105 protein-coding genes, 2 tRNA genes and 1 riboswitch (1 of these 108 running past the window's edge) are annotated in these 112,646 nt (G+C 61.8%); of the genes, 58 read left to right on the top strand and 49 right to left on the bottom strand.

What is annotated here, in order from left to right; all coding sequences use genetic code 11:
* The first annotated feature begins 13 nt into the window (after positions 1-13).
* Positions 14-1,213 (top strand): EAL domain-containing protein, encoded by a 1,200-nt coding sequence (locus AC1DWZ_RS12960; protein ID WP_477169309.1) that lies wholly within the window; start codon positions 14-16, stop codon positions 1,211-1,213.
* A gap of 160 nt (positions 1,214-1,373) precedes the next feature.
* On the opposite strand, the gene AC1DWZ_RS12955 is transcribed toward AC1DWZ_RS12960, so the two are convergent.
* Positions 1,374-2,084, bottom strand: coding sequence for a pyridoxamine 5'-phosphate oxidase family protein (locus AC1DWZ_RS12955; protein WP_477169308.1), 711 nt, complete (start codon positions 2,082-2,084; stop codon positions 1,374-1,376).
* A 111-nt stretch (positions 2,085-2,195) separates the two neighbouring features.
* On the opposite strand from AC1DWZ_RS12955, the gene pdxR reads away from it, so the two are divergent.
* Both pdxR and AC1DWZ_RS12945 read left to right on the top strand, forming a co-directional pair.
* Entirely contained in the window at positions 2,196-3,716 is a 1,521-nt protein-coding gene (gene pdxR, locus AC1DWZ_RS12950) for a MocR-like pyridoxine biosynthesis transcription factor PdxR (RefSeq protein ID WP_477169307.1), read from the top strand.
* Positions 3,717-3,727: 11 nt separating this feature from the next.
* Positions 3,728-4,618, top strand: coding sequence for a C13 family peptidase (locus AC1DWZ_RS12945; RefSeq protein ID WP_477169306.1), 891 nt, complete (start codon positions 3,728-3,730; stop codon positions 4,616-4,618).
* Between the two features lie 4 nt (positions 4,619-4,622).
* Here the strand turns inward: AC1DWZ_RS12945 and AC1DWZ_RS12940 are convergent, their stop codons facing one another.
* A complete protein-coding gene (locus AC1DWZ_RS12940; protein ID WP_477169305.1) occupies positions 4,623-5,099 on the bottom strand; it encodes a DUF1203 domain-containing protein in 477 nt (158 codons plus the stop codon).
* A gap of 172 nt (positions 5,100-5,271) precedes the next feature.
* On the opposite strand from AC1DWZ_RS12940, the gene AC1DWZ_RS12935 reads away from it, so the two are divergent.
* From AC1DWZ_RS12935 to AC1DWZ_RS12915, 5 genes are all read left to right on the top strand, one after another.
* Positions 5,272-6,105, top strand: a complete 834-nt coding sequence (locus tag AC1DWZ_RS12935; protein WP_477169304.1) for an AraC family transcriptional regulator — start codon at positions 5,272-5,274, stop codon at positions 6,103-6,105.
* A gap of 17 nt (positions 6,106-6,122) precedes the next feature.
* Positions 6,123-7,211, top strand: a complete 1,089-nt coding sequence (locus tag AC1DWZ_RS12930; RefSeq protein WP_477169303.1) for a serine hydrolase domain-containing protein — start codon at positions 6,123-6,125, stop codon at positions 7,209-7,211.
* A 112-nt stretch (positions 7,212-7,323) separates the two neighbouring features.
* Positions 7,324-8,295, top strand: coding sequence for an ABC transporter ATP-binding protein (locus AC1DWZ_RS12925; protein ID WP_477169302.1), 972 nt, complete (start codon positions 7,324-7,326; stop codon positions 8,293-8,295).
* Positions 8,288-9,082, top strand: coding sequence for an ABC transporter permease (locus tag AC1DWZ_RS12920; RefSeq protein ID WP_477169301.1), 795 nt, complete (start codon positions 8,288-8,290; stop codon positions 9,080-9,082). Before AC1DWZ_RS12925 ends, AC1DWZ_RS12920 begins: the two co-directional genes overlap by 8 nt.
* Positions 9,079-9,864, top strand: coding sequence for an ABC transporter permease (locus AC1DWZ_RS12915; protein ID WP_477169300.1), 786 nt, complete (start codon positions 9,079-9,081; stop codon positions 9,862-9,864). Before AC1DWZ_RS12920 ends, AC1DWZ_RS12915 begins: the two co-directional genes overlap by 4 nt.
* Before the next feature lie 166 nt (positions 9,865-10,030).
* On the opposite strand, the gene AC1DWZ_RS12910 is transcribed toward AC1DWZ_RS12915, so the two are convergent.
* From AC1DWZ_RS12910 to AC1DWZ_RS12900, 3 genes are all read right to left on the bottom strand, one after another.
* Entirely contained in the window at positions 10,031-12,412 is a 2,382-nt protein-coding gene (locus tag AC1DWZ_RS12910; RefSeq protein WP_477169299.1) for an adenosylcobalamin-dependent ribonucleoside-diphosphate reductase, read from the bottom strand.
* 327 nt (positions 12,413-12,739) lie between these two features.
* A complete protein-coding gene (locus AC1DWZ_RS12905) occupies positions 12,740-13,585 on the bottom strand; it encodes an alpha/beta hydrolase (RefSeq protein WP_477169298.1) in 846 nt (281 codons plus the stop codon).
* A gap of 64 nt (positions 13,586-13,649) precedes the next feature.
* On the bottom strand, positions 13,650-14,021 hold the full coding sequence (locus tag AC1DWZ_RS12900; RefSeq protein ID WP_477169297.1) for a hypothetical protein: 372 nt from the start codon (positions 14,019-14,021) through the stop codon (positions 13,650-13,652).
* Positions 14,022-14,087: 66 nt separating this feature from the next.
* Here AC1DWZ_RS12900 and AC1DWZ_RS12895 point away from each other — a divergent pair, with 66 nt between their 5' ends.
* Positions 14,088-15,086, top strand: coding sequence for a fatty acid desaturase family protein (locus AC1DWZ_RS12895; protein ID WP_477169296.1), 999 nt, complete (start codon positions 14,088-14,090; stop codon positions 15,084-15,086).
* 160 nt (positions 15,087-15,246) lie between these two features.
* Positions 15,247-15,666: a cold-shock protein gene (locus AC1DWZ_RS12890; protein WP_477169295.1), complete on the top strand. Its 420-nt coding sequence runs from the start codon at positions 15,247-15,249 to the stop codon at positions 15,664-15,666.
* 196 nt (positions 15,667-15,862) lie between these two features.
* Here the strand turns inward: AC1DWZ_RS12890 and AC1DWZ_RS12885 are convergent, their stop codons facing one another.
* On the bottom strand, positions 15,863-16,360 hold the full coding sequence (locus AC1DWZ_RS12885) for a GreA/GreB family elongation factor (RefSeq protein ID WP_477169294.1): 498 nt from the start codon (positions 16,358-16,360) through the stop codon (positions 15,863-15,865).
* Between the two features lie 331 nt (positions 16,361-16,691).
* Here AC1DWZ_RS12885 and AC1DWZ_RS12880 point away from each other — a divergent pair, with 331 nt between their 5' ends.
* From AC1DWZ_RS12880 to AC1DWZ_RS12865, 4 genes are all read left to right on the top strand, one after another.
* A complete protein-coding gene (locus AC1DWZ_RS12880) occupies positions 16,692-17,867 on the top strand; it encodes an NAD(P)/FAD-dependent oxidoreductase (RefSeq protein WP_477169293.1) in 1,176 nt (391 codons plus the stop codon).
* A gap of 54 nt (positions 17,868-17,921) precedes the next feature.
* Entirely contained in the window at positions 17,922-18,449 is a 528-nt protein-coding gene (locus AC1DWZ_RS12875) for a glycine cleavage system transcriptional repressor (protein ID WP_477169292.1), read from the top strand.
* Between the two features lie 10 nt (positions 18,450-18,459).
* Complete coding sequence (locus AC1DWZ_RS12870) at positions 18,460-19,410, top strand: GlxA family transcriptional regulator (protein WP_477169291.1); 951 nt, start codon at positions 18,460-18,462, stop codon at positions 19,408-19,410.
* Positions 19,411-19,558: 148 nt separating this feature from the next.
* Positions 19,559-21,157, top strand: a complete 1,599-nt coding sequence (locus AC1DWZ_RS12865; RefSeq protein ID WP_477169290.1) for an alkaline phosphatase D family protein — start codon at positions 19,559-19,561, stop codon at positions 21,155-21,157.
* On the opposite strand, the gene AC1DWZ_RS12860 is transcribed toward AC1DWZ_RS12865, so the two are convergent.
* A complete protein-coding gene (locus tag AC1DWZ_RS12860; protein WP_477169289.1) occupies positions 21,154-21,459 on the bottom strand; it encodes a hypothetical protein in 306 nt (101 codons plus the stop codon). The genes AC1DWZ_RS12865 and AC1DWZ_RS12860 overlap by 4 nt on opposite strands.
* Positions 21,460-21,626: 167 nt before the next feature.
* On the opposite strand from AC1DWZ_RS12860, the gene AC1DWZ_RS12855 reads away from it, so the two are divergent.
* Positions 21,627-22,967: an NAD(P)/FAD-dependent oxidoreductase gene (locus AC1DWZ_RS12855; RefSeq protein ID WP_477169288.1), complete on the top strand. Its 1,341-nt coding sequence runs from the start codon at positions 21,627-21,629 to the stop codon at positions 22,965-22,967.
* 27 nt (positions 22,968-22,994) lie between these two features.
* Here the strand turns inward: AC1DWZ_RS12855 and AC1DWZ_RS12850 are convergent, their stop codons facing one another.
* Entirely contained in the window at positions 22,995-23,717 is a 723-nt protein-coding gene (locus AC1DWZ_RS12850; RefSeq protein ID WP_477169287.1) for a FadR/GntR family transcriptional regulator, read from the bottom strand.
* A gap of 315 nt (positions 23,718-24,032) precedes the next feature.
* Between AC1DWZ_RS12850 and AC1DWZ_RS12845 the strand changes: the two genes are divergently transcribed.
* Genes AC1DWZ_RS12845 through AC1DWZ_RS12825 form a run of 5 tightly spaced genes read left to right on the top strand, consistent with a single transcriptional unit; the run spans position 24,033 to position 29,217 of the window.
* Positions 24,033-25,499, top strand: coding sequence for a glutamine synthetase family protein (locus AC1DWZ_RS12845; protein WP_477169286.1), 1,467 nt, complete (start codon positions 24,033-24,035; stop codon positions 25,497-25,499).
* 49 nt (positions 25,500-25,548) lie between these two features.
* Positions 25,549-26,484: a class II glutamine amidotransferase domain-containing protein gene (locus AC1DWZ_RS12840; protein ID WP_477169285.1), complete on the top strand. Its 936-nt coding sequence runs from the start codon at positions 25,549-25,551 to the stop codon at positions 26,482-26,484.
* Between the two features lie 31 nt (positions 26,485-26,515).
* A complete protein-coding gene (locus AC1DWZ_RS12835; RefSeq protein WP_477169284.1) occupies positions 26,516-27,352 on the top strand; it encodes a GltB/FmdC/FwdC-like GXGXG domain-containing protein in 837 nt (278 codons plus the stop codon).
* Positions 27,353-27,407: 55 nt separating this feature from the next.
* Entirely contained in the window at positions 27,408-28,790 is a 1,383-nt protein-coding gene (locus tag AC1DWZ_RS12830) for an FMN-binding glutamate synthase family protein (RefSeq protein WP_477169283.1), read from the top strand.
* A 10-nt stretch (positions 28,791-28,800) separates the two neighbouring features.
* Positions 28,801-29,217, top strand: coding sequence for a hypothetical protein (locus AC1DWZ_RS12825; protein ID WP_477169282.1), 417 nt, complete (start codon positions 28,801-28,803; stop codon positions 29,215-29,217).
* Positions 29,218-29,421: 204 nt separating this feature from the next.
* On the opposite strand, the gene AC1DWZ_RS12820 is transcribed toward AC1DWZ_RS12825, so the two are convergent.
* On the bottom strand, positions 29,422-30,024 hold the full coding sequence (locus AC1DWZ_RS12820) for a hypothetical protein (protein ID WP_477169281.1): 603 nt from the start codon (positions 30,022-30,024) through the stop codon (positions 29,422-29,424).
* Positions 30,025-30,489: 465 nt separating this feature from the next.
* Here AC1DWZ_RS12820 and AC1DWZ_RS12815 point away from each other — a divergent pair, with 465 nt between their 5' ends.
* The 4 genes from AC1DWZ_RS12815 (at position 30,490) to AC1DWZ_RS12800 (ending at position 35,427) form a co-directional block, all read left to right on the top strand.
* Positions 30,490-32,178: an APC family permease gene (locus AC1DWZ_RS12815; RefSeq protein ID WP_477169280.1), complete on the top strand. Its 1,689-nt coding sequence runs from the start codon at positions 30,490-30,492 to the stop codon at positions 32,176-32,178.
* Positions 32,179-32,237: 59 nt separating this feature from the next.
* Positions 32,238-33,095: a phytanoyl-CoA dioxygenase family protein gene (locus AC1DWZ_RS12810; protein ID WP_477169279.1), complete on the top strand. Its 858-nt coding sequence runs from the start codon at positions 32,238-32,240 to the stop codon at positions 33,093-33,095.
* A 131-nt stretch (positions 33,096-33,226) separates the two neighbouring features.
* Complete coding sequence (locus tag AC1DWZ_RS12805) at positions 33,227-34,570, top strand: NAD(P)-binding domain-containing protein (protein ID WP_477169278.1); 1,344 nt, start codon at positions 33,227-33,229, stop codon at positions 34,568-34,570.
* 143 nt (positions 34,571-34,713) lie between these two features.
* Positions 34,714-35,427 (top strand): methyl-accepting chemotaxis protein, encoded by a 714-nt coding sequence (locus tag AC1DWZ_RS12800; RefSeq protein WP_477169277.1) that lies wholly within the window; start codon positions 34,714-34,716, stop codon positions 35,425-35,427.
* Between the two features lie 198 nt (positions 35,428-35,625).
* On the opposite strand, the gene AC1DWZ_RS12795 is transcribed toward AC1DWZ_RS12800, so the two are convergent.
* The 3 genes from AC1DWZ_RS12795 to AC1DWZ_RS12785 all read right to left on the bottom strand — a co-directional run bounded on the left by AC1DWZ_RS12795 (position 35,626) and on the right by AC1DWZ_RS12785 (position 39,513).
* Positions 35,626-38,037, bottom strand: coding sequence for a DUF1989 domain-containing protein (locus AC1DWZ_RS12795; protein ID WP_477169276.1), 2,412 nt, complete (start codon positions 38,035-38,037; stop codon positions 35,626-35,628).
* A gap of 122 nt (positions 38,038-38,159) precedes the next feature.
* Positions 38,160-38,957 (bottom strand): hypothetical protein, encoded by a 798-nt coding sequence (locus tag AC1DWZ_RS12790; RefSeq protein WP_477169275.1) that lies wholly within the window; start codon positions 38,955-38,957, stop codon positions 38,160-38,162.
* Complete coding sequence (locus AC1DWZ_RS12785; protein WP_477169274.1) at positions 38,941-39,513, bottom strand: tetratricopeptide repeat protein; 573 nt, start codon at positions 39,511-39,513, stop codon at positions 38,941-38,943. The genes AC1DWZ_RS12790 and AC1DWZ_RS12785 overlap by 17 nt, the downstream gene beginning before the upstream one ends.
* A 92-nt stretch (positions 39,514-39,605) precedes the next feature.
* Between AC1DWZ_RS12785 and AC1DWZ_RS12780 the strand changes: the two genes are divergently transcribed.
* Positions 39,606-40,691: a M14 family metallopeptidase gene (locus AC1DWZ_RS12780; RefSeq protein WP_477169273.1), complete on the top strand. Its 1,086-nt coding sequence runs from the start codon at positions 39,606-39,608 to the stop codon at positions 40,689-40,691.
* A gap of 214 nt (positions 40,692-40,905) precedes the next feature.
* Here the strand turns inward: AC1DWZ_RS12780 and ahpF are convergent, their stop codons facing one another.
* From ahpF to AC1DWZ_RS12760, 4 genes are all read right to left on the bottom strand, one after another.
* A complete protein-coding gene (gene ahpF, locus AC1DWZ_RS12775) occupies positions 40,906-42,489 on the bottom strand; it encodes an alkyl hydroperoxide reductase subunit F (RefSeq protein ID WP_477169497.1) in 1,584 nt (527 codons plus the stop codon).
* A 15-nt stretch (positions 42,490-42,504) separates the two neighbouring features.
* Positions 42,505-43,068 carry an alkyl hydroperoxide reductase subunit C gene (ahpC, locus tag AC1DWZ_RS12770; protein ID WP_477169272.1) on the bottom strand — a complete coding sequence of 188 codons (564 nt, stop codon included), beginning with the start codon at positions 43,066-43,068 and terminating at the stop codon, positions 42,505-42,507.
* Positions 43,069-43,247: 179 nt separating this feature from the next.
* The gene (locus tag AC1DWZ_RS12765) at positions 43,248-43,961 is read right to left on the bottom strand and encodes a haloacid dehalogenase type II (protein ID WP_477169271.1); all 714 of its coding nucleotides are present in this window, start codon (positions 43,959-43,961) and stop codon (positions 43,248-43,250) included.
* Positions 43,962-44,054: 93 nt separating this feature from the next.
* Positions 44,055-44,816, bottom strand: coding sequence for a class II aldolase/adducin family protein (locus tag AC1DWZ_RS12760; protein ID WP_477169270.1), 762 nt, complete (start codon positions 44,814-44,816; stop codon positions 44,055-44,057).
* A gap of 130 nt (positions 44,817-44,946) precedes the next feature.
* Here AC1DWZ_RS12760 and AC1DWZ_RS12755 point away from each other — a divergent pair, with 130 nt between their 5' ends.
* A complete protein-coding gene (locus tag AC1DWZ_RS12755; protein WP_477169269.1) occupies positions 44,947-45,831 on the top strand; it encodes a LysR substrate-binding domain-containing protein in 885 nt (294 codons plus the stop codon).
* A 66-nt stretch (positions 45,832-45,897) separates the two neighbouring features.
* Here AC1DWZ_RS12755 and AC1DWZ_RS12750 read toward each other — a convergent pair whose 3' ends face one another.
* The gene (locus AC1DWZ_RS12750) at positions 45,898-46,329 is read right to left on the bottom strand and encodes a winged helix-turn-helix transcriptional regulator (RefSeq protein ID WP_477169268.1); all 432 of its coding nucleotides are present in this window, start codon (positions 46,327-46,329) and stop codon (positions 45,898-45,900) included.
* A gap of 89 nt (positions 46,330-46,418) precedes the next feature.
* Here AC1DWZ_RS12750 and AC1DWZ_RS12745 point away from each other — a divergent pair, with 89 nt between their 5' ends.
* Entirely contained in the window at positions 46,419-47,234 is an 816-nt protein-coding gene (locus AC1DWZ_RS12745) for an oxidoreductase (RefSeq protein ID WP_477169267.1), read from the top strand.
* Positions 47,235-47,269: 35 nt separating this feature from the next.
* Complete coding sequence (locus tag AC1DWZ_RS12740; RefSeq protein ID WP_477169266.1) at positions 47,270-48,271, top strand: NADP-dependent oxidoreductase; 1,002 nt, start codon at positions 47,270-47,272, stop codon at positions 48,269-48,271.
* Positions 48,272-48,304: 33 nt separating this feature from the next.
* On the opposite strand, the gene glcF is transcribed toward AC1DWZ_RS12740, so the two are convergent.
* The 5 genes from glcF to AC1DWZ_RS12715 form a co-directional block, all read right to left on the bottom strand.
* The gene (gene glcF, locus AC1DWZ_RS12735) at positions 48,305-49,609 is read right to left on the bottom strand and encodes a glycolate oxidase subunit GlcF (RefSeq protein WP_477169265.1); all 1,305 of its coding nucleotides are present in this window, start codon (positions 49,607-49,609) and stop codon (positions 48,305-48,307) included.
* 1 nt (position 49,610) lies between these two features.
* Complete coding sequence (locus AC1DWZ_RS12730) at positions 49,611-50,777, bottom strand: FAD-binding protein (protein ID WP_477169264.1); 1,167 nt, start codon at positions 50,775-50,777, stop codon at positions 49,611-49,613.
* Positions 50,777-52,264, bottom strand: coding sequence for an FAD-linked oxidase C-terminal domain-containing protein (locus AC1DWZ_RS12725; RefSeq protein WP_477169263.1), 1,488 nt, complete (start codon positions 52,262-52,264; stop codon positions 50,777-50,779). Before AC1DWZ_RS12725 ends, AC1DWZ_RS12730 begins: the two co-directional genes overlap by 1 nt.
* Before the next feature lie 140 nt (positions 52,265-52,404).
* Positions 52,405-52,530: a type B 50S ribosomal protein L36 gene (gene ykgO, locus AC1DWZ_RS12720; protein WP_298686299.1), complete on the bottom strand. Its 126-nt coding sequence runs from the start codon at positions 52,528-52,530 to the stop codon at positions 52,405-52,407.
* Positions 52,531-52,650: 120 nt separating this feature from the next.
* Positions 52,651-53,604, bottom strand: coding sequence for a methyltransferase domain-containing protein (locus tag AC1DWZ_RS12715; protein ID WP_477169262.1), 954 nt, complete (start codon positions 53,602-53,604; stop codon positions 52,651-52,653).
* Positions 53,605-53,722: 118 nt separating this feature from the next.
* On the opposite strand from AC1DWZ_RS12715, the gene AC1DWZ_RS12710 reads away from it, so the two are divergent.
* The 3 genes from AC1DWZ_RS12710 to AC1DWZ_RS12700 all read left to right on the top strand — a co-directional run bounded on the left by AC1DWZ_RS12710 (position 53,723) and on the right by AC1DWZ_RS12700 (position 56,789).
* Positions 53,723-55,114, top strand: a complete 1,392-nt coding sequence (locus AC1DWZ_RS12710; RefSeq protein WP_477169261.1) for an MATE family efflux transporter — start codon at positions 53,723-53,725, stop codon at positions 55,112-55,114.
* A gap of 55 nt (positions 55,115-55,169) precedes the next feature.
* Complete coding sequence (locus AC1DWZ_RS12705) at positions 55,170-56,300, top strand: NAD(P)/FAD-dependent oxidoreductase (RefSeq protein WP_477169260.1); 1,131 nt, start codon at positions 55,170-55,172, stop codon at positions 56,298-56,300.
* A gap of 192 nt (positions 56,301-56,492) precedes the next feature.
* A complete protein-coding gene (locus AC1DWZ_RS12700; protein ID WP_477169259.1) occupies positions 56,493-56,789 on the top strand; it encodes a PilZ domain-containing protein in 297 nt (98 codons plus the stop codon).
* Between the two features lie 132 nt (positions 56,790-56,921).
* On the opposite strand, the gene AC1DWZ_RS12695 is transcribed toward AC1DWZ_RS12700, so the two are convergent.
* On the bottom strand, positions 56,922-57,269 hold the full coding sequence (locus AC1DWZ_RS12695; RefSeq protein ID WP_477169258.1) for a hypothetical protein: 348 nt from the start codon (positions 57,267-57,269) through the stop codon (positions 56,922-56,924).
* Positions 57,270-57,468: 199 nt separating this feature from the next.
* On the opposite strand from AC1DWZ_RS12695, the gene speB reads away from it, so the two are divergent.
* The gene (gene speB, locus AC1DWZ_RS12690) at positions 57,469-58,428 is read left to right on the top strand and encodes an agmatinase (protein WP_477169257.1); all 960 of its coding nucleotides are present in this window, start codon (positions 57,469-57,471) and stop codon (positions 58,426-58,428) included.
* A gap of 70 nt (positions 58,429-58,498) precedes the next feature.
* Here the strand turns inward: speB and metF are convergent, their stop codons facing one another.
* Together metF and cbiE are read right to left on the bottom strand one after the other, a co-directional pair.
* Positions 58,499-59,371, bottom strand: a complete 873-nt coding sequence (gene metF, locus AC1DWZ_RS12685; protein WP_477169256.1) for a methylenetetrahydrofolate reductase [NAD(P)H] — start codon at positions 59,369-59,371, stop codon at positions 58,499-58,501.
* Between the two features lie 210 nt (positions 59,372-59,581).
* Positions 59,582-60,793 carry a precorrin-6y C5,15-methyltransferase (decarboxylating) subunit CbiE gene (cbiE, locus tag AC1DWZ_RS12680; RefSeq protein ID WP_477169255.1) on the bottom strand — a complete coding sequence of 404 codons (1,212 nt, stop codon included), beginning with the start codon at positions 60,791-60,793 and terminating at the stop codon, positions 59,582-59,584.
* Positions 60,794-60,919: 126 nt separating this feature from the next.
* Positions 60,920-61,118, top strand: a riboswitch (cobalamin riboswitch).
* 126 nt (positions 61,119-61,244) lie between these two features.
* Between cbiE and cobG the strand changes: the two genes are divergently transcribed.
* From cobG to cobJ, 4 genes are read left to right on the top strand one after another with little or no spacing between them, the layout of a single operon-like run.
* On the top strand, positions 61,245-62,594 hold the full coding sequence (cobG, locus tag AC1DWZ_RS12675; protein ID WP_477169254.1) for a precorrin-3B synthase: 1,350 nt from the start codon (positions 61,245-61,247) through the stop codon (positions 62,592-62,594).
* Positions 62,595-62,598: 4 nt separating this feature from the next.
* Positions 62,599-63,225: a precorrin-8X methylmutase gene (locus tag AC1DWZ_RS12670; protein ID WP_477169253.1), complete on the top strand. Its 627-nt coding sequence runs from the start codon at positions 62,599-62,601 to the stop codon at positions 63,223-63,225.
* A gap of 5 nt (positions 63,226-63,230) precedes the next feature.
* Positions 63,231-63,962 (top strand): precorrin-2 C(20)-methyltransferase, encoded by a 732-nt coding sequence (locus AC1DWZ_RS12665; protein WP_477169252.1) that lies wholly within the window; start codon positions 63,231-63,233, stop codon positions 63,960-63,962.
* Positions 63,962-65,686, top strand: a complete 1,725-nt coding sequence (gene cobJ / locus AC1DWZ_RS12660; RefSeq protein WP_477169251.1) for a precorrin-3B C(17)-methyltransferase — start codon at positions 63,962-63,964, stop codon at positions 65,684-65,686. Before AC1DWZ_RS12665 ends, cobJ begins: the two co-directional genes overlap by 1 nt.
* Here cobJ and AC1DWZ_RS12655 read toward each other — a convergent pair.
* The 3 genes from AC1DWZ_RS12655 to AC1DWZ_RS12645 form a co-directional block, all read right to left on the bottom strand.
* Complete coding sequence (locus tag AC1DWZ_RS12655; protein ID WP_477169250.1) at positions 65,683-66,426, bottom strand: cobalt-precorrin-6A reductase; 744 nt, start codon at positions 66,424-66,426, stop codon at positions 65,683-65,685. The genes cobJ and AC1DWZ_RS12655 overlap by 4 nt on opposite strands.
* A 215-nt stretch (positions 66,427-66,641) precedes the next feature.
* Positions 66,642-67,079: an META domain-containing protein gene (locus AC1DWZ_RS12650; RefSeq protein ID WP_477169249.1), complete on the bottom strand. Its 438-nt coding sequence runs from the start codon at positions 67,077-67,079 to the stop codon at positions 66,642-66,644.
* Positions 67,080-67,115: 36 nt separating this feature from the next.
* Positions 67,116-70,691, bottom strand: a complete 3,576-nt coding sequence (locus AC1DWZ_RS12645; protein ID WP_477169248.1) for an ABC transporter ATP-binding protein — start codon at positions 70,689-70,691, stop codon at positions 67,116-67,118.
* Positions 70,692-70,820: 129 nt separating this feature from the next.
* Between AC1DWZ_RS12645 and AC1DWZ_RS12640 the strand changes: the two genes are divergently transcribed.
* Complete coding sequence (locus AC1DWZ_RS12640; RefSeq protein ID WP_477169247.1) at positions 70,821-71,735, top strand: LysR family transcriptional regulator; 915 nt, start codon at positions 70,821-70,823, stop codon at positions 71,733-71,735.
* Positions 71,736-71,738: 3 nt separating this feature from the next.
* Here AC1DWZ_RS12640 and AC1DWZ_RS12635 read toward each other — a convergent pair whose 3' ends face one another.
* The gene (locus AC1DWZ_RS12635) at positions 71,739-72,197 is read right to left on the bottom strand and encodes an Lrp/AsnC family transcriptional regulator (RefSeq protein ID WP_477169246.1); all 459 of its coding nucleotides are present in this window, start codon (positions 72,195-72,197) and stop codon (positions 71,739-71,741) included.
* 140 nt (positions 72,198-72,337) lie between these two features.
* Here AC1DWZ_RS12635 and AC1DWZ_RS12630 point away from each other — a divergent pair, with 140 nt between their 5' ends.
* From AC1DWZ_RS12630 to AC1DWZ_RS12620, 3 genes are all read left to right on the top strand, one after another.
* Complete coding sequence (locus AC1DWZ_RS12630; protein WP_477169245.1) at positions 72,338-72,550, top strand: DUF1127 domain-containing protein; 213 nt, start codon at positions 72,338-72,340, stop codon at positions 72,548-72,550.
* Positions 72,551-72,731: 181 nt separating this feature from the next.
* Positions 72,732-73,118: a PRC-barrel domain-containing protein gene (locus AC1DWZ_RS12625; protein ID WP_477169244.1), complete on the top strand. Its 387-nt coding sequence runs from the start codon at positions 72,732-72,734 to the stop codon at positions 73,116-73,118.
* Positions 73,119-73,361: 243 nt separating this feature from the next.
* Positions 73,362-73,529 (top strand): hypothetical protein, encoded by a 168-nt coding sequence (locus AC1DWZ_RS12620; protein ID WP_477169243.1) that lies wholly within the window; start codon positions 73,362-73,364, stop codon positions 73,527-73,529.
* Here the strand turns inward: AC1DWZ_RS12620 and AC1DWZ_RS12615 are convergent.
* Positions 73,526-75,547, bottom strand: a complete 2,022-nt coding sequence (locus tag AC1DWZ_RS12615; RefSeq protein WP_477169242.1) for a YgiQ family radical SAM protein — start codon at positions 75,545-75,547, stop codon at positions 73,526-73,528. The two genes, AC1DWZ_RS12620 and AC1DWZ_RS12615, sit on opposite strands and share 4 nt — an antisense overlap.
* Before the next feature lie 15 nt (positions 75,548-75,562).
* Positions 75,563-75,700, bottom strand: coding sequence for a hypothetical protein (locus AC1DWZ_RS12610; protein ID WP_477169241.1), 138 nt, complete (start codon positions 75,698-75,700; stop codon positions 75,563-75,565).
* Between the two features lie 158 nt (positions 75,701-75,858).
* On the opposite strand from AC1DWZ_RS12610, the gene AC1DWZ_RS12605 reads away from it, so the two are divergent.
* Positions 75,859-76,443: an isochorismatase family protein gene (locus tag AC1DWZ_RS12605; protein ID WP_477169240.1), complete on the top strand. Its 585-nt coding sequence runs from the start codon at positions 75,859-75,861 to the stop codon at positions 76,441-76,443.
* 210 nt (positions 76,444-76,653) lie between these two features.
* On the top strand, positions 76,654-76,986 hold the full coding sequence (locus tag AC1DWZ_RS12600) for a hypothetical protein (RefSeq protein ID WP_477169239.1): 333 nt from the start codon (positions 76,654-76,656) through the stop codon (positions 76,984-76,986).
* A 12-nt stretch (positions 76,987-76,998) separates the two neighbouring features.
* Here AC1DWZ_RS12600 and AC1DWZ_RS12595 read toward each other — a convergent pair whose 3' ends face one another.
* On the bottom strand, positions 76,999-78,711 hold the full coding sequence (locus AC1DWZ_RS12595; RefSeq protein WP_477169238.1) for an AfsR/SARP family transcriptional regulator: 1,713 nt from the start codon (positions 78,709-78,711) through the stop codon (positions 76,999-77,001).
* Positions 78,712-78,872: 161 nt separating this feature from the next.
* Between AC1DWZ_RS12595 and AC1DWZ_RS12590 the strand changes: the two genes are divergently transcribed.
* From AC1DWZ_RS12590 to AC1DWZ_RS12575, 4 genes are all read left to right on the top strand, one after another.
* The gene (locus AC1DWZ_RS12590; RefSeq protein ID WP_477169237.1) at positions 78,873-79,157 is read left to right on the top strand and encodes a DUF4242 domain-containing protein; all 285 of its coding nucleotides are present in this window, start codon (positions 78,873-78,875) and stop codon (positions 79,155-79,157) included.
* A gap of 187 nt (positions 79,158-79,344) precedes the next feature.
* A complete protein-coding gene (locus AC1DWZ_RS12585; RefSeq protein WP_477169236.1) occupies positions 79,345-79,710 on the top strand; it encodes a response regulator in 366 nt (121 codons plus the stop codon).
* Between the two features lie 251 nt (positions 79,711-79,961).
* On the top strand, positions 79,962-82,196 hold the full coding sequence (locus AC1DWZ_RS12580; protein WP_477169235.1) for an MASE4 domain-containing protein: 2,235 nt from the start codon (positions 79,962-79,964) through the stop codon (positions 82,194-82,196).
* 241 nt (positions 82,197-82,437) lie between these two features.
* The gene (locus tag AC1DWZ_RS12575) at positions 82,438-82,629 is read left to right on the top strand and encodes a hypothetical protein (RefSeq protein WP_477169234.1); all 192 of its coding nucleotides are present in this window, start codon (positions 82,438-82,440) and stop codon (positions 82,627-82,629) included.
* Positions 82,630-82,755: 126 nt separating this feature from the next.
* On the opposite strand, the gene AC1DWZ_RS12570 is transcribed toward AC1DWZ_RS12575, so the two are convergent.
* Positions 82,756-82,832: transfer RNA gene (locus AC1DWZ_RS12570), tRNA-Arg, on the bottom strand.
* A 449-nt stretch (positions 82,833-83,281) separates the two neighbouring features.
* Here AC1DWZ_RS12570 and AC1DWZ_RS12565 point away from each other — a divergent pair.
* From AC1DWZ_RS12565 to AC1DWZ_RS12555, 3 genes are all read left to right on the top strand, one after another.
* Entirely contained in the window at positions 83,282-84,340 is a 1,059-nt protein-coding gene (locus AC1DWZ_RS12565) for a hypothetical protein (RefSeq protein WP_477169233.1), read from the top strand.
* Between the two features lie 168 nt (positions 84,341-84,508).
* The gene (locus AC1DWZ_RS12560) at positions 84,509-84,925 is read left to right on the top strand and encodes a DUF4864 domain-containing protein (protein ID WP_477169232.1); all 417 of its coding nucleotides are present in this window, start codon (positions 84,509-84,511) and stop codon (positions 84,923-84,925) included.
* A complete protein-coding gene (locus tag AC1DWZ_RS12555; protein ID WP_477169231.1) occupies positions 84,926-85,687 on the top strand; it encodes a DUF3750 domain-containing protein in 762 nt (253 codons plus the stop codon).
* Here the strand turns inward: AC1DWZ_RS12555 and AC1DWZ_RS12550 are convergent.
* Both AC1DWZ_RS12550 and AC1DWZ_RS12545 read right to left on the bottom strand, forming a co-directional pair.
* Complete coding sequence (locus AC1DWZ_RS12550) at positions 85,684-86,064, bottom strand: MmcQ/YjbR family DNA-binding protein (RefSeq protein ID WP_477169230.1); 381 nt, start codon at positions 86,062-86,064, stop codon at positions 85,684-85,686. The two genes, AC1DWZ_RS12555 and AC1DWZ_RS12550, sit on opposite strands and share 4 nt — an antisense overlap.
* 31 nt (positions 86,065-86,095) lie before the next feature.
* The gene (locus tag AC1DWZ_RS12545; RefSeq protein ID WP_477169229.1) at positions 86,096-88,036 is read right to left on the bottom strand and encodes a potassium transporter Kup; all 1,941 of its coding nucleotides are present in this window, start codon (positions 88,034-88,036) and stop codon (positions 86,096-86,098) included.
* A 314-nt stretch (positions 88,037-88,350) separates the two neighbouring features.
* On the opposite strand from AC1DWZ_RS12545, the gene gpt reads away from it, so the two are divergent.
* The gene (gene gpt / locus AC1DWZ_RS12540; protein WP_477169228.1) at positions 88,351-88,830 is read left to right on the top strand and encodes a xanthine phosphoribosyltransferase; all 480 of its coding nucleotides are present in this window, start codon (positions 88,351-88,353) and stop codon (positions 88,828-88,830) included.
* On the opposite strand, the gene panC is transcribed toward gpt, so the two are convergent.
* Both panC and panB read right to left on the bottom strand, forming a co-directional pair.
* A complete protein-coding gene (gene panC / locus AC1DWZ_RS12535) occupies positions 88,827-89,675 on the bottom strand; it encodes a pantoate--beta-alanine ligase (protein ID WP_477169227.1) in 849 nt (282 codons plus the stop codon). The genes gpt and panC overlap by 4 nt on opposite strands.
* 29 nt (positions 89,676-89,704) lie before the next feature.
* Positions 89,705-90,568: a 3-methyl-2-oxobutanoate hydroxymethyltransferase gene (panB, locus tag AC1DWZ_RS12530; protein WP_477169226.1), complete on the bottom strand. Its 864-nt coding sequence runs from the start codon at positions 90,566-90,568 to the stop codon at positions 89,705-89,707.
* 303 nt (positions 90,569-90,871) lie between these two features.
* On the opposite strand from panB, the gene AC1DWZ_RS12525 reads away from it, so the two are divergent.
* From AC1DWZ_RS12525 to AC1DWZ_RS12515, 3 genes are all read left to right on the top strand, one after another.
* Positions 90,872-91,423, top strand: coding sequence for a hypothetical protein (locus AC1DWZ_RS12525; protein ID WP_477169225.1), 552 nt, complete (start codon positions 90,872-90,874; stop codon positions 91,421-91,423).
* A gap of 84 nt (positions 91,424-91,507) precedes the next feature.
* Entirely contained in the window at positions 91,508-92,356 is an 849-nt protein-coding gene (gene gluQRS / locus AC1DWZ_RS12520) for a tRNA glutamyl-Q(34) synthetase GluQRS (protein WP_477169224.1), read from the top strand.
* 48 nt (positions 92,357-92,404) lie between these two features.
* Positions 92,405-93,103 (top strand): TerC family protein, encoded by a 699-nt coding sequence (locus tag AC1DWZ_RS12515; protein WP_477169223.1) that lies wholly within the window; start codon positions 92,405-92,407, stop codon positions 93,101-93,103.
* A gap of 121 nt (positions 93,104-93,224) precedes the next feature.
* Here AC1DWZ_RS12515 and AC1DWZ_RS12510 read toward each other — a convergent pair whose 3' ends face one another.
* From AC1DWZ_RS12510 to AC1DWZ_RS12470, 9 genes are all read right to left on the bottom strand, one after another.
* Positions 93,225-94,076 carry a DUF4743 domain-containing protein gene (locus AC1DWZ_RS12510; RefSeq protein ID WP_477169222.1) on the bottom strand — a complete coding sequence of 284 codons (852 nt, stop codon included), beginning with the start codon at positions 94,074-94,076 and terminating at the stop codon, positions 93,225-93,227.
* Positions 94,073-94,951, bottom strand: coding sequence for a DUF4743 domain-containing protein (locus AC1DWZ_RS12505; protein WP_477169221.1), 879 nt, complete (start codon positions 94,949-94,951; stop codon positions 94,073-94,075). The genes AC1DWZ_RS12510 and AC1DWZ_RS12505 overlap by 4 nt, the downstream gene beginning before the upstream one ends.
* Before the next feature lie 34 nt (positions 94,952-94,985).
* On the bottom strand, positions 94,986-96,143 hold the full coding sequence (gene argE / locus AC1DWZ_RS12500; protein ID WP_477169220.1) for an acetylornithine deacetylase: 1,158 nt from the start codon (positions 96,141-96,143) through the stop codon (positions 94,986-94,988).
* 22 nt (positions 96,144-96,165) lie between these two features.
* The gene (gene folE, locus AC1DWZ_RS12495) at positions 96,166-96,756 is read right to left on the bottom strand and encodes a GTP cyclohydrolase I FolE (RefSeq protein ID WP_477169496.1); all 591 of its coding nucleotides are present in this window, start codon (positions 96,754-96,756) and stop codon (positions 96,166-96,168) included.
* 96 nt (positions 96,757-96,852) lie between these two features.
* A complete protein-coding gene (apaG, locus tag AC1DWZ_RS12490; RefSeq protein WP_477169219.1) occupies positions 96,853-97,245 on the bottom strand; it encodes a Co2+/Mg2+ efflux protein ApaG in 393 nt (130 codons plus the stop codon).
* Between the two features lie 192 nt (positions 97,246-97,437).
* Positions 97,438-98,274 (bottom strand): OmpA family protein, encoded by an 837-nt coding sequence (locus AC1DWZ_RS12485; protein WP_477169218.1) that lies wholly within the window; start codon positions 98,272-98,274, stop codon positions 97,438-97,440.
* A 294-nt stretch (positions 98,275-98,568) separates the two neighbouring features.
* A complete protein-coding gene (locus AC1DWZ_RS12480) occupies positions 98,569-99,213 on the bottom strand; it encodes an ATP-binding cassette domain-containing protein (protein ID WP_477169217.1) in 645 nt (214 codons plus the stop codon).
* Positions 99,210-100,928: an ABC transporter permease gene (locus AC1DWZ_RS12475; RefSeq protein ID WP_477169216.1), complete on the bottom strand. Its 1,719-nt coding sequence runs from the start codon at positions 100,926-100,928 to the stop codon at positions 99,210-99,212. The genes AC1DWZ_RS12480 and AC1DWZ_RS12475 overlap by 4 nt, the downstream gene beginning before the upstream one ends.
* A 6-nt stretch (positions 100,929-100,934) precedes the next feature.
* Complete coding sequence (locus AC1DWZ_RS12470) at positions 100,935-102,191, bottom strand: ABC transporter substrate-binding protein (protein ID WP_477169215.1); 1,257 nt, start codon at positions 102,189-102,191, stop codon at positions 100,935-100,937.
* A 137-nt stretch (positions 102,192-102,328) separates the two neighbouring features.
* Here AC1DWZ_RS12470 and AC1DWZ_RS12465 point away from each other — a divergent pair.
* Positions 102,329-102,402, top strand: a tRNA-Gly gene (locus AC1DWZ_RS12465).
* Here the strand turns inward: AC1DWZ_RS12465 and AC1DWZ_RS12460 are convergent.
* Both AC1DWZ_RS12460 and AC1DWZ_RS12455 read right to left on the bottom strand, forming a co-directional pair.
* A complete protein-coding gene (locus AC1DWZ_RS12460) occupies positions 102,368-102,658 on the bottom strand; it encodes a hypothetical protein (protein WP_477169214.1) in 291 nt (96 codons plus the stop codon). The two genes, AC1DWZ_RS12465 and AC1DWZ_RS12460, sit on opposite strands and share 35 nt — an antisense overlap.
* 89 nt (positions 102,659-102,747) lie before the next feature.
* Positions 102,748-103,224: an Lrp/AsnC family transcriptional regulator gene (locus AC1DWZ_RS12455; RefSeq protein ID WP_477169213.1), complete on the bottom strand. Its 477-nt coding sequence runs from the start codon at positions 103,222-103,224 to the stop codon at positions 102,748-102,750.
* A 425-nt stretch (positions 103,225-103,649) separates the two neighbouring features.
* Between AC1DWZ_RS12455 and AC1DWZ_RS12450 the strand changes: the two genes are divergently transcribed.
* Positions 103,650-108,410: a beta strand repeat-containing protein gene (locus AC1DWZ_RS12450; protein WP_477169212.1), complete on the top strand. Its 4,761-nt coding sequence runs from the start codon at positions 103,650-103,652 to the stop codon at positions 108,408-108,410.
* Positions 108,411-108,435: 25 nt separating this feature from the next.
* Here AC1DWZ_RS12450 and AC1DWZ_RS12445 read toward each other — a convergent pair whose 3' ends face one another.
* The gene (locus AC1DWZ_RS12445) at positions 108,436-109,413 is read right to left on the bottom strand and encodes a LysR family transcriptional regulator (protein WP_477169211.1); all 978 of its coding nucleotides are present in this window, start codon (positions 109,411-109,413) and stop codon (positions 108,436-108,438) included.
* A gap of 169 nt (positions 109,414-109,582) precedes the next feature.
* On the opposite strand from AC1DWZ_RS12445, the gene AC1DWZ_RS12440 reads away from it, so the two are divergent.
* The 3 genes in view from AC1DWZ_RS12440 to AC1DWZ_RS12430 are tightly spaced (at most 15 nt apart) and all read left to right on the top strand, a layout consistent with a single transcriptional unit that may run on beyond the window.
* Entirely contained in the window at positions 109,583-110,314 is a 732-nt protein-coding gene (locus AC1DWZ_RS12440; protein ID WP_477169210.1) for an HAD-IA family hydrolase, read from the top strand.
* A 15-nt stretch (positions 110,315-110,329) separates the two neighbouring features.
* Complete coding sequence (locus AC1DWZ_RS12435; RefSeq protein ID WP_477169209.1) at positions 110,330-111,634, top strand: NAD(P)/FAD-dependent oxidoreductase; 1,305 nt, start codon at positions 110,330-110,332, stop codon at positions 111,632-111,634.
* Positions 111,634-112,646: the 5' portion of a GMC family oxidoreductase gene (locus tag AC1DWZ_RS12430; RefSeq protein WP_477169208.1), read on the top strand. 688 nt of this gene lie beyond the right edge of the window; the window shows 1,013 of its 1,701 coding nt (coding positions 1-1,013); it begins with the start codon at positions 111,634-111,636; its stop codon lies off the right edge, out of view. The genes AC1DWZ_RS12435 and AC1DWZ_RS12430 overlap by 1 nt, the downstream gene beginning before the upstream one ends.

The following is a 112,646-nucleotide window of genomic DNA, read 5'->3' as shown; positions in this document are numbered from 1 at the left end:
AAGGTACCGCTGCATGAACGAGTTCGACGAATTAACGGACTGGATTTCGAATCCGCCGATCAATCGCGGCATGGTCCCCTATGTCCTCATCCTCAACCTGGAGGAATTCACCCGCCACAAGGAGGGCATCGAATTCCTGAAGGCCTTTGCCGACCGGATGGAGGAATTCTTCTCCGGCCGCGGCTGCCGGCTCTACCGCATGAGCCTTGCCAGCCTGGTGATGACGGTGGCCGACCAGGAGGTCCTGGTCTCCGGCATCCTCTCCGACACCAAGCTGCAGCTTCTGCGCATGATCGGGCGGCAATTGCCCGATTATTTCGGCGCGGTCGACGTCAACCGCATCACGCAGATCATCGATCTCCGGCGCGATCGGCCGCGGGCCCTGGAGACGGTGCGCCGTCTCGCCGACCAGGCCGCCAATGTCGACCAGGTCTCCAACATGATGGACATGCTGCTCCTCGAGCACATCGTCCGCATCGAGAGCGCCTACAAGCAATTGGGCGATGCGCGCTTTGCCGATCTGTTCCTGCGCAGCCAGCAGATCGCGATCTATGAGGAAGGCAAGCCGCTGCATCCGGTGATGAGCGAGTTCTTCGCCAGCATGGCGTCCTTGCGCCAGCATCTGCTGGTCGGCGTCGACATGCGCCACAACAAGAACGTCTTCAACCAGATGACGGTGACACTCGACCGCATCATTTTGAAGGCCATCGAGGGCATCAAGCGGCCCGAACAGCGCGCTTCGCTCAACATCAATATCGAAAGCGTGTTCTCAAGCGATTTCGAGACCTTCGAGAAGCGTTCGCTGAATTCGCTGCGGCGCTTCAATTTCGAGTTCCGCATCGGCGACATCATGCAGAACTTCAACGAATTCCTGGCCGCGCGCGACCTGATCCAGGGCCGTGGCGGCACCGTGGCGGTGGATGGACTGCTGCCCTCGATCGTCAATGTGATCGACCTGTCGCAACTCAATCCGAACATGATCAAGATGTTCTGGCAGCCAGGGATCGGCCCGGAGCTTTTGAAACGGCGGGCGCAGTTCGACCGGCTGCGGCAGTCCGGTATCGTGCTCGCCCTGGCGCGCGTCGACGATGAGGATGGCTATGTCACCGGCCGCGAGCTCGGCTTCGGCATGTTCCAGGGCTATCACATCGACAAGCTGCTGAGCACGCCGGCCCCGGTGCCAATGTCGGAGTTCCGCGGGGTTGGGCGGTAGTGGTCACCTCTCGTCGTCGATTGGCTCAGATCAACTAAGCCTCTCCCCTCGCGGGAGAGGCGGCGAGCGCCAGCGAGCGGTGAGGGGGATCTATCAACGAGTCCTGATCGATCCGCCCCCTCACCCCTACCCTCTCCCGCGAGGGGAGAGGGAGTGAGATTTAGCTGGCAAGATTCCTCGTCAGCAGTTCATCGAACCTTGCGCCCGGCGCATAACCGCTGAGCCCCTTGGGGAAGGCAATGCCGGCTTTCAACAGCGGGTCCGCGATCGCCTCGCCGACCACCTGGGTGATTGGAATCACGCCAGCCCAGACATTGAGGTCATAATCCGGTTCGTCATCCTTGGGCGGGCCGACGCGGGTCTTGGCCGAGGCTTCCTCGATCTCCATGGCGATGACGGTGGTGCCTTTCAGTTCCTGCTTTGCGTTGGGGCGGATTTCGCCGCGCCGTTCCGGAAAGAGCCGGTCGATGAAAAGGTCGAGCTGGTCGGACTCCTCCTTGGGGTCGTTGACCAGCTTGGCGATGCCGAACGCCATCACCGAGCGGTAGTTGATCGAATGATGAAAACCGGAGCGGGCCAGGACCAGCCCATCCAAATGCGTGACGGCGACACAGGCCGGGACGCCCGCTTCCTGGAAGCGCAGCATGCGGCTCGCCGCCGACCCGTGCCAATAGAGTGTCCGGCCCTGCCGCCAGAAGGCGGTCGGCGTCACGAAGGGCTGGCCGTCGATCACATAGGCGATGTGGGCGATGAAGGCCGCATCCAGGATCGGGAAGATCGTGGCTTCGTCATATTTTCCGCGCTCATGCAGGCGTTTGACACGGCTGCGGTCGGTGGGCGTAAAGGTGGCGCTCTGACTGCTATCGGGCATGGCTGATCTCGATCCAAAAAGGGGTCGTTGGCTATCTGCAGTTTGCCCAGAAAGCGGTTCTATAGAAAGATCCGATATACTATATTCTATAGTACCACTTTGGAGGCCATCATGCCGCGCCCGGCCGGTATCGGTTCCCTGCTCAGCGTCGCCCTCGACCCGCAGGCGGCGGAGCCGATGTTCCGTCAGCTCTATGCCGACCTGCGGCAGGCGATCCTGGGCGGCAGGCTGCGGCCGGGCGACCGGCTGCCGGCAAGCCGTGCACTTGCTGACGAGTTGGACATCTCCCGCAACACGGTCCTCGGTGCCTTCGAGCAATTGCTGAGCGAGGGCTATCTGGTGATGCGCGGCGGCTCCGGCACCTATGTCGCCAGCGATCTTCCCGACCTCACGCCGGAATCCGCGGCGATACAAGATCGTCGTATCGCGGCGGCACCGGAACTGGCGCGGCGCAGCGAGATGTTGCTGGGTGCACCGCGACCACGGGTGGCGACCATGGCCTCGTCCCTCTCGCCCTGCTTCACGCCGGGCTGGATCGATACCAGCGACTTCCCCTTCACCCTGTGGTCGCGGCTGCTGGCAAAAGTCTGGCGCCATCCGACACGCGCCGTCATCGACGGTGGCGATCCCGGCGGCTATCCGCCGCTGCGCCGGGCCATTGCCCATTATCTGCGCCAGGCGCGGGGGATCGACTGCGCGGCGGAAGACGTCCTCATCGTGAGCGGCATCCGCCAGGCGGTCGATCTCACCTGCCGCCTGCTGCTCGATCCCGGCGACAAGGTCTGGGTGGAGCGGCCGGGCTTTCCCGGCATCGGCGCTGCGATCGGTGCCGCCGGCGGCAGGCTGGTCCATGTCCCGGTCGATGCGGAAGGGCTCGCGGTCGCAGACGGCCTGCGCCTGGCCCCCAAGGCGCGCCTCGCCTGCGTCGCCCCTTCGCATCAATATCCGCTGGGGGTGGTGATGTCGCTGCAACGCCGCCTCGCCCTCCTCGCCTGGGCGCGCGAGGCCAAGGCCTGGGTGCTGGAAGACGATTATGACAGCGAGTTCCGCTATGCCGGCAGGCCACTCGCCGCCCTGCGCAGCCTCGATGAGGATGGCCGCGTCATCTATGTGGGAACACTCTCGAAGCTCCTCTTCCCCTCCCTGCGGGTCGGCTATCTGGTAGCACCCAGGGCTTTGTCCGCAGCCTTCCGCAGCGCCCGTGCCGTGGTCGACGATCAGCCGGCCATGGCAACGCAGCCGGTACTGGCGGAATTCTTTGAGAGCGGGCACCTTGCCGCCCATGTCCGGCGCATGCGCAAGCGCTACGGCCGGCGCCAGCAATTGCTGCTGCGCGCAGCAGCCGCAAGCTTTGGCGACAAGATCGTGCTGCGGCCGGATGCGGCGGGCCTGCATCTCGTGGGTGAGATCGCCGACCGGTCGCTGCGCCGGGAATCGGACGCAGCAATTTCCGCGAAAATCGCCGCTGCGGGCGTGACGGTGTCGCCCCTCTCCGCCTATGATGTCGGCGACGAAGCTGCCAGCGATGGCGGGCGCGGCAGGCGGCAAGGCCTGATGTTCGGGTACGCCGCCGTGCCGGATGCCAAGATCGCAGCCGGCATCAAGGCAATCGCGGCGGCGTTGCAATTGTGATGAAGGGTGTCATGAAGAAATCAGGATGGACTCTGCGGGGCATCGGCCTCATCGCCATGATGGCCGTGGTCGTGACCGGCTGCTCGGGTGGCGGCATGTCGTTGCCGGGAACCGCGACCGCCTTGCCGCCGGAAGAGCCGGCAGCCGATTCCGCGACCCGGACCACGGCGGCACCTGCAGCACCAATCACGGCACCGGCGACGGCGCCAGCGCCCCAACCGGCTGTCACCGTGCCGGCCGCACCGAAAAAGCCCGCTGACTGGGGTGCCCTGTTCATCGCCGGGGACAATTCGATCAAGGTTTTCGACAATGCGGCGCGGCGCTTCTACAGCATCCTTGATGGCAAGACCGATGTGAATGTGCGCCGCCTGACCTCGGATCCCAGCATTGCGCCCTCGCAGGAGGATGTCGCCGATCTCAAGCCCATCGACGACGCCCTCGCCTTCGTCACCAAATCGCAGCAGGAAAAATGCCTGGTGTTCATGACGTCCCATGGCACCAGGGACGGCTTCTACCTCGCGCAGGCCAACGGCACCGGCGGCCTGCTGCCGCCCAGCGTGCTCGATCAATGGCTGGGCAGTCATTGCGGACAGCGGCCGACGGTGGTGATCGTCTCCGCCTGCTATAGCGGCATCTTCCTTGAACAGGGCATGGCCCGGCCGAACCGCATCATCCTCACGGCAGCGCGCAACGACCGGCCGTCTTTCGGCTGCGGCGCCGGCGAGACCTATACCTATTTCGACAAATGCCTGCTGGATTCCTGGACCTGGGTCTACACGTGGAAGGATCTCTACGACCGGACCAAGACCTGCGTCACCGAACGTGAAACCGAACTCGGCGCCAAGCCCTCCGAGCCGCAGGCCTATTTCGGTGCCAACGTCGCCAACCTGGAAATGCCGTAACGCCTCACGCGCGCTCGATGCGGCACTGATAGCAATTGTTGTAGCCGGAGCGGGCATGGACATAGGCTACGTCGTCGCGGGCCAGGATATTGGCCGCGGCGGCCGTGAGCTCGGCCGGCGAGACCAGTTGTCCCGTGCCATAGACGATGCGGTCCGCGGCGTTGTAACCCTTCAGCAGGAAAAGTCGGCGCACGGCAATGACAGGCGGCAGGTCGGCCACCTCAGGATAGCGCGGACACTGGTCAGCGTGCAGGAAGATCGGCCCGGTTTCTGCATAAGGCTGCAATGACGGGAACGGGCGATAGTTCAGGATGAGATAGGCTTCACCCGCCGCCACATCTTCCTGGCAATGCCGGCACGGCACGCCGTCACCATCCGAAATATGCCGCTCCGGCACCTGGCCGTTGGCATCCAGGGCGCCGGCCTGATAGGCCCGCGCGGTTTCCGTCGGCATGGACACAAATTTGAGACTTGCAGTCATCGCTGGGCTCCCGATCAATAAGGGGATCAATGATGGGGCCGAGCATGGCAGCGGCTGGACCCGCCCGCTATCCGAGGCTTGCGGTGGCGAAATCGGCGGGCGAGAGCAAGATCGATCAAATGAACCAAGGCGGCGTTTGGCATAAGTGCCACCCGGCAACGTGAGAGTTCACATGAAGCCTGTCGAAAAGGCCCTCTGGTATATCGAAAGTCATTTCGGCGATGACATCACCCTGGATGACATCGCGCGCGGTGGCGGCGTATCGCGATTCCATCTGTCGCGTGCCTTCCAGGCCGCGACAAGCCATTCCGTCATCGGCTATCTGCGTGGCCGGCGGCTGACGGAAGCGGCACGTCGGCTGGCGCAGGGCGCGCCCGATATATTGGATGTGGCATTGGAGGCTGGCTATGGCTCTCACGAGGCCTTCACGCGGGCCTTCCGCGACTTCTTCGGCATGACGCCGGAACAGGTCCGCGGTCGGCAATCGCTCGACGACCTTCTTTGTATGGAGCCCATCAGAATGGACGCTTTAAAAACCATGGCGCTGCCCGCGCCGCGCTTCGAAGACATGCCGCCTCGGCTGTTCGCCGGCCTCAATGAGAAGTTCAATTCCGAGAAGGTAGGCGGCATTCCGTCGCTGTGGCAGAAATTCAATGCCCAGGCCGACAGCATTCCGCATGGTGTGAAGGGGGCCGCTTACGGCATCTGCCATACCTACGACGATGCCGGCAATTTCGACTATGTCGCCGGTATCGAGGTGACCGAATTCACCGACCTGCCATCCGAATTCTACCGCCTGCGCGTGCCCGGGCAGCGCTACGCGGTCTTTGGCCATGACGGCCATATCTCCGACATCCGCAGCGTGGTTCATACCATCTGGAACAAGTGGCTCCCTGAATCGGGCCTGAAAGCCGCCGACACGCCGATGCAGGAACGCTATCATGCCCGCTTCAATCCGGTGAGCGGCATGGGCGGCTTCGAGATCTGGCTGCCCGTGAAGGAATAGCTGAGGAGCATATCTGCATGCGCAACCCCGAGACCCAGGATAGATCGCAGGCGCCAGGTGAATGGGCCGATGATTGGAAAACCGGCCGGCCGGAAGATCATGGTTTCAGGGCCGGGTTTGCCGAGCAGCTCGACGAGGCGATTGCCAACGGCGAGCTGCCCGGCCTCCATGGCATCGTCATGGCCGGCGGCGGCCGCCTGATCCTGGAACGCTATCTCACCGGCGAAGATCAGTGCTGGGGAAAGCCCCTCGGCCAGGTGGCGTTTACACCGCAGACGCTTCACGATCTGCGCTCGGTCAGCAAGTCGATCGTGGGGCTTCTCTATGGCATTGCCTGCCATGAAGGAAAGGCGCCACCGCTCGAGGCACCATTGCTCGACCAGTTCGGTGCCTATCCGGACCTTGTCCACGATCCCACGCGCGCAGCACTCAAGGTCTCGCATGTCATCACCATGACTATGGGCCTGGAGTGGAACGAGGATGTTCCCTATGACGATCCCGCCAACAGCGAGATCGGCATGGAGATGGCACCCGATCGCTATCGCTTCATCCTGGAACGACCCTTCATCGCTGCTCCGGGCGAGCGCTGGATCTATAATGGCGGTGCATCGGCACTCCTCGGACGTTTGATCGAACTGGGCAGCGGCATGTCCCTGCTCGACTTTGCCCGCGTGAAATTGTTCGACCCGCTCGGCATCACTCAAGTGGAATGGGTGACGGGTGCAGACGGTGTCTATTCCGCCGCGTCGGGCCTGCGCCTGCGGCCGCGTGACCTTGCCAAGATCGGCCAGTTGATCCTGCAGCATGGTACATGGCAAGGCCAAGCGGTGGTGCCCCATGCCTGGCTGAACCAGGCCTTAACAACGCGCATTCCCTGCTTTGACGATGTGCATTATGGCTATCAATGGTATGTCCGCGATGCCACCGACGGTCACGGCAAACGCGTCTTCGCCTTGGGCAATGGTGGCCAGCGCCTGATCGTGCTGCCACAGCATGACCTCATCGTCGCCATCCTGTGCGGCCGGTACAATCAGCCGGACCAATGGAAGGCACCGGCGGCGATCATGCTGCAACATGTGCTGCCAAATTTGACACCGGCAACCTGAGCAGCCACATGCCGTCGATGCAGGGACCTATGGGCGAATCGGCGGCCATGCGATAGTGCCTCTCGCAATCGGCGGGCGGGGGCAGGCTGTGATTTCACTTCGCAATCTTTCCATGCATTTTAAGGTACATGAGAAAGAGCCGGGCTTGGTCGGCAGCCTGCGGTCGCTGTTCAACCGCCAGTACCGTCAGGTCGTTGCGGTCGACAATATCAGCTTCGATATCGCCCCCGGTGAAATCGTCGGCTTCCTGGGACCAAATGGTGCCGGCAAGACCACCACCCTCAAGATGATGTCCGGCTTGCTGCACCCAACCGCCGGCACAGTCACCGTTGACGGCCACACACCGCACCGGCGGGCGCCGGACTTCCTCGGTGCCATCACGCTGGTCATGGGCCAGAAGCAGCAATTGCTCTGGGATCTGCCGGCCGCAGATTCTTTCCTCGTCAACAAGGCCTTCTATGCCATCGAAGACAAAGACTACCGCCGGCGTTTGGGTGAGCTGACCGACCTGCTGGCGCTGGCCCCTATTCTCCACAAGCCCATCCGCACCCTTTCGCTGGGCGAGCGCATGAAATGCGAGCTTGCTGCAGCGTTGCTTCACCGGCCGAAAATCCTGTTCCTCGACGAGCCGACCATCGGCCTCGACATCAACATGCAGCAGAATGTGCGCGATTTCGTGCGGGACTATAACCGCCTGCAAGGTGCCACGATCATGCTGACCTCGCATTACATGGGAGACATCTCAGCGCTGGTATCGCGGGTGCTCGTCATCAACGGCGGCAGGCTGGCCTTTGACGGCAGCCTGCGCGAGCTGACGGACCGCGTGGCCGACAGCAAGATTCTGAAGCTGCATTTCACGACCGCTGTCGACCGCCAATCCCTGGAGCGCTTCGGGGCGATCGAAGAGATCGACGGCCGCACGGCGACGATCAAGGTCGAGCGCCGCAGCGTCCCCCAGGTGGCCGGCGCCATTCTTTCCGCCTTCACCGTCGAAGATATCGCGATCGAGGATGTCCCCATTGAGGAGGTGATCAGCTCGCTCTTCGTCGCGCGTGAATCGATTGCGGAGCATGCTGATGAATAGGCATGTCGTGGCCATGGGGCGGGCCTTCGCCTGCGCCTATGCCAGCAACGTCCAATACCGGGCCGAATTCGTCCTTTACATGATGGCCGGCATGGTACCGATCATCATGCTGTTCGCTTGGCGATCGCTGGCCGATGCCGGATATACCGGGAGCATCGACAGAGCCTGGTTCGCCGCCTATTTCCTGGTGATCTTCGCCACCCGGCAACTCAGCCCAATCTGGCTTATTCGCGAGATGGACAGGCAGGTTCGCCTGGGTCAATTGTCGCATCACCTCTTGCGGCCCCTGCCCCTCTATTGGCACCTGATCGGGCATAATCTTTCCGACAACGCCATTCGCCTGCCGGTGATCCTGATTGTCGTTCCTTTCGGCCTGTGGCTCTTCGATGCCACACCCATCATTCATGCCGACCGCTTGCCCCTTTTTCTCCTGTCGCTGCTGCTCGGCATGCTGGTTCACTTTCATCTTGAAATGGCGATCGGCCTCACCGCCTTTTGGACCAATCAATCCTGGGCATTTGAGGATTGCTACACCGTGGCATTCTATCTGCTGACCGGCTTTACGGTTCCCTTGACGATGTTCCCCGACGAAATTCAGTGGATCGTCTCGGCATTGCCATGGCGATACATGTTCGGGCCGCCGGCGGAAATCCTGGTGGGCGCTCACCATGGCACGGATTTGCTGCATCTCATCGGCGGGCAGGTTCTCTGGCTGGCAATCTCTGCCTTGCTGGCCTGGCAATTGTGGCGGCGCGGCCTGCGCCGCTATACCGGAGCCGGATCATGATCCGCCACGGTCGTCTGCTGAAGCGCTTTGTCGCCAGCTCGGTTCAGCAGGATCTCGAATATCGGACCGGATTCTGGATCAACATGTTCAGCACCCTGCTCGCCCTTGGCTCCAGCATCGCCGTGCTGCAGGCATTGCTCAGCCGTGGGGGCGAGATCGGTGGCTGGGACACCAATGCCGTTATCGTGCTGCTGGGTGTTTTCACCATCGTGGATGCGGCAGTCGGCCTGGTCTTCCGCCCGAGCCTGCGCAAGGTTGCCGAATATATCGAGCTCGGCAACATGGATTACATGCTCTTGAAGCCGGTCAATTTGCAGTTTTCCATGTCCTTGCGGGCCTGGAGCATCTGGATGTTGCCCAATCTGGCGATCGGCGCGGCGCTGGTCGTCTTCGGCATGGCCGAGGCAGGTACTGCGACGGTCGATCACCTGGCCCGCGCCATTTTCGGCATCGCTGCCGGTGTCACCATCCTCTATGCGCTCTGGGCGATTGTGACCGTCTCCGCTTTCTGGTTCGTGCGGATCAGCAACGCCCAGATGATTCTTTACGCACTGATGGGTGCCGCCCGCTATCCAGCAACCATTTATCCTGCGGGCCTCCGGCTCTTCTTCACCTTCGCCCTGCCCATCGTCTTCATCACCAACGTTCCGGCAGCCGCCGCCGTCGACCGGGCGTCCTGGCCGACCATCGGATTGAGCTGGCTGGTGGCTGTCGTGATGTTTGCTCTGTCGGTCACGATCTGGCGCTACGCCGTCCGCCACTATACGAGTGCGAGCAGTTAGGCCGATCTCACGTCCAGCCATCATCGTCGAGTTTGACGGCACTCTTAAATCGTCATGGTCCGCGAAGGCGGACCACCCACGAGTTTGGTCGCAACTGAAAGAAAGCAACTCGTGGATCCCCGCCTTCGCGGGGATAACGATCAAATTCGCAGAGAGTGGGCCGCCCTCACCCGCACTTGCTGTAGCCGCAGGAGGTGCACATGTCGCAGCCTTCCTGGCGGATGAGCGAGGGGGAGTTGCATTTGGGGCAATGGGCCAGTTTGCGGCCGCCGGCATCGCCATTGCCTTGCCCGTCGGCAAGGTTGGCGACCTTCCTTGCCACCATATGGTCGATCTCGGCCCGTTCCTGGGCCGGGTCGGGCAGGAAGCCGATGGCGATGAGGTGGCGTTCGATGACTTCGCCGATGGCGGCCAGCAATGAGGGCACATAGCGGCCGCCAACCCAGGAGCCGCCCCTGGGGTCGAACACGGCCTTCAATTCCTCGACCACGAAGGAGATGTCACCGCCGCGGCGGAACACGGCCGAGATCATGCGCGTGAGGCCGACCGTCCAGGCATAATGCTCCATGTTCTTCGAGTTGATGAACACTTCGAACGGGCGCCGGCGGCCATCCTGGATCACATCGTTGATGGTGATGTAGATGGCATGGTCGCTTTCCGGCCAGCGCACCTTATAGGTGGCGCCAGGCAGTGCTTCCGGCCGGTCGAGCGGCTGGGTCATGTAGACGACGCCGCCGGCCTCATAGACATCCTGGGGCTTGGGCGCATCGAGGCGCACGGCATCCGATTGCTGGCTGGCGCGCGGCGAGATCAGCGGCAGCTCGACCTGGCTCTTGGGCGCCTCCTTGGGCTTCACCTCGAGGACCGAGCCGGTGACGTCATTCGGCCGGTAGGTGGTGCAGCCCTTGCAGCCCAGTTCATAGGCCTCAAGGTAGACGCTCTTGAATTCCTCGAAGTTCAAATCGACCGGGCAGTTGATGGTCTTGGAGATCGAGCTGTCGATATACTTCTGCACCGTGGCCTGCATCACCACATGGTCGTGGGGATTGAGCGATTGGGCATCGACGAAATAGTCGGGCAGCGCCGCGTCCTCGCCACGCAGGCGGTGGAACAGCCGATACGCATAATCCGTCACTTCTTCGGCCTGGCGGGTGCCGTCCGGCATCAGGACATGGCGGGTGTATTTGAAGCTGAAGACCGGCTCCAGCCCCGAGGACACGTTGTCGGCAAAGAGCGAGATCGTGCCGGTGGGGGCGATTGAGGTCAGGAGCGCGTTGCGGATGCCATGCTTGGCGATGGCATCCTGCACATCCTGGTCCAGGGTCTTCACGGTCTCGGACGCCAGGAACTGCTCCCGGTCGAAGAGCGGGAAGGCGCCCTTCTCGGCCGCGAGTTCGGTCGAGGCCAGATAGGCCGAGCGCGCGATCGCCGCCATCCATTGCTCGGTCAGCTTGATCGCCTTGGATCCGCCATAGCGCGCCTCGCACATGATGAGGGCGTCGGCCAGGCCAGTGACACCGAGGCCGATGCGGCGCTTGGCCTTGGCTTCGCCCAGCTGCTGGTCCAGCGGGAAGTTGGAGACGTCGATGGTGTTGTCCATCATGCGGATCGACATCCTGACCAACCGGTCAAGCGCCGCCATGTCGAGCTGCGCGTTCACCGTGAACGGATCAGAGATCAGCGTGGTGAGATTGACCGAGCCCAGCAGGCAGGCGCCATAGGGCGGCAAGGGCTGCTCGCCGCAGGGGTTGGTCGCGGAAATCGTTTCGCAGTAATGGAGATTGTTCTTCTTGTTGATGCGATCGATGAAGATCACACCCGGCTCGGCATAGGCATAGGTCGCGCGCATGATGCGCTCCCACAGCTCACGCGCCTGGACGACGCGGTGGGTGGTGCCTTTGAACTTCAGCTCCCACGGTTCGTCATTCTTCACCGCGGCCATGAAGGCGTCGGTGACGAGGACCGAGAGGTTGAACATGCGCAGCCGGCCGGCCGTCTGCTTGGCGTCGATAAATGCTTCAATATCAGGATGATCACAGCGCAAAGTCGCCATCATGGCACCGCGCCGGTGACCCGCCGACATGATTGTCCGGCACATCGCGTCCCAGACATCCATGAAGGAGAGTGGGCCGGAAGCGTCGGCGCCGACGCCCTTCACCGGGGCACCCTTGGGCCGCAAGGTCGAGAAATCGTACCCGATACCGCCACCCTGCTGCATGGTCAGCGCAGCTTCACGGAGATGGGTGAAGATGCCGCCCATATCGTCCGGGATCGTGCCCATGACGAAGCAGTTGAACAGGGTCACGGTGCGCTTGGCCCCCGCTCCGGCTAGGATTCGGCCGGCCGGCAGGAACTTGAAGTCAGCGAGCGCTTCGAAGAACTGGGCCGACCATTTGGTGCGCACCTCCGGTGCCTCGGCCTCCGCCAAGGCGTCCGCCACCCGGCGCCAGCTATCCTCAATGGTCTTGTCCACAGGCGCGCCGTCCAGCGATTTCAGCCGGTATTTCATGTCCCAGATCTGCTGGGAAATCGCGGCAACCTGGGCCATTTTCTAATCCATCCTGATGGGCAAAACCGAGGCGCCAGTTAACCACTTTTGGCGCCCTTCCGTCAACGCTTGTTCTGCCTTTATTCTCCCAAACTTACCCACAAGAAGACAGGTTTATAATATTGATTATTAAATATAAATTCAGTTCACACACAGACAATACAGGCTGTGGATAAAGTTATCCACCTAATCCCGAAAAACGATGATGAGACGTCATGGACGCCCCTCACCCCAGCCCTCTCCCCGCAAGCGGGGCGAGGGGGTTTCATACGAGCTCGCGGCAGAGCCCCTCGCCCCTCTGGGGAGAGGGGTTGGGGTGAGGGGTGATCAGTTTCTGCCGAGATCCAGGTCGTTCAAAAACGTTAGAACCCGTTCCGGCATGCCGTGCTGCATGAGGTCGTTATGGCCGGCATCGGGCGGGAAGAAACCCTGCTTGGGCTCCTTGGCGGCTTCGAAGACGCGGCGACCGAACTGGGCTGGCGTCGTCCGGTCGAGATCGCCGTGGATCACCAGCAGCGGCTTCCCCACCCGGGCGATCTTGGAGAGCGTGTCGAACTTGTCCCGCACCAGGAAGTCGAACACGAAGAACTTATAGCGCTGCCGGGCGGAGCGCAGGATGGAGGCAAAGGGCGCCTCCAGGATGAGCGCCCGTGCCGGTCGCTCGGTCGCCATCTGGGTGGCGACGGCCGATCCCAGGGACTCACCAAACAGGATCAACTGTTCCGGCTTAACGCCTTGTTGCTGAAGGAAGTTGAGCGCCGTTCGCGCATCGGCATAGAGTCCAGCTTCGGTCGGCGCGCCCGGATTGCCGCCATAGCCGCGATAGCCCACCAGCAAGGCGCCATAGCCCGCCGCGGCATAAGGCAGGATGCGCACGACCCGGTCACCATGATGCCCGGCATTGCCATGGAAATAGCCGATCACCTGCCCGTCCGCCCGGGTCGGCGGCAAATACCAGGAGGTGACAGTAAGGCCGTCGGTCGAGGGCATGGCCACTGCCTGCATGCCGGCCGGCGCCTGGAACTCTGCCAAGGCTGGCAGCTCGTCGGAGGGCTTGAAGACGATGCCGCGCTGCTTGACGAACAGCAGGCCGAGCACGGCCACGTAGCACATGGCCAGGGCCAGAACGAAACCGACAAGCATCTTGGCAACCCCCGAAAGCAACGAACTCAATCAAACTCTCTTCGCAGCGTTACGCTGTAGCGACTTGAAACTCAAGCAAAGTAACCGTGGATTCTTACGGCAATCGGCGGGTTCGGAAGTATTGGGTGAAGCGCTCGACCGCCTGCCCGCCTTCCGTCTTGCACCAGTTCTTCTGCCCCGACAGTCCACGATCCTGATACTCGAAATCGACCGCCATGTCGGCGTCGACCCGCGCCTGCCGGTCGGCCTCCCGGCCGATTTTCCCGCGGGCGATCTGGTCGTTGCGCAGCAGGGCAAAGCCGTTATGGGACGGCATGTCGACCAGCCCGCAATATTCGACCACTCCGTAATCATAATAGGTACGGACCAGCTCGGGGTACGGATTGAGCGGACGAGCCTCCTCGGCCGAGGCTGTCCCCGACAGCAGGGAGGCCGCCCAGATCATATGCCGCCATCCGATTGCCATCCGCCATCCTCTCCGCGCGTCACAATGGACGTTGCCAGTTCCGGCGTCTTGCGTCATCAAAAGGTCATGACGGAATTACCCTCAAAGCCTGCGGATGCTTCGCATTTTCAGAGGCTCAACCGCCTGCTCCTGACCCTCTATGCCAGCTCGAGCCTCGCTGCTTATTTCGCCCTGCCCGCCCTGGTCCACGGGCAAGGTCCGGCCTGGACCTGGGGCCTGCTGCCTCTGGCCCTGATCGCCAACGGCTATTGGGCGACGCTTCATGAAGCGATCCATGGTCAGCTGCTGTCCCGCGCCGACCATAACCGGCAGGCAGGCCGGCTGCTCGCCATCCTATGGGGATCGTCCTTCCGCCTGCTGCGCTTTGGCCATCTGATGCATCACCGCTTCAACCGGCACAAACTTGACCGACCGGACAGTTATGATCCGGCCAAGTCGACGGCGTTTGCTGCACGAATGCGGTTCTTCGGCGAGGTCTTTGGTGGGCTCTATGTCATCGAGGTGTTGACGCCGGCGCTCTACCTGCTGCCGCAGTCCTGGGTCCAGAAACTGGTGCGTGGGATCTATGCCGGGGACGAGACGCCGATGCCCAGGCTGCGTCCCCTCGCCGAGCAGGCGCTGGCCGGGACGAAAGGCATTGCCGAGATCAGGCAGGACGCGCTCTGCGCCTGGGTCCTGCTGATCCTCGGTTTCATCGCCTGGGGATCCTATTGGCCGGCCTTCCTCGGCTTCGTGGTCGGCCGCGGCCTGCTCGTGTCCATGCTCGACAATGTCTATCATTTCCGGACACCGCTCGATCAGGTCGATTACGCCTATAACCTCAGCCTGTCGGCGCCCCTGCAGCGCCTGTTCCTCAACATGAACATGCACCGCGTGCACCACCGCAGGATGCATCTGCCGTGGTGGCAATTGCCTGGGCAATTCACATCGGACAGCGAGCATTTCGATGGTTCGCTGCTGGGTGGCGCTTTCAAACAACTGGCCGGGCCGATGGCAATGTCGCCGTCGACGACAGGCCAGAAGGCAGAGCCAATTGCCGCTAAAATGAGCACGCGCGTTTCTTAACACGGCGCAACAAGAACTGGTGGAAAGCGTATTACCAGTCTTGCATTTCCATTTTCGCCAGCCCATTCTGAACGCGGCTTTTCGGCATGACCCGCTCATCCTCGATTGGCGGTCATGGTGTTGGGCCTTATCTCTGTTCCTGATTTTCAAGAGCGCACTCATGACTGACCAGTACCAGTCCTCCGGCGGTAGCGAGCTCAGGGGGAAGATTAAGTGGTTCAATCCGGAGAAGGGCTTCGGTTTCGTTACGCCGGCTGATGGCTCTTCTGACGTGTTCCTGCATATTTCGGCATTGAAAGATGCCGGGCTGCAGGATGCCCCCGAAGGTTCGACAATCACCTGTGAGGTCGGCCAAGGGCGCAAGGGAATCCAGGTCCTGCGCGTGATCAACCTGGACACCTCGACAGCAGCACCTGCGCGTCCGGCAGCACCGCGTCGTCCCTTCGGTGGGGGCGGTGGCGGCGGTGGTGGCCGTCGTGACTTTGGCGGCGGTGGTGGAGATCGGGGCGGCTATGGTGGTGGCGGTGGTGGCGATCGCGGCGGTTACGGCCGTGGCCCGCGTCATCATCACGACGATTAAGGCCGAGCGAGAGGCTCATTCCGCTTCATGGCGGCGACCTCGGATGAGGTCGCCGTTAGAAACACGCCCACCCATCGCGGTGGGCTTTTTTGTGCCTGCGATGAATGCGAGCGACTAGGGGCTGAGTTGCGTCGCCCCTGTCTATGAATCCGCAATACAGGCCTGGGCATGACGGCTTCAATTTGATGTGGAAAGCCTACCCTTTCGGATAAGTAATCCGCGTCACTTCGAGTTCGAGATTGCCCACCGGGCGCTTCCAGATCACGACATCGCCGACCTTGGCATCCTTGAGGGCGAGCGCGAAGGGCGAGACCCAGGACAGCTTGCCGGCGGTGGGATCAGCTTCGTCTTCGCCGACGATCTGGAAATGGCGCTTCTCGTCATTCTCGTCGACAGTATCCACGATGGCGCCGAAATCGACGCTGTCGCGGGGCTGGGCATCGACATCGACCACGATCGCCTTGGCGATGCGTTCCTGCACGTAACGCAGATCGCGTTCGACAACCAGCTGCTGCTCCTTGTCGAGCAACTGCTCGTCGGCCATCAGGCGGCTGCGCTGGTCTTCCAGTGCCTCCTCCTGCTGCTTCAGCAGATCGAGCCCATGCGGCGTCACGAAATTGGGATGCGGGCTTTGCGGCCGCTCCGGCAATTCCGTCGCCTGGTCGTCATTCTCTTTTACAAACGCTCTGCTCATACCAACACTCGACTCATGTCGCGCGGCTACCCGTATTAAACTAGGTACCGGCATTAAACTGGGCACCCGCACTAAGCTAGGCCGAAGCGCCGCGCCGTCAAGGTCAAAGGCATAATTTATATGTGGAAAATGCCCGCTTGAACCCGGCAAATGCCTGCCGGCACGGCCAGCAAATACCTGTCGGGACGCGCAGAAACCGCCAGCCGGCACAGGCGTAAACCACCCGTTTCCGTGATTGTGGACCAATGCCCGGCTACCCCTATATAACGGGCGCGCACCCAAAACCGTGCCAACCCGCGCCTGAGGTCGGCACAAACCGCGTGATCGCCAAATGCAAAGCTTCGACGTCGTCATCATCGGTGGAGGGGTTGTCGGCTCCTCGGCCGCCTACTTCCTCAGCGCCCAGCCTGATTTCAACGGCACCATCGCCGTCATCGAAAGAGATTCGACCTATGCCGAGGCCGCGACGCCGCGGTCAGCGGGTGGTGTGCGGTTGCAATTCTCGACCGCCGAGAATGTGCTCATCTCGGCCTTCGGTGCCGCCTTCATCAAATCCGCCGACGAGCATCTTAGGGTCGGCAATGAAGGGTCCGGTGTCGAGTTCCGCGAGAACGGCTATCTGTTCCTGGCGACCGGCGCCGGTTTGAAGACGCTCCTCAACAATCAGCGCCTGCAGCATGAATTGGGCGCCGCGACCGAGCTTCTCAATCCGCGCGAGTTGGAGGAATCCTTTCCCTGGCTCAACACCGCCGATCTTGCCGGTGGCAGTTTCGGCCCGGTCAACGAAGGCTGGACCGATCCCTATAGCCTGCTGCAGGCCTTCAAGCGCAAGGCGCGTTCGCAGGGCGTCACCTATATCAGCGACACGGTCACGGGCCTCTCCCGCGACAGCCGGCGCATCACCGGCGTTAGCCTGGCGTCGGGCGAGAGCATCACCTGCGGTGCCGCCATCAACACTGCCGGTTGCCAGGGCCGCACGATTGCCGCCATGGCAGGTTTCGATCTGCCGGTGCATTCCAAGAAGCGCTTCATCTATGTGTTCGATTGCCGCGACGAGATCGAGAACGTGCCGCTTACCGTCGATCCCAGCGGCGTCTGGTTCCGTCCCGAAGGCACGCAGTTCATCTGCGGCGTCTCGCCGGAAGAACATGACGATCCGGACAGCTTCGATTTCGAACTGGATTATCGCTTGTTCGAAGAACTGATCTGGCCGACGCTGGCACATCGCGTGCCGGCTTTCGAGGCGATCAAACTGGTACGCGCCTGGGCCGGCCACTACGATTACAATGTGTTCGACCAGAATGCGATCATCGGCCTCGCACCAGGCTATGACAATTTCCTGCTCGCCAACGGCTTCTCGGGCCACGGCCTGCAGCAATCGCCTGCCATCGGACGGGCCTTGAGCGAGCTGGTCACATTCGGGCAATATCGCAGCCTGGATCTGCGCCGCTTCGGCTATGAGCGCCTGCTAACCGGGGCGGCTTTGCGGGAAGTGAACGTCGTCTAAAAACAAAAATTCGATCATAAAATAAGATCATAAAATCATCTGGGAGCCGGTCACATGAGCGCCACCGCCCTGATCTCGGTCCATTGCAAGGATCATCCCGGCCTGATCGCCGAGATAACCGGCCGCCTGTTCGACCTGGGCGTCAATCTGGGTGACACCAGCTTTGCTGTGCTGAGCGGCAGCGCCGAACTGACCATGGTGGCGCGCCTGCCGCTAGGTGTGTCCCTCGGCGACGTCGACAAGGAACTGAAATCGCTGGGCCAGTTGAAGGATGCCAAGCTCAGCGTGACGCCGTTCCAATATAATGAGGTCCGTACCGAGCAGGCCCATGTTACCCACCGCGTCGAGATCACCGGCGACGACAGCCCCGGCCTGATCGCGCGCCTCTCCGAGGCATTGCCGAAGTTCAATGCCAATATCGTGCGCTTGAATTCGGAATCGGTGCCCTCGGATTCCGGCGCGCGCTTCCTGCTCAGCATGGCGATCACGGTGCCGCCGGCCAAAGCTGCTACCTGCATGGCAACCGTCGCCAACACCGCATCCCAGCTCAATCTCAAATGCCATTGGCAGCAGGTCGGCTGATCCGACTTACATGAGTGAGATAGCGACGCGGCGGATCGGCATCGTGCTGGTGCCGGATTTTGCGCTCGCCTCTTTCTCCATGATCATCGAACCGCTGCGCATCGCCAACCGGCTTTCCGGCCAGAAGCTCTATGATTGGTCGCTGCTCTCCGGCGACGGTGGCCTGGTCGGCTCCAGCGCCGGGATCGAGTTGCAGACGCAGCCCATTGCCGACCAGCGCGACAGCGTGTTCGATCTCGCCATGGTTTGTGCCGGCTTCCATGCAGAGCGCTATCGCCATGCCGGCGTTCTCAACTGGCTCCGGCGCCATCGCCGCCTCGGCAAGGATGTGGGTGCCGTGTCAACCGGCACCTTCGTGCTGGCACGCGCCGGGCTTCTTGCAGATCATCGCTGCACCGTGCATTGGGATTTCCGGGGGGCGCTCGCGGAACTCTATCCGGACCTCAATCTCGAAGACGCGCTCTATGTCATCGACCGCGGCATCGTCACCTCCGGGGGATCGATTGCCGCCCTCGATCTGATGCTGCGCCTCATCAGCGACCAGCAGGGCCTCGCTTTCTCAAAAGCGGTCGGCGAACAATTCGTCCACAGTGGTGCCCGTGTGCCCACCGAGCATCAGCGCGGCGACCTCATTCACCGGCTCGGCACGGCGAAACCCGTGCTGATCGAGGCCGTGAAGCGCATGGAAAGCGCCCTCGACCGCGCTCTGTCACCGGCCGACATTGCCGGCGACCTCGGCATCTCGCAGCGCCAGCTGGAGCGCCAGTTCCGTAGCCAGTTGGGCCGCACACCCATCGCCTATCATCGCGATCTCCGCCTCGATCACGCCAGGCGCCTGCTCTCGCAGACCGCCCTGCCGGTGACCGAAATCGCCCTTTCCTGCGGCTTCGGGTCGGCGTCGCATTTCGCACTCCTCTACCGGCAACGGTTCGGGCGGCTGCCGAACGAGGATCGGCGTTGAACAAGTACCATCCAGTATTTAATCGTCATGGTCCGCGAAGGTGGACCATGACGAGAATGGAGGGCGTCATCGTCTTGTCGCGATCCTGACTCGGAACGGACTCGCTCCCGACCGTATACGCGTCATCGACACGACGTAATTTTCCATCATGCAATCGCGCCGCAAATTCCTCATTGCGACCAGTACAACTCTGGCCGGATTTGCCGTCTCCAGCAGTGGCTTTGCCAATTTCGCGCCGTTCTATGCCCATGGCCGCAGCCGCAATCCGCTGGCGACGCGGAGCAATCCCTTCACCCTGGGTGTTGCCGCCGGCAGTCCAACCGATGACGGTTTCATCCTGTGGACGCGCCTCGCGCCCGACCCGCTGGCACAGGATCAAGCAACCCCTGGCGGGATCGCGCGGCAGGATCATCCGGGTGGCATTGCTGTCGATTGCGATATCGCGCTCGATCCGGAGATGCGCCGCATCGTCCGGCAAGGCGTCGCCACGGCAGAAGCCGATCATGCCTATGCCGTGCATCTCGATGTCGATGGGTTAGGGCCGGCACGAGAGTTTTGGTATCGTTTCCGTCTCGGCGATTATGAAAGCACCGTCGGACGCGCGGTAACCCTGCCGCGTCCGGGACGCCCGGCGGACACCCTGCGCCTCGGCGTCAGTTCTTGCGCCAATTACGAGCGCGGATATTTCTCCGCCTATCGGCACCTGGCCGACGAACGGCCGGACATGGTGCTGATGCTGGGCGACTACATCTATGAGCAGGTCGAACGCAACCGGCCGACCTTGCGCCGCCACAGCGACGATGCCGTGCCCACAACCCTTGATGGCTATCGCCGCCGCTATGCGCAATACCGACTGGATGCCGATCTGCAGCGCCTGCATGCGACGGCACCGACCCTGGTCACCTGGGATGATCACGAGGTCGAGAATGACTATGCCGGCGAATGGTCGGAGAGTTTCGCAACCCCGACCGATTTCCTGCGGCGGCGGCAGGCGGCCTATCAAGCCTTCTATGAGCATATGCCGCTGCGCGTGCGACCGGTCCGCGATGGACTGCGCGTTCACGACTGCATCACCTATGGCGATCTGGCGCGCATCTCCTTGCTGGATGGACGGCAGTACCGATCGCGCGAAGCCTGTTACGGTGCGCCGGATCGTGGTGGCGGCCATGCGGTTGACAGTGTCACCTGTCCGGAACTGATCGATCCCAGCCGTTCCATGCTGGGCTTCGACCAGGAGCAATGGCTACGGGGCAATCTTGCCACCTCGCCCGCGCGCTGGAACCTGCTGGCGCAGAACGTGATCATGGCGCAGTTGGGCGATCGGCAACCGGATGGCAAATTCAGTGCTTGGACAGATGCCTGGGACGGTTACCCGGCAGCGCGGGCCAGGCTGCTGCAACAAGCGGCGCAGGTGCGCAATCCGGTGGTGTTCAGCGGCGATATCCATTCCTTCTGGCACAATGATCTGCAACTTGCCCCTGGCCAGACGATCGCCACGGAGTTCGTGACCAGTTCGATCACATCTGACGGCCCGCCGCAGGATCATCTGCAGGCGAAGGTCGACGGCCACGCCAATCTCCATTACGCCGAAAGCCGCTATCGCGGATATGCGATGGTGGAGATTGAGGGCAGCAGGTTCACCACCCGCTTCCGTGCCATCAGCGACGTCGAAGATCCACTGGCCACCATCTCGACCCTGAAGAGCTTCGTGATCGAAGACGGGCAGAAGGGTGCCATCGCGGCCTAGCGCAGCATGATGTCTTCGGCGAGCAAGGTGCCGACGATCAGCAGCACCGGCAGCAGGCAGGCGATGAATGGCTTCTTCGCCGGCAGGCCCTTGGCCAGCGCGCGGATCAGCAGAACGACATTGACGAGGAAGAAGACCAGCGAGACCAACGCCCAGACGATCATCCCGAACATCATGCCGCCGCCGGCGTCCGGCCCGTTTGGACCGCCTGCTTCAAGCAGCAGGGCGATGGGCAGCAGCACGAGCACGAAGGCCACATAGGCGAGATTGCGCCGGCCGACCTTTTCCATCCAGTTCATCATCCCCCCAATTCTCAAATTTTGCAGCAGCTTACAGGTATTCTGGCCAGCTGGCAGCATGCTGCAAGCGTCGAATATGTGTCGTCATATGTCGATTATACGATATCGACGCCTTGTTGGCGGGCGCAAGCTCACCCCATCATCTCTCTCTAGTTCGGAGCATCGATTCCATGGCCCTTCCCGCTCACGTCAAATATGTCGTCATCGGCGCCGGTATCCACGGCCTCTCTTCGGCCTGGCATTTGGCCGAAAACCTCCGCAAGACCGGCAAGGGTTCGGGTGCGGATGTGCTCATCATCGACAAGACGGCAATCGCGGCGGGTGCATCGGGCATCGCCTGTGGTGTCGTGCGCAACAATTACTTTCAGCCGGCGATGCGCCGCCTGATGGCACATTCGGTCAGCGTCTGGGAAAGCGATCCGGAAGCCTTCTCCTATCATTCGGTCGGCTACATGCAGATCAGCCCGGAGGTGATGCACAGCGACGTGGCCTCGATCTACGCCCAGCAGAAGGAGATCGGCTACACTTCGTCCTTCATCGAAGGCGAGAAGGATTGCATGACCTATATGAAGGGCATTTTCGACGATTGGCAGGCCAAGGGCATCACCTCTGTCCTTCATGAGAAGAAGGGCGGCTATGCCAACAACACCGCCGCCATGTACGGTCTCGCCAAGAAGGCCGAGGCTGAGGGTGTGCGTATCGTGACCGGCGTCGAGGTCAAGGGCCTGAAGCGCGACGGCAAGGGCGCCGTAACCGCGGTCGAAACCAACCAGGGCGACATCAAGTGCGACTATGTCATCGCCGGCATGGGTCCCTGGGTGCGCTCGGTCTGGAAGATGCTCGATTTGCCGGACGCCATCTCGATCAAGGGCAAGGACGGCAAGGTGCACGACAATGTGCCGATGTGGGTCTATTGGTCGCTGCAGGAAGGAACACTCGGCGTCGACCCCGACCACCAGAAGACCAATGATGGCAAGATGCCGCCGGTGATCCATGTCGATACCGACGCGCCGCTTTACTCCGACGAGGATGGCTCGCTCATCACTGACAAGCTCTGGGGCATCTATTACAAGCCCGACTTCCATTTCGGCGGCATCCAGGGCGGCGCCATGCCCTTCAAGGTGCCGACCGCCCTCGACAAGGTGCGCGTCGACCCCTACGGCCCGGACAGCCCGGAATTCATCGTCGGCGACGATTTTGCGCATATGTGGGTGTCGGCTTTGGCCTTCTGCCAGAAGCGCTTCATGGGCACGATGCCGAAATATAAGAAAGAACCCTCAGGCGGCATCGGCTGCTTCACCGCCGACAGCTTCCCGGTCTTCGACAAATTCGCCGAGAACGTCTACATCATCGCCGATTCCAACCACGGCTATAAGATGATCGGCGTCGGCAAGCTGGTGGCGGACGATATCTGCGGCATGGGCGACGAACTGCTGCGCCCGTTCCGCTTCTCGCGCTTTGCCGAAGGCAAGCTGCACCCGACCTCGAACTCACCCTTCCCGTGGAGCTGAGTTAGCGCCCTTCCCTATAGAGGGCACCTAAGCCCCTTCGATCCCCATCAACTGCCGTCTGGCAAAGTGCAGGTGGCTCGTCACCATGGCGGCCGCACCCTCGACATCGCGGCTGGCGATGGCACCCAGAAGCGCGCGGTGCTGGCGGTTATATTCGGCGATGCGCGCTGGTGTGAGCACCTTGTCGCGCATGGATGCCCACTGATCATGCGAGCGGATCTCGTTCACATGCTGGTAGAGCCACAGGATGAGCCGGTTGTGGCTTGCTTCCGCCATGAGCAGATGGAACTGCGTGTCCCATTCCGTCCAGGCTTCCGCATTGTCGCCCACCGCTTCGGCGCGCTCGATCGCCTCGGCCATTTTTTCAAGATCGCGGTTGCTGGCATTTAGGACGGCAAGCCGCGTCATATGCGGTTCGATACCGAGCCGCGCTTCGATGAGCTCAAGCGGCGAGGTCGAATCGGCGATGTTGTCGAGCTCGGAAACCGTGCGGTGATTGACAAAGGTGCCGCTGCCGACCCGGCGCGTGACCAACCGTTCCTGTTCCAATTGATCAAGCGCCAGGCGCACGGTGGTGCGGCTGGCTTCAAACGCATCTGCGAGATGCCGCTCTGCCGGCAGCTTTTCCCCATGCTTGTAAGTCCCGGCGACGATGGCCTGGCGCAATTGTCCGGCAATCCAGACAGAACCGCGATTGGCATCCACCGGCAACGTGCCGGCTTCTGCTGCAGGTGTACCATTTCGGCCCAATTCTGATCCTTTGAAAAAATTGGTTGGCAGCCTTAGGACCGCCGTGCAAGAGTGGATTATGCGAGTGGGGTAGCCAACCGGTCAATCGCCGACAGTCAAACCCGCCAGCCAATGAGAAACGACTGTCGAAAACGGAGAGTGCGAAAGACGCCCAAGGCCCATTCCCCATCGCCCGCGAAGGATCCCTGAGCCGACCAACAAGATCGGCCAGGCGAACAAGAAGAGTTGTTGCAGCAACGAACTGACGCGGTATGCCGGGACCGTCCCGGCATCGATCAACGGCGGCTGAGGCTCTGCCGTTTTTGGGAGGGTGAGATGACTGACCTTGAGGCACACGTCGCACAAAAAGGGCGCAAAGAACTCGTCAAGCAAGTACGCGCCCAGATCAACGCACTCGGCATCAAATACATCTATTATCAATTCGTTTCAGTAACCGGCCGCATCGTCGGCAAGGGTGTTCCCGCCGACCATTGGGAATCGGTCGCCGAAAAGGGCTTCCAGCTGGTCTACGGTTCGACCGCCAATCTCTTTGTCGACCGGCGCAAGAATTATATCGGCTACGGCCCGGAAGCATCCGAACTGGTCGGCATCCCCGATCCGGAAACCTTCGTGCAGCTGCCCTGGGACAAGCGCGTGGCGCGCGTCTTTTGCACCTGCTTCCGCAATCGCGAGGAGCGCGAAGATCCGGGCGCCCATCTCTCATCGGATTGCCGCGGCAATCTCCGTATCATCCACGACGAATTCAAGAAGAAGCATAAGGGCCTGCATCTTCGGCACGGCTGCGAACCGGAAATGATGTGGCTGAAAAAAGGCCCGGACGGCTTGCCCGATGGCGGCTTCTCCAAGCCCAATTGCTATCACATCGACCAGTTCGAGAGCCTGCGCCCGGTCTTCATGAAAGTGATCGAATACGCCCAGGCCATGGGCCTCGACATGATCCAGGGCGATCATGAAGATGCGCCCGGCCAGCTTGAGCTGAACTGGATGTATGACGATTGCCTGCGCACCGCGGATCGCCTGACCACCTATCGCCAGGTCTGCGCCCAGGTGGCGCGCGAGCATAATCTCATCGCCTGCTTCATGCCGAAGCCCTTCATGGGCGTCTCGGCCTCCGGCTGCCACCACAATCTGTCACTGTGGACTGGCGGCGAAGACAAGATCAACGACCAGCATCTTAGCCCGCTGCCGGGCCAGAAGGATGTGTTCACCTACCGCAAGGGCGGCGAGAACACCTTCATGCCCACCAAGGCACATGGCAAACCCGGCCAGATCGGCCTCTATTCCATCGGCGGCGTGATCAAGCATTTGAATGCGCTGACCGCGATCGGCTCCTCGACGGTGAACTCCTATCGCCGCCTGTGGGACACTGGCTTCTGGGCACCGGTCTTCGCCGATTGGGGCTATCAGAACCGCACCTGCGCCCTGCGCATCTCAGCACCTGGCCGCTTCGAATACCGCTCGGTCGATGCCGCGGTGAATCCGTATCTCATGGCCGGCGCGTTGCTCAAGGCCTTCGACGACGGCATCACCAACAAGATCGATCCGGGCGAGCCGGAAGAGCGCAATATGTATGAGGCGATCGCCGCCGGCAAGAAGGTCAAGAAATTGCCGATGAGCCTCGGCGATGCGCTCGATCATCTGGAGAACGACAAGGTCATCAACTCGGCGCTGCCGGGCGACATGATGCGCGTCTTCATGCACTACAAGCGTGACGAACATGAAAAATTCATGGCCACCGTCACCAATTGGGATCTGGAGCAATATTGGGACATCCTGCCTTAACGGGCAGGACTTCCACCCTTCTCCAGCGGATAAACTAAGGAGAACGACAATGTGTGGGATCGCAGGATTGATCCACCGCGGCACGACCGGCGACATCGGCACGGAAATGACCGCGATGCTGCAAAGCCTGAAGCATCGTGGGCCGGATTCAACCGGTTTCGCCCTCTATGGCAGCCCCAAAGGCAATACGCTGATCATGCGCTTCAAGGTCGCCGAACAGGAAGACATGAAGCACGGCTTCAAGATCAACGATCAGGTCATTGAACGCCGTGCCGAAGTCGACAAGCGCCTGAAGGAACTGGGCGCCACCATCGTCCAGGCCGAAAGTGCCACCGACTATGCCTTCCGTTACACCCTCGATTTCGGTGGCGACAAGAAGAAGCTCGCCAACTATATCGAGGATATCGACGGTGCAGAGATCCTCTCCCTGGGCTACGGCCTGGAGCTGATCAAGGATCTGGGCGATGCCGCCGATGTCTCCGGCGCCTATCATTTGAAGGGCTTCAAGGGCAGCCATGCCCTGGGCCACACGCGCATGGCCACGGAATCGGATGTCGATATCCGCTCCGCCCATCCCTATTGGGCCTATCCCTTCGCCGACGTCTCCGTCGTCCATAACGGCCAGCTCACCAATTACTGGACCGGCCGGCGTGGCCTGGAACGCCGCGGTCACCGCTTCATGTCGAATTGCGATAGCGAGCTCATTGCCGTCTATCTCGCCGACAAGATGCAGCAGGGCGCCGATCTCAAGGACGCAATGACGGATTCCATTGAGGAACTGGACGGCGTCTTCACCTATCTGGTGGCGACCGCCGACAGCCTCGGCATGGCCAAGGACGTCATGGCCGCCAAGCCGATGGTCCTTTACGAAAGCGATACCTTTATCGGTCTCGCCTCCGAAGAAGTGGCCATTCGCAGCGTGTTTCCGCACGAGATCGACACCTTCGACCCTTATGAGGGCGAAGTGCGGGTCTGGAAGCGGTAGTTGGATCAATAGAGAGAGCCAGGAGCCGAACATGGCGCTTCGCACCCAGTCACATGAGATGGGCATGCACACCGAGAAACTCTCGGGCCGCACCCAGCAACGCTTCTTCTCGCCTTCGGAAGAAGAGAACTTCACCTATCCCGGCGCCTATGACGTCGATTTCAACAAGCGCGCGGAGTTCGATGCCGAGAAAATGTCCACCTCGGACATCAATCTCAAGATCCGCGATCTGATGCGCCAGGGCCACGGTACCATTGTCATGCGCAATCCCGGCGCCAAGCATGCGATCGCGGTGGGCATCCTCAACAAGCTCAATCTGCAGATCGAAGGCTCCCTCGGCTATTTCGGCTGCGGCCTGGTCGACGGCCCCAACATCCATATCAAGGGTCGTGTCGGCTGGTCGTGCGCGGAAAACATGCTGGCCGGTACCGTGGTCATCGAGAAGAATGCCGGCTCCACCTTCGGTGCCGCCATCCGCGGTGGCGATCTGGTGTGCAAGGGCGATGTCGGTGCCCGCATGGGCATCGACCAGAAAGGCGGGACGATCATCGTTGGTGGCCGTTGCGGCGCCTTCTGCGGCTTCATGATGCAGCGTGGCCGCATGGTCGTCCTCGGCAATGCCGGCAAGAACCTTGGCGATTCCATGTATGACGGGACCATCTATGTCGGTGGCAAGATCGAGGGCCTCGGCGTCGATGCGGTTCCTGGCGAGATGAACGATCTCGACTGCCAGTGGATGGAAGCGAAGCTCAAGCTCTATGGCATGAAGGCACCGAACGGGGTCAAGAACATGACCAAGATCGTCGCCGGCAAGCAGCTTTGGAACTACGACAATCTCGAGCCTTCGGAAAAGAAGCTGATCCTGTAACGAAGCAAGCAGCTCCCACGTTTCAGGTTCACCTGATCAGACAAGGAATAGCCAGATGGCAAAAGAGAAGAAGGCTCCGGCCGCCGAACCCAAGACCAAGAAGCCGCTGTCACGCGACACGTCGCGTCTTGGCAACAGCTTCATGTTCCCGCCGACCGTCATCGACGACATTCATATCAAATCCGAGCTCGGCCGCTATCGCATGCGCGGCTTCTCATTGTTCAAGAAGATCCCGAGCTGGGACGATCTCACCTTCCTGCCCGGCACCCTCACCCGCTTCGTCATCGAGGGCTACCGCGAGAAGTGCGAGACCAAGACTATCATCGGGCCGAAATGCAAGCGGCCGCTGGTGCTCGACATTCCGGTCTATGTCACCGGCATGAGCTTCGGGGCGCTCTCCTTCGAAGCCAAGATCGCGCTTGCCCGCGGCGCCACCATGGCCGGTACCGCGACCTGCTCCGGCGAAGGCGGCATGATTCCTGACGAGCGCCGCTTCAGCTCGAAATGGTTCTATCAGTGCATCCAGTCGCGCTACGGCTTCAACCCGCATCATCTGCAGTTGGCCGACGCCTGCGAATTCTTCATCGGCCAGGGTTGCAAGGTCGGCCTCGGCGGCCATCTCATGGGCCAGAAGGTGACCGACCAGGTCGCCGAAATGCGCTCTCTGCCCGCCGGCATCGATCAGCGCTCGCCGGCCCGTCACCCGGATTGGCTGGGGCCGGATGATCTGGCTCTCAAGATCCAGGAAATCCGCGAAGCCACCAATTGGGAAATTCCCATCCAGCTGAAGCTGGGTGCTGCCCGCGTCTATGATGACGTCCGCATGGCGGCAAAGACCGGCCCTGACAGCATCTATATCGACGGCATGGAAGGCGGCACCGGTGCCGGCCCGCATATCGCGACCGAAGAAACCGGCGTCCCCGGCATCGCCGCCATCCGCCAGGCGCGCAAGGCGCTTGATGATGTGGGCAAGACCGGCGAGATCAGCCTGGTCTATGCCGGCGGCATCCGCAACGGCGGCGACGTGGCAAAAGCCCTGGCGCTCGGCGCCGATGCAGTTGCCATCGGTCACTCGGCGCTCATGGCCTTGAACTGCAACAAGGACATCCCTGAGGCCGACTTCCCCAAGGAAATCGGCTGCGAGGCGGGCTATTGCTATCATTGTCATACTGGCCGCTGCCCGGTTGGTGTTGCGACACAGGATCCGATCCTCAGGAAGCGCCTCGATCCCGACGAAGCGGCGGAGCGGGTCTACAATTTCCTGCACTGCCTCACCATCGAGGCACAGATGATGGCGCGTGCCTGCGGCAAGACCAATGTGCACTCGCTGGAACCCGAAGATCTCGCGGCGCTCACCATGGAAGCCTCGGCCTTGGCCCAAGTGCCGCTCGCCGGTTCGCAACACACGGTCGGCCGTCCCGACATGACCCGTTACTAAGGAGGCAGCTATGGCAGATAAGAAGCCTGCAGCTAAAGCAACCGGCAAGGAAGACGTCGACAAATATCTGAAGGGTGATGGTCTCGATTCCAGTCGCGAGAAGGAAATCGGCCAGCACATCGGCTATCGCTATGACGTCAACCTGGTGCCTGACTACAACCGCCTCACCCCGTTCCTGAAGAAGTATCTGGAAACGATGGGCTGGGACGACCTCAACTGGCTCGAAGACGTCCATATGGGCTACGAAGAAGGCCGCGCCGCGGTGTTCGACCGCAACATCAATGGCTGGGTCACGGTGCCCACGGATTTGAAGCTGCCCGACAATCAGCAAGACCGCGACATGATCGCCCGCGAATTGCTGATCAAGTTCCAGATGTCGAAGAAGCATCCGATGGTCGACCTCAACAAGGCCTACCGGAAGTTCTGATCGCACATCGCCAAGACCTCAAGGTCCTGCCCCGCCGCATATCAATGTGGCGGGGCTTTTTTGTGAGAGCGATACTGAAGCGGCCCCCACCCCGACCCTCCCCCTGAAGGGAGAGGGAGGTGGAGCGAGGTGATCCTGCGCACTCGGTTAGAAAGCCCTCTCCCTTCAGGGGGAGGGTTGGGTGGGGGCGCAAGTGATGGCTGCCTATTCCTCTTCCTCGAACCCGCTCGCCCCTTCGCTCCGCCCCCAATCCGGGGCGAATGACAGGATCCGCACGCCGGCCGGGATGTTCGGGTTGAACATGCGGTTGTGCCAATAGGTCGCCTGATAGAGGAGGTCGTGTTCCGAGAGCTCCGTCACCTTGCACAACAGCCGGAAGCGCTGGCTGAGTTCGGAAAACTCCAGATTGATCTTGCCATGATTGAGCAGCTGGTCGACCAGCGGTGATGCCGGCCCGAACAAGGCTGTGAGCGTGTCGTCGAAATCGCGGTAGCGCTGAAAATAGCCGGCGGCCATATGCTCGGTCGCCTTCTCCCAGCGCTCTACCGGATCCTGGGTCTTCAATACCTGATGACGGAAGAAGGCGGTCGAGTCTTCGGTCTCCGATTTGTGCAGCAGCACGACGGTGGCACCAGCCAATTGCTGGTCGTCGCGCGAGAAAATGAGCGGGCGCATGCCAGCGCTTGGCCGGCCGCCGCCTTCGCGCATCGCCATCTGCCGCAGCCTGCATTGCCAATGCAGGAAATCCTCGCGCAATGCCGCTGCCGCTTCGCCGATCAGGACCACCTTGTCCGAACTCTTGCCCATGCTTCGCCCCGCCTTATCCGGCCGTCATTGCATCGACGGGTACGATATCGCGCCGCAGCGCCGGCTTCAACCAATCCTGGACCAAGCCTCTTTAGAATGTGCTGGATTGGGTGGGCAGATTGTCGCATGATTATAGGAGTTGATTCAGCAGCAACGCGTGACCGGCGAGGGGGAAAATCGCTTGGGATTGCAGCGTTTGACGCCAAAAATCACGTCCTACCCGGCGGTCGAGTCTTCGCCCATCGGGTCTGCAGCCTTGTCATATGTAACAAGGCCAGCTTCGCTGGCTGTAGCCAGCCATCAGACCAATTCCAACCAAAATCTCGATGCCCGGCAAAGCCGGCAGCGAGGTGACCTGTTCTAACGGCGGTCGGCGGCAACGGGGGCTGCACGACCAACGGCGCACGACAGCAAGGAAACGACCCCGTATCGCAAACTGATATTCAATAGTGAGGGGAACTAAAGATGTCTGCGGAAACGATGTCGGGCCCTGGGAAGGGCGAACTGGTACGCTCCATTGATTGGCGCGGTGCCTTCTGGGTGGCGAGCGGCGTTCCCGCCCTCGTCCTGTTCTCAATCGGCGGCATTGCGGGCACGGTCGGTATCCCGGCCTTCGCCATCTGGGCCGTCTCGATGGTCATGGGCTTCGTACAATCCTTCACCTATGCCGAAATCGCCGGCCTGTTTCCGAACAAGTCGGGCGGCGCTTCGGTTTATGGCGCGGCTGCCTGGCTGAAATACGGCAAGTTCATCGCCCCGCTCTCGGTCTGGTGCAACTGGTTCGCCTGGACACCGGTGCTCTCGCTTGGGTCGGCGATCGCTGCCGGCTACATCCTTGGCATCTTGGAGCCAGTTCCTGGAGCAGAGGCCATTGCAGCAAAAATCGCCGAGCAGGCTGCCGCGGGCATCACACTTGATGAGGCCGGGGCTACGACGGCACTGATGCATCTTCACAGTGCTGGTTACACGCTGGACCTCCACTTCTTCGTCCTGTCCTTCAACTGGACCTTCGTGATCGGCGCGATCCTGATGGGCATTGCCTTCATGATTCAGCATCGCGGCATTCTGGGCACCGCCAAGGTGCAGACGGTGGTTGGCCTGATCATCGTTCTCACCCTGCTGATCGTCGGCGTGGTGCCGTTCTTCAACGGCAATTTCTACGCCTCGAACTTCTCGCCCTTCGTACCGTTGGCCGTGCCTTATGCACCGGAACCCGGCTCGTGGAACATTGCCGGCTGGACGCTGATCTTAGGGGGCATGTTCATCGCCGCATGGTCGACCTACGGGTTTGAAACCGCGATCTGCTACACTAGCGAGTTCAAGAACCCGGAGACCGATACCTTCAAGGCGATCTTCTATTCCGGTCTCCTGTGCCTGGTGCTCTTCATCCTGGTGCCGATCACCTTCCAGGGCTATCTCGGCCTCACTGGGATGCTCGACGGTGGTGTCGTCGCGGGCACCGGTGTCGCTGAGGTCATGGCCCGCATGGTCGGTGGCGGCCACTTCATGAACGTCGTCTTCGTGTTCCTGATGATCGCCTCGCTGATCCTGATCATCATCACAGCGATGGCGGGCTCGTCGCGCACCCTCTATCAGGGTTCGGTCGATGGCTGGTTGCCGAAGTTTCTCAGCCATGTGAACCATAACGGTGCGCCCACGGGCGCGATGTGGACAGATCTTGTTGTCAATCTCGTGCTGTTGTCGATCGCGGCTACCGACGCTACCGCCTATTACTGGATCCTGGCGGTATCGAATTGCGGCTACATCATCTTCAACTTCCTCAACCTAAACGCCGGCTGGATCCACCGCATCGACGCGGGTCATGTGAAGCGCCCGTTCAAAGCGCCGACCATCATCCTCGCCATCGGCACCGTCCTTGCCTTCGTCAACGCCATGTTCATGGGCGCCGGCGCCAAGGTCTGGAACCCAACCGCGCTGTGGAGCGGCATCGTGGTAGCGGCTCTGATCATCCCGGTCTTCTGGTACCGTCACTATGTGACGGATAAGGGCCAATTCCCGGCCCGTATGCTGGCGGACCTCGGGGTGAAAGACTCCGGCGGCCTGGGCGAAAAGAAGGCAGGCATGCTGCCTTACATCACGCTCATCGCAGGTGTCATCGTCGTCCTGCTATCGAACTGGTTCTTCACGCTCTGATCCGTGGAGGGAAAGACGGGGCGGAGCCATCAGGCTCCGCCCCTTTTCTTTAGACCAAAATGCCTGACCTGCTGGATCAAACAACTATCCAAACTTTCCGACGCGATGGCTTCGTCATCATCCGCGACCTGCTGAGCACCACTGAAGTTGAAGCCGCACGCGCCCGGGTCGAGCCTCTGTTCCAGGGCAAGTTTGAAACCGGCCTCTATCCCGACGAATGGAACTGGATCGAGGGCCGCGATCCGCCGGACCGCACGCGCCAGATCTGCAATGGCTGGAAGTCCGACCGGACCCTCGCCCGCACCATCCTCTCCAGGAAAGTCGGCGAGCTTTGCGCACGCCTTGGGCGTTGGCCCGGTGCGCGGCTGGGACAGGACAATGTTATCTGGAAGCCGCCCGGCGCCAAGTCGCTGGGCTTCCACCAGGATGACAGCTATTGCCATTGGGTTGTGCCCAGCGGCTATATCACCTGCTGGATGCCGTTGGACGCAACCTATGCCGCCGGCGGCACCATCGAATATGCGCGCGGCTCGCATCTGTGGCCGCTCTCCAAGCCCGCGGGCCAGTTCCACGCGCCCGACGATTACCACGCCACCCTGCGCGATGCGGCGGCGGAAGCTGGCGGCAGCATTGATATCGTGCCGATTGAGGTGGGTGCCGGCGATGCCGTCATCCATCACGGACATGTCTGGCATGGTTCCGGCCCCAACCGCGCCGATGTCCCGCGCCGCGCCCTCGTCTCGCATTGCATCTCGTCCGACTGCCGCTTTCACGAGACAGAAATCAGCTACATCTACAGCCGCTATCGCCGCCGGGACGATCTCACTATGGATGAAAGCTTCTTCCCGATCCTGTGGCGCCACGACGGCTACCGTACTGGCTGGTTAGACAAGCCGGAATGGCATCAAATTGGTTGAAAGATGTCTGCTTTTGGTAACGTCCTCATTGAAAGCCCACAAATCTATGGGTAACCTTCCAGTCGAGATCACCCCTACCGCATAAGAAATGGCCGCTTAAAAAACAGATCCAGTTGTTACAGGGAGCCCACATGAAAAAGCGTGTTGCCGTCATCGGTGCAGGTCCATCCGGAACCGCCGTGCTGCGGGCCTTCCAATCCGCCGCCGCCAAGGGCGCCGACATACCGGAGGTGGTGTGCTTCGAAAAGCAGGAGGATTGGGGCGGCCTCTGGAACTACACCTGGCGCACCGGGCTCGACGAATTCGGCGAGCCGGTCCATGGCAGCATGTACCGCTATCTCTGGTCCAACGGGCCCAAGGAATGCCTCGAGTTCGCCGACTATACGTTCGAGGAGCATTTCGGCCGGCCGATCGCCTCCTACCCACCGCGCGCTGTCTTGTGGGACTATATCAAGGGCCGCGTCGAAAAGGCCGGCGTGCGCAGCTGGGTACGTTTCCGCACACCCGCGCGCCACATCTCCTATGACGATAAGAGCGGCAAATTCACCGTCGAGGCTCACGACCTCAATAGCGACAAGGTGACGGCGGAGGAATTCGACCATGTCATCGTCGCCTCCGGCCATTTCTCGGTGCCCAACGTGCCGGAATTTCCAGGCTTCCGCACCTTCAACGGCCGCATCCTGCATTCCCATGATTTCCGCGATGCGGTCGAGTTCAAGGGCAAGGACATCCTCATCATCGGCCGCTCCTATTCGGCCGAGGATGTGGGTTCGCAATGCTACAAATACGGCGCCAAATCGATCACCAGTTCCTATCGCAGCAAACCGATGGGCTTTAAGTGGCCGGCCAATTGGGAGGAGAAGCCGCTCCTCCAACGGGTCGAAAACAAGACGGCCTTCTTCAAGGATGGCAGCACCAAGGAGGTGGACGCGATCATCCTGTGCACCGGCTATCTGCACAATTTCCCGTTCATCGAAGACAAGCTGCGCCTGAAGACCGCCAACCGCCTGTGGCCGCTCGACCTCTACAAGGGCGTCACCTGGGAGAACAATCCGAAGCTCCATTACATCGGCATGCAGGACCAGTTCTATACCTTCAACATGTTCGATGCGCAGGCATGGTTCGCCCGCGACGTGATCCTGGGCCGCGTGACCGTGCCCTCGAAAACCGAGATGCAAAAGGACAGCGCTGCCTGGCGCGCGCGCGAAGAGACGCTCGAGACTGCCGAGCAGATGATCTGGTACCAGGGCGATTATGTGAAGGAACTCATCGACCTCACCGATTATCCGAGCTTCGACATCGAGACGGTCAACAAGACCTTCATGGAATGGGAACATCATAAGGCCGAGAACATCATGGGTTTCCGCGACCATTCCTACCGCTCGATCATGACCGGCACGATGTCGCCCACCCATCACACGCCGTGGCTGCAGGCCATGGATGATTCCCTGGAAAGCTATCTGAAGGCTAAGTGAGAGATCAGGCGTTAATACCGCATTAACTCTCTTTGCACTGCGGGATTACCATTTGTTTACCAGCACAGGCTAATTTTCCCGTCACCGATCCATTTTCCTAAGGCGGCGCGACGGCCATGACTTTGGATGAATCAGGGAATGCCATGATCGACGAGACGATGTCAGGGGACGAATTCAGTCCGGATAAGGCCGTCGACGAACGGCTGGCCGCATTGCTCAGCATCACCGGGCGGATGGATGGCTTCCTCTATCGCTGCCGCAACGACCCGAACTACACGATGCTCTATATCAGCGAGGGCATCCTGACGGTGAGTGGCTATCCACCCAGTGATTTCATCGGCAACAAGGTGCGTGGCTACGCCACCATTACCTATCCCGACGACCTGGCAGCCGTCGATGCCGCCGTCGGCAAGGCGCTGGAGACACGCACGAACTGGACCATCGACTACCGCATCATGCCGCGCCAGGGTGATCCCATTTGGGTCCATGAAATCGGCGGTGGCGTGTTCAACGACGCGGGCGAGCTTGAATTCCTCGAAGGTTTCATCATCGACATTACCGAGCGCAAGCAGCTCGAGGACAAGAACCGCAGCCTCATCGATCGCATCGCCGGCATCTCGGAACATATCGTCAAGGACACCAGCAACATCCTCGAAGTGCTGCGCGCTCTGAAGATGCTGGCCCTGAACGCCCGCATCGAAGCCGCCCGCGCCGGCGAACAGGGCTTAGGGTTCGCCGTGGTGGCGCAGGAGATCAAGACGCTGGCCACCACCTCGGGCGCCTCCGCCGAACGCATCACCAAACTGATGAACGAACTCCAGGAAGTCCTGGCCGTGCCGCCGGACAAGGGGCATTGAGATCGCTCCGAATTTAATCGCAACACCCCCTCACCCTGACCCTCTCCCGCAAGGGGAGAGGGAATGAGATTTGTCGGCAAGATTCAGCTTGGCAAGAAGGTCTTGATAGATATGCGGGGCACAAGCCCCTCTCCCCTCGCGGGAGAGGGGTTGGGGTGAGGGGGCCTGCAAGCCGCCCCAACCTAATACGTGCTCGCCTCAACTCCGCGGCTTCAGCTTCTCCGGATCGTAGAACGGGAACCTGACCACGCGGGCCGGCAGGCGCTTCTGTTGGCCGTCGATCTTGCCGATCTCGACCTCGGTGCCGATCGCGGCATAGGTCACATCCATACGGCAGAGCGCGATGTTCTTCCCCAGGCTGGGTGAGATGCATCCTGATGTGACGACGCCCACCTGGGCGCGGCCGACATGCACGCAATCGCCGTGACCAACCGCCTGCTTGGCGTCGATCTCCAATCCTACCAACACGCGTTGCGCATGTTCCTTGCGGCGGATGATCGCCTCGCGGCCGACGAATTCCTCATTGCCCTTCAACGCCACGGTGAAGCCGATGCCGGCCTCATAGGGGTCGGTCTGGTCGTTGAATTCGTAATTGGCGAAGACCAACCCAGCTTCGATCCTCAGGATGTCGAGCGCCTCCAATCCCAAGGGCAGCAGCCCATGCGGCTGCCCCGCGGCCCATACCGCATCCCAAACGGCGGGCGCATCCTTGGGATGGCAGAAGATCTCGTATCCCAGCTCACCGGAATAGCCGGTGCGCGAGACCACGACCGCGACACCGTTATAGTCGCCGATCCGGCCCACCGTAAAATTGAACCATTGGATCTCATCGACCCGCGGCCGGGCCGGCGGCGTCCAGATGATCTCCTTCAGAATGTCGCGGCTCTTTGGTCCCTGGACCGCAATATTATGGAGCTGATCGGTCGCCGACTTCACCCAGACCTGTTTCAGCCCGCGTGCTTCCGCGAGATCGCGCAGCCATTTTCCGCCGAATTCATCGCCGCCGATCCAGCGATAGCGATCGGGCCCAAGGCGGAACACGGTACCGTCATCCACCATGCCGCCATGCTCATAGCACATCGCGGTATAGACCACCTGCCCGTCACTGAGCTTGCGAATGTTGCGCGTACAGGCGATCTGCAGCAGATCCTCGGCATCCGCCCCCAGCACCTCGAACTTGCGCAAGGGCGAGAGATCCATCACTACGGCAGCTTCCCGCGCTGCCCAATATTCCGCCGTCGGCCCCGCATTGTTGAAGCGGTTCGGCAGCCAGAAGCCACGATATTCCGTGAAGTTGCGCGTGAGCGCACTGGTGCGCGAGTGGAACCCGGTCTCGCGCGTGAGGATCGGTTCAGATTCTGGGGTCATGCGATACGCCATGGCTCGAGAAAAACTGTTCTTCGCATCATAGATGCGAACATGAATGTCAGTAGGGTTCCAGGCATTGGTGGCGTCGATATCGTCGGGACAGGCTGATGATCCGCACACCAGGTCTTTCAGTGCCTTCATCAGCACATAGTCGCCGGGCCGCGACCAGGGATCGTCGAGGAAGATCGCATTCGCCGCATTGATGCCGGTATTGTAGAAGAGATTAACCGCCTGCCAGCCGCGCCGCGTTTCCAGCCCGAATCTCTCCAGCGCGAAATTGAAATTCTCCGAACAACTGGGGTGGCCGGGATAGCCCGCATCCTCGTAGAAGCGTGGCGTGCAGGCCAAACCGAACGTGTCATGCCGCCCGCAGGTATCGCGCACCACTTCAGTGAGCGCCTGCATGTCCATGTCGAAGAATTTGGACGCGAGGCCGGGTCCAGGATAGATCGAACCCAGCATGGTGCGCGTCGTCGTCATGTCGATGCCGCGCTCCCGCCCCTTCTGCAATTGGCGCGCATCGAAGGCAACGAAATCCGAACATTGCCGCCCAGCGACATCGACAATCTGGATGAACTGGCCCTCTTTCACCTCATAGGACAGCGCCGTGCATTTATCGACGCGGTATTCAGCCACCATCTCACCCAGCGGCGCCGGCAAGGGTGGCGTCAGCAGGTGCGAGGCAGTCGCCCGCCGAACGGTCACGGCAAGATCGGTCGCCGGCGTTTGGTCTTCAGGAATCATCTCCTTACCCGGCGCATGCAGCACGACGATCACGGGCCGTGTGGCCTGCATCTTCACGACGTCACCCGGCCGCGTGTCACCCGTCAGCACGCGCGCCGCATCGTCGACGCCCTTGGGCATGTGCCATTGTACCAGTTGATGGCGCAGCTGGATGATTTCGTCGGGATAGCCGTGGGTAAGTGGCGTGCCGGCAAGGATATGCGTGATGCCGGCCGAAGGCCCATCACCCTTCAACCCCAGCGCCGCCAGGTCCGGCCGCGGCGTCTCATGCTGTTGGACGTCAGGTCCGGTAAAGGCCGCGATCTCGCAGGGCTGACGGCCTTCGCGGTCGATGATCTCCAGCCAATCGCCGGCTTCCAACCGCAGGATGAGCGCGCCAAGGCCCGCCAGGCGATACCGTTCGACCGCAGGATCCCAGCGCGGCAAGCCAGGTTCAATCACCCGGGGCCGGGCTAAAATTCGATCGCCCAGAATTCGATCGCTTGTGACGACGCTCATGCGCTTCCCCGGCTGCGGCAAGACCTGAAGATAGCATTATCTCTGATGATAGCCTCTTGCCGATTCACCGCTCAAGCGTTCAATCGACAGGCATGCGCGGTTTCCCGGCGCACGGCATTTGCCTATTTGACACCAGCCTGTGCCAGGATCGCGCTGATGGCAGCATCGCCGCAGAGATTATTGACCCTGGAATACTCCTCGCGCGTGTCGATCGTGAGCTGCGCCTGATTCCGCTTGTCCAGAAAGGCCGCGATCGCCGCCGTGATCGCCGCACCCACCAGATCGCCCCCCTCCTTCTCGATCGCAGCCTGATCCCTAGCCGTTCGCGCCGTGGCAATGGCCCTGGTCAAGCCCGGCCGCACATGGTCGGCCAGCTTTGGAAATTGCAGCTTGTCCATCTTCACATGCTTGGTCTCGTGCTGTGTCACATGGTTCCAGATGCAGGACCCCTTCGGGATCTCCTTGGCGATATAGACCCTGGTGTGAACCGTGACCGTGACCTGGACCCGCGTCACCCACCAGCAGACGCCGCCCACACTCATGGGACGAAAGCCGAACTCGACCCGGCTGTCGCGCTCCGGCACAATTTCCGTGCTGCCCAGCGTGTATCTGAATTCCGGCAGGTGGCGCGGCGCCACAAGATTGGGGTTGCCTGTCAACTGTGCCACACCCCGGGTCAGATCGACACTGGCCGGCTTCGTCAGCGTGCGGACAGAGACAACCGGCGGCCCCGGGCGCTCGCAAACCTCGGCGCGGGCGATCCCCGCTGGCAGAAGGAACAACCAGGCAAACGCCGCCACAACCAGGCCAAGCGCTATCCGACGGCCCGGCGCGCGCCATATCCCTGACAGCTGCTCTGCGGAAATCTCCGTCTTAGATATCGCCGTCTCAGATGTCGCCGTCTCAGATGTCACTGGCATCCAGTTTTTTCTTGATGATCTTCAAATTTTCCCGGGCCGGCACATTGGTGGGATAAAGTGATAGGACGCGCTCGAACGCATCGCGCGCGGCGGCGAGATGCTCCTGCGCCATGTTGACGACACCGAGCCCCGAGATCGCACCGAAATGCCGCGGCTCCAACTCCAGCACATGTTCGATATCGGCGATCGAGGCCGCGTAATTGCCGGCCAGATAATACATCGTCGCCCGCCGGTTCCAGCCTTCGGCAAAATCGGGCTTGGCCGCAATGACAGCGGAGAGGCGCGCTTCCGCCGTCGCAAAATCCTCGGCCTCCATGGCGTCTTCGCCTTCGCGCATCAGCTTGTCGAGCTTAGGATCGCCCGTCTCGCCCCAGATCTTCCAGATCATGAATTCGGTGAGGCGGGCCGTATCGGGATTGCCGGTATCATGCAGTTTTGCGAACAGGGCCGGCAGGCGCGGGTCATGCTGGTCGGCCACACCGGGTGCAGCGCTCAAGGCCAGCGCCGTCAAGATGATCGCTGGCGCGACCGCCGACGCGCAGAAAACGCGGTTCATCAACCTGATCATGCCGGTATAGTCTAGCACCGAAGCGATCTTCGGGCGACCTGGGATTTCGAAGGTAAGCCCTTCACATCAGACGGATAATCATGACATTTGAAGCTCATTTCTCGGCCGACTATGCCCAGGCGCGCGGCAAATTCCGTGCTGCAGCGGCAACGGCCGGCGCGGATATCCAGACATTCCTCAATCCGAAAACCGGGCCAGATGGCGGCGAGCTTGCAACCGATGTAGCGCGCATCGGCCCGCAGAATGCCGAGCGTGTATTGCTGGCGATGTCCTCGACCCACGGCGCCGAGGGCTTCTGCGGTTCCGCGATCCAGACCGGCTGGCTCACAGAAAAGCTGGTGGCGAAACTGCCGGCCGATACGGCCGTCCTCCTCGTCCACGCCATCAATCCCTATGGCTTCGCCTGGATCCGCCGGGTCAACGAGGACAATATCGATCTCAACCGCAACTTCGTCGATCACGCAAGGCCGCTGCCGCAGAATGACGGCTATCGCGCATTGCGCGATGTCATCTGCCCAGCCGACTGGTCGGCAGCGTCCGAGGCTCATGTGAAGCAGGCCTTCGATGCCTACAAGCAGCGCACCAGCGCCATGGACCTGCAGGCCGCGATCATGAACGGCCAATATTGGGACAAGGACGGCGTCTTCTACGGCGGCACCGGCCCCGCCTGGTCGCGGCACACCCTGGCCGCGGCGCTGGCACCCTATGCGGCGACAGCCAAGCAGGCGGCCTTCATCGATCTCCACACCGGTCTTGGCCCCTATGGTGTCGGTGAAATCATGTCCAACGACTTCGCCGGGACCCCGGGTGCCGCCCGCGTGCGCGACTGGTTCGGACCGGAAGCGACCATGCTCGACGACGGCTCATCGACCTCGACGGCAGTGACCGGCGACACCAGCCTCGGCGTGGCCGCGGCTTTGCCGACGACCATGATCACCGGCATCACGCTCGAATACGGCACGGTTCCGGTCCCCGACATGATCGACGCCGTGCGCGCCGACAATTGGCTCCACGTCCATGGCAAGCTCGACAGCGATCAGGGCCGCAAGATCAAAGGCCAGATCCGCGACACCTTCTATCCCGACGAGAAGAAATGGAAGGACATGGTCTTCGAGCGCGCCGTCGATGTTCTGGGCCGCGCCATGAAGGGGCTATTGCAGAGCTGATATCACCTATATCGCTATGGAAACGGCACCACCCCTCACCCCGACCCTCTCCCCGCAAGCGGGGCGAGGGAGATTTCAGCGAACTGGGCCTGAAGCCCCTCGCCCCTCCTAGGAGAGGGGTTGGGGTGAGGGGCGCCGGCTCCCGCGCTGACAGTAAAACACCGCCGGATCGGGGAATCCGGCGGTGTTCTTAGGGAAGAAATGATGCTGACTGTTACGCGGCCTGCTCTTCGACTTCCGGCGCGAGCCGGATGAGATAGTCGAATGCGGACAAGGACGCCTTCGACCCATCACCCATCGCAATGACGATCTGCTTGTAAGGCGCCGTCGTCGCATCACCGGCAGCGAAGATGCCGGGCTGCGAGGTGGCGCCGCGATGATCGATCTCGATCTCGCCGCGGGGCGTCAGCGCGACGCTGTCCTTCAGCCATTCCGTATTGGGCACCAGGCCGATCTGCACGAAGATGCCTTCGAGCTCCACACGGTGCAGCACGTCGCTGTTGCGGTCCTTGTAGGTAAGCCCGTTGACCTTGGCGCCATCGCCATGCACTTCGGTGGTGAGCGCCGAGGTGATGACCTTCACATTGGGCAGGCTGTGGAGCTTGCGTTGCAACACCGCGTCGGCGCGCAATTGCCCGTCGAACTCGACCAGCGTCACATGGGCGACGATGCCGGCCAGATCGATCGCGGCCTCGACACCGGAATTGCCACCGCCGATCACCGCAACCCGCTTGCCCTTGAACAGCGGACCGTCGCAATGCGGGCAATAGGCAACGCCCTTGTTGCGGTATTCAGCTTCGCCTGGCACGTTCATCTGCCGCCAGCGGGCGCCGGTGGCCAGGATGACACTGCGCGCCTTCAGGATGGCACCGCTTGCCAGATGCACCTCGGAAAGACCGCCTGGCACCTTGGCCGGCACCAGCTTCTCGGCGCGCTGCAAATTCATGATGTCGACCTCATAGGCCTTCACATGCTCTTCCAGTGCGACAGCAAGCTTGGGTCCTTCGGTATGCGAGACCGAGATGAAATTCTCGATCGCCATCGTATCCAGCACCTGGCCACCGAAACGCTCGGCGACGACACCGGTGCGGATACCTTTCCGCGCTGCATAGATCGCGGCTGCCGCACCGGCCGGGCCACCGCCCACCACCAGCACGTCGAACGGCGTCTTATGCTTCAGCTTCTCGGCAGCACGTGCTTCGGCACCGCTATCGAGCTTGGCGACGATCTGCTCCAGGCTCATGCGGCCCTGGCCAAAACTTGCGCCATTGAGGAACACGGTCGGCACAGCCATGACCTGGCGTGCATCGACCTCCGCCTGGAACAGCGCGCCGTCGACCGAGACGTGTTTGATGCGCGGGTTGAGCACGCTCATCAGATTGAGCGCCTGCACCACGTCCGGGCAGTTCTGGCAGGATTGCGAGAAATAGGTTTCGAAATGATAGTCGCCGTCGAGCGCCTGGATCTGCTCGATCACATCCTGCGCCGTCTTCGAGGGATGCCCGCCCACCTGCAGCAGAGCCAGCACGAGCGAGGTGAATTCATGGCCCATGGGCAGGCCGGCAAAACGCACGCCCACGGCCGTCCCGGCGCGCTGGATGGCGAATGACGGCTTGCGCACATCGTCGGCATCGTGCCGCACCAGGGTGATCTGGCCGGAGAGCGCTGCGATTTCCTCGAGCAGCTCCTGCATTTCCCGGGCGCCGTCGCTGTCGTCAAGCGATGCCACCAGCTCGATGGGCTGTGTGATGCGTTCGAGATAGGACCAGAGTTGGCACTCTGGTCCGGACCCCGCGATAGCGAGACGTGTAGCTTAGATCTTGCCGACCAGGTCGAGCGACGGCGCCAGGGTCTTGGCGCCTTCCTTCCAGGCCGCCGGGCAGACTTCACCCGGATGTGCAGCGACATACTGCGCGGCTTTGATCTTACGCAGCAGTTCCTTGGCGTCGCGGCCGATGCCGCCGGCAGTGATCTCGACGATCTGGATCACGCCATTGGGGTCGACGACGAAGGTACCGCGATCGGCAAGACCGGCTTCCTCGATCAGCACCTCGAAATTGCGGCTGAGGCGGAGCGTCGGGTCACCCAGCATCGTGTACTGGATCTTCTTGATGGCAGCCGACGTGTCATGCCACGCCTTGTGGGCGAAATGCGTGTCGGTTGAGACGGAGTAGATCTCGACGCCCAGCTTCAGGAACTCGCCGTAATGCTCAGCGAGATCTTCAAGCTCGGTCGGGCAGACGAAGGTGAAGTCGGCCGGATAGAAGAAGAAGACCGACCACATGTCCTTGGTATCGGCTTCCGTGACGGTGATGAATTTGCCGCCCTTATAGGCTTCGGCCTTGAACGGCTTAATGGTCGTGTTGATCAAAGACATAGTTGCTCTCCAGTGATTGTTTGCGCGCAATGCACAGGAGCGTTATAGAGAATCATTCTCAAGTGATAAAATTGATTAATCTTGTGATTATGATCGACTAAGTCGATTAATGTGTCTCACGAACGTCGGCCAGAAAACGCGGCTTTTTGCCAACGGGCGCCGGAACGCTCTCGCACAATCTAGGTGAGGACCTCCGCCAGCTCGATCAGGTCGTTTGCCATGTAATCCCAACCACCCTGCGGCTTGGCATGGGCGGGTTTCGAAGGGCCTTGGGCATGCGCGCGCGTGACATATGCCGTCTTCAGCCCACATCCGCGCGCGGCTTCCAGATCGTAATCATGGGCAGCGATCAGCATTGCCCGGTCCGGGGCAACGCCCAGCAGCTTGCAGGCATGAAGATATACCTGCGGCATCGGTTTATAGGCGCGGGAAACATCAGCGCCAAGGACCGTGTCCCAAGGCAGGTTGGCGTTTTTTGCCATGTTCACCAGAAGCCGCGTGTTCCCATCGGACAGCGGTGCGACGATGAAGCGCTCCTTCAATCTGGCAATGGCCGCCACCGAATCCGGCCACGGCTTCAGCCAGTGCCAGGCCAGGTTCAGTTCTTCCAGTTCCGCACGCTCTGAAGCCAACGGCATCAGCCCGAACTCTTTCAGGCAGGCCTCCAGATTCTCCATGTTGAGCACATCAAGCGGGACAAAGGATCGCTTACCACTGCGAATGACGTCGACCGATTCATCGTAACGCCCGACCCAGGCATCGGCAAAAGCACGGGCCTCGACATGCGCAGCGCCGTGGCGCTTCAGAAAGGAAGCCGCCTCCGTCGTGATGCTGCCGCGCCAATCGACGACTGTTCCCAGAACGTCGAAAAATAAGACCTCAATTTCCGCCATTTCAACTCTCCCCGCGTTTCATCTGGCCGCGTTTCATCTGGCCGCGCTTCATCTGGCCGCGTTTCATCTGGCCACATTTCATCCGGTTTACCGTCAGTCGTGGTAAGACGCGTCGCTCTTGTCGAGTTGCCGCTTCAGATAGTCGAAATGCGCGAAAGCCTGGTCGTTGTAGGGCAACCAGCCATCCGCTGTTTTTTGCGCCAGCTCGTCGGACATGACATTGAGCGGTTGCCCCGTCGCATAGGCCAGGACGAGAATCTTGGCGGCCCGTTCCACGAAATACAAATCCTCGAACGCCTCGGCGACAGTGCGGCCGGTAACGGTAACGCCGTGATTTCCCATGATGACGACGCTCTTATCGCCGAAGGCCGCGGCAAGCCGCTGTCCCTCGGCTGCATCGTCGGCAATCCCCTCGAAACCGAGTTCCACGCCGAGTTTCCTGAAGAAACGCGCCGTGTTCTGGTCAATCGGTTTCATATCCGGGTTCTTCAGGCCAGCGAGTGCCGTGGCATAAGGCGGATGGCAATGCAGCATCACGCGGATTTCGGGACGTTGGCGATGCACGGCGCCGTGGATCGTCCAGGCCGACGGGTCGGGGGCGTCCGGCCGTGTCATCACGTCCTTGTCTTCGGCATCGAGGAGCATGAGGTCGCTGGCCCGCATTTCCGCAAAGTGGCGCCAGCGCGGATTCATGAGAAAGCGCTTCCCGTTCGAAGAAACGGCGGCGCTGAAATGGTTGCCGACAGATTCGTGCCAATCGAACTGTGCTGTCAGACGAAACGCCGCCGCCAGATCGACCCGAAGAGCGCGTATGCCTTCGGCGCTCAGTTCCGCATTGAAAACAGGCGCGTTCATTTTTCCTCGCGATTGCAACTGTCTTATGTTGCGATTACATGATTTGATGTCTCATTTGAAAAATACGATGATATCTCATATATTTAGAAGGCTATAAAATCTAACCGTACATAACTTTGGAATTATATTGATGCGCTACGAACTTCCGCCGCTCCGTCTTCTCACGACCTTTGAAGCGGTTCTTCGCACAGGCGGAGTCCAGAACGCCGCGGCCGAGTTGAATGTCACGCAACCTGCCGTCAGCCAGGCATTGAGGGGCCTGGAAGATCATCTCGGCGCAAAGCTGCTGGATCGCCGCATCCGGCCTGCCGCTTTGACGGAAGCCGGACAAATTCTGTTCCTGGCGGTGTCGAACGGGATAGACCAGATCGGACGGGCCGTAGACCAGATCAAGGCGATGGAAAGAGAGGATCAGAATGTGGTGACGGTGGCCTGCACCATCTGCACAGGCACTTACTGGCTGATGCCACGGCTGGCCGCTTTCTACAGCCAGCATCCCGAGGTAACGGTTCGGGTCGTAACATCTTCCGGGATTCCGGCATTTGCGGGCGACACGGACCTGGTCATCCGCTATGGCTCCGGCAAATGGGCCGATGGGAAGAGCGAACTTCTTTTCAGCGAACGCCTGGTTCCCGTTTGTAGTCCGCAGGCTGTTGCGCGTCTCGGCTCTGGTGACCTGGGAAAAGCAACCTTGCTGCATGTCGAAGCCGACGACGACGGACCAGGCTGGGACGACTATTTCAAGGCGGTTGAGCAGCCGGGGAATCGGCAAGGCAACCGGACCTTCAGCAACTACGTGCAGGCCACCCAGGCGGCTATTGCGGGAATGGGCGTGATGCTGGGGTGGATTTCGAATACAGGCGATCTCGTCAAGGAAGGGCGCCTGGTCGTGTTTCGCGACCAGCCCATTTTCCCCGACGGCGCTTACTATTTGGTCAGCCAGGCGCGTGCGCGGGTGAAGCCAGCTACTGCGTTATTGGTGTCACATCTCCGAGAATGCGCCGCGCATTCCTGACTTTCCGGATAGTCAGATTGGGCGCCGAGCCTCCAATACGTTTCGTCTAGTGTGCCGTGAGCCGACTCATTCGGGGGCTACGATGCGAATGGGACGTGTTCCAACTGGCGCACCGGTCGCGCGGTCGATGGTGACGGGATCGATCTCCGTTCCGGTCTCGGCGTCGAAGAACCGGGTCACCTTGCCACCGCCGCGATGCTTGGCGCCCCACGCGCCGATTGCAAACAGCACCGGCAGAAAGTCGCGGCCAGCTTCCGTCAACACATACTCGTCCCGTGGCGGACGCTCGGAATAGCGGCGTTTCTCCAGCAATCCTTCGTCCGTCAGGGCTGCAAGTCGCCCCGTCAGCATCGTCGGCGCTATCCCCAGGCTCTTGCGGAAATCATCGAAGCGGGTGAGGCCCACATGGGCGTCCCGCATGATCAGCATGCTCCAGGCATCCCCCACAAGGGCCAAGCTCCGGGCGATCAGACAGGGCTGGTTCGACAGATTCTTCATGTCACTATCTTTTCAGTATTGACTTACTACTGATTTAATACTAACTCATCGTTCATCAATGTTCCATGACAAAATGAAAGCGAAAGTCGATGAGCAAGACAGAACGCGGCATCGCCCTGGTCACGGGCGCATCCTCAGGCATTGGGCTGGTGACGGCACAAGCACTGCGGCGCGATGGCTACCGAGTCTTCAGCACCAGCCGAAAGCCAATGCCTGATACCGCCGACGGGATTGCGATGCTGATCTGCGATGTAACCGATGACGCATCGGTGCAGAGCGTCGTCGATGAGGTTCTAAGCCGCGCCGGGCGGATCGATCTCCTCGTCAACAATGCCGGGATCGGATTGCTGGGTGGCGCCGAGGAATCGACGACCGCACAGGCCAAAGCCATCTTCGACGTGAACGTGTTCGGCGTCATCCGCATGACGAATGCGGTGCTGCCGGTGATGCGGCGGCAGAATCGAGGCCGGATCGTCAACCTCGGTTCCATCCTCGGGCTGATCCCAGCACCCTATAACGCGTTCTACGCCTCGACCAAGCACGCCATCGAAGGCTATTCGGAATCTCTCGACCACGAAGTGCGCACACTGGGTATCCGCATCGTGCTGGTCGAACCCGGTGGCACCAGCACGTCCTTCGAGGAGAACCTCACGCGCGCGGACCGGCCGCTTGCCATCTACGACACAGCACGCGCCAATGCGGAGAAGCTGATGCGCGAGGTTATCGCGAAGGGCGACGCACCCGAACTGGTCGCCGAGGCCGTGGTAAAGGCCGCCAATGCCGCATCGCCCAGACGCCGCTACACCGTCGGAAAAATTGCGGGACAGGTCCGCTTCATCCGCCGCTTCCTGCCCGAATCCTTCGTCGACAAGAGCCTTCGGAAATTCAACGGACTTGCCGATTGAGCATTTATCGCCTCCCGGAAACGAAAGCTACTCTGATGAAATCATTCCTGCTCGACCGCTATAAGAAAGGCGGCGCCCTGCGGCTCGGCGAAAGTCCGGAACCGGCGTTGCATGCCAACGACGTCATGGTCGAGATTCATGCGGCCGGCGTGAACCTCCTGGATGCCAAGATCAGGAACGGAGAGTTCAAGCTCATCCTGCCCTACCGCCTTCCGCTGGTGCTCGGCAACGATGTCGCGGGCGTCGTGGTCCGGGTCGGGGCCAACGTCCGGCGATTCAAGCCCGGTGACGAGGTCTATGCACGTCCGGCCCAGGATCGCATCGGGACATTTGCGCAGTATATCGCCATGAACGAGGCCGATGTCGCACTGAAGCCGAACAATCTCACCATGGAAGAGGCCGCCTCCGTGCCGCTTGTCGCCCTCACCGCATGGCAGGTGCTTGTCGAGCGCGCCAATTTGCAGAAGGGGCAGAAGATTCTGATCCATGCCGGCTCGGGCGGCGTGGGTACGATCGCGATCCAGCTTGCCAAGCATCTCGGGGCATATGTGGCGACGACCACGAGCACAGCAAATGTTGCTCTTGTGCAAAGCCTCGGCGCAGATGTCGTGGTCGACTACAAGAAGGATGATTTCGAGAAAGTGCTGCAGGGCTATGACGTTATCCTCAACAGCCTGGGCAAGGACACGCTGGAGAAATCCCTGGATGTGCTGAAGCCGGGCGGGAAGCTGATCTCGATCTCCGGCCCGCCCGATCCGGACTTTGCGCGGCAGAATGGCTCAGGCTGGCTGCTGCAACAGGTCATGCGCCTGCTGAGCGCCAGCATCAGGCGAAAATCGAAACGCCGGGGGATCGGCTATTCCTTTGTCTTCATGACAGCGAATGGCGGGCAGCTCGGAAAGATCACCTCCCTGATCGAGGCGGGGGCCATCCGCCCGGTGATGGACCGGATCTTCCCGTTCGAGAGGACCAACGAGGCACTGGCCTATGTCGAAACGGGTCGTGCAAAGGGCAAGGCCGTTATTGTTGTGAAGTAAGGTGCTGGATGAGTGAGCCTGGGCCTAGGCAGTTCAGCCAAGCCCGGCCGACAAAGCACTCGGCACCGGTCCGCCGCTCGCCCAATCCAGAAGCTCGACAGTGTGCACGATCGGTTGGTCGAGGCCGCCTTCCAGCTGCTGCAGGCAGCCGATATTGCCGGCGGAGACGATGGTAGCGCCGGTCTTCTGGATGTTGGCGATCTTGCGGGCGCGGAGATCGCCCGCGAACTCCGGCTGCAGCAGATTATAAACACCGGCCGACCCGCAGCAGAGATGCCCGTCCGGCACTTCGACCACCTCGAAGCCGGCAGCGCGCAGCAGATCTTTCGGCGCCTCGCGCACCCGCTGGCCATGCTGCAGCGAACAGGCGGCGTGATAGGCGACCTTGAGGCCGCTGCCATTCCCGCCTGCCGGCACGCCGCCCAGCTTCACCAGATACTCGCTGATATCGAGCGCCTTGGCGGCGACGGCTTCCGCCATCTTCTCATCCAGGTCGCCCCGGAAGAGATGGCCGTAATCCTTGATCGCGGTCCCGCAGCCGGATGTGGTGAGGAGGATCGCATCCAGCCCCTCCCCCGCCATCTCTCGCGCCCAGGCCTGCATCGTGGGGCGTGCGGTTTCGCGGGCATCATGCTCACGCCCCATATGCTGCGTGAGGGCCCCACAGCAGCCGGCACCTTCGGCGATCACGACCTCGATACCAAGCCGGTTGAGCAGGCGGATGGCCGCCGCATTGATGCCGGGCTTCAGCACCGGCTGCGCACAACCGGCGAGCAATGCCACACGGCCACGGCGTGGGCCGATCGCCTTGAAGACACCTGGCCTGTCGGTGGTGGCAGGTGCCGGCAATGAAGATGGCAGCGCCTCGGCCATCGCCCGCAAGCGGCCACGCAACAGGTGCTGGACACCCAACGAGCGCGCGAAACTGCCCACCATCAGCGCCGGTCGGAACAAAGCCGGGCGCGGCAAAACAAGAGCCAAGACGTTGCGCAGCAGGCGATCCATGAATGGCCTGCGATACTGCTCTTCGATCCGCACCCGCGCGTGATCGACCAGATGCATGTAATCGACACCGGACGGACATGTCGTCATGCAGGAAAGACAGGTGAGGCAGCGATCGACGTGGCGGGTGACGATCGCATCGGCCTGGTCGTCATTCTCCAGCATGTTCTTGATGAGATAGATGCGTCCACGCGGGCTATCATTCTCATCGCCGGCGATGACATAGGTGGGACAGGTCGCCGTGCAGAAACCGCAATGGACACAGGTTCGCAAAATCCGATCGGCAGCGGCGATGTCGGGATCGGCAAGCTGGGCCAGGGAAAAGCTGGTTTGCATGTCAGAGATCCGGGTGCAGGCGGCCGCGGTTGAACAGGCGCTGCGGGTCGAACGCACCGCGCACCTTCTGGAGAAGCGCGATGGGGACGTCGGGGGCAAAAACCCCGTCACCTTGGCGCCAGGCATCGGGCGCGCGCAGCAGAGTCGCGTGGCCCCCCTGGCTCAAAGAGCTGTGAATGGCGCGCACAGCTCTCTCCATATCTGTGACTCCATGCGCCAGCCAAAGGCGCCCGCCACCCCAGTCACTTGTATAGACAAGGTCGTTAAAATGCTGCGAGAGCCGCAAAAAAATGCGTGGAAAATCAGTCATCGGCAACGATAGCAGCCACACCACGCGCCCCTCAGATCCAGCCCGCAAATCGCTGAGGTCCCGGACCCCCGCCCAGCGTGCCACAGAGGCCTCCGCCGCCAGCACAGCCACATCCCGGCGCAGCAGATCGGTGAGCACTTGGCGGCGATAGGCAACCGAGGGGGCCGATCCCTCCAACCGGAAAATCACCTGCGAGAGATGCGGCAGATAGGCAGCACCTGATGGATCGGCGGTGCTGCCAAGCGCCGCCACCATCATCTGACTGGCAGTCGGAACATCAACATCCTCAACGATCACCGAACAACTCGTCTCAGGTGCCGGCACGACCTTGATGGTGATCTCGGTCATCGCAACCAACGTGCCGAAGGAGCCGGCGATCAGTTTCGGAAGGTCGTAGCCGGTGACATTCTTCACCACCTTGCCACCCGCCTTGACGATCTCACCGCGCCCGTTGACCCCTGAAAATCCCAGGAAAAAATCACGCGCCGCACCGGCAAACGGTCGGCGCGGGCCGGAAAGATTGGTGGCGAGCACACCGCCGATCGTCGCCTGATCGGCAGGCGCACCGAACAGCGGGCCAAGATCCGGCGGCTCGAAAGCAAGATGCTGATCCTCGGCAGCAAGTGCTGCCTTGATGTTGGACAAAGGCGTACCGGCGCCGGCGGTCAGCACGAGTTCAGCTGGCGCATAGTCGATGATGCCGTTGAAACCGCGCAACGAGACGGGGCGATCGGATGTGACGGCACGGCCCCAGCCTTGCTTGGTGCCATGGCCAGACAAAGCAAGCGCCACATCATCCGCTGCAGCCGCGCGGACGATATCGACCAGATCCTGTTGCGACCGCGGCAGAAGTTCCATCAGAACCGCGGCAGATCGGGATGCGGCAATTGCCCACCACGCACATGCATGGCGCCCATTTCGGCGCAGCGCTGCAGGGTCGGGAACACTTTGCCGGGGTTCAGCAGATTGCCATCGTCGAAAGCGCATTTGACGCGCATCTGTTGGGCAAGATCGGTCTCGTTGAACATGGTCGGCATGAGATCGCGCTTCTCGACACCGACACCATGCTCGCCGGTGAGCACGCCACCAACCTCGACGCAAAGGCGCAGGATGTCGGCACCGAACGCTTCCGCCGCATGCAACTCGCCAGGCTTGTTGGCGTCGTAGAGAATGAGCGGGTGCAGATTGCCATCGCCCGCGTGAAACACGTTGGCGACGCGCAGGCCATGCTGCGCCGAGAGCTGCGTCATGCGGTGCAGGACTTCCGGCAGGCGGCTCCTCGGAATAGTGCCGTCCATGCAGTAATAGTCGGGCGAAATGCGGCCGATCGCCGGAAACGCCGCCTTGCGCCCGGCCCAGATCAACAAGCGCTCCGCCTCACTTTCGCTGATGCGCAGACCTTTGCCACCGTGGGCGACCGCAATCGCACTCACGCGCGCGATGAGGTCGTCGACCTCGACCTCAGGCCCATCCAGCTCGACGATGAGCAGCGCTTCGGCATCCATCGGATAGCCGGCATGGACGAAATCCTCGGCGGCATGAATGGCCGGCCGGTCCATCATCTCCATGCCAGCTGGAATGATGCCGGCGCCGATGATCGCGGCAACAGCGGCACCGGCAGATTCACTCGTGGCAAAGCCAGCGAGCAAGGCGCGCGCCTTTTCAGGACGGCGCAGCAGGCGCACGGTCACTTCGGTGATGACACCCAGCAAACCTTCCGAGCCGGTGAAGAGACCCATGAGATCATAAAGACCGCTGTCGAGATGCTTGCCACCCAATCGGATGATCTCGCCATCCATCAGCACGATCTCAAGGCCTAAGAGATTGTTGGTGGTGAGGCCGTATTTCAGGCAATGCACGCCGCCGGAATTTTCGGCGACATTGCCACCGATCGAACAGGCGATCTGGCTTGAGGGATCCGGCGCGTAATAGAAGCCGTCGCCCGCCACCGCATGGCTGATCGCCAGATTGGTGACACCCGGCTGCACGACGGCGCAACGGTTGGGAAGATCGATGTCGAGAATCCTGTTGAGCTTGCCAAGACCCAGCAGCAAGCCGTCAGCCAAGGGCAGCGCACCGCCGGAGAGCGAGGTACCCGATCCGCGCGGTACCACCTTGATGCCGAAGCGATGTGCGATCTTGAGCGCCGCGGACACCTCCGCCGTCGAGCGCGGCAAGGCCACCGCCAGCGGAATCTGCCGATAGGCGGTGAGGCCATCGCTTTCATAGGGCCGCATGGCGCGGGGATCGGACATGACATTGCCCGCACCCAGCACGTCACGCAGGGCGGCGACAAATTGCGGGGCAGCTTTGAGCGCTGCTGAATCGGGCGGCGGCATCAGCATGGCCGAATCTATAGCGCAAAAAGAAACCGCGCGGGGAAGTCCCCACGCGGTTTCAATTCAGATAGTCGGATCCAGCTCGATCAACGCGCTGGACCGGACGAATGTCTAGCCTGCGCAGCCCAATCCCAGAGTGACGTTAATCAACCCTGGCGCGCCTTGAAGCGCGGATTGGTCTTGTTGATCACGTAGACCCGGCCCTTGCGGCGTACGATACGGCAGTCTTTGTGCCGCCCCTTGGCCGACTTCAGCGAGTTAACAACCTTCATGGTCCGGTTCCTTGGTCAACGAGTCTTGAAATGGTGGCGCAACATAGTGACCAGCGCGGAGCCTGTCAACCATTGGCAAGTCGAGCACAAGCATTTGATTTATAACCGAAATTATAGCGCCTACCAGTTCGACATCAACTTCGTACCACCCAGTTTGATGGCGTAATAGCGCATCACCTTGAGGTGGCCGGCATCGAATGCGGCCACCCGGCGACTCCAAAGCTGGACTTCCTTGACCACTTCCTCGGGCAACGCCTTGGCGTGGGCCGCCTTTTCGCCGCCAGCCTGGGTGAATTCCAGCCAGCCATCCATGATCATCTTGCGGTAGCGATCGGTGATGTCTTCATTGACCCGGAGGTCGAAATTGTTCTCGCGGAACCATTTCAGATAGTCGGTCCCGGAGGCGAAGTAGGTCTGGTCTTCCGGCTTCAGGCCCAGACCCTGCAGCTTCTGGTCATCCATCTCGATATCGTCGCCGCGGACGAAATCGGTGATCGAGACCTGGCCGCGCGGCTTCAGGCACCACTCAAAGGTCTTGATGAGCTTGGCCTTATCCAGGACGAGATAGAGGGTTTCCGATGACAGAATGCAGTCAAAAGAGCCCTGTTTTGGCTCGAATCCTTCCGGGCTGTAGCGGACGATATCGGCTTTTTTCTCCAGGCCGGCCTTGATCGACATCTCCTTGCCGGCCTTGGCGAGATCTGCCGTCGGTTCCAAGCCGCTGACCCAGACACCAAATTCATTCACCAAGGCGCGCGTGCCGCCACCAAGGCCCGCCCCGAAATCCATGACCGTGAGCGATGGGTTGAGGCCAAAGGGTTTGGCGAGGCCCAACACATGCTCTTCACCGCCGGGCTTGTAATAGCCGGCACCCCAGACCTGTTCTTGAATACGGATTGCCTCTGTCTCCCACGGCAACAGCGGCGGGATGGTGATGGCCGGCGGCGCCTGTACGGCCTTGGTCGAGCTGCCACCCGCCGCGTCCAGGGTTTGAGGTATGGAGACCTCTTCTCCCTCCCACCATGCGCGCAGTTTGACGCGCCAGGGCACGTTTGCATCGGCTCCGGATTTCATCTTTCCCCAACTACCCATTGCCGATTCATGGCAAATCAACTACTTAACTGTAGCTTCTAAGAGCTTCATTCGCAAGTTCAGGGAGCTTTATTCACAAGCTCAGGGTCTGCCGGCCATCATGACGTCGCTTCGCGGGCCAGCGATCGGCGACGGGTCCGAATCGGTCCCGGCACTGCCGGTCGCATATCATCTCCGGCGCACCATCGCGCTGGCCCTGCCCGTCATGGCGGCGCGGGCCGGGCTCGTCATCATGTTCACAGTTAATGCGATTTTCTGCGGGTTTCAGGGCACTGGCGCACTAGCCGATCTGGGCGCTGCCGCCATTCCGCAGGTGACGTTGATGGTGGTGGGCGTCGGTCTTCTGATCGGCACGATCATCCTCACCGCCCAGGCGGCAGGTTCTGGCAACCATGGCCAATGCGGCCAGGCGCTGCGCGGCGGCCTGACGATCGCCTTCTCCATAGGTGTGAGTTTCTCAATTATTCTTTTACCGGCCGAAGATCTGCTGCGGCTGTTCCAGCAGCCGGAGTCGACCTTTACCGGCGGCGGCAGGGCCCTCAACATCCTGGGTTACTCGCTGCCGGCCATTCTGATGTTCAGTGCCTGCTCGTTCTTCCTGGAGGGGATCAACCGACCCCTGCCCGGCATGGTCATCGCCCTTACCGGCAATGTCATCAACCTGGCGCTCAACTGGGTGTTCGTGCTGGGGCATCTCGGCGCGCCGGAAATGGGGGCCGCCGGATCGGCACTGGCCACCACGATCACGCGCTGGTGCATGCTGGTCAGCATCATCCTCTATTTGCTCACCATGCATGATCGCGCCAAATACAATGTCATCCCCTGGTTCAGTTTCGACCTGCAGGTCCTGCAGCGCCTGCTGGCACTGGGCCTGCCGCTGGCCTTTGCCATCGGCACCGAAACCGCCTGCTTCAATCTGATGATCTACATGGCCGGCTGGCTCGGCAGCACGGAATTGGCCACCATGTATGCCACCATCAACTTCACCAGCTTCGTCTATATGCTGACACTGGGCCTTTCCACCGCGGCGTCCGTGCGGGTCGGCAACGCCATCGGTCGGCGCAGCGCGCAGGACGTGCGGCGTGCCGGCTGGGTTGCGGTCGGTCTCGAATTTGCGGTGATGTGCCTGGTAGCCAGCATCACGGCACTGCTGGCCCCAAAGATCGCCGGCGCCTACAGCCAGGATCCGCTGGTCTTGCCCTTGCTCACCACGGCGCTGTCGCTTACCTCTCTGCTGTTCATCGTCGATGGCCTGCAAGGTGTCTTGATGGGCGCCTTGCGCGGCGCTGCCGACACCTTGATCCCGACCATCGTCTATGTCGTCAGTTTCGCCGTGGTGGGGATTCCCCTGGGCTATGTAATTGGATTTCAACACGGTGTCGGTGTGCCGGCACTGATCGGATCGCTGATCGCCGCCTTGATCGTGGCCACCCTGGGGCTCGGCTGGCGCTTTCATCGGCTGAGCCAGCGGGCCGAGGGGCTCTGGCGGTAAATCTGGGGCGGTCGTTTCTGGGGCGATAGATTTTGGGACGTTAGGATTTGGGGCGATGACTGAACGAAGCGATTTCCTGGTAATTGGCGCCGGTGTCTCGGGCGCTGCGGCGGCAAGCGAGCTTGCCCTTTCCGGCACCACCACCCTCCTCGAGATGGAGGAGCGTCCCGGCTATCACAGCTCGGGCCGCTCGGCAGCGCTCTATACGCCCAATTACGGCCCGGCCTTCGTGCGCACCATCATTGCCGCCAGCGCCAAATTCTATCGCGATCCACCTGCGGGCTTTGCCGACCAACCGCTGCTGAAACCGCGCCAGGCCCTGACCTTTGTGCCGGCAGGTCATGAAGCGAGAATTGACGAATGCATCGCGGCAGCGACCCCGGACACGCCGCTGGTCGAAATATCGCCGGCACAAGCCTGCGATCTCGCTCCCCTGCTGCGCCGCGAGATCGTCACGCGCGCAGTACTCGATCCGCATGTCATGGACATGGATGCCACCGCCATCCACCAGGGCTTCCTGAAACTGTTGAAGGGACGCCATGGCAAGCTGGTAACCGACAATCGCGTCACGTCCATCGTGCGAACCAAGAATGTCTGGCATGTCACCACTGCTACGGGCGCCGTCTTCGAGGCACCGATCCTGATCAATGCCGCAGGAGCCTGGGCCGACGAGATCGGGCAAATGGCCGGCCTGCCGCCCATCGGCCTGCAGCCCAAGCGCCGCACCGCCATCATCATCGCACGCGACCCCGACCTTGCGCCGGCCAACATGCCGGCGGTCGATGACGGCGCCACGGAAGCCTATGTGAAGCTGGATGCCGGTCGCCTGATGGCTTCGCTGGGCGATGCCACGCCGAGCCCACCTTGCGATGCGCAGCCGGAAGATCTCGACATGGCGATGATCGTCGACTGGCTGGAGCGCAACACGCATGTCACGGTGAAGCGCATCGAACATAGCTGGGCGGGACTGCGCAATTTCGTCGCCGATCATTGTCCCGTGGTCGGCTTCGATCGTGGGGCCGATGGCTTCTTCTGGCTCGCGGGGCAAGGTGGTTACGGCATCATGCTGGCCGCTGCGCTGGGGCGCATCACCCGGTCATTCGTCACCGATGGAAAATTGCCGGCCGATCTCGCAGCGCAAGGTCTGACGGAATCAGCCCTGGCACCGGATCGCTGCCGCCCCTGAATGCCCCCGGATGCATGCCCCGGCTGCCTCCAAAATAAGCTTAATTGGTTAAAAATGGGGCGATTTTGCCCTGGAACGGGTCGAAAGGCTTGGCGCTTAAGGGTTATCATGGCAGATTGCCCGCCTTAAGACATTCCGGGGGGAATGTCGCTACCCCCTCTATCGGGGGAACGGGGAGCTGGAACGCAAACGATGAGCGATTTGCAAAAAGAAACTGACGATCATGCCGACCGCCGTCGTGCACAACGCTATGTCGTCAATCTGCCGACCGACGTCCTGATCAAGGGCGCCCGCGTCACCTGCCGCCTCATTGATATTTCGGAAAACGGCGCGCTCATCGAAACGTCCGGGCCGGTGGCCGTGGGCGACAAAGTCTCGCTGGATCTGCCGAAGGTTGGCCCCACGATTGCCACGGTCGTGCGCGTCAGCCCCTCGCACATCGCGATGGCCTTCCCGGGCGCGATCATCATTTCGAGCATTGTGCGCTGAGATGAACTCCCTCTCCCTTTAGGGGGAGGGTTGGGGTGGGGGCTGCGTTCAGTCCCACTCCCACAAGCTATCACCCATGCCCCCACCTAACCTCCCCCTGAAGGGAGAGGGACAGCATCGAGCATAAAATGCTCACCCCGCCTTGTTCAGCCGGTCGATTTCTTCAAGAATTTCCGCGACTTCGAATTCGCTGAGCGCCTGGGCGCGGGGGATTTCGAGGTGCAGGCGGCCGGTGCCCAGATTGACCACCATGGCTTCCCGCTTGCGGCGATAGCGTTCCGGCATCAGATACATGCGGTCGCCCATCGCAAATCCCTTCACGTCCGGCGTCATGATGCAGGCGCCGCCCTGCGAGATGTTCTGGTAGTTGGTGATGGCAAGTGTGCGGCGCTGGTCCGCATCATCGAACACCAGCATCGCCGTGCCGCCAAATTGGAACCGCTGGTGTCGCCTATGGTCCGTGGGATCGTCGCCCGCCATGATGGCTATCCCTTCTCGCCGTTTTCGCCGAGTTCAATCGGTCGCCCTGAGGATACGGTTCTGCCCGGCCAGCGGCAAATGATATCGCCCCCGCTGCGATGCATCATTACTGCAAGGTTAACGTAGCGAAGGCCGATCGTCCCCGGTAAGCTCCCCGCGCCAGCTAGATCTGCTACCGCCAGCATGAGGGACTGCCACCATGGCCGAGCGCCGCAAGACCGATACCAGTGCCATGATGCAGCCGCGCTATACCGGCATCCCGACCTTCATGCGCGTGCCGCTGGTCGGCGATTGGAATGCCGTCGATATCGGTTTGATCGGCGTGCCCTATGACGGTGGCGTCACCAACCGCGCGGGCGCCCGCCATGGCCCGCGGGAAATCCGCAACCAATCCTCCCTCATGCGCACCTATCATCACGTCACCAGGGTCAGCCCCTATGATCTGGTGAGTGTCGCCGACCTTGGCGACGTGCTGTTCCGTCATCTGCTGGAGCACCCCAAGGCGCTCGATGAGATCGAGGCGGTCTATGCCAAGATCAAGGCACACAACATCATTCCGCTGTCGGCCGGCGGCGATCACACGATCTCGCTGCCGATCCTGCGCGCGCTCGCCAAGGAGCGGCCGGTCGGCATGATCCATATCGATGCGCATACCGATACCTGGGACATGTTCCAGGGATCGAAATTCTCGCACGGCTCGCCCTTCCGCAACGCCACCGAGGAAGGCTTGCTCGACCCCAAGCGCGTGATCCAGATCGGCATTCGCGGTGCGCAGACCACGGCCGATGGCTGGGACTTCTCGGAAAAGAGCGGCATGCGCGTCGTCTATATGGAGGAGTTCGCCGAGATCGGCGTCGATGCCGTGATCCAGGAAGCGCGCCGGGTGGTGGGCGACGGACCGGTCTACTTGAGCTTCGATGTCGACGGGCTGGACCCGATCTATACGCCGGGCACAGGCACGCCGGAGATCGGCGGCATCACCACCCTGGAAGCGCAGAAGCTGCTGCGCGGCCTGCGGCACCTCAACTATATCGGCGCCGATGTCGTCGAAGTGGCACCACCCTTCGATCCCACCGGCAACACGGCATTGGTAGCGGCGACGTTGATGTATGAGATTCTCTGCCTGCTGGCCGAGCAGATTGCGGCGGGGCGTACATAACCCCCGCACGTTCCCGCGTCATCCCCGAGCTTGACGGTTGAGAAGTGTTTGCCCCTGCTCTGAAGTCCCTCTACCGCGCGATATGGACGTCGGCGCCGATCCCCAGTTCCGCGCAGATGTCGCGTACCAGATCGGCGCGGTTGAGCGTGTAGAAATGGAAATGGCGCACACCGAACTTGAGAAGCGCGCGGCATTGTTCGACGGCGATCTCGACCGCGACGGCATTGCGGTCGTCCGACTCCTCCGCTGAGGCGGTGAGTCGGGCCCGGATGCTCTCTGGAATATGCGTGCCGCAGGCGGTAGCCATCGCCTCGGTCTTGGCCCAGCTGCGGATCGGCAGGATGCCGGGCACGATCGGTGCCGTGACGCCAGCCCGCGTCGCGCGCTCGACGAAGCGCTTGTAGCAATCGACGTCGAAGAAGAACTGCGTGATGGCGCGGCTGGCCCCCGCGTCGATCTTGCGCTTCAGATGATCGAGATCCGCACCGGCATTTTGTGCCTGGGGATGCACTTCCGGATAGGCGGCTACACTGATGTCGAACGGGTGCAGGCGGCGGAGGCCCGCCACCAGATCGTCGGCATAGGCATAGCCATTGGCAACCGGCGTGTAGCCAGCGGCAATGCCGGCCTGGGGATCGCCACGCAACGCCACGATCCGGTTGATGCCGGCCTGCCAGTATGAATCGGCGATGGCATCGATCTCGTCGCGGCTGGCACCGACACAGGTGAGATGGGCTGCCGCCGGCACGCCGGAGCGCGACTGCATTTCCGAGACCAAGGCGCGGGTCTGGTCGCGCGTCGAGCCGCCGGCACCATAGGTGACCGAGACGAAACGGGGGCCGAGGGCAGCCAGATCATCGGCCGCTTCCCAGAACGCATTGGCCAGCGACGGCTGCTTGGGCGGGAAGAATTCGAAGCTGACTGTGACGCCGGGGTCACGCATCTGCCGGGCCTCCTGGCGAAGCCTCGCCACCTGTTCAAAACGATCCTGAGGGGCGCTGCGCTCGATCATACTCAATGGCGGCATGTTCATGCTGGCGGCTCCGGGTTGATGGGCAACACGAGACACAGCATAACAGATTCGAGATATAATGATATCTTTATGTTATTTAAACAGGTGTATCATTATATGATTTTAATATAATTATTTCAGCTACTTAGATTTGGCGACGACGAAAACGGTCACCGGCAAGGCAGCCCGCCAGGCGTCAAAATCACCGAGCGGCTTGGCGTGGGAGATGCTGATCCGGGTGAGATCGCCGCCCACCTTGCCCTGCCAGTCGACCAGCAGCATCTCGCTCTGGACGGTAACGGCGTTGGCCACCAGCCGCCCGCCGGGCTTCAACGCCGCCCAGCAGAGATCGAGGACATTGGGTTCCGTGACACCACCGCCGATGAAGATGGCGTCGGGGGTTTCCAGACCGGCCAGTGCCGCGGGTGCGGCACCGGCGACAAGGGCGAGGCCGGGGACACCGAGGGCCAGAGCGTTGGCGCGGATGAGCTGCTGACGTCCAGCATCGGCCTCGATCGCGATGGCGCGGCAGGTGGGATGTGTCCGCATCCATTCAATGCCGATCGAGCCGCAGCCGGCGCCAACGTCCCACAGCAATTCGCCGTGACAGGGGCCAAGACGCGCCAGAGTCACCGCGCGGACATCGCGCTTGGTGAGCTGGCCGTCGTTTTGATAGGCGTCGTCCGGCAGGCCTGCCAGGGTCGAGAGCGGCCTTGCGCCAGCCGCTGCGCGACACTGGACGGCCACGAGATTGAGGGCGGCGATGTCCTGTGCCGGCCAATTGGCGGCGGTGCCCTCGAGGCGGCGTTCCTTAGGCCCGCCCATATGTTCGAGCGCCGTCATTTCGCTCGAGCCGAAGCCGCGGCCGGTCAGCAGCTTGGCGATGGCGGCAGGCGAGCCGCCATCATGGCTGAGGATGAGCAGCCGGGCGCCGTCATGGAGATGGAGATGAAGGCCCTCGATCGGCCGGCCATGGATGGTGAGAAGTGCCACATCTTGCAGCACCCAGCCCATCCGCGCGGCAGCGAGGGAGAAGGAGGATGGTGCCGGGAACACATGCATGTCACCCGCGGGCACCAGGCGGCTGAGGCTGGCCCCCATGCCGTAGAGCATCGGATCGCCGCTGGCCAGCACGCAGACCGGGCTGCCTTTGAGGGCGAGAACTTGCGCGAAGGCGCCCTCAAACGGTGTCGGCCAGGGGCGGCGTTCGGCAATCATCTCAGCAGGCAGCATGGCGAGATGCCGCTCCCCGCCGAAGACGATCCGGGCCCCGGCCAGGGCAGCACGCGCCGCAACGCTCAGCCCATCGATACCGTCTTCGCCGATGCCGACCAGCGTGAGCCAGGCTGCCATGTCGCATATCTCTTTGAAATGAGGGCCGCTTTTGCGCTTGAATACGGCATGGTGAAGCGCCCGGCAAGGGGTCGCACCCAAGGCAAACAGCGGAAAATCCACTTCCGCTCCCCTGCCCGCTCCTATAGAAGAAGGCCATTCACCGGTGCCCTTCGGGGCCTAAGAGGGAACGCGGGAGGGAGCAGGATATCGCCCCCAGCCGTGGCTGCCCCCGCAACTGTGAGCGGCGAGCCGATCGCGAAACAGCCACTGGACTCAGGTCCGGGAAGGCTATGATCGGCACCGACCCGCGAGCCAGGAGACCTGCCGATGAACCGGGTTGCGGTTGGATACATCGGTCGGGGCGTACCGATGCCGTGGCGGCTGGCCTTCAGATGAGGTCCACCACCCATTCACCGCGATGGCTTTTGCCGGTGACACCGTGACCGACCGTTCGTTTCAGAACGCAGATATGTCAGGCGAGATTGTGGGCAGCGCCGCCAATCGCCGCTTTGCCTGCCCGGGCCTCTTCCGCATCGTGCCCTCGCGCGACGGCGGGATCTGCCGCATCAAGCTGGCGCGCGGGCTGGTGAATTCGACGCAGCTCCGCGCGATCGCCGCGGCGGCCGCGCGCTACGGTGTACCGGCGGTCGAAGCCACCAACCGCAGCAACATCCAGATCCGCGGCGTGCGCGCCGGGTGCGAAGAGGCGCTCATCGAGATGCTGGTGGATGCCAGTCTTGGCCCCCGCACGGCCGGCGCCGACGATGTGCGCAATGTGATGGTCAGTCCGCTGGCGGGGCTCGATCCCGCAGCCCTGATCGACGTCGCGCCTTTGGCAGACGCCATTTTGGCGCGTCTTGAGGCGCAGCCCAGATACCACGCCCTGTCACCGAAATTCGCGATCCAGATCGATGGTGGCGAAAGCATCACCATGGTCGAACATCCCAACGACATCTGGTTTGCCGCGACCGACGCTGCGCATTTTGCCGTCGGCTTTGCAGGCGTTCCCGGCGAAAGGCCGGCGGGCATTGTCGCAGCAGCGGATGTTGAGGCGGCCTTGTTTGCCTTGCTGGATCTGTTCATAGCCGAGATCGGCAAGACCAATGCGAACGGGGACAAGATCACGCGCATGCGCCACCTGCTGGTGGCGCGGCGCGTCGAGGAATTGATGACCGCCCTGCCCTGTCCGGTCAGTGCCCCAGCCGGCTGGCACCGCGAAGAGCCGATGCTGCTTGGCCATATTGGCGCGCGTGAGCAGGCGGATGGGCGCTTTGCGATCGGCGCCGTACCGCCGCTGGGGCGCATCGGACCGTCAATGCTGCGCGGCCTTGCCGATCTTGCGGATTTGGCCTCGGCCGGGGAGATCCGCATGACGCCATGGCAGAGCGTGCTGCTGCCGAACATCGCCGAGGGCGCGCTCATCGATGCCGTGGCGCAGCTGGATGAGCTGGGCTTTATCACGCGGCCCGACCGGACCCTGGCTGCTGCCATCACCTGTGCCGGCAGCGCCGGCTGCAAATCCGGCCTCGCCGACACCAAGGTGGATGCGCTGGCCTTGGCGGACAGGATCGACGGGTCCGGCGCCAGCGTCTTTGGCATCCATCTTACCGGCTGCAGCAAATCCTGCGCGGCCCCCCGGCCGGCACCGGTCACGTTGCTGGCTATTTCACCCGGCCACTACGATGTCTTCGTGCGAAACGATGTCTTCGCGCAAAACGAGGGGGAAACGGCGGTTTTTGGCAAGCGGATCGGGGCCGACCTCACTATCGAACAGGCAGGCGATCTGCTGGCCGCCACATATTTGCGAGTTCCGGAGTAGAGTGATGATCAATTACGAGCGCGATGGGCAGGAAATCTACCGCCAATCCTTTTCCATCATCCGCGCTGAAGCCGATTTGACCGGCATCCCGAGCGACCTGGAAAAACTCGCCGTCCGTGTGGCGCACGCTTCCGGCATGGTCGATGTCATCCGCGACCTGCGCTTCTCGGATGGTGCCGGCGCCGCGGGCCGCAAAGCGCTGGCCGAAGGTGCGCCGATCCTTGCCGACTGCCGCATGGTCGCCGAAGGGGTGACGCGCGCGCGCCTGCCGATGAAGAACGAGGTTATCTGCACGCTCTACGATCCGCGCGTGCCGCAGATGGCGCAGGATACCGGCAACACGCGCTCGGCAGCAGCGCTCGAATTCTGGCGCGACCGGATGGCCGGCAGCATCGTCGCCATCGGCAATGCGCCCACCGTGCTCTTCCGCCTCCTCGAGATGCTGGATGAAGGGGCGCCGAAACCGGCGCTCATCCTGGGTTTCCCCGTGGGCTTTGTGGGTGCCGCGGAATCCAAAGACATGCTGGCGCAAGACAGCCGCAATGTCCCCTATGTGATCGTGCGCGGCCGCCGCGGCGGCAGCGCCATGGCGGCAGCAGCCGTCAACGCCCTGGCAACGGAGAAAGAATAATTACCATGAGTAAGCCAGGACGTTTGTTCGGCCTCGGCGTCGGCCCGGGCGATCCGGAACTGATGACCGTGAAGGCGGTGCGGCTGTTGCAGCAATCGCCCGTCGTCGCCTATCTGGCGGCGAAGGGGAAAAAGGGCAATGCGCTCACCATCATCGAATCCTATCTGAAGCCCGAGCAGATCACGATGCCGCTGATTTATCCGGTCACCACGGAAAAGCTGCCGCCGCATCTCAATTACGAAACGCTGGTCAGTGATTTCTACGATGCGTCGGCCGAGGAAGTGGCTGTCCATCTCGATGCCGGCCGCGACGTCTCAGTCATCTGCGAGGGCGATCCCTTCTTCTACGGCTCGTTCATGTATCTCCATGACCGGTTGGCGACGCGCTATGAAACAGAAGTCGTCCCCGGCGTCTGCTCCGTGCTGGGTGCAGCCTCGGTTCTCGGCGCGCCGCTCGTCTATCGCAACCAGAGCCTCGGCATCCTCTCCGGCGTACTGCCGGAAGAGGAATTGAAGCGGCGTCTTGCGGACATGGATGCGGCCGCGATCATGAAGCTCGGCACCAATTTCGAGAAGGTGCGCAAGGTCGTCATGGAGCTGGGGCTCGGCGACCGTGCGCTCTATGTCGAGCGCGCCACCATGGGCAATCAGAAGATCCTGCCCCTGGCCGAGGTCGATCCGAAAAGTGCACCCTATTTCTCGATCGTGCTCGTGCCCGGCAAGAAGTGGCATTCCTGATGAACGGGCCGGCCATCGTCATTCTTGGCGCCAATTCGCTGGCGACGGCCATGAAGATCAAGGCGGCGCTGCCGGATTCTGCGATCTATGGACTGGCGGGACGGGTCGAGGGTGCCGACATTTCCTACGACGAGTTCGGCGTGACCTTGCGCGATCTCTACACGGCCGACCGGCCGATCATCGCGCTCTGCGCGGCAGGGATCGTCATCCGGTCGCTGGCTGCCTTGCTGCAGAACAAGCAGGCGGAACCGCCGGTGCTGGTGGTCGCGGAAGATGGCAGCGCCGTCGTCCCACTGCTGGGTGGTACGCGCGGCGTCAATGTGCTGGCACGCGAGATCGGTGCGGCGCTGGAGACAGCGCCCGCGATCACCACGACCGGCGAGCTGCGCTTTGGCACCTGCCTGCTCAACCCGCCCAAGGGCTATCGCCTGCGCAACCTTGCCGATGGCAAGAGCTTCATCGCCAATCTGCTGGCCGGTGCCAAGATGCGCGTCGAGGGGGAAGCGCCCTGGTTCGCCGACGCCAAGCTGCCGATAGACGCAGCAGGTTCGCTCATCGCACGCATCACCCATGCCGATGTCGAGCCGCAAGCGGATGAATTGCTGTTCCATCCGCAGAATATCGTCATCGGTATCGGCCGCACAGACCCCGATATCGCGGCACGCATCCTCACGGCCCTGGCGCAGGCCCAGCTATCGCGCCATGCGCTGGCGCTGCTGGTGGCGGCGGAACGCGATGCTGCCAGCCCACATCTGGCAGCAGCAGCCGAGGAGCTTGGCGTGCCGCTGCGCTATGTTGCCGATGCCGGCACGCCGGAACGGCTGGTGCTCGCCGCCATTCCGGAACCGGTCCAATCGCTCACCATCGAGACCATCGCGATTGCCGTCGCAGCCAAGCCGGAAGAGGTGCAGATGATCGGCCGCAGGCGCGGTCGCCTCGCCGTGGTGGGCCTGGGGCCGGGCGATGCCAGCATGATGGTGCCGGCCGTGCGGCGTGAGCTTGACCAGGCCGAAGATATTGTCGGCTACGATACCTATGTGAAGATGGCCGGCCCCCTGCGGCCCGACCAGATCGTGCATCCGTCCGACAACCGCGAAGAACTGTGGCGCGCGCGCCAGGCCTTCGCGCTGGCAGCCAGCGGCCGGTCGGTGGCGGTCGTTTCGTCCGGCGATCCCGGCGTCTTTGCCATGGCATCCGCCGTTCTGGAAGCGCTCGACGGCGCCGAGGATCCCAGCTGGCATGGTGTCGATCTGGTCGTGCTGCCAGGTGTCTCGGCAGCGATGGCGGCGGCAGCGCGGATCGGCGCACCCCTGGGCCATGATTTCTGCATCATCTCGCTCTCCGACAATCTCAAGCCCTGGCCGGTGATCCTGGACCGCCTTGCCCATGCGGCATCCGCCGATTTCGCCATGGCCTTCTATAACCCGATCTCCAAAGCACGTCCCTGGCAATTGGGCGAGGCTTTGGACCTGCTGCGCAAATACCGGGAGCCGGAAACGCCGGTGGTGCTGGGCCGCGACGTGGGCCGGCCGGCGGAGCGTGTCACCCATGTGACGCTGGGTGCGCTGACGCCGGAGATGGTCGACATGCGCACCGTCGTCATCATCGGCTCGTCAACAACGCGCACCATCAAGCGCCCCGATGGCAGCGCCTGGGTCTATACCCCGCGCTGGTACGGCGAGAAGCCAGCAGAGACAAAACAAGATGAGGCCAAGCAGGCCTAAAGCTGCTGCACCCACCGGATCGCAGCAGCGATGTCCGCTACTTGCGGCACGTCGGGCCGTAGCGGCCGGCGCTGCATGATCACGCGGATGCCAAGTTCGCGGGCTGCCTGCAGCTTGGCGTCCGTGGCCGAGCCACCGCTGTTCTTGCAGACGATGCAGTCGATGCGCCGTGACCGCAGCAAGTCGCGTTCGTCCTCAAGGCGGAAAGGCCCGCGCGCCAGGACAATCTCGGCATCGGCAAATCTGATACCGGCATCGGGTGCCTCGACCGCGCGAATGACGAAGCCGATCTCGGTCAGCGCGGTGAAAGGTGCCAGCTCCTGGCGGCCCAAGGCGAGGAACACCCGCCTGGCCGATCCGCGGAGCGCTGCCACGGCTTCATGCCAATCATCGACCTCGGTCCAGGCGTCGCCAGCCTGCGGAACCCAGGCCGGCCGTGCAAATCGCAGCAGGGGAATACCGGCTGCCGCAGATGCTTCGGCAGCGTTCCAGCCCATGCGGCGGGCGAAGGGATGCGTGGCGTCTATCATCGCCGCGATATTGTTGTCGCGCAGATAGGTGGTGAGGCCGGCGACGCCCCCGAAACCACCAACGCGCACCTCGCCTGACGGCAGCTTGGGGTTGGCGACACGGCCGGCGAGTGACGAGATCACCCGGACGTCCGGCAGCGCGTGCAACGCGTCGGCAAGCGCGATGCCTTCGCCGGTGCCGCCGAGGATGAGGATGGTTTTGGGAGTCATTGTGCGGCGTTAGTACCAGGACATTTCAAACTTCGCACTTCTCTCTCTCCCCTCGCGGGAGAGGGACGGGGTGAGGGGGTGGTTGGAGCTCACTCGCTGATAGATCCCCCTCACCGCTCGCTCGCGCTCGCCGCCTCTCCCGCGAGGGGAGAGGCTTATTTAGGAGGCCTTCGCCGACCATGACGACGTAAGTGTTAGCCGCCCTCTAGCCCACATCACTTCTTGTGATAGACGATGCTCTTCCCGTCGGCGGTGGTGAGGGTCAGTTTGTCATCCTGCATCTGATAGCCGGTTACTTGAGTGAGCAGGCTGAGATAAGCCTGCTCCTGCGCCATCACGGCATCCGGCGAGCAGGCCATCCGGGTCGAGAAATCCTGCGTGAAGGTGAGCGCGTCGCCGGTAAGCTGATAGGCGCTGCCATAGGTGTTGCAGCCGGCCTTGCCACCGGCGCGATTGATACGATCCATCAACAAGGTGACGTCAGTGCCGCCGACCACCGGTGCGCCGGCGATATCTTCGGCGATCCAGACCGGACCGACGATCTCGGAGGTCGGAGCTGCCTCTGCCTCACCCTCCGGCCCAACCACCTTGGCCGTGGTGCAGGCAGAGAGTAAGAGCGCCGTCGAAAATGCCAGGGGAACGATGAACCGCATGAACCATCTCCATTGTTTCATTCCGCCGCCCATTCTTCATGCAGCGGGCGCCTGGACAGAGGCCAGTTGCCGCGACACCAATTGGGCGTAAAGACCACCGCGCGCCAGCAATTCGGGGTGAGTCCCAGTCTCGACCACCTGGCCCGCTTCCAGCACCACAATAAGGTCCGCATTCCTTACCGTCGAGAGGCGATGCGCTATGACGATCGTGGTGCGGTCGGCCTGCAGGATGTCGAGCGCCCGGCGGATTGCCTGTTCGTTAACGGCATCGAGATGCGAGGTCGCCTCGTCCAGGATCAGGACCGGTGCATCCTTCAGGAACGCCCGGGCGATGGCAACCCGCTGGCGCTGCCCGCCGGAGAGGCTGGTGCCGCGCTCACCGACGGCCGAATCGAGGCCGTCCGGCAGGGCAGCCACCAGATCGGACAAGGACGCATGTTGGATCGCGGCATCCAGTTCCGCCGCACTGGCATTGGGCCGGGCGATCAACACATTGCTGCGCAGGCTGTCATTGAACAGATACGTATCCTGCGCCACCAGGGCGATCTGGGCCCGCAGCTCGTCGAGCTTGTAGTCGCGAAGATCCGCACCGCTCAGGAGAATGCGGCCCTGGTCCGGATCCCAGAAACGCATCAGCAATTGTGCGCTCGTCGTTTTGCCGGCGCCGGAAATACCCACCAGAGCCACTGTCTTGCCCGCCGGAATTTCGACGCTGATGCCACGGAGCGCCTGGCGTCCCTGGCCGGGATAAGCGAAGGCGACGTTTTCCAATACCAAACCGGCACCGCGCTTGACGGCTGCCGGGGCGATACCCTGCCCGTCTTCCACCGGGACGGGCTCGTTCATCAGGCCATAGATGCGGCGCGTGGCACCCATCGTGTCGGCCAGTTGCCGGCCGATCTGCGCGATCTCGGACACCGGCAGGAAGGCCGCCATTGCAAGGAGGGAAAAGAGCGGCAGGGCGGCGGCGTCGACCCGGCCGGCTTGGGCGAGCACGCCACCCGTCACGACGATCGCGAGGCCACCGAGGCCGGTCAGCACCTCCAGCAGCGATTGCTGGAACGTGAGATCCTGGAAGAAGGGCAGCCGCAGGTGGATATGCCGGTCGGAGAGATGATCGAGCTGCCGGCCGCGCACGCTTTCCTGCTGGAAGGCCACGATCTCGCCCAGCCCTTGCACGGAATCGACGGCGAAGGCACCAAGTTCGCCGGCAGCTTCCCGCGCCTCGGACGCCAGCCGGTCGGAGCGGCCGCGCAACAGGAACGGGCACAAGGCGACCGCGGCCAGGAACGGCAGCAAGGTCAACGTGAGCCACGGGCTGGCGGAGCCCAGCACCACCAGCACCACCGCCGGCACCAGGATGGCGACGAAAGCCGGCGCCACGGTATGGGCGAAGAAATATTCGATGAGCTCGATATCGTTGGTGGCGAGTGCCATCAGATCGCCGGTGCGGCGGCGCACCAGATAGGCCGGTGCCAGCGCATCCAATTTGCGGAAGATGTCGAGCCGCATCTTGGCAAGGAGGCGGAACGCCATGTCATGGGCGATCCAGGATTCCAGCCAATGCAGGACACCGGAGAGCGGGGCCAAGACAGCGAGCGCCCAGAGCCAACGGCTGTAATCCAGACCATTCTTGAGATCGGCCACAGCGAGCGCGCTCAACACACCGATGCCGATGAAGGCCAGCACGCGCAGGACGCCGAACAGGAAGGTGAGTGTCAGGCGGCCCTTCCAGGGCAGGATGACGCCCATCAAGGTCGCCACCACCTGATACCAGCCGAGACCGTCGGCCTTGAGGATGCCTTCGGTCATGGGCTTGGTGGTGCTGCCGTCGGAGACCTGTTCGATCTCACGCGAGACAGCAAGGATGTCGGCGCGCTCGCCAGACGATTCACGCACCTGTTCCGCCATCAAGGTGGCATAGATGCCGCCCTGGCGCATGAGCGCCTCGTGATGACCATCCTCCACCACGCGGCCTTCATTCAGCACCAGGATGCGGTCGCAGCCGATGACGCTGGAGAGGCGATGAGCGAGGATGAGCGTGGTGCGCCCTTGCATCAGGCGGTCGAGCGCTGTCTGAATCGCCGCCTCGTTCTCCGCATCGACCGCCGAGAGGGCTTCGTCCAGCACCAGGATCGGCGCATCGCGCAGCAAGGCGCGGGCGATGGCGACGCGCTGGCGCTGGCCGCCCGAGAGCTTGATGCCCTTCTCGCCGATGATCGTGTCATAGCCTTGCGGCAGGGACTGGATGAAATCATGAATGTTGGCCGCCCGCGCCGCATCCTCGATATCGGCACCGGTGGCAGTCGGTCGGCCCATGCGGATATTGTCTTCGACCGTGCCATGGAACAGGAACGTGTCCTGGTTGACGACCGCGATCATGGAGCGGATCTGACTGAACGACAGATCGCGCAAATCATGGCCGCCGATCTTGATGCTGCCCTTTTCCGGATCATAAAAGCGCAGCAGCAGGCGCACGATCGAGGATTTGCCGCCGCCGGAACTGCCGACCAGGCCGATGCGCTCGCCAGGTGCCACGGCAAAATCCAGGCCCTGATGCACGATGCGGCGGGTGCCGGGATATTTAAAGGCGACCTTCTCGAACTGCAGGCTGGGCTGTAGCGATTGCGAAAGTAGCTTGGGCGCTGCATCGGGCACCATCGGCTTGCCATCGAGGATCTTGTAGATGCCTTGGGCCGCCGACATGCCGACCATGCCCTGGTGGAGGACCGAACGCAGGTCGCGCATCGGGCGGAAGGTCTCGACACCCAGCATCAGGATGATGAGGAGGGCCGTCAGCGACATGGCACCGCCTTCAACCCGGTAAGCGCCGAGTGCCAGGGCCGCCGCGGCACCGCAGGCGATGGCACTGTCGGTGATGCCGCGGGAGAGCACATTGGTCGCCAGTACCCACATGGTGCGGCGAAACAAGGTGTCGGCCTCGATCTCCAATTTGTCGGCGCGGGCCTTGCTCTGGCCGAAGGCCTTCAATGTGGCGAGGCCTTGGATCGAATCCAGGAACTCGGCGGCGAAGGATTCGTAGGATACCTGCCGGTCGGCCGAGCGGCGCACGTCGAATTTGTGCCACAGGCCCGGCGCGAACAAGGCGATGAGCGCGAAGACCAGCATGACCGAGGCCACCGGCAGATCGATGAAGGCAATGGCTGCGAAAATGAGGAAAGGCGTCAGCAGGGCGGTGAGAAACTGCGGCAGGAACTGGCCGAAATAGATTTCCAGCTGCTCGACACCATCGATGAGCGACAATGTCAGTGCGCCGGAGCGCTGCTGCGACACGGTGCCGGGCCCAAGGGCAGCGATGCGGTCATAAAGGACACGGCGCAGCTTCTTCTGCACGCGCCCTGCCGTCTCATGCGCCACCATGATGCGCAGATAATCGAACCCGCCGCGCAGCACCATGACCAGGGCGATGGCGAGGATGGGGTTGGTGAGGTCGGCGATCGACTGGCCGGCAAAGACGGCACCGATCAGCCAGCCCAAGAGCCCCAGGCGCAAGACGCCGAAACCCACTGCGACCAAGCCGATGAAGGTCGCCCAGGCGATACGTCCGCGGACACCGTCGGTGAAAATCCAGAGCCGTTTTTCGATATGCATGGCGCCATTCCTGTTTTGCGACTGCTTCTCATCCTCTCAGAATACGCTGAACATTTTCGTTCGCCATTCGACAAATTGGATCATTGGCTGTAAATATTTGAACAGGGTTTCTTGGACCGGAGGGTTGCCATGATCGAGGACTGGAACGATCTCAAGGTTTTCCTGGCGCTGGCCGAACAGGGGCAGCTGACCTCGGCCGCCAAGCGCCTCCATGTCAGCCATCCCACTATCGCGCGCCGCATCAAGGCGCTGGAGCAGCAGATCGGCGCCAGGCTCTTCGATCGGTTGCCGGACCGTTTCGCCCTCACCCCGGCAGGCGAGCAATTGCTGGCCGACAGCCGCAAGATGCAGCAAGCGGCGGAGTCGATCGACCGGCGCAGCGCCGGCCTCATCGACGTGGCGCAAGGCGTCGTGCGGCTTTCTGCCGGCGAGGCGATGATCGACTTCATCGGCCAGCATTTGCCGCGCCTGCGGCGCAATCTGCAATGTGTCGAGTTCGAATTGTCGGCAAGCCATATGCTGGCCAACCTGTCGCGGCGCGAGGCCGATCTCCTCATCCGCGAGCAGGTGCCGGACCTTGCCAGCATCGTGACCCGGAAGCTCGGCCGCGCGGCTTACGCGATCTATGTGCGCAAAGGCACGAAGATCGACGACATGTCACCGGAAGCGTTGCGCAAGCACACCTGGCTCGGCTTCGACGACGATCATGCCTACATGCCGGGGCAGAGCTGGACGCGGGAACTGCTCGCCGGCTGGCGGCCGCAGATCCGCGTCAATGACTGGCTGGTGATGCGCGATGCGGTGGCGGCCGGTGCCGGCCTTGCCGTCCTCCCCTGCTATCTCGCCGACCGCGAAGCGAACCTGCAGCGGTTGGGCGGGCTGTTGACCGAGGTGACGGCGGATCAATGGCTGCTGGTGCACCGGGACCTCCGCAACCTGCCCCGCATCCGCGCCGTCATGGACCAGCTGGTTGAACTGTTCCAGGAACAGAAGCCGGCCCTTGCCGGCGAAATCGCAAAACCCCGCCGCGCGGCGGCCGAGTAGCTCTTAGGCGACCGGCAGGGCTGTTTCGAACTTGATCCGGCTCATCACCATCAGCGTTTCGAAACGTTTGACCGTGGGCCGCATGAAATAGCGCGTGGCGAAGGCTTCATAGGCCGGCATGTCCGCAATCGAGAGGATGACGACGTAGTCGGCGCTGCCGGTCACGTAATAGCATTGCGTCACCTCCGGCACGTCCGTCATCAAAGTCTTGAAACTGTCGAGCCCCGTTACCCGGTCCCGCTCGATGGTAATGAGCACGATCGCGGTCAGGCCATGCCCGACTGCGGCAGGTGCCAGGATGGAGACGTCGCGTTCGATAATGCCGGCGTCGCGCAATTTCTGAACGCGACGCAGGCAGGCGGCTGGCGATAATCCCGCCAATTCAGCCAGTTCCTCGCCGGTCTGGCGGTTGTCGCGCTGCAAGGCCTGCAGCAAGCGGCGGTCGAAATCGTCGAGGTCCATCTTGCGTTCGCGATCATTTCAATCGAATCGGCCGCATTATAGCGAAATTACCGCATCGCGACGCCGCACTTTGCGCGCCTCTCGCCGGCCATTGCCGCCATGCTCGCCACCAACAAACCGGCTTCGCAAGGGTGATCCTCATGTCCGATTCGACCGCTTCCTCCCGCAGTTTCAATCCCCTGGCTCTCTCCATCGGCAGTCGCCTGGGCCCAGTCCGCGACGCCATTGCGCTGTGGTGGCGGATCCGGCGGGACGAGCGATTTCTGCTCGGCCAGCCCGAGTATCTGCTCAGGGATATCGGCATCAACCGGTCCGATATCGCTGAAGCGGTACGCAACAGGCTGCACCCCTGAAACTGCCGCCAGCCTTTTTGGCACATGGCAATGTAGGGATCGGAGAAACCGGCCGGCATTCTCTCCGACTTTCCCCGCCAACCCACCGCATCGGCCAATTTCTGCCTCTTTCCAGCCTGTTGCGGGAACGAATGGCACCGGCGAGTGGTTAGACCTCCATCGACCAACTTTGGAGGAAACCATGCAGTCAGCTATGGAAAACCGTCAGGAGACGTTGAAGAAGAGCGAGACCGGCACCCTGATTTCGGCCGACAAGGTCAACGGCACCGACATCTACAACAGCCGCGGCGACAATCTCGGCGAAGTCGAGAGCGTCATGATCGACAAATTGTCGGGCAAGGTCGCCTATGCCGTGGTCACGTTCGGTGGCTTCCTGGGAATCGGCGCTGAGCGCCGCGCCCTGCCTTGGAGCGTACTCAGCTATGACGTCGATCTCGGCGGCTATGTGGTGAGTGCCACCGACGATATTCTTCGCCAGACCCCGGTTTATGCCGACAACAGCAACATTGATCCGGAATGGGGTACCCGTTTGCACGGCCATTTCGGCGTGCCGCCCTATTGGCAGTGAGATATCTCAAAATAGGCCGCCCGTTGCATGAGAGCAGCGGACGGTAGCGCGGCAGAATTCGGCCCGCAACGCACCCATCGCGGGCGTTGCGGGCCGGTTACATGAACATAGCGGTGCAGTGGAATTGGAGGGCGGTCATGGGACAAACGATCGGTTACTACCTCGCCAGCGCGCTGGCTTCCGCTTACGCACTCTTCCTGGTAGGCACACATTGGCCAATTTGAGCATGATATGATTTATGAAATGAAACTTGGTCCCATCGACCCGGACCAGCCGGCGGGCGATCGTTGGTTCGCGCAGCAGATCGAAGGTCGCTATGGCCAGTTGGGCGATGCAGCCCTGCCCATCGAATGGGTGATGCTGTTGCGCGAGATGGACCAGGCCCCGGATGGCCACGGAACCAAAGGCTAGCGCCGCTTCAACACACCCTTCGTCGTGAAGGTCTGCATGCCGTGCTTGCGGCCCTGGCGGCGGCCTTCACCCCCCCCCAGACCCGTCCCAGCAGGTTGCCAGTTCGGTATGAGATGGTGCTTGCCGGGGCCGATAAGATCGGCGCGGCCCATGTTCTTCAGCGCCTCGCGCAGCAGCGGCCAATTCTCGGCATCATGATAGCGCAGGAACGCCTTGTGCAGGCGACGCTGCTTCAACCCCTTGATGGTCTCGACCTTTTCCGAGGCCCCCCGGCGCACCGGGCGCAGCGGGTTGAGGCCGGAATGATACATGGCGGTGGCAAGCGCCATCGGTGACGGCAGAAAGGTCTGCACCTGGTCGGCACGGTATTTGTTGCGTTTCAACCAGAGCGCCAGATTCATCATGTCCTCATCCGTCGTGCCCGGATGCGCCGCGATGAAATAGGGAATGAGGAAGTATTCMTTCTTCGCTTCCTTAGCCGCCTTGTCGAACAGCTCCTTGAACTTGTCATAGGTGCCGATGCCCGGCTTCATCATCTTGGAGAGCGGGCCTTCTTCCGTATGCTCGGGCGCGATCTTGAGATAGCCGCCGACATGATGGGCGACCAGTTCCTTGATATAGGCCGGGCTCTTGACCGCGAGGTCATAGCGGACACCTGAGGCAACCATCACCTTCTTGATGCCCGGCAGCTCGCGCGACTTCTTGTAGAGCTGGATCAGGGATTCATGGCTGGTGTTGAGGTTCGGGCAAACTTCCGGATAGACGCAGGACGGCAGGCGGCAGAGCGATTCCGTCTTCTTGTCCTTGCAGGCCATGCGATACATGTTGGCCGTGGGCCCGCCAATGTCCGAGATGATGCCGGTAAAGCCCTTGGTCTTGTCGCGGATCTGCTCGATTTCCTTCAGGACCGATTCTTCCGAGCGGTTCTGGATGATGCGCCCTTCATGCTCGGTGATCGAGCAGAAGGAACAGCCACCGAAGCAGCCGCGCATGATGGTAACGGAAAAGCGGATCATGTCCCAGGCAGCGATCTTGGCATCGCCGTAAGCAGGATGCGGCGCGCGGGCATATGGCAGCTCAAACACGGCATCCATTTCCGGCGTGCTCAGCGGAATGGGCGGTGGCGTCAGCCAAAGTTCACGATTGCCATGCCGCTGCACGAGTGCGCGGGCATTGCCGGGATTGCTCTCGCGATGGAGAACGCGCGAGGCGCGGGCGTAGGCCTCGGAATCCTTCTCGACCTGCTCGAACGATGGCAGGCGCACGACAGTGTCGACCTTCAACTGACGAGCACCTTCATCGGCAACATCAATGTCATTGGCCGGCGCTTCAGTCCAACCGTCCGGCACGCGGTCCCGCATCAAGGCAACACCGCGGATATCGTCGAGATCGCCGGGCTTGTGGCCCTTGGCAAGGCGATGCGTCACTTCGACGACGGCGCGCTCGGCGTTGCCATAGAGCAGGATGTCGCCCTTGGCGTCGGCGAGGATCGAGCGACGCACCTTGTCCGACCAGTAATCATAATGTGCGATACGGCGCAGCGAGCTTTCGATGCCGCCCAAAACAATCGGCACATCCTTATAGGCTTCGCGGCAGCGATGGGCATAGACGATGACAGCCCGGTCCGGCCGCTTGCCGCCCTCGTCATTGGGCGTGTAGCTGTCATTGTGCCGGAGGCGCCGGTCGGCGGTGTAGCGGTTGACCATGGAATCCATGTTGCCGCCGGTGACGCCGAAATAGAGATTGGGTTTGCCCAGCGCCTTGAACGGCTCGGCGCTCTGCCAGTCCGGCTGCGCCAGGATGCCGACGCGGAAACCCTGCGCTTCAAGCAAGCGGCCGATGACAGCCATGCCAAAACTCGGATGATCGATATAGGCGTCGCCGGTCACGAGGATGACGTCGCAGGAATCCCAGCCAAGCTCATCCATCTCAGCGCGCGTCATCGGCAAGAAGGGCGCGGTCCCGAACCGGTGCGCCCAGAATTTGCGATGAGAGAAAAGCTGCTTCGCGGTTTCCATGTCCCTGCACCAAACTCAATCTACCGGGGCAACACTGATTGGGGCGGCGCCGCGTTCCGGCACCGTCAGCCCATCACCATCGCCCGTATTGCGGCCCTCGGCCATCTTGCTGTCCGCCCGGCGGATCAGCGCCAACTTACGACCGCGCCACATGTGCTCAGCCGGCATCATCGTTCAAGTGGCGCGGTGAATACCATCTAAACTACTGAAAAGTCAATGTTTTGATCATGAGATTGCAATCCCGCTTGATCGCACCTGGGTAAATGGGATCAATGGGTTAGGCCCTTTATCCCCTCATTCGGAGAGACGGCATGCCTGATACGCGTGGATTGCTGGACCGCAGCCAGAGCTGTCTGGTGGTTATCGACGTCCAGCAATACTTCCTCGACAAGCTGCCGCTCGACTGGCGCGAGCCCCTGGTGGCACGCATTGCCTGGCTGATGCGCGTCGCCCGCATTCTCGACATTCCCATCATCGCCACCGCCGAGGACATCGCCCAAGACGGACCGCTGGTGCCGGCCTTGATGGCCGAGCTGCCGGCGGACTCTCAGGTATTCGACAAGAAGGTTTTTGGCCTCTACCACCAGCCCGACATCCGCGCAGCGGTCGATGGTGCGGGCAAGCGCGACTTCGTGCTGGTCGGATTGGAGAGCGATGTCTGTATCGCCCATTCTGCGCTGGGCCTGCAAAGCGCCGGTTACCGCGTCGCCGTCATCGACGATGCCACCGCATCGCCACCACCCCATCACGAATATGGTCTTGCACGCATGGCAGCTGCCGGAATTATGCGTACCTCGGTGAAGGGTTTGTATTATGAATGGGTGCGGGATCTTGCGACACACGCCGCAGTTTCGGGCCAGTTGAACCGCCCACTGCCCGCGGGGCTGACGCTTTAGCGCGGCAGCTGCTTAGATCACGCTGATCGATATTCGGTATCGGGCAAAAAAATTGGCGCTTGTCCGCGCGTGGCGCGATGCTGATGCATGAGAGAATTTTAAAGCGGTACGCCACATGATTGCCCGACGCCTTCATGCAATCTGGCTCTTCTGACGACGATTAGCCCTTGCGAATGCGCAGGTCGTCTTGGTACCGCGAGGAGTATGATTATGGCATTTCTTGATCAATCACACACTGGCATGCACGAAACCGCCCGCCGGACGCGCGCGTCCGAACGGGTCGGCGGCAGACGCTATCTGACTGTCGGCGACGCCATCCTGTTGGCGGCGATCGCCTTGGCTGGATATATCGGCTCGGAATTTCAAGGCGGCGCGTCGCAGCCCGCGACCAACCTGCGTCAACCGCCAGCCAAACAAGGCTTGTGCAGCGACGAAGAATTGCGGCAAATGCGATCCGGCCCCGAGACCTGCTACGACGATCCAGCCCCGCACGGCAGGAAGAGCGAACTCACCACCCCGGCCGGCATCGTCAACAACACCTGATACTGCGCGGCCTCAGGCCGACCGCCTGCCCACGAGTTCGGCAGCGCGCGCGACGTGGCCGTCCATATGGGCACGGGCAGCCATGGAGACCAGTTCCCGCGCGATGATGTCGGCCTCGGCCGCCTGCCCGAGCTTGAGGCTGATCTCCACCTGATCGGCAAGGATCGTCACCAGCAGGGCGGCGAACTTGTCGGTGTCGCGGAAACAGCGCTTGCGCGCCTCAATGATCCATTCCAGCGCGTGCGGCAGATCGTCCATCGCGGCATAGGATAAAGCGAGAGCGCGCGCGACAGCGGCTTCCCAGCAGGGATCGCCCAACTGGCAGCTGAGCGCAAAGGCATTTTCGAGATCGGGCCGCAAGGCCATGGCGTCACGCCGTTGGCGCAGCTTGGACTCACTCAGAACAGCGACCGGCCAAGGGCGGAAGGCGATCCAGCGCTGATCTTCGACCAGAGCCAGGCAATTGGTCAGCCAGTCATCGGCCTCATCGAGGCGGTCGGCGGCCAGCATACCCCAGCCCCCCAACCCCAGCGACCAGATTTCCCGCCGCCGATTCTGCGCACTGCGGGCATGGTCCAGGGAAATATTGTAATGCTCCAGCCCCGCATCGACCTTGCCCCAATCGACCAGATTGAAGCCCATGACCGCATGGATACCGGCCAGGTTGTCGCCATCCTCGGCAAGCTCCGCCGCCTGGGCGAGATGGGCGGCTGCCGCCGGCCTGCGGCCAGCGAGCGCGTCGACATATCCGAGTTCGCGAAAGCCGGTGGCCGCGATGGTGGCGGCACCGCATTGCCGCGCCAGTTCGGTGGATTGGCGCAGCAGGATGGCACCTTCGTCATCATAGCCGCGCACCGCATGGACCAATGCAATGCCAAGCTCAAGCATGGCCTTCGCGGAAAGATGAGTGTCCTTCAGCTTCTGCGCATCGGCGACAGCGCGGCGCAGGCAATCGATGCCGGCATCCGCCGCCCCCGCCGAGAGAGCTGCAAGGCCCGATTCCATCAATGATTTGACGACAGCTTCGCGCGACACGCCACCGGGTGGCGATGAAATGGTGCGCCGCGCGGCACTGCGCAGGGCTGCGGTAGGTTTAACACCAAGCTCCGCCATGAAGACATTCTCGGTGGCCTCGATATGATCGAGTGCCGCCTTGTGCCTTCCTGCCAGCGTCAACCCTTTCACCAGCAGAATATGGCTGCTTTCATCGAACGGCGTGCGCCTTGCGCCAAGCTCGGCCAGCCGGATGGCGCGTGGATGATCACCGACGGAAACCGCCTGGATCGTCTGCTGGCGGAGGCGCTCCTCGATGAGGCCAGCGGTGCGTTCGCGTTCAATCAGCAGCCAGGTTGAAAATTCGGGGCTCGACCTGGGCTCGATCCCTTCGAGCAGATCGCCGACGCCGTCGACAACGAAGTCGGCCTGTTCCAGGTTCCAGACGTCAACGAAGGTGCCCTCCGGCAGATGCGTCTCGATGGGATCGCCGGTGAGACTGTCGGCGGAATTTAGCGCACGCCGGATCGAGGCCAGGCACCAGCGCAGAGACCCCAGCGGATCGACCGTTTCCGGGAACAATTCGGCCGCCAGATTGCGCCGGTCGAGCGGCCCCTTTGACAGCAGGCTCCGCGCCAGGATCGCCCAGGCCTGATGCCCGCGGACGGCCTGGGCCTGTCCATCGGCGTCGATGATCCGCGGCTTTCCCAGCAGGTGAATCTGCATTCCCATCAGACGGTCTCTCAACTTTGACTTTGCGGTCCGATCATTCTCGCCCCGCCGTGTGACCAGGCGTGGGACGGTTATTTCTATCACAAACGCCGTGTCCCACGCCCGGTCCAACGGCCGACAGTTCTTCTGGTGCTCCCATCGTCATGAAAAGGAGCAAAACGATGCGTAAATTCCTCATTGAACGGAACATCCCCGGGGCCGACAAGCTGACCCAGGAAGAGCTTCGGGAGATTTCGGCCAAGTCCAATCAGGTCGTGGCGGGTCTGGATGCCCCCTATAATTGGGTGACCAGCTATGTCGCCGGCGACAAGGTCTATTGTGTCCATGAAGCCGAAAGTGCGGATGTCGTCTACCGGCATGCCCGTGAAGGTGGCTTCCCGGCGGACCTCGTCAGCGAGGTGAAATCGGTAATCGGCCCCTCGACGGCCAAGGGCTTCGCCGCCTGAAACGAGGCGGGGGCCCGCATGCCGCGGGCCCCCGCGCTTTGATAACAATAGAAGCCATAGACAAGGACACCATTTCGGCAGGTGTGCCTTTTAAGCAGGTGTGTCTTTTAAGATGGGCACTTATGCATCCAGATGCATTGAGTGCATCGCCAGCAGCCGCTACCGTCAAACGATTGTAGGGGGTGACATGCCGACAATCGCCGTTGTTGACGATAATGTCCGCTTGCTGAACACCGTACGCAGCATGCTCGATGATGCCGGCTATACGGTCCTGCTCTTCGAGACACCCGCGGAAGCACTGGCGGCTTTTCGTACGGCGTCGATCGATCTCATCATCTCAGACATCTATATGCCCGGCATGAACGGCTTCCAGTTCATTGAAGAATTGCGGGCAATCTTGCCAAATGTGCCCGTCATCGCCGTTTCCGGCGGCGGCAGATTTTCCGGTGCGAACGTGCTGGGGAATGCGGAAGAGTTCGGGGCAACGGCAACGCTGGCAAAGCCCCTGCGACGCGCGGAACTCTTGGCGCTGATCGAAAAGACCCTAGCCTAGTGGATGCCGGGCCAAGCTGGCCTGCTACCGCGATAGGATGAAAACCCTGAAAACATGATGGTTCGGGCAGTGCCGGCAATTTGCCTGAATTTTATTTGCAACGCTGTTTCAAATAGTTAGGCAGAAATCGGATATTCTTCCTTGTACTGCTTAAGATATCGATTACCGTTTCGTTGGTAGAATTTTGCGCGTTTAACATCTCTAGATCGCAATCACGGCGGCCAAGGCGGCCGCGCTGGGCTGGAGGCTTCATGGCTGATGACGCAACAAGCGGCCAGCGTGTGTTCCTTTCCCTCCTGCCCGCCAACGGCGGCGAGCGCAAACTGGCCTTGGTGGTCATCAGCCTGTCCGTGCTGGGTTTCGTCGTGGCAGCACCTTTCGCCAAGCAGCCGCTACCGCGCGTCGATGCCTTCATCCCGATCTATCAATCAGCCCTCACACTGAATGACCTGATCACCGCCGTCCTGCTGTTTGGTCAATTCTCGATCGTCCGCTCACGCGGCCTGCTGCTGCTGGCCAGCGGATATCTGTTCTCGTCCCTCATGATCGTGGCGCACACGTTGAGCTTTCCGGGACTTTTCTCGCCCACCGGATTGTTCGGCGCCGGCCCCCAGACAACGGCATGGCTGTACATGTTCTGGCATGGCGGATTCGCGGTCCTGGTGCTCGGCTATGCGCTGAGCGAGAAAGCCGCGGGCGCGGGCGTGAGCGTGGTGACGATCCGCGAGGGAGGTTATGCAGCCATCCTTAGAAGCATCCTTTCCGTTGCTGCCGTGGTCGCCTGCGTGATGCTGTTGACGACGGCTGGCCAAGCCCTGCTGCCGGCGATCATGTCCGGTGGACATGCTACGCCGACCTTGCGGGGCGTGGTCTTCGTGGTTCTGTTGCTCAACCTTGCTGCACTCATCACCTTGTGGCGCCGCAAGCCGCATTCCGTCCTCGATCTCTGGCTGATGGTCGTGTTGACCGTCTCGATTCTCGATACAGCGCTCAGCGCCATGCTCAATGCCGGTCGCTTTGACCTCGGTTTCTATACGGGACGCATCTATGGATTCCTGGCGGCGAGCTTCGTGCTCATGCTGCTGCTGCTGGAAACACGCGCCTTGTACGCAAGGCTTGCTCAGTCCCTGGAAATGGCGCGCATCGCCGCAGATCGGCGTGCCGAGGATGCGCGCCAAGCCAACCTAGCCTTGCGCGAAAGCGAGCAGCGCCTGCAGATGCTCAACGAAACGCTGGAGCAGCGCGTGCTGGAACGCTCGCAGCAGCTCGAAGCCGAAATCGCCGATCGGGCACGGGCACTTGAAGCCTTGCGCGAAGCACAGAAGCTTGAAGCCATCGGTCGCATGGCGGGCGGGATTGCACACGATTTCAACAATATTCTTACCATCATCCTGGGCAATGCCGAGCTGTTGCAGCAGGGGTCGAGGGCGCCTTCCGACCACCATGCCGCCCTGGCAATCGACCGCGCGGCCGAACGTGGCGTGCAGTTGATCAGGCAGATACTGGCGTTTTCGCGCCGGCAATCGCTCAAGCCGGAATTGCTCGATTTGCAGGCCCGCGCCAAGGATCTCACGGAGATGCTGGGGCGTGCGGTGCGCGGCGACGTGCAGATCATGATCAATCTCGTCGACGATCTGTGGCCCGTCGAATGCGATGTTGGCGAGCTGGAACTGGCGCTGATGAACCTGTGCGTCAACGCGCGCGATGCCATGCCTGGCGGCGGCCTGGTACAGCTCACCGGCCAGAATTGCAGCCTTGCCGCCAATTTGAATCCGGATCCCACGAGTATCTTTGACGCCAAGACGAATGTCGCCGACTTGGCCGGAGATTTTGTGGCGCTGACCCTGATCGATCGCGGCACCGGCATCAAGCCGGACGATCTGAAACGCGTGTTCGAGCCGTTCTTCACCACCAAGGAAGTCGGCAAAGGTACAGGCCTTGGCCTCAGCCAGGTCTATGGCTTTGCGCAGCAATCTGGCGGGCGCGCCGTGGTCGAAAGCGTCGTCGGAGAAGGAACAAGCGTCACAATCTATTTGCCGCGCGCAACCGCCGTTTCGCAGGCATCGACAACGGAAGAGCGTACCGCAACCGAGCACGGCACCGGTAGGATCCTGCTGGTCGAAGATGATGAGGATGTCGCCAAGATGTCGGTGAGGATGCTGGCAATGATGGGCTATGAGGCGCATCACGTGCTGGATGCGCGCACGGCTTTGTCACTGCTCCTGGGCGGCCAGCGCTTCGACCTGCTGTTTTCCGATATCGTCATGCCAGGTGATATGAACGGGCTGGACCTTGCGCGCAAGGTCCGCCAGCATTTCCCGCACCTGCCGATCTTGCTGACGACAGGCTATTCACGCGCTGCCGCGGAAGTGCACCGCGACGGCTTCAGCATCATCGCCAAGCCCTATCGCGCCGACGCCCTGGCCGCCGCGATCGCCAGCGCCCGGCGCCAAAGCACCAACGAGGAATCGCAGGACACGGCGTGAGCGCTCCGGGGCGTTCTGCCGCCCGGGATACGCCGGAGCGGTAGATAGATCATGGCAGCAAAGCGAATTCTGCTTTGACACAACCGCGAATAGTGCAATGCCCACAACTGCCTGCCGGTGCCACGGCCCGGTAGCCCGGCCGCGGGCCTCCTCCGACAAGGAACGGCCGCATTTCCTGCTCGTTTCATTTGCAGACATTCTCAGAGTGCGCAACCGCGTACTGGGTCAGGAGGATTTACGCATGGAGAAAACCATCAAGGCGTTTCAATTTGAACTGTTGTGCCAGCGCGATATGGAGGCGGCAGGTCAAAAATGCGACCAGGCGACCGGATCCGATTTCGCGCTCCTCAAAACAGCGCACCACAAAGCAACCATCCGATGGCTCGGCGCTGTAGCTGCGACACGCGAATGCCATCGGCTGAGCCGTGCATAGGGTGTCTCGCACTCAATAAATGATCGCACTGGGAAGATCGGCCAGCCGTCTAAGCCCCTCAACGGGGGCCAAAAGCAAAAAGGGCCGGCAAAGCCGACCCAAACCCCTGTCACCGACGGAAGAAAATGGCGCACCCAGAAGGACTCGAACCTCCAACCTTCTGATTCGTAGTCAGATGCTCTATCCAATTGAGCTATGGGTGCGTCGGTTCGCGGTGGGTGAGTGCCAGTTTCGTGTGCACTCAGCCGAGTTGGATGTCTCGGCCCCCGAACGGTGGCGGAAACTAGCCAAAGCCGTGGACCATTGCAAGCTCTTTGGCAGGATTAGCTTAACGTCCCAGATTTTCCGCCTAGCATGTTGTTATTAATTAGAAAAATGGCATTTCGACAACCTGTCGGCCGGATTTGTCGCAGGCTGCCCTGGGGATCGCCTCCCGGGAACGGGCTGCCGGAATCGGTTGCTTGTGCCCACCCAGCTGTGGCCACACTGCCACCCTGTTACCGCCACAGCACGCCCAAGGGCCTAAGACCTGACTTGGCCTGTTGATTCTTGTCCTGAAAGCTGCGAAGAAATGTTTTCGGGTAATGGTTTGAGCAATGCGAAGTGGGTAGGGGCTTTGCGGTTGTTCGCTGTATTTCGGGGTTCGGCAAACATGAAGAAACACCTCTGGCTCGTGGCCGTCGCGGCCGCACCGCTTATCTTGGGCGGTTGCGAGTTCTGGAATAACGCGGTTCGGCCGTCCGTTTCCGGCGCGCCGATCGGTGCTACCGTGGCAAATGGCCAGGCTGTCCCGCCAGGTCAGCCGACCGGCACGCTGGTGGGCACCAGGGTTATCGAGATCCGCAGTGACCTCAACCGCCTGCAGCAGGCTGTGCAGCAGCAGTCGCTCAAGCACCAGGAGCTGCGTTCGAGCGCCGAGCGCAATGCCGCCGGCTACCAGACCACGGTCGGTGCCATCAATGGCAAGCTGCAGATGGGCACCACCCCGGGCAACCCGACGGTGACCGGCGCCTGGCAGCAGGCCCAGGGCCAGCTCGACCAGATCGGGTCCGATCTCGACCAGATGAACCGCCTGTCCAACGACGTGGCCAACAACGCGGCCTTCTCCAGCTATCTCCTCGATTCGATCCGCGCCTCCTATACGGTGTCGGGCGCCGTCGATGAGGATCACCGCCAGCTGCGCATCCTTGAGGACCAGACGAATCAGACCACCGTCTCGATCGACCGTCTCTTGAACCAGCTGTCGGAAGACGTCTCGCGCCAGACCAACTTCCTGGCCACCGAGCGCAGCAACCTCACCACCCTCGCCGCCGGCGTGAACAGCGGCCAGGTCTACGGCACCACGCTGGCCAGCCGCTCCTATGCGCCGCCGGCCCAGCCTGCCCTGCCGCCGATGGCCGGCATGAGCACGGGCCGTCCGCTGGTCGTGATCCGCTTCGACCGGGCCAATGTGAACTACGAGCAGGCGCTCTACCAGGCCACCTCCAAGGCCTTGGAATTGCGCCCGAATGCCGCCTTTGACGTGGTCGGGGTCGCCCCCGCCATGGGCCAGCCGGCGCAGGTCGCCCTTAACAGCGACATCGCCCGCACCAACGCCAACAAGGTGTCGCGTTCGCTCCTCAACATGGGCCTGCCGCCCGATCGCGTCGGCATCGCCCAGGTCACCGACCCGAATGCCCAGGTCAATGAAGTGCACGTCTACGTTCGGTAACTCACGCCTTTAATCCTCTACACAACCCACAAACCGGAACCGGCGCCCAGAGATGGGCGCCGTTTTCGTTTGGGGCCGATCCGGCGCCAGGTCGATTGGAGGCCAATCCAGATTGGGCTTTGCCGCGTATTGAGCCATGATGCCCTGATATCGTGGGAGGACCGGCCCATGCGTTTCGCATTCCTCGCTGTCATGCTGTGCCTGCTCTCCGGGCCGGCCTTCGCCGAGTCCAGTGCCGCCGACAAGGCCGCCTTCCAGGCCATCATCAGCGCCCAGATGTCGGCCTTCAAAGCCGATGATGCGGCTGGCGCCTTCGGCTTCGCCTCGCCCGACCTGCAGGCGAAATTCGGCTCGCCCGCAACTTTCATGGAGATGGTGAAGGACGGCTACACCCCGGTCTACCGGCCGCAATCTGTCGAATTTCGCGATATTGTCGAGCATGGGGCAACGCCGGAGCAGCGGGTCTTTGTCGTGGGACCTGATGGCAAGGGCTATCTTGCGCACTATATGTTCGAAAAGCAGCCCGATGGATCCTGGCGCATCAGCGGTTGCTATCTGGAGCGGGCCGGGGATGAAAGTGTCTAGATGCGCATCGTCCTGTGGAGCCTCGCTGCCCTGTTTGTTGTCCCCCTCGCCTTCAGCATTGCCCGCGGGATGGCCTATGACGGGTCATGGCGCGACGCGCCCCGGCATTCCGCTGGCCTCGCCCCCGACCCCACCAAGACGCCGGAGGCCATCGTCCAGATCTATACCGCGCGGGCCTTCAGCTGGCGCGGCTATGTGGCGACCCATCCCTGGATCATCGTCAAGCGCGCCGGTGCTGCGCACTTCACACGCTACGAAGTCATGGGCTGGGGCGGTGGGCCGTCGCTCAAGGTGAATGCCGCCCTGCCGGATGGCTACTGGTTCGGGGCTGAGCCCACCATTCTCGCCGACTATCGCGGCGCCGGCGTCGACCAGCTCATCGACCGGATCGAAGCCGCCATCGCCAGCTATCCGTTCAAGGACCAGTACCGCAGCTGGCCCGGCCCCAACAGCAACACGTTCCTTGCCCATGTCGCGCGCGAGGTGCCGGAGCTGCGGCTCGATATCCCCGCCAATGCCATCGGCAAGGATTACCGCGCCTGGGACGCGCCGGTCGCCATGGCACCGAGTGGCACGGGCGTGCAGCTTTCGTTGCTGGGTCTTGCAGGTCTGACGGTGGGTCTGGAGGAGGGGATCGAGGTCAATGTGCTTGGCCTCAATCTCGGTGTCGATTTCCTGCGCCCTGCCCTGCGCGTGCCGGGACTTGGCCGTCTGGGCTTCCCGGAAGAAGTCGAGCGTGAAGCGACCGTCGCAGTGGACTAGCCGCGCGGTGCCGGCAGGATCAATCCCAACTCAGCGCGCTTTGCCTTGGTGAGCTTGGCTGCCACCAGGCGATAGGCGCTCTCGATATAGGCTCGGGTGTCCTTGTCGCTGAGCGCCTTTTCCTTTTCGATCTGCACCCACTTGGCACGCGCAAGGTAGGGTGCGGGGATGATGCCCTTCTGCTGGCGCAGCAGGTCATAGGACATGTCGCTGCATTTGAAGCTGATCTTGGTATCAGTGTCGCCGCCCGTGCCCCAGTTCGAGCAGACGGCGAAGATCTTGCCACCGACCTTCCAGACCGAAGCACCACCCCATTGTTCGACATGGGTGGTCTTGGGGAACGATTTGCACAGCTTGTCGAAATCCTTGCGCGTCATACCACCCACTCTTGCTCAGATTTCAGCCGGATCAGATTTCAGTGCGGGCACCGAGCTCAATGATCCGGCCGACCGGGATGCGGAAATAATCCGAGGCAGAGATTTCGGTATCCGACAGCAGGATGAACAGCCACCGGCGCCAGCCGGACATGGCCGATTTTGCCCGCGGCACGATGCGCTCGCGGCCGATGAAATAGGAGACCTGCTCCGGATCAAGGACGAGGCCGGACGTGGCCGCCATGCGCATCGCTGCGGGGAGATCGGGTTCGTCGGCAAATCCGTAATGCACAATGATACGCCAGAAGCCGCGGCTGAGCTCGCGCACCTGGATGCGCTCAGAGTCGGGCACGAACGGCCGCGCTTCGGTAATGAGCGTCGTCATCACCACGCGCTCATGGAGGATGCGATTGTGGCGCATGTTGTGCAGCAGCGCGAAAGGCACGCGGTCGATCTGCGCCGTGAGGAACAGGGCCGTGCCCGGCACGCGGCTCAAATGGCGTTCGGAGAGCGCTCCTAAGAATTCTTCCTCGGTCAACGAGCCGGCGCCATGGCGCTTGGCGAGCAGGCCGCGGCCATCCATCCAGGTGGAGAGAATGAAGATAATGATGGCGCCGATGAGGAGCGGGAACCAGCCACCATCCAGTACTTTCAAGAGGCTGGCGCCAAGGAGCGAGCATTCCACCAGCAGGATGAAGCCGATCACCAAGGCGGTCCGCTGGACGCTCCAGCGCCACAATGAGCGGAACACGAAGAAGGCGATGATGGTATCGATGATCATCGTACCGGTGACGGCAATGCCATAGGCATTGGCAAGACCGCTCGACGATTTGAATCCGACCACCAGCAGCAGCACGCAGATCATCAGCAGCCAGTTGATCTGCGGCACGTAGATCTGGCCCTGATGGTGGGCCGACGTGTGGGTGATCAGCAGGCGTGGGCAGACGCCCATGCGCATGGCCTGCCAGGACAGTGAGAAGGCACCGGAGATGACCGCCTGCGAGGCGATGATGGTTGCCATCGTGGCAAGGCCGATGAGCGGGTAGAGGAACCAGTCCGGCGCCAGCAGATAGAACGGGTTGGCGACGGCTTCCGGATGCGCCAGCACCAGCGCACCTTGCCCGAAATAGTTCAGCGTCAGACAGGGCAGCACATAGATGAACCAGGACGCCTGAATCGGCTTGCGGCCGAAATGGCCAAGATCGGCGTAGAGGGCCTCGGCACCCGTCACGGCCAGCAGGACGGCGCCCATGACCGGGAAGGCGATCCCGATATTATGGAAGAGGAAGCCGAGCGCGTAATGCGGCGACAGGGCCAGCAGAATTTCCGGATGCTGCACGATCTGGCTGAGGCCCAGGATTCCAAGCGTCGCAAACCAGATCATCATGATCGGGCCGAAGAAGGCGCCCACGGCACCAGTGCCGCGGCTTTGAATGGCAAAGAGTCCGATCACGATGACGATCGTGATGGCGACGATCCAGTCACGGTCGAGATGCGGCTGCGCGATCTTCAGGCCTTCGACCGCCGAGAGAATGGAAATGGCTGGCGTGATCATGCCGTCGCCATAGAAGAGTGCCGCACCCACGATACCGAGGGCCAGGAATTTTTCCCGGCGGCCGGGCTTGGTGGCCGACCGGATCGCAAGACCGATCAGGGCGAGGAGGCCGCCCTGCCCCTGGTTGTCGGCGCGCAGGATCAGCAACGCATATTTGAAGCTGACGATGATGGTGATGGTCCAGAAGACCAGCGACAGAATGCCGAAGACATGTTGCGGATTTGCCATCACCTCGCCGGCGCCATGAAAGGCTTCGCGGAAGGTATAGAGGGGCGAGGTACCGATGTCGCCGAAAACGACGCCGAGCGCACCGATGGCAAGCGGCGCCAACGCGCCGGCTGGCGTGTGATCGGTCCCTGAGGACGCCGGCGATTCTTGGGTCGCCCCCTGGCTATCTGACTTGGTCGTTGATGTGGTCACGTGGCGTTGGTGGCATCGATGGTCCCGCCGCCTATCAAGACGGCTGGCACGAACATACGATGATTATCCATCCCCTGCTGAACTGGGCCTGTCCGACCCTTGAAAGCGGCGCATCCTGTCACCGGCTTGCCCCTCGTGCAATAGGGTTTTTGCACTGCAATATTTCCTCTTGACTCTCTATTCCGATTGGCTCTAGAGGCGCTCGGCCAATCGGCAATTGCCGCCTTCGGCCGCTTCGGCTAATGCTCAAACGGCGCTGGGCGGGATGCGTTCCGCCCGGTGGCAAAATCAGTCTCTCCCAGGGGGAAGCCCATATGTCGGATCCGCAAAAGACCTTTCCCGTTTCCTGGGAAGAGCTGCATCGCAACGCCAAGGCGCTGGCCTGGCGTCTCATCGAGAAAGGCCCGTTCACCGGCATCGTTGCCGTGACGCGCGGTGGCCTGGTGCCGGCAGCGATCATCGCCCGCGAGCTCGACATCCGCCTCATCGATACCGTCTGCATGCAGAGCTATACCGACGATCATGCGCAGGGGCAGATCACCGTCTTGAAAGATTCGCCCGGCAATGGCGAAGGCTGGCTGATCATCGACGATCTCGTGGACACCGGCCGCACTGCGCGCGTGGTGCGCGAGATGCTGCCCAAGGCGCATTTCGCCACCATCTATGCCAAGCCCTCCGGCCGCCCGCTGGTCGACACCTTCGTCACCGAAGTGTCGCAGGACACCTGGATCTTCTTCCCCTGGGATATCGAACTGCAATTCGCCCAGCCGATCGCCAAGATGAAGCGCGGCTAGCGAACGGGCCAGTTGTCGATGAGCCGCGTCTTCCCGAGATAGGCAGCGGCGAAGAGGCGACTGCCGGGCGCCAGGACTTTGAGCGGTGCCAGCGTGGCTTCGTCGCAAAGCGCGACATAGTCGATGCGGGTGAAACCAGCTTGGCCGAGGCGTGTCTTTGCCCGTTCGAGAACATGCTCGACGATATCGCCGCGCATGAGTTCCGCCACAGCCTGGCGCAAGGCATGCGGCAGCGCTGCGGCGTGCCGGCGATCCTCGCCAGAGAGATAGCGGTTGCGTGACGACATGGCGAGACCGTCAGCTTCGCGCACCGTGGGCACACCGACGATCTCAACCGGCATGTCGAGATCGCGCGCGAGGCGCTTGATCACCTGCAATTGCTGGAAGTCTTTCTCACCGAAATAAGCGCGGGTCGGCAACGCTTGCAGCAGCAGCTTGGTGACAATGGTGGCGACACCGCCGAAATGCCCCGGCCGTGCCAGACCGTCCATATGATCGGTGAGCCCGCCCACTGCGACCGAGGTCGAGAAACCTTGCGGATACATGTCCGCAACGTCCGGCGCGAAGAGGAGATCGCAACCGGCCGCGGCAAGCTTGGCGGCGTCGCCCGCCTCATCACGCGGATAGGATGTCAGATCCTCGTTGGGGCCGAATTGCGTCGGGTTGACGAAGATGGTGGCGACCACCCGCGCATCCGCCCCCTTGGCGCATTTGACCAGCGCCAAATGCCCGTCATGCAAGGCGCCCATGGTCGGCACCAGGCCAACGCTCTCGCCAGCCGCGCGGAAGCCGGCAATGTGGGCGCGCAGATCGGCGACGCGGCGAACGATGGGCAGGTCACGCATGATGATGCTGTATCTGGAGCTTGTGCCGGTCAGCCGTGCTTCTTCATGGCGCCGAAAATATGCTCAGGCCCCGGGAAGGAGCGCGCACGCACTTCCGCGGCATAGCGCGCCGCCGCACCTTCGATGTCATTGCCAAGCTCGGCATAGCGTTTGACGAAGCGCGGCTTGAAGCTGCTAAAGAGACCGAGAATATCTTCCGACACCAGCACCTGCCCGTCGCAGATGGCGGAGGCGCCGATGCCGATGATCGGCACCGGAATACGGGCGGTCACGGCCTGGGCAATCTGTTCCATGACACCTTCAAGTACGATCGAAAAGGCGCCGGCCTCGGCGATGGCGATGGCATCGGCCATGACGCCGGCCGCCTCCTGGTCGCCGCGGCCACGGGCGCGGTAGCCGCCCAGCGTGTTCACCGATTGCGGCATCAGGCCGACATGGCCCATGACCGGAATGCCGCGCTTCACCAGGAATGCGACCGTGTCGGCAAGGTCACGCCCGCCTTCGAGCTTCACTGCCTGGCAGCCGGTCTCCTTCATGATGCGGGCGGCCGAGCGGAACGCCTGTTCGGGGCTTTCCTGATAGGAGCCGAACGGCATATCGACGACGACCAGCGAGGTCTTCGATCCGCGGCACACGGCAGCGCCATGCTGGATCATCATGTCCAGCGTCACCGGCAGCGTGCTGTCGAATCCGTAGAGCACCATGCCAAGCGAATCGCCCACCATCAGCAGATCGACATGGCCGTCGAGACGCTGCGCCATGGGTGTGGTGTAGGCGGTGAGACAGACCAGCGGGTCGGCCCCCTTGCGTGCGGCAAATTCAGGGACAGAGAGGCGCTTCAGCACAGCACCTTCCGACGCCGATCCAGAACCGGATGTGGCATGAACACTCATTCCCGCCTCCCTCTGTGCAGCGACCTCCGTTGAGCCGTTCGGCTTCCCCCGACCATCGGCCGCTGTCTATTCGGTGGGCATTCTGGCCGATCCCATTGCACTGCACAATCGCAAAGCCTGAAGGCTGGGTTAACCACATTGCATGGCAGCCGCGGCCCCTAGACACCCCATTGAAATCATGGATAAAGATGCGAATGGCTTTCACTTTCACAGAAAACCGGGTAAACAGTGGGGCAGCCGTCGCCAGCAACATTCGGAACGCTTGTTTGCCGTTTAAGTGGCTGACCGCCACAGGTGCTGGAGATGTATAAAGACAACAGCCTCATTCCCTCGGAAGCGATCCGCCTCGCAGCCCTCGGCCTGCTGTGGCAGGGGGAGCGCAGCTATGCCGATCTTGCGCGCGAGATCCGGCATTTCGTCGGCCGCATCGTGGGGCCGTCGCTGGAGCTGCTGGGCCCGTCCCTCGAGCTTTTCAAGATCGAGGGCATTATCGAGGCGATCGACCCGAAACAGCCGGCCGACGCGCAGATCATGCGCCTCACGGCCGAAGGGCGCACCGAACTGCAGCGCCTGATGACCACCCGGATGCGCGGGCCGATGGGCGAGGTCAACAAGCTGATCGTCGCCTTCAAGATGCATTTCTTCAACTGCCTCACGCCGGATGACCAGCGCCAGCAGCTCGATGTGCTGATCGAGGCCTGCGACAAGGAACTGGCGCGCCTGGCCGATTTGCGCAGCTATGAGCCCCTGACCGCCACCAGCGGCTATCTTCCGTCCTGGTTGGAACTCGAAATCGACGAGATCGGGGCCCGCAGGAGCTGGTTTGAGGGATTGAAAGCCCGGATCGCGCCTTAAAATCGCCAAAATAGTTAAGAAAAAGGGCTTTTGCGCCCCGCGAGCGGTTGCAGAAGCACGCCCCGCTCCTTACCTATGGCGTTTATGTCGCCGCTCGTAACCCGCTTCGCGCCCAGCCCTACCGGATATCTCCATCTTGGCCACGCTTTCTCGGCGCTGGACGGCTGGACCAGGGCACGCGCGGCAGGAGGAAGGTTTCTGTTGCGTATCGAGGACATCGACCAGACTCGCTGCCGCCCGGACTATGAGGCGGCGCTGCTCGAGGACCTGAGCTGGCTCGGCCTCGACTGGGACGGGCCGGTGCGGCGCCAGTCCGACCATTTCGCCGATTACCAGGATGCCCTCTCCCACCTTCAGGCGATGGGAATCATCTATCCCTGCTTCTGCAGCCGCAAGGATATCGCCGCGGCACCAAGCGCCCCCCATGGATCGGCCCCGAACGATTTTGGCGGCCCACTTTATCCCGGGACCTGCCGGTCGCTGTCACCCGCGGAAGCCGCCGACAGGCAGGCAGGCGGTGCCCCCTTCGCCCTCCGCCTCGACGTCGCCAAGGCACGCGCCCTGTGCGGATCGCTCGATTTCAGCGATGAGCGCGCGGGGCGTATCGCAGCACGGCCGGAACAATTGGGCGATGTGGTCCTCGCGCGGCGCGAAACGCCCTGCAGCTATCATCTCTGTGTCACGGTCGATGACGATCTCCAGGGTGTCACCCTGGTGACACGGGCGGACGATCTGCTGCCAGCCACCCATATCCACCGCCTGCTGCAGGCCCTGCTCGGCCTCAACACCCCGCATTATGCCCATCACCCGATCCTGACCGACAACAATGGCGCCCGGCTGGCCAAGCGCGCCGGCGCTACCAGTCTGCGCAGCATGCGGGAGGCGGGCATGAATGCCTTTGAGATCCGAACGCTCGCCGGGTTTCCCAATTAGACGACATCACCCACCCATCAAGCTTCTCACCAAGAAAGCAGTATTTGCATGTTTGACACCCAATACCTTATCAGCCTGCTGACCGGGCCCGAAATGATCGCCTTCGGTCAGGTCATCCTGATCGATCTCGTGCTCGCCGGTGACAATGCCATCGTCGTCGGCATGGCCGCTGCCGGCCTGCCGTCATACCAGCGCACCAAAGTCATGCTGATCGGTATTGCGGCAGCGACCGTGATGCGCATCGGCTTTGCGCTGGGCACGACATACCTCCTGTCGATCATCGGCCTGACGCTGGCGGGCGGCATTCTGCTGCTGTGGGTGTGCTGGAAGTTCTGGCGTGAAATCGAGCAGCAGCGCCGCGAGAACCGGAAGGCACAGTTGCGCGCCGGCGAGAAGATGAGTGCTGCCGAGCGCGCGGATCTGGAGGCTGGCGAGGGCGCCTTGCCCGGTTCGTCCCCGGCCAAGACTATGCGCCAGGCGATCGTTCAGATTGTCATCGCCGACGTCTCCATGTCACTCGACAATGTGCTGGCCGTTGCCGGCGCCGCCCATGAGCATCCCAACGTTCTGGTATTCGGCCTCATCCTGTCGGTGGCCCTGATGGGTCTTGCCGCCTCGATGATCGCCAAGCTCCTGAAGCGTTTCCATTGGATCGCCTATATCGGTCTGGCCGTGATCTTCTACGTGGCCGGGGACATGATCTGGCGCGGCTGGGCCGAAGTAGCGCCGATGGTCGGCGCGCAGTAACTGCTAAAGCTCTTTTCTTTGACGTCATGCCCGGGTTTGACCCGGGCATCCACACTATCAAACGTAACAGTGGATCCCCGGGTCTTCGCCCGGGGATGACGACTCCTGAGAGGTGGTTACCTCAAGGCTTCCGCGAAACACCCATGGCGAGCGCGCTGTAATCCGGGTCGTCCGGCGTCAGATAGCCCTGGCGGATCAGGAAGTCGATGATCACCAGGCCGACATTGAATTTGAAGTCGGTGGTTTCAGACAGCAGGCGCTCTACTTCGGAGAGCGGCAGCAGGCGGAAATCGGCGATCTCGCCATCATGGTTGCGCGGCACGAAATCGGCGGGCAATTCCAAATCATAGACGAAGATCGTGTCGTCTCTGAGATTGCCGTCGAGCTCCATCCGGTAGCTCAGCGCCCCGCAGGAACGCGCACGCCGCGCCAGTTCCTTGGGGATCGACGCTTCCTCAGCCGCTTCCTTGATCAGATTGTCAAAGGGCTTGATGCCGGTGGGCAGGCCGCCTGCCACCAGATGATCGAACTTGCCCGGTTCGATCGGCCGGTTGGCAGCGCGCCGCCCGACCCACAGCCAGATCTCGCCATCGCGGCGCACATAGCCGTTGAGATGGACACCGTAAGCCTTGACGCCGAACAGCGGAACACCGGCCCGTTCCAGATCGAACAGCGGTGCGGCACCATATTGCGCGGCAATGGAAAAATATTCGTCGCGCCAGCCATGGATGATTCCTTCCTGGCGCAACTCGCGCATCACGGAATCGATGGCAGCCGAGCGATAGTCGAACGTGTCGAGATGCCGCGCAATGCGCACCCCCGCCGGCTCGACGCGAAAGACGCTGGGATAACGGACCAGTTGTTCCGCGATGTCCGGGCGCATGAAGCCGACCTGCTGCCCGTCCACGAGGAACGGCCGGAAGCGCGTAATGTCATGCTGATGGCAGGCGTTGATGCGATCGAGCAGGCTCATGCCGCAGCCTCCGGCACCTGGAGAGGAATCGGCCGGCGCAGACCGGCGATCAGCGGCAGGTAATCGACATCGTCCGGCCCGACAAAACCATGCCGGATCAGGAAATCGATCAGCACCAACGCAATATCGTACATGAAGTCATCGCTGGCGCGCAGGCGGTGAATGAGTTCCGAGACCGGGATGAGTTCGAAACTGGCGACCTCGCCATCCTCGTTCCGCGGCGTGAAATCTTCCGGCAGATCGAGATCGAAATTGAACTGCTGACCGACGCGCAGGCCCTCGCCCGCTTCGATCATCAGGGTAACGATGCCGACCGGTTGCGCACGCTCGGCGATGCTGGCTGGAATGCCGGCTTCCTCGCGGCATTCCTTGAGCAGATTCTCTGCGGGTGTCAGGCCCAGCGGCTGGCCGCCACCGACGATAAGGTCGAGCATGTTGGGGTCGACCGATTTGGTGGGCGACCGGCGCGCCACCCAGACCTTCATTTCCCAACCGCGCCCGACAAAGCCGTTGAGGTTGACGCCATAGGCCATCACCCCAAAGAGCGGTGCGGCAGCACGTTCCATGACCAGCAAGGGTGTTTCGCCAAAAGCGCGATTGACCGGATAAAGCTCATCACGCCAGCCTGGAATGCGCCCTGCCGCGCGCAGCTTGTGGAGCACATCCGCCATGGCCGCACTGCGCGCTTCGGTGGTCTGCAGTCCTGGATTCAAGCTGAGGGCCCGTCCATCAACGCGGAACACATCTCCCAGCGCAGTCAGTTCCTTGGCAAAATCCGGCTTCACCCAGCCGACATGCTGCCCCGCGACCATGAAGCGCAGAAACTGCGCGAGGTCCGGCGCGGGATAGCGTTGATACTGGCGCAGCAGGCTCATGCGGACTGTCGCTCTCTGCTCAATTCGCCTCCACTCAATTCAGGCGGGCCCAATCGATGAGACGGCGCAGGAAAGCATCACCCGCCGCCAACTGTTCCTTGTCGATGAACTCGTCCGGCTGGTGTGCCTGGGCGATGTGGCCGGGGCCGCAGACGATCGCTGACATGCCCGCCTGCTGGAACTGACCGGCTTCGGTCGCGTAGGCAAGGCTTACCGTCTCGTTGGCGCCAGTGAGATGCTTGAGAAGCGCTTCAGCAGCACCATCATGCTCTTCCACCAGCGGCGGCGCGGAAACACGCGGCGTGATGGTGATGTCAGCTTCCGGCACGAGAGGACGCAATGCTGCCAGGCGCTTCTCGATAAAGGCCTTGAGGGGTGCGAGCATCTGGTCCGGATTGCCACCGGGAATGGCGCGGAAGTCCCACAGGAAGCGGCATTGGCGGGCGATGATGTTGACCGCCGTGCCACCGTCGATATTGCCGATATTGTAAGAGCAATGCGGTGGGTCGAAGCTGCGGTCGAAGGGCCCGTCAGCACGGATACCGTCATAGATGCGGCCCATTTCCCCGATCACCTCGGCCGCCAGACCGATGGCATTCAAGCCCCGCTCCGGTTGGCTGGAATGACCGTCCTTGCCGGTCACCTCGACCTGGAAAGAATAGACGCCCTTGTGCCGCACGCCGAGCTTCATGCCCGTGGGTTCGCCAATGATGGCCAGGCGCGGCTTGGGCAGATTCTGGCCGATCGCCTTCAGCAAATGTGGTGCGCCCAGGCAGCCCAGTTCCTCGTCATAGGAAAAGGCGAAGTGGAGCGGCGTCTTCAAAGGCTTGCCGGCCATCTCAGGGACCAGCGCCAGGCACAGTGCAATGAAACCCTTCATGTCGCTGGTGCCGCGGCCGACGAAGCGGGTGTCTGTTTCAACCAGCTTGAACGGATCGCTGGTCCAGGGCTGGCCTTCCACCGGCACGACATCGGTATGGCCGGAAAGAACGATGCCGCCATCCTGCTTTGGCCCGATCGTTGCCCACAGATTGGCCTTCGGCTGACCGTCGGGCGCCGGTACGATATCGACCGCAACACCATGTTCCTTGAGATAGTCGCCGATCCAATGAACAAGCGCCATGTTGGACCGGGCCGAAACGGTGTCGAACGCGATCAGGCGCTCCAGGATGGCGGTAAAACTGCCGGTCATGAGTGATCAATACCCGAAAGATTTAAGAACTCGAGCCGACCGTTGCTGCTGGCAGGCCGATGAAAGCAAGGAACTCGCGCCGCGTCGACGGATCGTTGCGAAAGGCGCCGAGCATGCGGCTGGTCACCATTGAGGTGCCGGCTTTATGGACGCCACGCGTCGTCATGCACTGATGACTGGCATCGATCACGACCGCCACGCCACGCGGCTGCAATTCGTCATTGAGCGTGTTGGCGATCTGCGCGGTGAGCTTTTCCTGGATCTGCAGGCGCTTGGCATAGCAATCGAGGAGGCGCGCCAGCTTCGAGATGCCAACCACGCGCTTCCTGGGCAGATAAGCGATATGGGCGCGACCGATGATCGGCGCCATATGATGTTCGCAATGGCTTTCGAAACGGATGTCCTTCAAGACGATCATCTCGTCATAGCCATCGGTTTCCGAGAACGTCCGCGTCAGGATCTCGGCTGGATCAGCCGCATAGCCGCTGAAAAATTCGCGGTAGGATTTGGCCACACGGCGCGGTGTATCGAGAAGACCCTCGCGCAGCGGATCATCACCCGCCCAGCGGATGAGCGTACGAACGGCTTCCTCGGCTTCGGCCTGCGTCGGCATGCCGGTGGCGGGACTGATCTTGGGGCGACCAGGTTTCGTGGGGGCTTTGGTCACGCGATTTTCCTTTCGCTCTTCGCGGCAAACCGGCGCGAAGGATCAGTTCAGGCGCTTGGGCTGATAGGGGCTGTCGAGGGAAAAGGCCGGAATGACGATGTCGAACATCTCGCCGGTTTCGCTTTCCATCTCATAGGTCCCGACCATGATGCCTGACGGCGTCTTCAGCGGTGTCCCGCTGGTATATTCATAGGCTTCGCCAGGATGCAGAATCGGCTGCTCGCCAACAACGCCGGCGCCGCGCACTTCCTGCACACGGCCAAGGGAATCCGTGATGCGCCAATAACGGTTGCGCAGCTGCACGGTGAGATCACCCTTATTTTCGATGCGGACATGATACTTCCAGACGAAATGCGCCTCATCCGGCGCCGATTGATCATCCAGATAGGTCGGCTCGACGCTGACGAGAATGCTTCTTGTGGTCTGCTGATACATAAATCTCGCCTTGCTGGCGCCGGAAACAGGTCGCGGGGTACGTGACGGCCCAGTCGTCCCTTGGATCTGGCATCCTTTGGATACCGGGCCATCTATAACCACGCCGGACCGGCAATCTACAACCAGTCTGCAGAAAAGAAAACGGCGCCGAGTTGCCTCGGCGCCGTTCCGCATTAAGCGGTGGTAGTTCGATTACTGAACGATGATCTCGGCGCGGCGGTTAGCCTGCTCCTTGACACCGTCAGCGGTCGGAACCGCATTCTCGGCCTCGCCCTTCCAGGCGGTGGTGATGGCTTCGGCCGGGACGCCGGCAGCGATCAGCGCTTCGCGGACCGCATCAGCGCGGCGCTCGGAGAGCTTCTCGTTGTAGACGTCAGAGCCGGCGCGGTCAGTGTGACCGGTCACCGAGATGGCCGTCGACTTGTTGGCGCCGAAATCAGCGACCACCTGGTTGACCACGGCCTGGGCCGCGTCGTTGATGTTCGACTTGTCGAAGTCGAACAGCACCAGGTAGACGTTCGGAGCCGGAGCAGCTTCAGCGGCGGGCGCCGGAGCAGCTTCGAGTTCAGCCAGAGCCGCGAGGAGTTCGTCCTTGCAAGCGCTGATATGGTCGTACTGGAAGTTCTCTTCCTGCTGCTCGAGCCAGCAATCAAAGCGGGCCTGGGCGCGGGCGGCCAGTTCCGGCTTGCTGTCACGGGCGCCGCCGTCGAGGGCTGCCAGGAGGCGGCCACGGACGTCGGTGATTTCGCCGAGCGAATCAGCCGGCAGGTCGCGGTTGGCCGGATCTTCCGGCTGAACCACTTCGCCACCGGCAGCAGCAAGGCCGCGGCGGGCGTAGTAGCCGGCGTCACGCCAATCGAACATCTCGTCGGCTTCGAACACGGCCAGGTCACGATATTCGGTGGTCAGCGCCTGGGTGAACGGCGTACCGCCGCTCGCTTCAGTCGTACGGATACGGTCGAGATCGGTCGTGCAGGCTGCCAGAAAACCAACTGCCCCCAGAACCGCCAGAAGTTTTAATGCTTTCATTTTTATCTCCTCGCTCTTGTTCAGCGCCGTCCCCAGGTTCCGATGCGTCGCCCAGACGCTTCGCAACATCCCCGACTTCGGCTTATGCCTTAAACCTCGGCTGATTTCGAAAAACCGGCAAAACTTTGTAGAAATCCCCCGGCGAAGCCAGCCCGAGTACTGACATCTCCGGCACTATAGGTAAACGTCCCAGCGATGTCAAAAGCCGGCACAGCCGATTTGGTTCCCAAGAATGCTCAAATTTTGTTGATTCTGGCCCATTTCTTTAATGCACAACCGGGCAGAATTTGCCGCTCAACCGAGTCCTTCCAGCCTGATCAGAGGGCCGTCCGCGACCCTCGCATCGGCTGGATCATGACTGACCATAAGCACGGGAAGGTTGCGGGCCGCAGCCCGTGTAAAGACCAAACGCCGAAAGCGCTCCCGCAACGCAATATCCAGTTTTGCAAAGGGTTCGTCGAGCAATAGGGCATGGGGTTCCGACAGCAGGGTGCGCATGAGCGCGATGCGCGCCCGCTCGCCGCCGGAGAGGCTGAGAGGATTGCGGGCACCCAGTCCCGGCAGCTCGGCCTCGACCAGGCCGGCAGCGATTCGTGCCTGCCGGTCCGCCGGCGTCAGTCCCGCCGGCAGGCCAAAACCCAGATTTTCAGCGACGGAAAGATGCGGAAACAGCAGATCGTCCTGGAATAGAATTCCTAACCGGCGGCTCTGGACCGGCGTTTGGCTGATATCGACTCCGTCCAGCAGGACCTGGCCCCGCGCAGTAAAAGCCGGCGGCAAGGACCCGATCAGCCAGTTCAGCAGGGTGGATTTGCCGCTGCCCGACGGCCCCATCAGCACGGCCGGGTGTCCCGACTCGATCTCGCAATCGATCGGCCCGAGGAGGCGCTGCCCATCCCGCCACAATTCAACTGCCCGCAGGCTGAGGCGACGCGTCATGCCGCCCCCCATCGCCGCCGCCGCAGCATGAGGAGCGCCAGCAGGAAGAACATGCCCGAACTCGCAGCCTGCAAGACGCCATAGACACCGACGATCCGCCGGTCGCCCCCGGCACTGAGCGCCACGGCCTCCGTGGCCAAGGTCACTATCCGCCCCTCGCCACCCAGGACGGTCGGCAGATAAAGCGACAGGCTGACCGCGCAGCCGATGGCCGACGCCCAGGCCACCGCGCCGCGCAACATGGGGAGCTTCACCCGCCACAGAACGCGCCAGGGGGATGCGCCCAGCGCCAATGCCACGCGTTCATAGCGCGGATCGAAGGCGCGCCACGGTTCCTTCAAAGTCAGGAACACATAGGGGAAGATGAACAGCAGATGCAGCCACGCCACCGCCAACCAGCCGCCATTGAGACCGATCAGCAGCAACAGGATCTGGATGCCGAGGAGGAAGCTCACCTCCGGTACCAGCAAGGGCAGAAACAGGAATCGTTCCGCCCGCCGCACGACCTCGTGGCGCAGATGCTTTTCATGTTCCAGGCAAGCCAGCGCCAAGGCAACCGCCAGCATGGTCCCAAGCACGGCCAGCAGCAGGCTGTTGGCGAGCGGCTGCCATAAACTGAGTGCGGCGCGTTGCCAGGCTGCGATCGACAATAGATCTGGCAACAAAGCAGGATAGCGCCATGTCGCCGCGATCGACCAAAGCAGCAGTGACAGCAGTGACAGCGCGATGCCGGCAATCGCCACCATGCCGATGCCCAGCAGCCCCCACCGCCCTGCCCTCGCCAGCCCCCGCGGCCAGGCCCGCGCACCTTGGCTGAGCCACGGGCGTAAGGTCCTGATGACGGCACGCTCGCCTAGCCACCACAGCAGAAGAGCTGCGGCCACCAGCACCAGCTGCAGCAAGGCAGCCGCGGCGGCGACGAAACGCTGATTGAGATCGGGATCATTGGCCCAGCGCAGAATGAGGACCGGCAATGTCGTCGGCGTGCGCGGCCCCAGGATCAGGGACATGTCGACCACCGAGAGGCTATAGGCGAGCACCGCCAGCAGCGGGAAGCGGATCAGTGGATAGAGCCGCGGCAGGATCAGCTTCACCCAGGCAATGTGATCGTGGTAGCCGAGCGAGCGCGCCATCTGCAGCATCGCCGCCGGCCGGATCTGCGCCAGCGCCGTCACCATGGCGATGAACAGAAACGGCGTCTCCTTCAGGAACAGGCCCAGGCCCAGCGTCAGCCCATATGTCTCCGGCACCAATTGCCAATCCGGCGGCACGGGGAAGAAGCCCGTCGCTGTGGCGATGCCTCGCAGGATCCAGCCCGAGGGGGCCAGCAGGAACGCAAGGCCCAGCGCCATCGCGACATGCGGTACGGCAAGGATGGCGACGGCCAGGCGATGTGGCCAGCCCTGGCCGTTCTCCCCCAACGGATCCAGCTGCGCCACCAGGCCGAGGGCGATGACAAAGGCTGCGATCGTTGCCATGACGCCGGCCGTGACAGTCGTGATCATTGACGGCAGCAGCCTGGGATCGGAAAGCAGCAGGCGGAAGCTGTCCAGGGACAGGCTGTCCCCGCCCATCGCCGGCAGGTAGCCGAAGCCGGTCGTCAGGACGAAAAGGAGGCCGGCAGCGATCGAGCCCAAGAGCAGCAACAGCGCCACGGCCGGTGCCGAATATTCTACATTGTAGAATAGACCATGGTGTGGGAGGCCCCTTTTCACGGGTTTTCAGTGCCCATAAAGCTGTGTCCAGCGCGTCTCGATGGCCACCATCCAGCTGGGATGGGGTTCCGGGAGGACCGGCCCCAACTCTTTGGGCGAAAGGGTGGCGATCCCCGCCGGCAAGGCCGCGAACATGGCCCGGTCCTGCGCGCCCAGCAGGCCCATCTCCAACACCGTGGGATCGCCCCAGACGTCAGCATCCAGTTTCCGCGCCTGCGCTTCAGGCGAGAGCAGGAAATCAGCCACCAGCAGCGCACCGGCCTTGGCATTGGCATTGAAAGGGATGGCGACGAAATGCGTGTTGCCGATGGTGCCACCCTCCAGCACGAAACTGCGCACAGTGTCCGGCAGCAACCCTTGAGCAATGGCCGAGGAGGCATCGCCCGGATTGAAGGCCATGGAGATATCGACCTCGCCATCGTTGAGCAATTGCCGCAGATCGGTGCTGGATAGCGGATAGCTTTTCCCCTGGCGCCAGAGATGCGGCGTGAGGTCGCTGAGATAGTCCCAGAGCGGTGCTGTCACCGCGTTAAAATGCGCCGGGTCGAGGGGACGATCGAGCGGGGCGCGATCGGGGACGAGCGACAGCAGGAACTGCTTCAGCACCGTGGAGCCGATGAAATCCGGCGGTGCCGGATAGGTGAAGCGGCCGGGATGGGCCTTGGCCCAGTCGCGCAGGGCCGGCAACGTACGTGGAGGCCGCGCCAAGCGCGCCGTGTCGTGGAAGAAGACCAGTTGCGCCATGCCCCAGGGCGATTCATAGCCATCGGTCGGCACGGTGAAATCAGACAGCAATGTGGGCTTGGTCTTGGGGTCGACGAATTTCATGTTCGGCAGCAGGTGGAGGATCGGCCCGAACAGCAGGTCCTGCTTCTTCATGGCGGCGAAATTCTCGCCATTGATCCAGATGAGATCGACGCCGCCGCCATCAACCTCGCCCGCGATCTTGCCGGCCAGCACCCGTGTCACGGCCTCCGCCGTGTCGGTGAGCTTGACGTGCTGCAGGGTAACACCGAACCGTGACGCCACCTCCGCCCCCGCCCAGGCGATATAGTCGTTGATCCGCTGATCGCCGCCCCAGGCGTTGAAATAGACTGTCTGGCCGCGGCCGGCAGCTTGGGCCGCCTCATGGCTCGCGGGTGCAGGATCGGCCCGGGCCGGCCGGCTGCCCAGCGACAGGATCGGCGGGAGGGTCACGGACAGGGCCAGGGATTGGGCTAGGCCGCCCAGAAGGAGATCGCGCCGGGTCGAGCCAGTCCTCATCTGCCACCATCCTTTGTTGCCATGCCATTCTATACGGCGGAATCAGCAAATAGTTTCAGCTTTAGATGCGGCGCCCGGCATCTTGAACCGGCGCCCCCGATACCCTATAAATCGCCCCGCAGCCGTCCATCCGGCGTGCGGGTGTAGCTCAATGGTAGAGCAGAAGCTTCCCAAGCTTACGACGAGGGTTCGATTCCCTTCACCCGCTCCACTGCATTTAAATGGCGGCGTCGCTCGTCGTCGGGTGGGAACGCGAATGCGATGATGGGTTGACTGAGCCCCCTCAAAAGGGTCGGGCTGAGGTTTTGCAGCCTGTGCTTGCAGACAACCATCCCGACAAATGATTTCGACAACAGGATGGGACGATTGACGCCCTTGACTAGGTTTCCGAGCCGTGGGGCGATGTTGAGTGCTGGCCCGATCACTGTGAAGTCGAGGCGATTGCGCGAGCCGATATTGCGGTACATCACGTCGTCGACATGGACCCGATGTTACAGCTCAAGGCAGCGCTTGCCGTCGAGCCTTGAGCTCTCTCAGCCGCGGCTGCCGAAGTTCTTCAAAGCGGCCTGATCGGCAGAGCGTGAGTGTCCTTGATCGAATCAAGGCAGATCGATGTGAAGGTCCGTGTCACCTTGAGCGTGTTCTTCAGCTTTGATGAAATGAAGTGCTCCAGCTCCGCCGTCGTCGACACGCGCACTTTCAGCAGATAGTTCCATTCCCCCGCCAGGTGATGGCATTCCTGGATTTCCGGATAGGCGCCGATCGCATCGACAAAGGCTGGTATGTCTTCCGATCGGTCGATCAGCACTTTCACGAAAGCCAGCAAATGGAGGCCGAGGGATGCGGGATTGATGCGGACAGTCCAGGCGTCGATCGTCTTGTCAGCCACGAGGCGACGGATACGGTCATTCACCGCCGATACCGACAGGCCCACATGACGCCCGATCTCCGCATGAGACCAATCGCCATTGCGTTGCAGGAGTTCCAGAATGGCCAGATCCTTTGCATCCAGCCGGTCTCGCGTCGGCGCCAATTTCAATTTCCCTATAGGCTACGGAAAAAATTTCACGCTTGGATCGGGCTATACAAAAATAGGAAGGTAAGACCAAACTTGGCGCAAGAATGACAAATTATGTCGATTCTGGCCAATGACAATCAGCCTCTGGCCGCCCCGGTATCGTTTTACGCTATTTGATGCATATAGAACTCCCGAAATATTTCCGAATGGCGCCACCCCGAAGATCGCCAAACAAGAAGTTTTCCGGCCAAGCCGGGACCCGAATACGTTTCCACTGAAACCCCACTTCCCAGCCGCATTGCGCTTGAACCTAATGCGCCCGGATCGCGCCCAATCGGCATTGGCGGGGGCGCTCACAGCACCCATCGAACTGCAATTTAATGATCGCTCATCCCCCGGCACAACCGGGAGAGAGACGGTCTTTATCTAGGAGACGACAAATGGCGTTGGACGTGTTGAAGGATCTGGACCGGACGATGGGTGGCCTTGCCACGGGCAATGTCATCACCGGCACCAACACGCTGAGCGGCAACGCCGGCAAGGATGTAGCTGGTGTAGCGCCGAACCTGGTGACTTCCGTCCAGTACCTGTTTACGACCAAGGCCGTGCCTGTCGGCGGCGTCGACATCACCGGGCTTCACGGTACGCTGCATATCAACCCCGATGGCAGCCACACCTACACGCGCGCGAAAGCCAACATCTACGATAGCGGTGCGCCGGCCAACGGCGACATTGATCTCTTCACCTACAAAGTCACCGACAAGAACGGCGTTACCGATACAGCGACGCTGACCATCGAACTGCTGCCGGAGGCGACGACCGTCCTCGACAAGAACGGGACCCATGTCGGCACGGCCTATGACGACTTCATCACGGCCGACGAGGGAACCACATTCAGCGCCAACTCAGCCAGCTACGTCGCGGTCGATGGCGGCGACGGTCAGGACAAGATCGTTGGGAATATCGACTTTCATAACAATCTTATGGGGGGCGCCGGGAACGATTGGCTGATTGGCGGCGACAACGGCGATGTGCTCGACGGCGGTCTCGGCGCCGACAAGATCGATGGCGGTTTCGGGCTAGACGCCGCCACCTATGCCACTTCGAAACTTGGCGTGACAGTCGATCTTGCGGATTCCGACAGCAATGCTGGCGGTGCGGCTGGTGACATTCTGGTCAATGTCGAGGATTTGGTCGGCAGTGCCTATAACGACGTCCTGCTCGGCGATACGGCCGACAACAATTTGCATGGCGGCGCCGGGAATGACACCCTAACCGGTGGTGACGGCAACGACTTTCTCTTGGGCGATGCCGGCAGCGACACCCTGGATGGTGGTGACGGGAACGACTATTTGACCGACGGGGCTGGTGACGACACCGTCACTGGCGGCGCCGGCAACGACCAGTTCTATGCAGGTGCCGGTGCAGACAAATATCTCGGTGGCGAAGATTTCGATACTGTCCACTTTATAGCCTCCTTGACCGGTCTCACACTCAGTCTGCAAGACATGAGCAAGAGCACCGGCGACGCCAAAGGCGACAGTTACGTCTTGGTCGAACGCTTCGTCGGCAGCTACTACAACGATGTCATGATTGCCAGCAATCTCGGCAGCAACCTGGATGGAAACAGCGGCGATGACACGATCACAGGCGGCAGTGGTGCCGACCTGATTGCAGGCGGCACCGGCAACGACAAAATCGATGGTGGCGCCGATGCTGACACTCTCTCTGGTCAGAACGGCGATGATATTGTTCAAGGTGGTGCTGGCGACGATACCATTACCGGTGGTTCGGGGAATGACGAACTCGAAGGCGGTGCCGGCGCCGACGATCTGGATGGCGACGGCGATTTTGACTATGCCAGCTACCGCAACGCCGCGGCGGCGGTGACCGCTTGGCTCGACGACACCACCCAGAATCAAGGGGACGCCAAGGGCGACACTTATACCGACATCGAGGGCCTGATCGGCTCCAAATACGATGATCTCCTCTATGGTGGCGACGGTTCCGACACGATATATGGTGGCGCCGGCAAAGATCAGAGCTCTGGCGGGGCTAGCCACGACTATATCTACGGCGAGGCGGGCGACGATACGCTTGGCGGCGGCAGCGGTTCGGATAACCTCTATGGCGGTCTTGGCGATGACACGCTAGTTGGCGGCGATGACGGCGATATTTTGCATGGCGGTGCCGGCGCAGATCACCTGTACGGTGACGGCGGCGACTCTGACACCGCGAGCTATCAGAGCGCCACGACTGGCGTCACGATCAATCTGACCAACACTGCACTGAGCACCGGCGACGCCAAAGGCGACAAGTATTATGATATCGAACTGATCGTAGGATCTGACTTTGCCGACAAATTCGTCGGGGACGATGCCGATAACTATTTCCTCGGACACGGCGGCGCCGATACATTTGCCGGCGGCAAAGGCAACGATACGATAGAGGGCGGCCTCGGCAAGGATACCCTCGCTGGCGGCGCCGATAACGATGTCATGTACGGCGAAGAAGATGTCGATACCCTCACCGGCGAGACGGGTGACGATTACCTTTATGGCGGCACGGGCAATGACATCCTGACGGGGGGTGCCGGTATCGACACCCTGAAAGGCCAGGAGAATGATGATTCACTGGACGGCGGCACCGAAGGTGATTTTCTCTATGGCGGTACCGGCAACGACAAATTGATCGGCGGCGCTGGCGATGACGAACTCTATGGCGAGGACGACGCCGATACGCTGGATGGCGGTGCTGACGACGACAAGCTCTATGGTGGCAACGGTAACGATAAGCTTCTTGGTGGCCTGGGCGTTGACACCCTGAATGGCGATGCCGGCAACGATGTGCTGGACGGCGGCGAGGGTGAGGATGAGCTGCATGGCGGGAGCGATGCGGACAAGCTTACCGGCGGCGCCGCCAACGACAAGCTGTTCGGCGATTCCGAGGACGATTATCTGGACGGTGGCGCCGGCAATGACCAGGGCGACGGCGGCACTGGCAATGACCAGATTCTGGGCGGGCTCGGCGACGATACTTTTTCCGGCAATACGGGCGACGACACTCTGGACGGCGGCGACGGAACCGACACGCTGATCGGCAATGATGGCGATGACACGCTGATTGGCGGCAAGGGCGACGATACGCTCAGCGGCGGCAATAACGACGACCTGCTCGAAGGCGGGCTCGGCGCCGATACCTTTATCGGCGGCGGCGGTATTGACACCGTCACCTATCGCAACGCAACCGCGGCAATCATCGCCGATCTGGTAACCATCGGCAACAACACCGGCGAAGCGGCCGGCGACACCTACAACACTGTCGAGAATCTGGCCGGCAGCAAGTTCAATGACAAGCTGACGGGCGACACGAACGCCAACACCTTGAGTGGTGGCGCCGGCATCGACACGCTGATCGGCGACCTCGGCACCGACACGCTGATCGGCGGGGCTGGGGCCGACATACTAGACGGCGGCGGCGGTTACGACATCGCCAGCTATGCTGATGCCACAGCGGCGGTAACGGTGAATCTTGCCGACATCACCAAGAATATGGGTGATGCCAAAGGCGATAGCTACACTTTAATCGAAGCATTCTTCGGCAGCGATTTCAACGACACGCTGATCGGCGGTACTGCCGCCGACAATCTCTTCGGTGGCCTGGGCAACGATAAATTGTCGGGTGGCCTCGGCGGTGACACGCTTCATGGCGGCGAGGGCAATGATACGCTCGAGGGCGGCGAAGGCGTGGATTATCTTTATGGCGGCAACGGCGACGACATTCTGATCGGCGGCTCCGGTGCCGACAAATTCTTTGGCGACGATGGAAATGGTGACGTCGCCAGCTATGGCTATCTTCTGGCAGGCCTCACCATCGATCTCACCGATACGTCGAAGAGCGGCGGCGATGCGACCGGCGACAGCTATACCGATGTCGAGATCCTGGAAGGAACGCAGGGCGATGACGTCATCACCAACGACTATTACGTCTCGGGGATTGTCGTCCTCAAAGGCGGCAAAGGCGATGACAAGCTGGACGGCGGCACGGGAAATGACGATCTCTATGGCGGTGACGGAAAAGACACGCTGATTGGTGGCGCGGGCGACGACAAACTCTATGGCGGCGTCGGTGATGATATTCTGTCCGGCGGCGATGAGAACGACATCATCTATGCCGATGCCGGCAGCGACAAGATCTCCGGCGGAGATGGTCTTCAAGACGAGGTTACCTTCGAGCTTGCGACGGCCGGGGTCACGCTCGACCTTATCAATGGAGCGCTCAATACCGGCTTCGCCCTCGGCGATACCTATAATGGGATCGAGACCTATACCGGGTCGGCCTTTGCCGACAAATTCTTCGGCACAAATGACGCGGACGAATTCGATGGTGGTGCGGGCGCCGACAAACTGGACGGGCGTGAAGGCAATGACTATCTGATGGGCGATGACGGGGCCGACACATTGTTTGGCGGTCTGAACGACGACTCTCTGCACGGTGGGAATGACGCTGATACTCTCGATGGCGGCGACGGTATTGACTCATTGTTTGGCGGGTCTGGCAACGATACGCTCATGGGCGGAAATGGCGCCGACATGCTCAAAGGCAGTTCCGACAACGATATCCTGAAAGGCGATGCCGGCGACGACACGCTGTGGGGCGAGAATGGCAATGACACGCTCTTCGGCGGCGACGACAAGGATATGCTGGACGGCGGTAGCGGCAACGACAAGCTCGATGGCGGTATCGGTGACGACAATCTTTTTGGCGATATTGGCAACGACACCCTCGACGGCGGCATCGGTAGCGACCAACTGAATGGCGGTACAGGCAATGATACGCTGATCGGCGGTGCCGGCGACGATCGCCTGGAGACCAGCGCTGGCGTCGACAAATTGACCGGTGGCACGGGCATCGACGAGTTTGTCCTGTTCTACGACCAACTGGACGGTCCCGATACCATCACCGACTTCAAGTTCGGTGAAGACAAGCTGGTCTTGGCCGACATCTTCGACAATGGCATTGACGATCTGCACAATCTGCTTGATGCCGGCATCCATGCTGCCAGCAACGGCACCACGCTGACGATCTATCAGGACGATACCGTCATGGCGACGATCACGGGCTGGACCGGACCGCAGATCACCGCGACGCAGGATCTTTCCTGGGCTCTCGGTGCAAACCTGGTCGTCGAAGCTCCCTGATCCGGCATCAACCAGGCGCGGCTCCTTACTGGGGCCGCGCCTTTTTGCCGGCCTGTTCCAGCAAGGGCGCCAAGCCCAGGGTTGGATACTGCCGGTCGAGTTCGACGACGTCGCTGCGCAATTCGTCGATGATCCAATCGCGGATCTCCGTCACGACCGGGCGATCGGGTTTATCCCGCGCGCGCAGGAGATGGCAGAGGCGCCCGGTGATCATGAGGTCCTGCCGTGCCGGGACAAGTGCCTGCGCACGCAGCCAGTGGGCGACGACATTGAGCCAGCCAAGTGCCACGCCTTGCCCGAGAAGGGCCGCTTGCACGACGATGGCATAATCGGAAAAGATCAATGAATTCGTGGCTTCACCCGTCTGCCGCGGGGATAGCAGGCGTGACCAGTCCGGCTGCGCGTCGCTCAAATTGACGATCGTGCTCACGGCCGTTTCCACGCCACCAGCGCCAGCGGCGTGGCGTTCATAATAAGACGGGCTGCAGATCGGCAGCAGAATTTCAGGCATGATGAATGCTGCGTCATGTCGATCGTCAGGGCCGTCCACAAAGCGCATGCCGAGATCGACATCGTTCACCGGCCCAGCGAGCGCACCCATGATCAGCTGGAAGCGCAGATCGACATGCGGAAACCGTGCTTTGAACGTCTCCATGCGCGGCATCATCCAATGGGTCGTGAAGCCGGTCGAAACCGACAGCGAGACGGTCTCGATCCCGGTCTGCCGGTTCTCGATCTCGCGCAGTGCGTTCTCGATTCCGGAAAATCCCCTGGAGATGCTCTCGAAGAGGATCTTGCCAGCCTCCGTCAGCGTTGAGCCGGTCGGCTGACGCGCAAAAAGCTGTGTCCCCAGATGTTCCTCCAGGCGCCCGATCATGCGGCTGACCGCCGCCGGCGTGACATTGAGTTCGTCCGCCGCCTTCGAAAAATTGCCACATCTCGCCGCCGCCTCGAAGGAGAACAGGGCGTTCATGGAGGGCAGGGATTTACGCAGTAGTGTCATTACATGATGTAACATCACGACTAACTTTATTTCAATGGTCCTGCCTCCGTCGTTCTGGTTTTCTCTAAAAAATCGAGATCCAAGCCGGCCCACGCATGGTTGATGAGGGACCTGCTATTACCTGATGTGACGCCCTAATTCCTAAAGAAACACATGAGAAGGACTGCCCATGTCGCTCTCCAGCTTCAAAGTTCTCACCTTCGACGTCGTCGGTACGTTGATCGATTTCGAAAAAGGCGTCCTCGACGCAATGCGGGCGCTCGGCGGCGACAAGGCCGTCAAAGCGACGGATGACGAGATATTCGAGGTCTATAAGCGCGGGCGTGACGCTTTCTATGGCCGCTCGAGCTTTGCCATGAAGGATGTCTATCTGTTCGTCGCCAATGAACTGGGCTTCAAGAATGACGAAGCGACGGCGGATGCCTTCCAGCTTGCCGTGTTGCGCTGGCCGGCTTTTGCCGATTCTGCCGATGCGCTGAAGCGGTTACGCAAGAACTTTCGCCTCGTCGCCATGACCAATGCCGATCGCACGGCTTTGTCGGCCTACAGCGCCACACTCGGCAATCCGTTCCACGACAGCGTCACCTGTGACGAGACCGGCTGCGCCAAACCCAATCCGCAGTTCTTCGCCTTCAACCGCGGCCGCCAATCCGCCCATGGCTATCAGATGAACGAGATCCTGCACGTAGCGCAGAGCCAGCATCACGATATCGGTGTCGCCAAGGAACTGGGATACACGGTTTGCTGGATCGAACGGCGCCAGGGATTGAAGGGTTTCGGCGGCACGCCGGAACCGAAGATCCTCACCAAGCCGGACTATCATTTTTCGTCGCTGAAGCAGCTGGCCGATGCGGTGGATGCCGATCTCCGGTCGTTCCACAAATCCGCGGCAACCGTCTGAGATCGGGGTAGCCCGGTGGATATTCCCGCACGGCTTCCCGAAGCCGCCTCGCTCTGGATCGATACGGCTGCGAACCAGCCCCGTTTCCAACTGCAGAGCGGCAGCACGCAATGTGATGTCGCCATCATCGGTGGCGGCTATACGGGATTGTCCGCTGCCCGCTATCTGGCGGCAAAGGGCCTCAGCCCGGTGGTGCTGGAGGCCAACCGCGTCGGCTGGGGTGCCAGCGGGCGCAATGGCGGTGTCGTGTCCGGCAAGTTCCGCCTGAGCTTCTCTGCCATCGCCGCGGGTTGGGATATCGCCATGGCGCGGCGCATGCACGATCTGGGCATTGAAGCGATCGCACATGTCGGCGAGCTGGTCGAGGCCTACCGCATCAAGGATGCGGAATTTCGCGAAAGCGGCAGCCTGCGATGCGCCCATAACATCCAATCGCTCGATGCCTTGAAAGCGGAGGTTTCCTGGCTCCACGATGTTCTCGGCGACCGATCGACGTCGATTCTCTCGGCCACCGACATGGTGGCAGAAACTGGATCGACAGGCTTCACCGGCGGGCTCCTCAACACCCATGGCGGGATCATTCATCCGCTCAACTTCGTGCGTGGGTTGGCATTGGGCATTGCCGCGCAGGGCATCGACATTTTCGAGCAAAGCCTGGTCACGGCAATACGCCGTGATGGGCCGGGGCTGATCCTTGAAACATCAACGGGAACCGTCCGGGCGCGGCAGGCCATCATCGCCACCAACGCCTATTCCGATCTCACCCAAGCCACGGTACCGGTACAACGCTCACTCATTCCCTTCCGCAGCGCCATCATTGCAACGGAACCACTGACCGGCAAAGTCGGCCAGAGGCTGCTTGCCCAAGGCCGAAGCTATACCGAGACCCGGCGCATGATGCGCTGGTTCCGCAAGGCGGGCGGGCGGCTGCTCTATGGCGGACGCGGTGCCTTCGGCCGACAGGATTCGCCGGCCGCCTTCGAGGCACTTGAACGCGCGATGGTCGCCCAGTTTCCGGACCTCGCCGGCGTCGAGGTCACGCACCGCTGGTCCGGCCTTGTCGGCATGACACTCGACAGCCTGCCACATGTCGGCCGGCTTGATGACAGAATCAGCTACGCTGTCGGCTATAATGGCACCGGCATTGCCATGTCGTCGCTGATGGGAAAATATCTGGCCGAGATCGTTGTCGGCGGCCGGCCGGATATCGGCCTCCTCGCCACCGAGCGCCTGAAGCAGGTGCCGTTCTACGCCATCCGGGAACCTGCCGTCCGGCTGGTCGCCGGCTGGTATCAATTCCTCGATCGGATCGGGCGCTGATGATCGACCATCTCATCCTGGGCGGCGGCTCGGCGGGCTGCGTGCTGGCGGCACGCCTCTCTGAAGACCCGCGCCGGACAATATGGCTGGTCGAGGCCGGGCGCGACTTGACGCCGGAGACGATGCCCGACGCGATCCGTAGCCGCTATCCCGGCCGCGCCTATCTCGACATCAGCAACATCTGGCAAGCGCTGACGGCACTCATGGGTGCCAATCCCGGCAATAGCGTCGGGCGGGCACCCCGCCGTTATGAGCAGGCGCGGCTGCTGGGCGGCGGCTCCGCCATCAACGCCCTGATGGCCAATCGCGGCGCGCCGTCCGACTATGCCGAATGGCAAGCCTTGGGTGCCGATGGATGGTCCTGGGAAGACTGCCTGCCCTACTTCCTCAAGCTCGAGCACGACCAGGATTTCGCCGGTCCGCTGCATGGGCAATCCGGCCCCTTGCCGATCCGCCGGATCACGCAGGAAAAGATGTCGCCATTCGTCAAGGCGGTCTCACGGACCCTCGATGCCCGTGGCTATCCGATCCGGCCGGATCAGAATGGCGACTGGCTGGATGGCGTCTTCGCCGGGACGGTCGCCGTCAGCGACAAAGGTGAGCGCGTGCCGACCTCAATCGCCTATCTCACTCCGGCGGTGCGGCAGCGTCCCAATCTGCGCATCATCACCGGACGCATGGTCGATCGATTGATTTTCGAAGGTAGCCACGCCGTCGGTGCCATCCTCATGGCCCAAGAGGGCGCACCGGCCGAAACGGTCCGCGCTGCGGAGGTGATCGTCGCGTCCGGCGCCATCCACACGCCGGCGTTGCTCCTGCGCAGTGGCATCGGCCCGCAGGCCGACCTTGACCGTCTTCGCATTCCCATCATTGCGCATCGCCCGGGTGTCGGACGGAATTTGATGGAACACCCCTCCATAGCAGTCGCGACCTATCTACCGCCGGCGGCGCGCGTACAGGATATGACTGAGCATCACGAGCAGGGTGTGTTGCGCTTCTCCTCCGACCTGGA

It is taken from the genome of Dongia sp. P2_B8, assembly GCF_056404715.1.
This window is presented reverse-complemented; position numbering and strand designations above follow the sequence as displayed.

Excerpts from the sequence above, each read along its gene's own strand:
- AC1DWZ_RS12480 (WP_477169217.1), bottom strand. The coding sequence starts at position 99,213 with ATGACGCGTCGCCTCAGCCTGCGGGCAGTTGAATTGTGGCGGGATGGG.
- AC1DWZ_RS12795 (WP_477169276.1), bottom strand. The coding sequence starts at position 38,037 with ATGAGCGTCGTCACAAGCGATCGAATTCTGGGCGATCGAATTTTAGCC.
- AC1DWZ_RS12715 (WP_477169262.1), bottom strand. The coding sequence starts at position 53,604 with ATGAAATCCGGAGCCGATGCAAACGTGCCCTGGCGCGTCAAACTGCGC.
- glcF (WP_477169265.1), bottom strand. The coding sequence starts at position 49,609 with ATGCAAACCAGCTTTTCCCTGGCCCAGCTTGCCGATCCCGACATCGCC.
- AC1DWZ_RS12515 (WP_477169223.1), top strand. The coding sequence starts at position 92,405 with ATGTTTGACACCCAATACCTTATCAGCCTGCTGACCGGGCCCGAAATG.
- AC1DWZ_RS12815 (WP_477169280.1), top strand. The coding sequence starts at position 30,490 with ATGTCTGCGGAAACGATGTCGGGCCCTGGGAAGGGCGAACTGGTACGC.
- AC1DWZ_RS12805 (WP_477169278.1), top strand. The coding sequence starts at position 33,227 with ATGAAAAAGCGTGTTGCCGTCATCGGTGCAGGTCCATCCGGAACCGCC.
- AC1DWZ_RS12505 (WP_477169221.1), bottom strand. The coding sequence starts at position 94,951 with ATGAGCCTGCTGCGCCAGTATCAACGCTATCCCGCGCCGGACCTCGCG.
- panC (WP_477169227.1), bottom strand. The coding sequence starts at position 89,675 with ATGCGTGACCTGCCCATCGTTCGCCGCGTCGCCGATCTGCGCGCCCAC.
- AC1DWZ_RS12920 (WP_477169301.1), top strand. The coding sequence starts at position 8,288 with ATGAATAGGCATGTCGTGGCCATGGGGCGGGCCTTCGCCTGCGCCTAT.
- AC1DWZ_RS12695 (WP_477169258.1), bottom strand. The coding sequence starts at position 57,269 with ATGGCGGGCGACGATCCCACGGACCATAGGCGACACCAGCGGTTCCAA.
- AC1DWZ_RS12620 (WP_477169243.1), top strand. The coding sequence starts at position 73,362 with ATGAAACTTGGTCCCATCGACCCGGACCAGCCGGCGGGCGATCGTTGG.
- ahpC (WP_477169272.1), bottom strand. The coding sequence starts at position 43,068 with ATGTCTTTGATCAACACGACCATTAAGCCGTTCAAGGCCGAAGCCTAT.
- pdxR (WP_477169307.1), top strand. The coding sequence starts at position 2,196 with ATGCCGCGCCCGGCCGGTATCGGTTCCCTGCTCAGCGTCGCCCTCGAC.
- AC1DWZ_RS12880 (WP_477169293.1), top strand. The coding sequence starts at position 16,692 with ATGCAAAGCTTCGACGTCGTCATCATCGGTGGAGGGGTTGTCGGCTCC.
- AC1DWZ_RS12635 (WP_477169246.1), bottom strand. The coding sequence starts at position 72,197 with ATGGACCTCGACGATTTCGACCGCCGCTTGCTGCAGGCCTTGCAGCGC.
- AC1DWZ_RS12590 (WP_477169237.1), top strand. The coding sequence starts at position 78,873 with ATGCGTAAATTCCTCATTGAACGGAACATCCCCGGGGCCGACAAGCTG.
- AC1DWZ_RS12625 (WP_477169244.1), top strand. The coding sequence starts at position 72,732 with ATGCAGTCAGCTATGGAAAACCGTCAGGAGACGTTGAAGAAGAGCGAG.
- AC1DWZ_RS12445 (WP_477169211.1), bottom strand. The coding sequence starts at position 109,413 with ATGACACTACTGCGTAAATCCCTGCCCTCCATGAACGCCCTGTTCTCC.
- AC1DWZ_RS12650 (WP_477169249.1), bottom strand. The coding sequence starts at position 67,079 with ATGCGGTTCATCGTTCCCCTGGCATTTTCGACGGCGCTCTTACTCTCT.
- AC1DWZ_RS12585 (WP_477169236.1), top strand. The coding sequence starts at position 79,345 with ATGCCGACAATCGCCGTTGTTGACGATAATGTCCGCTTGCTGAACACC.
- AC1DWZ_RS12705 (WP_477169260.1), top strand. The coding sequence starts at position 55,170 with ATGACTGAACGAAGCGATTTCCTGGTAATTGGCGCCGGTGTCTCGGGC.
- AC1DWZ_RS12595 (WP_477169238.1), bottom strand. The coding sequence starts at position 78,711 with ATGGGAATGCAGATTCACCTGCTGGGAAAGCCGCGGATCATCGACGCC.
- AC1DWZ_RS12810 (WP_477169279.1), top strand. The coding sequence starts at position 32,238 with ATGCCTGACCTGCTGGATCAAACAACTATCCAAACTTTCCGACGCGAT.
- AC1DWZ_RS12870 (WP_477169291.1), top strand. The coding sequence starts at position 18,460 with ATGAGTGAGATAGCGACGCGGCGGATCGGCATCGTGCTGGTGCCGGAT.
- AC1DWZ_RS12825 (WP_477169282.1), top strand. The coding sequence starts at position 28,801 with ATGGCAGATAAGAAGCCTGCAGCTAAAGCAACCGGCAAGGAAGACGTC.
- AC1DWZ_RS12555 (WP_477169231.1), top strand. The coding sequence starts at position 84,926 with ATGCGCATCGTCCTGTGGAGCCTCGCTGCCCTGTTTGTTGTCCCCCTC.
- AC1DWZ_RS12640 (WP_477169247.1), top strand. The coding sequence starts at position 70,821 with ATGATCGAGGACTGGAACGATCTCAAGGTTTTCCTGGCGCTGGCCGAA.
- AC1DWZ_RS12750 (WP_477169268.1), bottom strand. The coding sequence starts at position 46,329 with ATGAAGAATCTGTCGAACCAGCCCTGTCTGATCGCCCGGAGCTTGGCC.
- AC1DWZ_RS12525 (WP_477169225.1), top strand. The coding sequence starts at position 90,872 with ATGTATAAAGACAACAGCCTCATTCCCTCGGAAGCGATCCGCCTCGCA.
- AC1DWZ_RS12790 (WP_477169275.1), bottom strand. The coding sequence starts at position 38,957 with ATGCCAGTGACATCTGAGACGGCGACATCTGAGACGGCGATATCTAAG.
- AC1DWZ_RS12665 (WP_477169252.1), top strand. The coding sequence starts at position 63,231 with ATGAGTAAGCCAGGACGTTTGTTCGGCCTCGGCGTCGGCCCGGGCGAT.
- AC1DWZ_RS12820 (WP_477169281.1), bottom strand. The coding sequence starts at position 30,024 with ATGGGCAAGAGTTCGGACAAGGTGGTCCTGATCGGCGAAGCGGCAGCG.
- AC1DWZ_RS12910 (WP_477169299.1), bottom strand. The coding sequence starts at position 12,412 with ATGGCCCAGGTTGCCGCGATTTCCCAGCAGATCTGGGACATGAAATAC.
- AC1DWZ_RS12915 (WP_477169300.1), top strand. The coding sequence starts at position 9,079 with ATGATCCGCCACGGTCGTCTGCTGAAGCGCTTTGTCGCCAGCTCGGTT.
- AC1DWZ_RS12935 (WP_477169304.1), top strand. The coding sequence starts at position 5,272 with ATGAAGCCTGTCGAAAAGGCCCTCTGGTATATCGAAAGTCATTTCGGC.
- AC1DWZ_RS12830 (WP_477169283.1), top strand. The coding sequence starts at position 27,408 with ATGGCAAAAGAGAAGAAGGCTCCGGCCGCCGAACCCAAGACCAAGAAG.
- AC1DWZ_RS12755 (WP_477169269.1), top strand. The coding sequence starts at position 44,947 with ATGCGCTACGAACTTCCGCCGCTCCGTCTTCTCACGACCTTTGAAGCG.
- AC1DWZ_RS12740 (WP_477169266.1), top strand. The coding sequence starts at position 47,270 with ATGAAATCATTCCTGCTCGACCGCTATAAGAAAGGCGGCGCCCTGCGG.
- AC1DWZ_RS12895 (WP_477169296.1), top strand. The coding sequence starts at position 14,088 with ATGACGGAATTACCCTCAAAGCCTGCGGATGCTTCGCATTTTCAGAGG.
- AC1DWZ_RS12780 (WP_477169273.1), top strand. The coding sequence starts at position 39,606 with ATGACATTTGAAGCTCATTTCTCGGCCGACTATGCCCAGGCGCGCGGC.
- AC1DWZ_RS12930 (WP_477169303.1), top strand. The coding sequence starts at position 6,123 with ATGCGCAACCCCGAGACCCAGGATAGATCGCAGGCGCCAGGTGAATGG.
- cbiE (WP_477169255.1), bottom strand. The coding sequence starts at position 60,793 with ATGGCAGCCTGGCTCACGCTGGTCGGCATCGGCGAAGACGGTATCGAT.
- AC1DWZ_RS12855 (WP_477169288.1), top strand. The coding sequence starts at position 21,627 with ATGGCCCTTCCCGCTCACGTCAAATATGTCGTCATCGGCGCCGGTATC.
- AC1DWZ_RS12450 (WP_477169212.1), top strand. The coding sequence starts at position 103,650 with ATGGCGTTGGACGTGTTGAAGGATCTGGACCGGACGATGGGTGGCCTT.
- AC1DWZ_RS12575 (WP_477169234.1), top strand. The coding sequence starts at position 82,438 with ATGGAGAAAACCATCAAGGCGTTTCAATTTGAACTGTTGTGCCAGCGC.
- apaG (WP_477169219.1), bottom strand. The coding sequence starts at position 97,245 with ATGTATCAGCAGACCACAAGAAGCATTCTCGTCAGCGTCGAGCCGACC.
- AC1DWZ_RS12510 (WP_477169222.1), bottom strand. The coding sequence starts at position 94,076 with ATGAGCCTGCTCGATCGCATCAACGCCTGCCATCAGCATGACATTACG.
- AC1DWZ_RS12470 (WP_477169215.1), bottom strand. The coding sequence starts at position 102,191 with ATGAGGACTGGCTCGACCCGGCGCGATCTCCTTCTGGGCGGCCTAGCC.
- AC1DWZ_RS12900 (WP_477169297.1), bottom strand. The coding sequence starts at position 14,021 with ATGGCAATCGGATGGCGGCATATGATCTGGGCGGCCTCCCTGCTGTCG.
- AC1DWZ_RS12700 (WP_477169259.1), top strand. The coding sequence starts at position 56,493 with ATGAGCGATTTGCAAAAAGAAACTGACGATCATGCCGACCGCCGTCGT.
- AC1DWZ_RS12605 (WP_477169240.1), top strand. The coding sequence starts at position 75,859 with ATGCCTGATACGCGTGGATTGCTGGACCGCAGCCAGAGCTGTCTGGTG.
- gluQRS (WP_477169224.1), top strand. The coding sequence starts at position 91,508 with ATGTCGCCGCTCGTAACCCGCTTCGCGCCCAGCCCTACCGGATATCTC.
- AC1DWZ_RS12600 (WP_477169239.1), top strand. The coding sequence starts at position 76,654 with ATGGCATTTCTTGATCAATCACACACTGGCATGCACGAAACCGCCCGC.
- AC1DWZ_RS12560 (WP_477169232.1), top strand. The coding sequence starts at position 84,509 with ATGCGTTTCGCATTCCTCGCTGTCATGCTGTGCCTGCTCTCCGGGCCG.
- AC1DWZ_RS12840 (WP_477169285.1), top strand. The coding sequence starts at position 25,549 with ATGTGTGGGATCGCAGGATTGATCCACCGCGGCACGACCGGCGACATC.
- AC1DWZ_RS12710 (WP_477169261.1), top strand. The coding sequence starts at position 53,723 with ATGACGTCGCTTCGCGGGCCAGCGATCGGCGACGGGTCCGAATCGGTC.
- AC1DWZ_RS12725 (WP_477169263.1), bottom strand. The coding sequence starts at position 52,264 with ATGCTGATGCCGCCGCCCGATTCAGCAGCGCTCAAAGCTGCCCCGCAA.
- gpt (WP_477169228.1), top strand. The coding sequence starts at position 88,351 with ATGTCGGATCCGCAAAAGACCTTTCCCGTTTCCTGGGAAGAGCTGCAT.
- AC1DWZ_RS12565 (WP_477169233.1), top strand. The coding sequence starts at position 83,282 with ATGAAGAAACACCTCTGGCTCGTGGCCGTCGCGGCCGCACCGCTTATC.
- AC1DWZ_RS12440 (WP_477169210.1), top strand. The coding sequence starts at position 109,583 with ATGTCGCTCTCCAGCTTCAAAGTTCTCACCTTCGACGTCGTCGGTACG.
- AC1DWZ_RS12800 (WP_477169277.1), top strand. The coding sequence starts at position 34,714 with ATGATCGACGAGACGATGTCAGGGGACGAATTCAGTCCGGATAAGGCC.
- AC1DWZ_RS12785 (WP_477169274.1), bottom strand. The coding sequence starts at position 39,513 with ATGAACCGCGTTTTCTGCGCGTCGGCGGTCGCGCCAGCGATCATCTTG.
- speB (WP_477169257.1), top strand. The coding sequence starts at position 57,469 with ATGGCCGAGCGCCGCAAGACCGATACCAGTGCCATGATGCAGCCGCGC.
- AC1DWZ_RS12760 (WP_477169270.1), bottom strand. The coding sequence starts at position 44,816 with ATGAACGCGCCTGTTTTCAATGCGGAACTGAGCGCCGAAGGCATACGC.
- folE (WP_477169496.1), bottom strand. The coding sequence starts at position 96,756 with ATGCCGACGCAGGCCGAAGCCGAGGAAGCCGTTCGTACGCTCATCCGC.
- AC1DWZ_RS12860 (WP_477169289.1), bottom strand. The coding sequence starts at position 21,459 with ATGATGAACTGGATGGAAAAGGTCGGCCGGCGCAATCTCGCCTATGTG.
- AC1DWZ_RS12885 (WP_477169294.1), bottom strand. The coding sequence starts at position 16,360 with ATGAGCAGAGCGTTTGTAAAAGAGAATGACGACCAGGCGACGGAATTG.
- AC1DWZ_RS12460 (WP_477169214.1), bottom strand. The coding sequence starts at position 102,658 with ATGTACCGCAATATCGGCTCGCGCAATCGCCTCGACTTCACAGTGATC.
- AC1DWZ_RS12945 (WP_477169306.1), top strand. The coding sequence starts at position 3,728 with ATGAAGAAATCAGGATGGACTCTGCGGGGCATCGGCCTCATCGCCATG.
- argE (WP_477169220.1), bottom strand. The coding sequence starts at position 96,143 with ATGACCGGCAGTTTTACCGCCATCCTGGAGCGCCTGATCGCGTTCGAC.
- AC1DWZ_RS12925 (WP_477169302.1), top strand. The coding sequence starts at position 7,324 with ATGCATTTTAAGGTACATGAGAAAGAGCCGGGCTTGGTCGGCAGCCTG.
- AC1DWZ_RS12890 (WP_477169295.1), top strand. The coding sequence starts at position 15,247 with ATGACTGACCAGTACCAGTCCTCCGGCGGTAGCGAGCTCAGGGGGAAG.
- panB (WP_477169226.1), bottom strand. The coding sequence starts at position 90,568 with ATGAGTGTTCATGCCACATCCGGTTCTGGATCGGCGTCGGAAGGTGCT.
- AC1DWZ_RS12835 (WP_477169284.1), top strand. The coding sequence starts at position 26,516 with ATGGCGCTTCGCACCCAGTCACATGAGATGGGCATGCACACCGAGAAA.
- AC1DWZ_RS12845 (WP_477169286.1), top strand. The coding sequence starts at position 24,033 with ATGACTGACCTTGAGGCACACGTCGCACAAAAAGGGCGCAAAGAACTC.
- AC1DWZ_RS12630 (WP_477169245.1), top strand. The coding sequence starts at position 72,338 with ATGTCCGATTCGACCGCTTCCTCCCGCAGTTTCAATCCCCTGGCTCTC.
- AC1DWZ_RS12645 (WP_477169248.1), bottom strand. The coding sequence starts at position 70,691 with ATGCATATCGAAAAACGGCTCTGGATTTTCACCGACGGTGTCCGCGGA.
- AC1DWZ_RS12485 (WP_477169218.1), bottom strand. The coding sequence starts at position 98,274 with ATGAAAGCATTAAAACTTCTGGCGGTTCTGGGGGCAGTTGGTTTTCTG.
- AC1DWZ_RS12765 (WP_477169271.1), bottom strand. The coding sequence starts at position 43,961 with ATGGCGGAAATTGAGGTCTTATTTTTCGACGTTCTGGGAACAGTCGTC.
- AC1DWZ_RS12580 (WP_477169235.1), top strand. The coding sequence starts at position 79,962 with ATGGCTGATGACGCAACAAGCGGCCAGCGTGTGTTCCTTTCCCTCCTG.
- AC1DWZ_RS12670 (WP_477169253.1), top strand. The coding sequence starts at position 62,599 with ATGATCAATTACGAGCGCGATGGGCAGGAAATCTACCGCCAATCCTTT.
- metF (WP_477169256.1), bottom strand. The coding sequence starts at position 59,371 with ATGCGTGACCCCGGCGTCACAGTCAGCTTCGAATTCTTCCCGCCCAAG.
- AC1DWZ_RS12745 (WP_477169267.1), top strand. The coding sequence starts at position 46,419 with ATGAGCAAGACAGAACGCGGCATCGCCCTGGTCACGGGCGCATCCTCA.
- AC1DWZ_RS12955 (WP_477169308.1), bottom strand. The coding sequence starts at position 2,084 with ATGCCCGATAGCAGTCAGAGCGCCACCTTTACGCCCACCGACCGCAGC.
- cobG (WP_477169254.1), top strand. The coding sequence starts at position 61,245 with ATGTCAGGCGAGATTGTGGGCAGCGCCGCCAATCGCCGCTTTGCCTGC.
- cobJ (WP_477169251.1), top strand. The coding sequence starts at position 63,962 with ATGAACGGGCCGGCCATCGTCATTCTTGGCGCCAATTCGCTGGCGACG.
- AC1DWZ_RS12655 (WP_477169250.1), bottom strand. The coding sequence starts at position 66,426 with ATGACTCCCAAAACCATCCTCATCCTCGGCGGCACCGGCGAAGGCATC.
- ykgO (WP_298686299.1), bottom strand. The coding sequence starts at position 52,530 with ATGAAGGTTGTTAACTCGCTGAAGTCGGCCAAGGGGCGGCACAAAGAC.
- AC1DWZ_RS12865 (WP_477169290.1), top strand. The coding sequence starts at position 19,559 with ATGCAATCGCGCCGCAAATTCCTCATTGCGACCAGTACAACTCTGGCC.
- AC1DWZ_RS12550 (WP_477169230.1), bottom strand. The coding sequence starts at position 86,064 with ATGACGCGCAAGGATTTCGACAAGCTGTGCAAATCGTTCCCCAAGACC.
- AC1DWZ_RS12875 (WP_477169292.1), top strand. The coding sequence starts at position 17,922 with ATGAGCGCCACCGCCCTGATCTCGGTCCATTGCAAGGATCATCCCGGC.
- AC1DWZ_RS12960 (WP_477169309.1), top strand. The coding sequence starts at position 14 with ATGAACGAGTTCGACGAATTAACGGACTGGATTTCGAATCCGCCGATC.
- AC1DWZ_RS12730 (WP_477169264.1), bottom strand. The coding sequence starts at position 50,777 with ATGGAACTTCTGCCGCGGTCGCAACAGGATCTGGTCGATATCGTCCGC.
- AC1DWZ_RS12610 (WP_477169241.1), bottom strand. The coding sequence starts at position 75,700 with ATGTGGCGCGGTCGTAAGTTGGCGCTGATCCGCCGGGCGGACAGCAAG.
- AC1DWZ_RS12940 (WP_477169305.1), bottom strand. The coding sequence starts at position 5,099 with ATGACTGCAAGTCTCAAATTTGTGTCCATGCCGACGGAAACCGCGCGG.